Annotated in this window: 102 protein-coding genes, 3 tRNA genes, 1 pseudogene and 1 CRISPR repeat array (2 of these 107 cut by a window edge); of the genes and pseudogenes, 67 read left to right on the top strand and 39 right to left on the bottom strand. The window is 69.0% G+C overall.

The window, feature by feature from the left end:
* From QMO76_RS12190 to QMO76_RS12175, 4 genes are all read left to right on the top strand, one after another.
* Window positions 1–4,397 carry the 3' portion of an SDR family NAD(P)-dependent oxidoreductase gene (locus QMO76_RS12190; protein ID WP_306361344.1) on the top strand. It extends 4,051 nt beyond the left edge of the window, so only the last 4,397 of its 8,448 coding nucleotides appear in the window; the start codon falls outside the window, past its left edge; it ends in the stop codon at window positions 4,395–4,397.
* Window position 4,398: 1 nt separating this feature from the next.
* Entirely contained in the window at window positions 4,399–5,988 is a 1,590-nt protein-coding gene (locus QMO76_RS12185) for an NAD(P)/FAD-dependent oxidoreductase (RefSeq protein WP_306361343.1), read from the top strand.
* Between the two features lie 28 nt (window positions 5,989–6,016).
* On the top strand, window positions 6,017–6,934 hold the full coding sequence (locus QMO76_RS12180; RefSeq protein ID WP_306361342.1) for an SDR family oxidoreductase: 918 nt from the start codon (window positions 6,017–6,019) through the stop codon (window positions 6,932–6,934).
* A gap of 208 nt (window positions 6,935–7,142) precedes the next feature.
* Entirely contained in the window at window positions 7,143–7,619 is a 477-nt protein-coding gene (locus QMO76_RS12175) for a PaaI family thioesterase (RefSeq protein WP_306361341.1), read from the top strand.
* On the opposite strand, the gene panC is transcribed toward QMO76_RS12175, so the two are convergent.
* Genes panC through QMO76_RS12155 form a run of 4 tightly spaced genes read right to left on the bottom strand, consistent with a single transcriptional unit; the run spans window position 7,600 to window position 11,098 of the window.
* On the bottom strand, window positions 7,600–8,505 hold the full coding sequence (panC, locus tag QMO76_RS12170; protein ID WP_372341957.1) for a pantoate--beta-alanine ligase: 906 nt from the start codon (window positions 8,503–8,505) through the stop codon (window positions 7,600–7,602). The genes QMO76_RS12175 and panC overlap by 20 nt on opposite strands.
* Window positions 8,490–9,239 (bottom strand): thioesterase II family protein, encoded by a 750-nt coding sequence (locus tag QMO76_RS12165; protein WP_306361339.1) that lies wholly within the window; start codon window positions 9,237–9,239, stop codon window positions 8,490–8,492. Before QMO76_RS12165 ends, panC begins: the two co-directional genes overlap by 16 nt.
* Entirely contained in the window at window positions 9,236–10,129 is an 894-nt protein-coding gene (locus QMO76_RS12160) for a P1 family peptidase (RefSeq protein ID WP_306361338.1), read from the bottom strand. Before QMO76_RS12160 ends, QMO76_RS12165 begins: the two co-directional genes overlap by 4 nt.
* 12 nt (window positions 10,130–10,141) lie before the next feature.
* The gene (locus QMO76_RS12155) at window positions 10,142–11,098 is read right to left on the bottom strand and encodes a hypothetical protein (RefSeq protein WP_306361337.1); all 957 of its coding nucleotides are present in this window, start codon (window positions 11,096–11,098) and stop codon (window positions 10,142–10,144) included.
* Between the two features lie 154 nt (window positions 11,099–11,252).
* On the opposite strand from QMO76_RS12155, the gene QMO76_RS12150 reads away from it, so the two are divergent.
* The 5 genes from QMO76_RS12150 (at window position 11,253) to QMO76_RS12130 (ending at window position 17,027) form a co-directional block, all read left to right on the top strand.
* Complete coding sequence (locus tag QMO76_RS12150) at window positions 11,253–11,690, top strand: nuclear transport factor 2 family protein (RefSeq protein ID WP_306361336.1); 438 nt, start codon at window positions 11,253–11,255, stop codon at window positions 11,688–11,690.
* Complete coding sequence (locus tag QMO76_RS12145; protein ID WP_306361335.1) at window positions 11,687–13,303, top strand: NAD(P)/FAD-dependent oxidoreductase; 1,617 nt, start codon at window positions 11,687–11,689, stop codon at window positions 13,301–13,303. Before QMO76_RS12150 ends, QMO76_RS12145 begins: the two co-directional genes overlap by 4 nt.
* Window positions 13,303–14,574, top strand: coding sequence for a hypothetical protein (locus tag QMO76_RS12140; protein WP_306361334.1), 1,272 nt, complete (start codon window positions 13,303–13,305; stop codon window positions 14,572–14,574). The genes QMO76_RS12145 and QMO76_RS12140 overlap by 1 nt, the downstream gene beginning before the upstream one ends.
* Window positions 14,575–14,870: 296 nt before the next feature.
* The gene (locus tag QMO76_RS12135) at window positions 14,871–15,659 is read left to right on the top strand and encodes a response regulator transcription factor (RefSeq protein WP_306361333.1); all 789 of its coding nucleotides are present in this window, start codon (window positions 14,871–14,873) and stop codon (window positions 15,657–15,659) included.
* Between the two features lie 9 nt (window positions 15,660–15,668).
* Entirely contained in the window at window positions 15,669–17,027 is a 1,359-nt protein-coding gene (locus QMO76_RS12130) for a cation:proton antiporter (protein WP_306361332.1), read from the top strand.
* On the opposite strand, the gene QMO76_RS12125 is transcribed toward QMO76_RS12130, so the two are convergent.
* Entirely contained in the window at window positions 16,992–18,221 is a 1,230-nt protein-coding gene (locus QMO76_RS12125) for a M20 family metallopeptidase (RefSeq protein ID WP_306361331.1), read from the bottom strand. The genes QMO76_RS12130 and QMO76_RS12125 overlap by 36 nt on opposite strands.
* Before the next feature lie 509 nt (window positions 18,222–18,730).
* Between QMO76_RS12125 and QMO76_RS12120 the strand changes: the two genes are divergently transcribed.
* The 5 genes from QMO76_RS12120 (at window position 18,731) to QMO76_RS12100 (ending at window position 21,646) form a co-directional block, all read left to right on the top strand.
* Entirely contained in the window at window positions 18,731–19,666 is a 936-nt protein-coding gene (locus QMO76_RS12120) for a helix-turn-helix transcriptional regulator (RefSeq protein ID WP_306361330.1), read from the top strand.
* The gene (locus QMO76_RS12115; RefSeq protein ID WP_306361329.1) at window positions 19,656–19,868 is read left to right on the top strand and encodes a DUF397 domain-containing protein; all 213 of its coding nucleotides are present in this window, start codon (window positions 19,656–19,658) and stop codon (window positions 19,866–19,868) included. Before QMO76_RS12120 ends, QMO76_RS12115 begins: the two co-directional genes overlap by 11 nt.
* A gap of 134 nt (window positions 19,869–20,002) precedes the next feature.
* Window positions 20,003–20,530, top strand: a complete 528-nt coding sequence (locus QMO76_RS12110; protein ID WP_306361328.1) for a DUF6790 family protein — start codon at window positions 20,003–20,005, stop codon at window positions 20,528–20,530.
* Window positions 20,531–20,571: 41 nt separating this feature from the next.
* Window positions 20,572–20,994 (top strand): MarR family winged helix-turn-helix transcriptional regulator, encoded by a 423-nt coding sequence (locus QMO76_RS12105; RefSeq protein WP_306361327.1) that lies wholly within the window; start codon window positions 20,572–20,574, stop codon window positions 20,992–20,994.
* Between the two features lie 178 nt (window positions 20,995–21,172).
* The gene (locus tag QMO76_RS12100) at window positions 21,173–21,646 is read left to right on the top strand and encodes a hypothetical protein (protein WP_306361326.1); all 474 of its coding nucleotides are present in this window, start codon (window positions 21,173–21,175) and stop codon (window positions 21,644–21,646) included.
* Between the two features lie 41 nt (window positions 21,647–21,687).
* Here the strand turns inward: QMO76_RS12100 and QMO76_RS12095 are convergent, their stop codons facing one another.
* Window positions 21,688–22,938: a serine hydrolase gene (locus tag QMO76_RS12095; RefSeq protein WP_306361325.1), complete on the bottom strand. Its 1,251-nt coding sequence runs from the start codon at window positions 22,936–22,938 to the stop codon at window positions 21,688–21,690.
* 57 nt (window positions 22,939–22,995) lie between these two features.
* Between QMO76_RS12095 and QMO76_RS12090 the strand changes: the two genes are divergently transcribed.
* Complete coding sequence (locus tag QMO76_RS12090) at window positions 22,996–23,868, top strand: CPBP family intramembrane glutamic endopeptidase (RefSeq protein ID WP_306361324.1); 873 nt, start codon at window positions 22,996–22,998, stop codon at window positions 23,866–23,868.
* Window positions 23,869–24,230: 362 nt separating this feature from the next.
* Here the strand turns inward: QMO76_RS12090 and QMO76_RS12085 are convergent, their stop codons facing one another.
* The 3 genes from QMO76_RS12085 to QMO76_RS12075 all read right to left on the bottom strand — a co-directional run bounded on the left by QMO76_RS12085 (window position 24,231) and on the right by QMO76_RS12075 (window position 26,643).
* On the bottom strand, window positions 24,231–24,764 hold the full coding sequence (locus QMO76_RS12085) for an alpha/beta hydrolase (protein WP_306361323.1): 534 nt from the start codon (window positions 24,762–24,764) through the stop codon (window positions 24,231–24,233).
* Between the two features lie 8 nt (window positions 24,765–24,772).
* A complete protein-coding gene (locus tag QMO76_RS12080; RefSeq protein WP_306361322.1) occupies window positions 24,773–25,663 on the bottom strand; it encodes an alpha/beta fold hydrolase in 891 nt (296 codons plus the stop codon).
* Between the two features lie 611 nt (window positions 25,664–26,274).
* Complete coding sequence (locus QMO76_RS12075; RefSeq protein ID WP_306361321.1) at window positions 26,275–26,643, bottom strand: YbaB/EbfC family nucleoid-associated protein; 369 nt, start codon at window positions 26,641–26,643, stop codon at window positions 26,275–26,277.
* 253 nt (window positions 26,644–26,896) lie between these two features.
* Here QMO76_RS12075 and QMO76_RS12070 point away from each other — a divergent pair, with 253 nt between their 5' ends.
* The 14 genes and pseudogenes from QMO76_RS12070 to QMO76_RS35340 all read left to right on the top strand — a co-directional run.
* Complete coding sequence (locus QMO76_RS12070) at window positions 26,897–27,223, top strand: WXG100 family type VII secretion target (RefSeq protein ID WP_306361320.1); 327 nt, start codon at window positions 26,897–26,899, stop codon at window positions 27,221–27,223.
* A 54-nt stretch (window positions 27,224–27,277) separates the two neighbouring features.
* Window positions 27,278–27,586: a WXG100 family type VII secretion target gene (locus QMO76_RS12065; protein WP_306361319.1), complete on the top strand. Its 309-nt coding sequence runs from the start codon at window positions 27,278–27,280 to the stop codon at window positions 27,584–27,586.
* Window positions 27,587–27,594: 8 nt separating this feature from the next.
* Complete coding sequence (locus tag QMO76_RS12060; RefSeq protein ID WP_306361318.1) at window positions 27,595–28,863, top strand: hypothetical protein; 1,269 nt, start codon at window positions 27,595–27,597, stop codon at window positions 28,861–28,863.
* Between the two features lie 28 nt (window positions 28,864–28,891).
* Complete coding sequence (locus QMO76_RS12055) at window positions 28,892–29,260, top strand: hypothetical protein (RefSeq protein ID WP_306361317.1); 369 nt, start codon at window positions 28,892–28,894, stop codon at window positions 29,258–29,260.
* A gap of 94 nt (window positions 29,261–29,354) precedes the next feature.
* Complete coding sequence (locus QMO76_RS12050; protein WP_306361598.1) at window positions 29,355–29,531, top strand: DUF6188 family protein; 177 nt, start codon at window positions 29,355–29,357, stop codon at window positions 29,529–29,531.
* 397 nt (window positions 29,532–29,928) lie between these two features.
* Complete coding sequence (gene cas3 / locus QMO76_RS12045) at window positions 29,929–32,658, top strand: CRISPR-associated helicase Cas3' (RefSeq protein WP_306361316.1); 2,730 nt, start codon at window positions 29,929–29,931, stop codon at window positions 32,656–32,658.
* Between the two features lie 237 nt (window positions 32,659–32,895).
* Window positions 32,896–34,581: a type I-E CRISPR-associated protein Cse1/CasA gene (casA, locus tag QMO76_RS12040; RefSeq protein ID WP_306361315.1), complete on the top strand. Its 1,686-nt coding sequence runs from the start codon at window positions 32,896–32,898 to the stop codon at window positions 34,579–34,581.
* Window positions 34,578–35,246 (top strand): type I-E CRISPR-associated protein Cse2/CasB, encoded by a 669-nt coding sequence (gene casB, locus QMO76_RS12035; RefSeq protein WP_306361314.1) that lies wholly within the window; start codon window positions 34,578–34,580, stop codon window positions 35,244–35,246. Before casA ends, casB begins: the two co-directional genes overlap by 4 nt.
* Window positions 35,243–36,394, top strand: coding sequence for a type I-E CRISPR-associated protein Cas7/Cse4/CasC (gene cas7e, locus QMO76_RS12030; protein WP_306361313.1), 1,152 nt, complete (start codon window positions 35,243–35,245; stop codon window positions 36,392–36,394). Before casB ends, cas7e begins: the two co-directional genes overlap by 4 nt.
* The gene (cas5e, locus tag QMO76_RS12025; protein ID WP_306361312.1) at window positions 36,391–37,104 is read left to right on the top strand and encodes a type I-E CRISPR-associated protein Cas5/CasD; all 714 of its coding nucleotides are present in this window, start codon (window positions 36,391–36,393) and stop codon (window positions 37,102–37,104) included. The genes cas7e and cas5e overlap by 4 nt, the downstream gene beginning before the upstream one ends.
* Entirely contained in the window at window positions 37,104–37,787 is a 684-nt protein-coding gene (cas6e, locus tag QMO76_RS12020) for a type I-E CRISPR-associated protein Cas6/Cse3/CasE (RefSeq protein WP_306361311.1), read from the top strand. Before cas5e ends, cas6e begins: the two co-directional genes overlap by 1 nt.
* Window positions 37,784–38,734: a type I-E CRISPR-associated endonuclease Cas1e gene (gene cas1e / locus QMO76_RS12015; protein WP_306361310.1), complete on the top strand. Its 951-nt coding sequence runs from the start codon at window positions 37,784–37,786 to the stop codon at window positions 38,732–38,734. Before cas6e ends, cas1e begins: the two co-directional genes overlap by 4 nt.
* Window positions 38,728–39,105: a type I-E CRISPR-associated endoribonuclease Cas2e gene (gene cas2e / locus QMO76_RS12010; protein WP_306361309.1), complete on the top strand. Its 378-nt coding sequence runs from the start codon at window positions 38,728–38,730 to the stop codon at window positions 39,103–39,105. The genes cas1e and cas2e overlap by 7 nt, the downstream gene beginning before the upstream one ends.
* A gap of 40 nt (window positions 39,106–39,145) precedes the next feature.
* Window positions 39,146–39,601: a CRISPR direct-repeat array (repeat unit 29 nt; unit sequence GTGCTCCCCGCACGCGCGGGGATGAGCCC).
* 10 nt (window positions 39,602–39,611) lie between these two features.
* A pseudogene (locus QMO76_RS35340) lies at window positions 39,612–39,811 on the top strand (hypothetical protein); the annotation flags it as partial.
* Between the two features lie 43 nt (window positions 39,812–39,854).
* On the opposite strand, the gene QMO76_RS12005 reads toward QMO76_RS35340, so the two are convergent.
* Window positions 39,855–39,928, bottom strand: a tRNA-Arg gene (locus QMO76_RS12005).
* A gap of 204 nt (window positions 39,929–40,132) precedes the next feature.
* Between QMO76_RS12005 and QMO76_RS12000 the strand changes: the two genes are divergently transcribed.
* The 7 genes from QMO76_RS12000 to QMO76_RS11970 all read left to right on the top strand — a co-directional run bounded on the left by QMO76_RS12000 (window position 40,133) and on the right by QMO76_RS11970 (window position 51,892).
* Window positions 40,133–42,175, top strand: coding sequence for a cytochrome c oxidase assembly protein (locus QMO76_RS12000; protein WP_306361308.1), 2,043 nt, complete (start codon window positions 40,133–40,135; stop codon window positions 42,173–42,175).
* Window positions 42,176–42,183: 8 nt separating this feature from the next.
* A complete protein-coding gene (locus QMO76_RS11995) occupies window positions 42,184–43,149 on the top strand; it encodes a threonine/serine dehydratase (protein WP_372341962.1) in 966 nt (321 codons plus the stop codon).
* Window positions 43,150–43,266: 117 nt separating this feature from the next.
* Window positions 43,267–43,710, top strand: a complete 444-nt coding sequence (locus QMO76_RS11990) for a single-stranded DNA-binding protein (protein ID WP_306361306.1) — start codon at window positions 43,267–43,269, stop codon at window positions 43,708–43,710.
* 54 nt (window positions 43,711–43,764) lie between these two features.
* On the top strand, window positions 43,765–45,441 hold the full coding sequence (gene ettA / locus QMO76_RS11985; RefSeq protein WP_306361305.1) for an energy-dependent translational throttle protein EttA: 1,677 nt from the start codon (window positions 43,765–43,767) through the stop codon (window positions 45,439–45,441).
* A 381-nt stretch (window positions 45,442–45,822) separates the two neighbouring features.
* A complete protein-coding gene (locus QMO76_RS11980; RefSeq protein ID WP_306361304.1) occupies window positions 45,823–50,724 on the top strand; it encodes an NAD-glutamate dehydrogenase in 4,902 nt (1,633 codons plus the stop codon).
* Window positions 50,721–51,188: a thioesterase family protein gene (locus QMO76_RS11975; RefSeq protein ID WP_306361303.1), complete on the top strand. Its 468-nt coding sequence runs from the start codon at window positions 50,721–50,723 to the stop codon at window positions 51,186–51,188. Before QMO76_RS11980 ends, QMO76_RS11975 begins: the two co-directional genes overlap by 4 nt.
* A 29-nt stretch (window positions 51,189–51,217) precedes the next feature.
* The gene (locus tag QMO76_RS11970; RefSeq protein ID WP_306361302.1) at window positions 51,218–51,892 is read left to right on the top strand and encodes a hypothetical protein; all 675 of its coding nucleotides are present in this window, start codon (window positions 51,218–51,220) and stop codon (window positions 51,890–51,892) included.
* A gap of 302 nt (window positions 51,893–52,194) precedes the next feature.
* On the opposite strand, the gene QMO76_RS11965 is transcribed toward QMO76_RS11970, so the two are convergent.
* Together QMO76_RS11965 and QMO76_RS11960 are read right to left on the bottom strand one after the other, a co-directional pair.
* A complete protein-coding gene (locus QMO76_RS11965) occupies window positions 52,195–52,515 on the bottom strand; it encodes an AzlD domain-containing protein (RefSeq protein ID WP_306361301.1) in 321 nt (106 codons plus the stop codon).
* Window positions 52,512–53,222 carry an AzlC family ABC transporter permease gene (locus QMO76_RS11960; RefSeq protein WP_306361300.1) on the bottom strand — a complete coding sequence of 237 codons (711 nt, stop codon included), beginning with the start codon at window positions 53,220–53,222 and terminating at the stop codon, window positions 52,512–52,514. Before QMO76_RS11960 ends, QMO76_RS11965 begins: the two co-directional genes overlap by 4 nt.
* Before the next feature lie 76 nt (window positions 53,223–53,298).
* On the opposite strand from QMO76_RS11960, the gene QMO76_RS11955 reads away from it, so the two are divergent.
* Entirely contained in the window at window positions 53,299–53,871 is a 573-nt protein-coding gene (locus tag QMO76_RS11955) for a helix-turn-helix domain-containing protein (protein WP_282783167.1), read from the top strand.
* Window positions 53,872–53,889: 18 nt separating this feature from the next.
* On the opposite strand, the gene QMO76_RS11950 is transcribed toward QMO76_RS11955, so the two are convergent.
* A complete protein-coding gene (locus tag QMO76_RS11950) occupies window positions 53,890–54,585 on the bottom strand; it encodes an HNH endonuclease (RefSeq protein WP_306361299.1) in 696 nt (231 codons plus the stop codon).
* 186 nt (window positions 54,586–54,771) lie between these two features.
* Here QMO76_RS11950 and QMO76_RS11945 point away from each other — a divergent pair, with 186 nt between their 5' ends.
* From QMO76_RS11945 to QMO76_RS11925, 5 genes are all read left to right on the top strand, one after another.
* Window positions 54,772–55,185, top strand: a complete 414-nt coding sequence (locus QMO76_RS11945; RefSeq protein WP_029927020.1) for a globin — start codon at window positions 54,772–54,774, stop codon at window positions 55,183–55,185.
* 152 nt (window positions 55,186–55,337) lie between these two features.
* Window positions 55,338–56,921 carry an alpha-amylase family glycosyl hydrolase gene (locus QMO76_RS11940; protein ID WP_306361597.1) on the top strand — a complete coding sequence of 528 codons (1,584 nt, stop codon included), beginning with the start codon at window positions 55,338–55,340 and terminating at the stop codon, window positions 56,919–56,921.
* A 77-nt stretch (window positions 56,922–56,998) separates the two neighbouring features.
* Window positions 56,999–57,277 (top strand): hypothetical protein, encoded by a 279-nt coding sequence (locus QMO76_RS11935; protein WP_306361298.1) that lies wholly within the window; start codon window positions 56,999–57,001, stop codon window positions 57,275–57,277.
* Entirely contained in the window at window positions 57,264–57,731 is a 468-nt protein-coding gene (locus QMO76_RS11930) for a DUF5130 domain-containing protein (protein WP_306361297.1), read from the top strand. The genes QMO76_RS11935 and QMO76_RS11930 overlap by 14 nt, the downstream gene beginning before the upstream one ends.
* Before the next feature lie 200 nt (window positions 57,732–57,931).
* A complete protein-coding gene (locus QMO76_RS11925; RefSeq protein ID WP_372341954.1) occupies window positions 57,932–58,408 on the top strand; it encodes a helix-turn-helix domain-containing protein in 477 nt (158 codons plus the stop codon).
* A gap of 263 nt (window positions 58,409–58,671) precedes the next feature.
* On the opposite strand, the gene QMO76_RS11920 is transcribed toward QMO76_RS11925, so the two are convergent.
* Both QMO76_RS11920 and QMO76_RS11915 read right to left on the bottom strand, forming a co-directional pair.
* Window positions 58,672–59,259, bottom strand: a complete 588-nt coding sequence (locus QMO76_RS11920) for a ClpP family protease (protein WP_306361296.1) — start codon at window positions 59,257–59,259, stop codon at window positions 58,672–58,674.
* Entirely contained in the window at window positions 59,256–59,858 is a 603-nt protein-coding gene (locus QMO76_RS11915; RefSeq protein ID WP_306361295.1) for a ClpP family protease, read from the bottom strand. Before QMO76_RS11915 ends, QMO76_RS11920 begins: the two co-directional genes overlap by 4 nt.
* A gap of 228 nt (window positions 59,859–60,086) precedes the next feature.
* Between QMO76_RS11915 and QMO76_RS11910 the strand changes: the two genes are divergently transcribed.
* The gene (locus tag QMO76_RS11910; protein ID WP_306361294.1) at window positions 60,087–60,632 is read left to right on the top strand and encodes a carboxymuconolactone decarboxylase family protein; all 546 of its coding nucleotides are present in this window, start codon (window positions 60,087–60,089) and stop codon (window positions 60,630–60,632) included.
* Between the two features lie 80 nt (window positions 60,633–60,712).
* Window positions 60,713–61,330: a pyridoxamine 5'-phosphate oxidase family protein gene (locus QMO76_RS11905; RefSeq protein ID WP_306361293.1), complete on the top strand. Its 618-nt coding sequence runs from the start codon at window positions 60,713–60,715 to the stop codon at window positions 61,328–61,330.
* Between the two features lie 209 nt (window positions 61,331–61,539).
* Here the strand turns inward: QMO76_RS11905 and pepN are convergent, their stop codons facing one another.
* Window positions 61,540–64,128, bottom strand: coding sequence for an aminopeptidase N (pepN, locus tag QMO76_RS11900; protein WP_306361292.1), 2,589 nt, complete (start codon window positions 64,126–64,128; stop codon window positions 61,540–61,542).
* An 87-nt stretch (window positions 64,129–64,215) separates the two neighbouring features.
* On the opposite strand from pepN, the gene QMO76_RS11895 reads away from it, so the two are divergent.
* Window positions 64,216–65,082: a phosphoribosylaminoimidazolesuccinocarboxamide synthase gene (locus QMO76_RS11895; RefSeq protein ID WP_306361291.1), complete on the top strand. Its 867-nt coding sequence runs from the start codon at window positions 64,216–64,218 to the stop codon at window positions 65,080–65,082.
* 228 nt (window positions 65,083–65,310) lie between these two features.
* On the opposite strand, the gene QMO76_RS11890 is transcribed toward QMO76_RS11895, so the two are convergent.
* Window positions 65,311–65,994, bottom strand: coding sequence for an NAD(P)H oxidoreductase (locus QMO76_RS11890; protein ID WP_306361290.1), 684 nt, complete (start codon window positions 65,992–65,994; stop codon window positions 65,311–65,313).
* 119 nt (window positions 65,995–66,113) lie between these two features.
* On the opposite strand from QMO76_RS11890, the gene QMO76_RS11885 reads away from it, so the two are divergent.
* Window positions 66,114–67,043 carry an AraC family transcriptional regulator gene (locus QMO76_RS11885; protein WP_306361289.1) on the top strand — a complete coding sequence of 310 codons (930 nt, stop codon included), beginning with the start codon at window positions 66,114–66,116 and terminating at the stop codon, window positions 67,041–67,043.
* A gap of 10 nt (window positions 67,044–67,053) precedes the next feature.
* Here the strand turns inward: QMO76_RS11885 and QMO76_RS11880 are convergent, their stop codons facing one another.
* The 3 genes from QMO76_RS11880 to QMO76_RS11870 all read right to left on the bottom strand — a co-directional run bounded on the left by QMO76_RS11880 (window position 67,054) and on the right by QMO76_RS11870 (window position 70,184).
* Complete coding sequence (locus tag QMO76_RS11880) at window positions 67,054–68,430, bottom strand: RNA polymerase sigma factor (RefSeq protein WP_306361288.1); 1,377 nt, start codon at window positions 68,428–68,430, stop codon at window positions 67,054–67,056.
* A 24-nt stretch (window positions 68,431–68,454) separates the two neighbouring features.
* Entirely contained in the window at window positions 68,455–68,856 is a 402-nt protein-coding gene (locus tag QMO76_RS11875) for a YciI family protein (protein WP_306361287.1), read from the bottom strand.
* Between the two features lie 107 nt (window positions 68,857–68,963).
* The gene (locus QMO76_RS11870; protein ID WP_306361286.1) at window positions 68,964–70,184 is read right to left on the bottom strand and encodes an NAD(P)/FAD-dependent oxidoreductase; all 1,221 of its coding nucleotides are present in this window, start codon (window positions 70,182–70,184) and stop codon (window positions 68,964–68,966) included.
* Between the two features lie 156 nt (window positions 70,185–70,340).
* Between QMO76_RS11870 and QMO76_RS11865 the strand changes: the two genes are divergently transcribed.
* Complete coding sequence (locus tag QMO76_RS11865; RefSeq protein WP_306361285.1) at window positions 70,341–70,976, top strand: DsbA family protein; 636 nt, start codon at window positions 70,341–70,343, stop codon at window positions 70,974–70,976.
* 23 nt (window positions 70,977–70,999) lie between these two features.
* Here QMO76_RS11865 and QMO76_RS11860 read toward each other — a convergent pair whose 3' ends face one another.
* Window positions 71,000–71,941 (bottom strand): M48 family metallopeptidase, encoded by a 942-nt coding sequence (locus QMO76_RS11860; RefSeq protein WP_306361595.1) that lies wholly within the window; start codon window positions 71,939–71,941, stop codon window positions 71,000–71,002.
* Window positions 71,942–72,261: 320 nt separating this feature from the next.
* On the opposite strand from QMO76_RS11860, the gene QMO76_RS11855 reads away from it, so the two are divergent.
* The 3 genes from QMO76_RS11855 (at window position 72,262) to QMO76_RS11845 (ending at window position 73,989) form a co-directional block, all read left to right on the top strand.
* Window positions 72,262–72,735, top strand: a complete 474-nt coding sequence (locus QMO76_RS11855; protein ID WP_306361284.1) for a ribose-5-phosphate isomerase — start codon at window positions 72,262–72,264, stop codon at window positions 72,733–72,735.
* Between the two features lie 96 nt (window positions 72,736–72,831).
* Entirely contained in the window at window positions 72,832–73,644 is an 813-nt protein-coding gene (locus QMO76_RS11850) for an Fpg/Nei family DNA glycosylase (protein ID WP_306361283.1), read from the top strand.
* Window positions 73,645–73,758: 114 nt separating this feature from the next.
* Window positions 73,759–73,989 carry a hypothetical protein gene (locus QMO76_RS11845; protein ID WP_306361282.1) on the top strand — a complete coding sequence of 77 codons (231 nt, stop codon included), beginning with the start codon at window positions 73,759–73,761 and terminating at the stop codon, window positions 73,987–73,989.
* A 31-nt stretch (window positions 73,990–74,020) separates the two neighbouring features.
* On the opposite strand, the gene QMO76_RS11840 is transcribed toward QMO76_RS11845, so the two are convergent.
* A complete protein-coding gene (locus tag QMO76_RS11840; protein ID WP_306361281.1) occupies window positions 74,021–75,352 on the bottom strand; it encodes an amidohydrolase family protein in 1,332 nt (443 codons plus the stop codon).
* A 63-nt stretch (window positions 75,353–75,415) separates the two neighbouring features.
* Between QMO76_RS11840 and QMO76_RS11835 the strand changes: the two genes are divergently transcribed.
* On the top strand, window positions 75,416–76,021 hold the full coding sequence (locus QMO76_RS11835; RefSeq protein ID WP_306361280.1) for a TetR/AcrR family transcriptional regulator: 606 nt from the start codon (window positions 75,416–75,418) through the stop codon (window positions 76,019–76,021).
* A gap of 15 nt (window positions 76,022–76,036) precedes the next feature.
* On the opposite strand, the gene QMO76_RS11830 is transcribed toward QMO76_RS11835, so the two are convergent.
* On the bottom strand, window positions 76,037–76,858 hold the full coding sequence (locus QMO76_RS11830) for a DUF1542 domain-containing protein (RefSeq protein WP_306361279.1): 822 nt from the start codon (window positions 76,856–76,858) through the stop codon (window positions 76,037–76,039).
* Between the two features lie 60 nt (window positions 76,859–76,918).
* On the bottom strand, window positions 76,919–77,926 hold the full coding sequence (locus QMO76_RS11825; protein ID WP_306361278.1) for a GGDEF domain-containing protein: 1,008 nt from the start codon (window positions 77,924–77,926) through the stop codon (window positions 76,919–76,921).
* Window positions 77,927–78,436: 510 nt separating this feature from the next.
* Here QMO76_RS11825 and QMO76_RS11820 point away from each other — a divergent pair.
* Together QMO76_RS11820 and QMO76_RS11815 are read left to right on the top strand one after the other, a co-directional pair.
* Window positions 78,437–78,507: transfer RNA gene (locus QMO76_RS11820), tRNA-Gly, on the top strand.
* A 56-nt stretch (window positions 78,508–78,563) separates the two neighbouring features.
* Window positions 78,564–78,640: transfer RNA gene (locus tag QMO76_RS11815), tRNA-Pro, on the top strand.
* A gap of 50 nt (window positions 78,641–78,690) precedes the next feature.
* Here QMO76_RS11815 and QMO76_RS11810 read toward each other — a convergent pair.
* Window positions 78,691–79,257, bottom strand: coding sequence for a DUF1772 domain-containing protein (locus tag QMO76_RS11810; protein WP_306361277.1), 567 nt, complete (start codon window positions 79,255–79,257; stop codon window positions 78,691–78,693).
* 407 nt (window positions 79,258–79,664) lie between these two features.
* Complete coding sequence (locus QMO76_RS11805; RefSeq protein WP_306361276.1) at window positions 79,665–80,444, bottom strand: hypothetical protein; 780 nt, start codon at window positions 80,442–80,444, stop codon at window positions 79,665–79,667.
* Between the two features lie 154 nt (window positions 80,445–80,598).
* On the opposite strand from QMO76_RS11805, the gene QMO76_RS11800 reads away from it, so the two are divergent.
* On the top strand, window positions 80,599–81,072 hold the full coding sequence (locus tag QMO76_RS11800; protein WP_306361275.1) for an NUDIX domain-containing protein: 474 nt from the start codon (window positions 80,599–80,601) through the stop codon (window positions 81,070–81,072).
* On the opposite strand, the gene QMO76_RS11795 is transcribed toward QMO76_RS11800, so the two are convergent.
* Window positions 81,066–81,764: an NAD(P)-dependent oxidoreductase gene (locus QMO76_RS11795; protein ID WP_306361274.1), complete on the bottom strand. Its 699-nt coding sequence runs from the start codon at window positions 81,762–81,764 to the stop codon at window positions 81,066–81,068. The genes QMO76_RS11800 and QMO76_RS11795 overlap by 7 nt on opposite strands.
* Window positions 81,765–81,877: 113 nt before the next feature.
* Between QMO76_RS11795 and QMO76_RS11790 the strand changes: the two genes are divergently transcribed.
* Entirely contained in the window at window positions 81,878–82,585 is a 708-nt protein-coding gene (locus QMO76_RS11790; RefSeq protein WP_306361273.1) for a TetR/AcrR family transcriptional regulator, read from the top strand.
* A 15-nt stretch (window positions 82,586–82,600) separates the two neighbouring features.
* Here the strand turns inward: QMO76_RS11790 and QMO76_RS11785 are convergent, their stop codons facing one another.
* A complete protein-coding gene (locus tag QMO76_RS11785; RefSeq protein ID WP_306361272.1) occupies window positions 82,601–85,375 on the bottom strand; it encodes a polynucleotide kinase-phosphatase in 2,775 nt (924 codons plus the stop codon).
* Window positions 85,375–87,156 carry a 3' terminal RNA ribose 2'-O-methyltransferase Hen1 gene (locus QMO76_RS11780; RefSeq protein WP_306361271.1) on the bottom strand — a complete coding sequence of 594 codons (1,782 nt, stop codon included), beginning with the start codon at window positions 87,154–87,156 and terminating at the stop codon, window positions 85,375–85,377. Before QMO76_RS11780 ends, QMO76_RS11785 begins: the two co-directional genes overlap by 1 nt.
* A 377-nt stretch (window positions 87,157–87,533) precedes the next feature.
* Here QMO76_RS11780 and QMO76_RS11775 point away from each other — a divergent pair, with 377 nt between their 5' ends.
* From QMO76_RS11775 to clpX, 5 genes are all read left to right on the top strand, one after another.
* The gene (locus tag QMO76_RS11775; protein ID WP_306361270.1) at window positions 87,534–88,100 is read left to right on the top strand and encodes an FKBP-type peptidyl-prolyl cis-trans isomerase; all 567 of its coding nucleotides are present in this window, start codon (window positions 87,534–87,536) and stop codon (window positions 88,098–88,100) included.
* A gap of 165 nt (window positions 88,101–88,265) precedes the next feature.
* Complete coding sequence (tig, locus tag QMO76_RS11770) at window positions 88,266–89,660, top strand: trigger factor (protein ID WP_306361269.1); 1,395 nt, start codon at window positions 88,266–88,268, stop codon at window positions 89,658–89,660.
* Between the two features lie 189 nt (window positions 89,661–89,849).
* Window positions 89,850–90,431, top strand: coding sequence for an ATP-dependent Clp protease proteolytic subunit (locus QMO76_RS11765; protein ID WP_029927067.1), 582 nt, complete (start codon window positions 89,850–89,852; stop codon window positions 90,429–90,431).
* A gap of 37 nt (window positions 90,432–90,468) precedes the next feature.
* Window positions 90,469–91,146 (top strand): ATP-dependent Clp protease proteolytic subunit, encoded by a 678-nt coding sequence (locus QMO76_RS11760; protein WP_372341953.1) that lies wholly within the window; start codon window positions 90,469–90,471, stop codon window positions 91,144–91,146.
* A 285-nt stretch (window positions 91,147–91,431) separates the two neighbouring features.
* Window positions 91,432–92,715 (top strand): ATP-dependent Clp protease ATP-binding subunit ClpX, encoded by a 1,284-nt coding sequence (gene clpX, locus QMO76_RS11755; RefSeq protein WP_306358090.1) that lies wholly within the window; start codon window positions 91,432–91,434, stop codon window positions 92,713–92,715.
* Window positions 92,716–92,808: 93 nt separating this feature from the next.
* Here clpX and QMO76_RS11750 read toward each other — a convergent pair whose 3' ends face one another.
* The 5 genes from QMO76_RS11750 to QMO76_RS11730 form a co-directional block, all read right to left on the bottom strand.
* On the bottom strand, window positions 92,809–93,384 hold the full coding sequence (locus QMO76_RS11750) for a carboxymuconolactone decarboxylase family protein (RefSeq protein WP_306361268.1): 576 nt from the start codon (window positions 93,382–93,384) through the stop codon (window positions 92,809–92,811).
* Between the two features lie 328 nt (window positions 93,385–93,712).
* Window positions 93,713–94,282, bottom strand: a complete 570-nt coding sequence (locus QMO76_RS11745; RefSeq protein ID WP_306361267.1) for a hypothetical protein — start codon at window positions 94,280–94,282, stop codon at window positions 93,713–93,715.
* A 150-nt stretch (window positions 94,283–94,432) separates the two neighbouring features.
* Window positions 94,433–94,801 (bottom strand): nuclear transport factor 2 family protein, encoded by a 369-nt coding sequence (locus tag QMO76_RS11740; RefSeq protein WP_306361266.1) that lies wholly within the window; start codon window positions 94,799–94,801, stop codon window positions 94,433–94,435.
* A 74-nt stretch (window positions 94,802–94,875) separates the two neighbouring features.
* Window positions 94,876–95,712: a formate dehydrogenase accessory sulfurtransferase FdhD gene (gene fdhD, locus QMO76_RS11735; RefSeq protein ID WP_306361265.1), complete on the bottom strand. Its 837-nt coding sequence runs from the start codon at window positions 95,710–95,712 to the stop codon at window positions 94,876–94,878.
* A complete protein-coding gene (locus QMO76_RS11730) occupies window positions 95,705–98,029 on the bottom strand; it encodes an FdhF/YdeP family oxidoreductase (RefSeq protein WP_306361593.1) in 2,325 nt (774 codons plus the stop codon). Before QMO76_RS11730 ends, fdhD begins: the two co-directional genes overlap by 8 nt.
* Before the next feature lie 1,186 nt (window positions 98,030–99,215).
* Here QMO76_RS11730 and QMO76_RS11725 point away from each other — a divergent pair.
* The 3 genes from QMO76_RS11725 (at window position 99,216) to QMO76_RS11715 (ending at window position 103,560) form a co-directional block, all read left to right on the top strand.
* Entirely contained in the window at window positions 99,216–99,668 is a 453-nt protein-coding gene (locus QMO76_RS11725) for a hypothetical protein (RefSeq protein ID WP_306361264.1), read from the top strand.
* 530 nt (window positions 99,669–100,198) lie between these two features.
* A complete protein-coding gene (locus QMO76_RS11720) occupies window positions 100,199–101,626 on the top strand; it encodes a hypothetical protein (protein ID WP_306361263.1) in 1,428 nt (475 codons plus the stop codon).
* Window positions 101,623–103,560, top strand: a complete 1,938-nt coding sequence (locus tag QMO76_RS11715) for a serine/threonine-protein kinase (RefSeq protein WP_306361262.1) — start codon at window positions 101,623–101,625, stop codon at window positions 103,558–103,560. Before QMO76_RS11720 ends, QMO76_RS11715 begins: the two co-directional genes overlap by 4 nt.
* A gap of 325 nt (window positions 103,561–103,885) precedes the next feature.
* Here the strand turns inward: QMO76_RS11715 and QMO76_RS11710 are convergent, their stop codons facing one another.
* Window positions 103,886–106,576, bottom strand: a complete 2,691-nt coding sequence (locus QMO76_RS11710; protein WP_306361261.1) for an FHA domain-containing protein — start codon at window positions 106,574–106,576, stop codon at window positions 103,886–103,888.
* A gap of 242 nt (window positions 106,577–106,818) precedes the next feature.
* Here QMO76_RS11710 and QMO76_RS11705 point away from each other — a divergent pair, with 242 nt between their 5' ends.
* Together QMO76_RS11705 and QMO76_RS11700 are read left to right on the top strand one after the other, a co-directional pair.
* Window positions 106,819–107,235, top strand: coding sequence for a hypothetical protein (locus QMO76_RS11705; RefSeq protein ID WP_306361260.1), 417 nt, complete (start codon window positions 106,819–106,821; stop codon window positions 107,233–107,235).
* Window positions 107,236–107,448: 213 nt separating this feature from the next.
* On the top strand, window positions 107,449–108,285 hold the full coding sequence (locus QMO76_RS11700; protein ID WP_306361259.1) for a patatin-like phospholipase family protein: 837 nt from the start codon (window positions 107,449–107,451) through the stop codon (window positions 108,283–108,285).
* 147 nt (window positions 108,286–108,432) lie between these two features.
* Here QMO76_RS11700 and QMO76_RS11695 read toward each other — a convergent pair whose 3' ends face one another.
* A complete protein-coding gene (locus QMO76_RS11695) occupies window positions 108,433–109,971 on the bottom strand; it encodes a glycerol-3-phosphate dehydrogenase/oxidase (protein WP_306361258.1) in 1,539 nt (512 codons plus the stop codon).
* Between the two features lie 25 nt (window positions 109,972–109,996).
* A complete protein-coding gene (locus tag QMO76_RS11690) occupies window positions 109,997–110,581 on the bottom strand; it encodes a TetR/AcrR family transcriptional regulator (protein WP_306361257.1) in 585 nt (194 codons plus the stop codon).
* 118 nt (window positions 110,582–110,699) lie between these two features.
* Between QMO76_RS11690 and QMO76_RS11685 the strand changes: the two genes are divergently transcribed.
* The gene (locus QMO76_RS11685) at window positions 110,700–112,277 is read left to right on the top strand and encodes an FAD-binding oxidoreductase (protein ID WP_306361592.1); all 1,578 of its coding nucleotides are present in this window, start codon (window positions 110,700–110,702) and stop codon (window positions 112,275–112,277) included.
* Entirely contained in the window at window positions 112,274–113,209 is a 936-nt protein-coding gene (locus QMO76_RS11680; protein WP_306361256.1) for a YegS/Rv2252/BmrU family lipid kinase, read from the top strand. The genes QMO76_RS11685 and QMO76_RS11680 overlap by 4 nt, the downstream gene beginning before the upstream one ends.
* Window positions 113,210–113,421: 212 nt before the next feature.
* On the opposite strand, the gene QMO76_RS11675 is transcribed toward QMO76_RS11680, so the two are convergent.
* Together QMO76_RS11675 and QMO76_RS11670 are read right to left on the bottom strand one after the other, a co-directional pair.
* Window positions 113,422–114,243: a PaaX family transcriptional regulator C-terminal domain-containing protein gene (locus QMO76_RS11675; RefSeq protein ID WP_306361591.1), complete on the bottom strand. Its 822-nt coding sequence runs from the start codon at window positions 114,241–114,243 to the stop codon at window positions 113,422–113,424.
* 150 nt (window positions 114,244–114,393) lie between these two features.
* On the bottom strand, window positions 114,394–115,000 hold the 3' portion of the coding sequence (locus tag QMO76_RS11670) for a saccharopine dehydrogenase family protein (RefSeq protein ID WP_306361255.1). The gene runs 605 nt beyond the window's last position; 607 of the gene's 1,212 nt are visible here — the last part of the coding sequence; the start codon falls outside the window, past its right edge; its stop codon occupies window positions 114,394–114,396.

The following is a 115,000-nucleotide window of genomic DNA, read 5'->3' as shown; positions in this document are numbered from 1 at the left end:
AGTACCTGGTGCTGGAACGGTGTGGTCCGCGGCAGGCCGCCGTCCTGCGCGACGAGGTCAATCCGATCGAACTCATCTTCCCCGAGAGCGAGTTCCAATCGGTGGTCGATCTCTACGAGTCGTCGTTCTCCTTCGAGCGCTGCAACCGCACGGTCGCCGCACTCGTCGCGGAATGCGTGCGCGGGCTGCCCAGCGATCGGCCGGTGCGGGTGCTGGAGATCGGGGCGGGCACCGCGGGCACGACCGGGTGGATCCTGTCCGAACTGCCCGCCGACCGCGCGGAATACGTGTTCACCGACATCACCCAGCTGTTCCTGGGCAAGGCGCGGCAGCGTTTCGCCGACCACGACTTCGTGGACTACCGGATTCTCGACATCGAGACCGATATCGAGGAGCAGGGTTTCGATCCGCACTACTTCGACATCGTGGTGGCGGCGAATGTGCTGCACGCCACCGAGAAGCTGCGGACCACGCTGGACAATGTCACCCGGCTGCTCACCTCGCGCGGCCTGATGGTGATCGTCGAGGAGACGAATCCGCCGCACTGGGTCGACCTGACCTTCGGCATGACCGACGGGTGGTGGCGCTTCGCCGACCACGACCTGCGCCCGGACTACCCCCTGATGTCGGAGGCCACCTGGCGGGAGTTCCTGCCCACCGCGGGCTTCGAACACGTGCAGATCTTCTCCGATATGACCGATCCGGAGCAGACCGGCTGCTCGGTCATCGTGGCGCGGACACCCGAGGTGGCTCTCGAGCCGCATCAGCCGCGCGTCGAACCGGGGGCCTGGGTGGTGCTGGCGGACGCCGACGGCGTTGCCGAACAGTATCTCTCGCTGCTCGGGGCGGCCGCCGCGGACAGTGTCGTGGTCACCCGCGGCGACGCCTACGAACAGGTCGACACCCGCGCCTTCCGGGTCGATCCGACCAGCGGCGCGGATCTCGAGCGCGTACTCGGGCAGGTCCGCGACCGCGCCGGGACCGTGGCCGGGGTGCTGCACCTGTGGAATCTGGACTTCGCCGTGTCGGACCTCACCACCGAGCTGCTGGCACGGGTGGAGAGCCATGCCGCCTACAGCGTCATCGCACTGGCACAGGCCGTCGAGAAGCTGGAACAGCCGGTGGCGCCGCGCTTCTGGGTGGCCACCGCCGGTGGTCCGCTGGTGGAGCGGGGCGACAGCGTCGCGGTGTCGCAGCTGCCGAGCTGGGGCATCCTCCGGGTGCTGCTGAGCGAGCACAGCAGTCTGCGCGCGAAGATCATCGACTTCGATCCGGCCGCCGCCGCCGACCGGCGGGCCGCGCAACTCCTCGACGAACTCCTGCACGTGCGGACCGCGGAGGAGGAGGTCGCCTACCGCGGGGACATCCGCTACACCGACCGCTTCGAGCACCTCTCGCCCGCCGAATTCGAGGCATCGGTCGCGACACCCGCCCGGGTGTCCGACGACACCGCGTTCGCCCTGTCGGTTCCGGCCGAGCCCGGTATCGAGGAACTGCGCTACCAGCGGCAGGTGCGGCCCGAACTCGGTGCCACCGAGGTCGCCATCCGGCCGGAGGCGACCGGCCTGAACTTCCGCGACATCATGCTGACCCTCGGCGCGCTGTCGGAGGGAGCGACCTACGGCGGGTTCTACGAGAAGAACCTCGGCGTGGAGTGCGCGGGCATCGTCACGGCGGTCGGGTCCGAGGTCGCCGACATCGCGGTCGGTGATCGCGTGATCGCTTTCGCCCGAGGCTGTTTCGGGTCGTCGGTGGTCACCGACGCGTGCCGCGTCTATCCGTCGCCGGAGCACCTGTCGGCCGTCGACGCCGCCACCCTGCCGATGGCCTACCTGACCGCGTGGTACGCGCTGATGGAGGTGGGCCGGTTGCGGGCGGGGGAACGGGTGCTCGTGCACGCCGCCGCCGGTGGCGTCGGTCTGGCCGCCGTCCACATCGCCCACTCCGTCGGGGCGACCGTGCTCGCCACCGCGGGCAGCCCGGAGAAGCGGGACCATCTGCGCGGCCTGGGTGTCGCGGAGGTCTTCGACTCCCGATCCCTGGCCTTCGCCGACGAGATCCGGCAGCGCTGCGACGGCGTCGACCTGGTGCTGAATTCCCTGCAGGGCGAGACCATTCCGAAGAGTCTCGAACTGCTGCGGCCCCGGGGCCGGTTCATCGAGATCGGCAAGAAGGATATCTACGACAACTACCAGCTGGGCCTGCGGCCGTTCGGCAACAACCTCAGCTACTCGGCCGTCGATATCGACCGGATGCTGCTGGAGGACCCCGCGCTGTGCCGCGAGTCCATGACCAGGGTGCTCGACGGCGTGGCCGCGGGGACGCTGCCGGCACTGCCGCACACCGATTTCGGGGCGGCGGAGGTGGCGTCGGCGTTCCGCTACATGGCCACCGCCAAACAGATCGGCAAGGTCGTCGTCGAATACGAGCCCGACAGCGAGGTCCTGGTCTATCCGACCGCGACCGACGCCGTCACGGTAGACGCCGACGGCACGTACCTGATCACCGGCGGCTACACGGGTTTCGGCCTGCGCACCGCCCAGTGGCTGGTGGACAACGGCGCGCGCAGCGTGGTGCTGGTGGGCCGCCGGGCGCAGGTCGACGCGGAGAACGAACAGCCCATCGCGGCCATGCGGGCCGCGGGCGCCACGGTGGTGCTCGAACGCGCCGACGTCTCGGTGGAGGCGGAGGTCGAAGGGCTGCTGGAGCGGATCTCGTCGCTGCCGCCGCTGCGCGGTGTCTACCACGCCGCCATGGTCATCGCGGACGGGCCGCTGGCCACCATGACCGAGGCGGATTTCCTGCGCGCGGTGCGGCCCAAGGTCGACGGCGCCTGGCATCTGCACAACCACACCCGGTCGCTGGAGCTGGACGCCTTCGTCATGTTCTCCTCCATGAGCTGGAACGTGGGCACCCCGGGGCAGGCGAACTACGCCGCGGCCAACGGATTCCTGGAAGCGCTGGCGCTGCACCGTCGGGAACTCGGGCTGCCCGCCCTGACGGTCAACTGGGGCGCCATCGCGGAGGTCGGATTCGTCGCCCGCAACAAGCTCGACACGCTCTCCTGGCTGGGCTGGACCCCGATCCCACCCGACCACGCCCTGGACTTCATCGGCCGGTGCCAGGCGCACGGCGTCAGCCGCGCCAGCGTGTTCGGCGTGAACTGGGCGAAGATGAACCAGGTCATGCCGATCGTGCGCAGCTCGCCGCGACTGGCCCACCTCACCGCGCAGTCCAGCGCCGGCGCCGCGGCCGCGTTCGGCACCGAGGGGCTGCGAGCCGAACTGTTCGAGCTCCCGGAGCCCGAGCGCGCGCCACGGCTGGTCACGGCACTATCGCAACAGATCTCGCGGATCTTCGACATGCCGGTCGAGCGTCTCGCCCGGGATGTCGGGCTGACCGATCTCGGGATGGACTCGCTGATGGCGGGACAGATCCGCAATATGCTGGCCAAACATCTCGAGATCGACTTCCCGACCATGGGGCTGATGCGCGGTCCGAGCATCGTCGAGCTCGCGGACGAGGTGCTCGCCCAGCTGCTGGGCGAGACATCCGGGGTCGCGACGACTCCGGCCGTTCCGGCCACCGGTCCGGAGCGCTGGATCCGCACCGTGGTCGGCCGCTCCAACACCGCGTCGGTGCGGCTGTTCGCCCTGCCCTTCGTCGGCGGCGCGGCCTCGGTGTTCACCCCGTGGCCCAACCACCTGCCGGAGACGGTGGAGGTGGTGGGCATCCAGTTCCCGGGCCGGGAGGACCGGATCGAGGACGTGCCGATCGACGCCATGCCGGAATTCGTGGCGGAGCTGGCCGAGGCCATGCTGCCCTATCTGGACCGCACCTTCGTCGTCTACGGGCACAGCATGGGCGGACTGCTCGCCTACGAGCTCACCCGATACCTCGAACAGCAGTACAACGAGGTGCCGATGAAGCTCATCATCGGCGGCTGGCCCTCACCGGTCCTGGTCGAGGACTACGTGCGGAACCTGAACCACATTCGCGACGGCTTCGACCTGGCGGGCGAGTCCGACAGCCGGGTGCTGGCGGTGCTGCGGGACAACAAGCTGCTCGACATCCCGGTCGAGGAGGAGGCGGCGATCATGCACTGGCTGCCCGCCATCCGCGCGGACCTGAAGATGCTGGGCGACTACCGCTTCCACAACGGTTACACGCTGCGTGCCCCGATCTCCGTGCTGCGCGGCGCGGACGATCCGGTGTTCGAGGAGTCACAGCTGGAGGGCTGGGGCAAGTTGACCAGCGGCGGATTCTCGCTCACCACGGTGCCCGGCGGCCATCTGTTCATCCAGAACGCGGACCCGCGGGTCATGGCGACCATCGCCGCGGAGCTGTCCGCCGAGGACGCGTTCCCGAGTTTCACGAGCCTGGTGGAAGGGCGCTGACATGACGAATCACGCGACGACGAATCCGGCCGAACGGTACGACGTGGTGGTCTGCGGCGGCGGCCTGGCGGGGCTGACCCTGTCGAGACAGCTGAAGCGCGCCATGCCCGACCTGTCGGTGCTGGTGGTGGAGCGCACCGCGGGCGACGTCATCCCCGACGGCGCGTACAAGGTGGGGGAGGCCACCGTCGAGGGCGGTGCGCACTACTTCACCGAACAGCTCGGCCTCGCCGGGCATTTCAACACCCGGCACCTGCACAAGCTCGGGCTGCGCATGTTCTTCGGCGACGCGCACGGTCCGTTCGAGGCGCGGCCGGAGCTGGGCGCCCGGCGGTTCCCGCGGGTGCCGTCCTACCAGATCGACCGCGGCATCTTCGAACGTGAACTGCGGCGCGGGGTACGGGAACTCGGCGTCGATCTGATCGAGCAGGCGAAGGTGGCCGATGTCGACCTGGCGACCGGCGAGGACGACCATGTCGTGCACATCGAGATGCCCGGCGCGGGCGGGGATCGCGCGGTGCGGGCGCGGTTCGTCGCGGACGCGACCGGGCGGCGGCGGCTGTTGCAGCGCAAGCTGGAGTTGGGCGCCCCGAGCCCGCACAAGATCAACGCGGTGTGGTGGCGGTTCCGCGGCGAATACGACGTCGAGCGGATGACCGACACCACCAGCCTGACCTGGCGGCCGAAAACCCAGGAGCGCCGGTGGTTCTCGACCAACCACCTGATGGGTGCCGGGTACTGGGTGTGGATGATCCCGCTGTCATCGGGGAACACCAGCATCGGCATCGTGACCGACGAGCGCATCCACCCGTTCAGCAGCTATGCCACCGAAGCCAAAGCGCGGCAGTGGCTCGGCGAATACGAGCCGACACTGGCGAACTTCATCCGGGACGCCGAGCCCATCGACTTCCTGCGCATGCGCAACGCGAGTTACGGTTCACGGCAGATCTTCTCGCATCACCGCTGGGCCTGCCTCGGTGAGGCGGCGGTCTTCCTGGACGCCTTCTACAGTCCCGGATCGGATTTCATCGCCTACACCAACCACATCACCACGCGGCTCGTCGAACTCGACCGCGGCGGCCGACTCACCGCCGATGTCGCCGCGACCTACAACCGGCTCATGCTCGAGGATCTGTGGCCGAACTATCTGGCGATGTACCACGAGAACTATCCCGGTTTCGGCAGTGCGCCCGCCATGTTCACCAAGGTGATGTGGGATACCTCGTTCTACTGGGCGCTGCCGTCGTCGCTGCTGTTCCACGGACTGATCGCGAATGAGGACGCGGCGGCGGAATTCCATCCCATCGCGACGAGATTCCAGGGCATCCAGAACCGCATGCAGGCGAATCTGCGGGCATTCGCGGCGCAGGCCCCGCAGCCGGACAGGTACCTGTTCGTCGAGTACAGCAAGATACCCATCTGCGCTCAGCTGCATCTGGATCTGCTCACCGACAAGACCGCCACCCAGACATTCCGCGATATGCGCCGCAATGTCGACCGGCTGGAGGCGTGGGCGGAGTCGTTCGAGCAGGAAGTCGGCAAACAGTACGACCTCCCCCGGCGCGAGCCCGCGGTGGCGGTCGCCGAATGACAGTGATGACGAGCGAGAGGAGTGGAATATGACCCAGTTCCAGGATCGGGTGGCGATCATCACCGGCGGCAGCCGGGGTATCGGCAAAGCGCTGGCGCTGGCCCTGGCCGAGCGGGGCACCAATATCGTGATCGGCGCGAAGACGATGGAGGCCGGGGGACGGCTGCCGGGCACCGTGCCCGAGACGGTCCGCGAGGTCGAGCAGCGCGGTGCGCAGGCGCTGGGCGTGCGCTGCGACGTGCGCTCCGAGTCGGACCTGAAGAACCTCGTCGACCGGACCGTGGAGCGCTTCGGCCGGGTGGACATCCTGGTCAACAATGCCGGGGCGATGTGGTTGCAGACGGTCGAGGGCACGCCGCACAAACGCTACGACCTGGTGATGGCCATCAACTCCCGCGCGCCGTTCCTACTCGCGCACCACTGCATTCCGCATATGCGCGAGGGCGGCTGGGGCCACATCGTCAATCTGAGCCCGCCGCTGGATCCCGAAGGCATTGCGCACATGGGCGGCAAGGTGGCGTACATGTCGTCCAAGCTCAACGCCACCCTGCTCACACTGGGGTTGGGCAAGGAGGTCGCGGCGGACGGCATCGCCTGCAATACGATCTGGACGCGCACGCTGATCGGCACGCTGGCGACGCAGAATCTCGGCATCGGCAGCCCCGAGGACTGGCGGACCGAGGACATCGTGGTCGACGCCATACTGGCCGTGCTGGAACAGGATCCGGCGGCCTTCACCGGCAACTCGCTGCTCGACGATGAGATCCTGGCGCGGTTCAAGGGCATCGAGGACCTGTCGAGGTACCGGTTCGTGCCCGACAAGGAACCGACGCCGATGACCTGGGAGCGTTGGGATCTCGTCGCCGAGGTCGCGCGCCAGCTGTACTTCCAGGCCATGGTCTCGGCCGACAAGGCGAAAGCGGCGACGCTGTCGGAGGGCGCCTGAAGTCAGGTATGCTCCGCACTGAAAATCACAGCGACACTTAAGCTTTCGAAACTGTCGCGACAGCGCGAGGGCTTCGCCCCGCAGGCGGGGGAGCCGGTCTACGTGCGCGACGGAACCGACAGCGTGTACACGCACTCACGCCGGAACGTCACGCCGCCATCATTCGCGATCAACACCATGCGCGATCAACACCATGAAGGAGCCGTCCATGAGCGATGACACCACGATCACGGGCCACGACGAGATCATGAAGCACGCCCTCGCGCTGTTCGACCACCTTCCGGTCCCGCCGGGCGTCGAACTGAAGCTGCCGCCGCCGTCCACGACCACCCTGGAGATGCGCTTCGAGGAATTCGTTCCCGGCACGTCGCTGTCGGCCACGGTGACGGTGGCCGCGAAATACGGAAATGTCATGGGGCTGCTGCAAGGTGGTTTCCTCGCCGCCATGTTCGACGATCTCATGGCCCCGCTCGGCTACCTGACCGCGCGGAACCCGACGACGAGTATGGAGCTGACGACGCATTTCCTGCGCCCGGTATTCGTCGGCGAGCACCTGACGCTGACCGCTACGGTGCGCAAACGCGGCCAGTCGGTCATGTACATCGCCGCCGAGGCGGCCAACGCGAACGGCAAACTGGTGGCGACGGCCATGTCCGCGATTCAGGTCATGCCCCTGTCGAAGTAGACGACGGCGGAGCGGACGGCCGCGAACCAGACAACCGCACCGCCATATTGTCGATCAGCCGGGTCGCGCCCACGCGCGCCGCCACCAGCAGGCGCGCGTCACCGCGTGCGGGCGCGGGTCCCAGCTCGGGATCCCGCAGTTCCAGATACTCCACCGCCACCGCGGGATCGGCCGACAGCAGCGCGCCGGCGGCGGCGAGCACCGCGTCGCCGCCGCCGGCCCCGGCCCGCACACCGGCCGTGAGCGCGGCGGGCAGCACGACCGCCACCGCTCGCTCCCGTGCGCTCAGGTACCGGTTGCGCGACGACATCGCCAGGCCGTCGGCCTCCCGCACGGTCGGCACCCCGATGATCTCGATACCCATATCGAGGTCGGTGACCATTTCCCGGATGAGCACGAGTTGCTGGTAGTCCTTCTCGCCGAAGCAGGCGGCATCGGGCCGGGTGATCAATAGCAGTTTCGCCACCACGGTCAGCATTCCGCCGAACAGCTGCGGCCGCGTCGCACCACACAGCCGGCTCCCCGTCGGCCCGGGCCGCACCGTGGTGCGCCGACCGTTCGGGTACATATCGCCCGCGCTCGGCGCGAAGACGACGCGTGTTCCGGTGTCACGCAACAGATGCAGATCGACCGCGAGCGTCCGGGGGTAGCGGTCGAAATCCTCACTCGGACCGAACTGCAGCGGATTCACGAAAATGGAGACGACGACCTCGTATCCGCGCTCGGTCGCGGCCGCGACCAGGGCCAGATGGCCGTCGTGCAGCGCGCCCATGGTCGGCACCAGCGCCACGGGCCGACCCGCGGCCGACAGTTCCCGGCAGGCCGCCCTCATCTCCTCGGCACGGTGGATGACACGCACGGCTGCTCCCGTCACCTCGTCAGACATTCGCGGATATGCCCGAGCACGGTCTCGCGCCGGGACAGCACGAAGAAGTGGTCGCCCGGCACGACCCGGATATCGACCCCGGCCGTGCCGCAGTCGGTCCAGTGGTCGAGTTCGTCCACCGGGACCTGCGGATCGGCGCTGCCGCCCAGCACGGTGATCGGGATGGGCAGCGGCGGTCGCGGACGGTGCCGATAGGTCTCGTCCACGCCGAGATCGGCGCGCATCAGCCGGAACAGCGCCGGGCGCAGGCCCGGATCGTCGAGCACCGTCGGCGGCGTGCCACCGAGCCCGCGCAGGAACGCCAGCAGTTCGGCGTCGGAGGCGTCGTGCGCGAAGGGATCCCAGGCGGATCGGTGCGGCGCGCGCCGTCCCGACAGGATCAGGCGCTCCGGCCGGGGCCGGTCCGTCTCGATCAGCCGGTGCGCCAGTTCGAAGGCGACGAGCGCGCCCATGCTGTGGCCGAACAGGGCGAAGGGCGTCCGCCAGCGCTCGCCCACGGCGGTGAGCAGCTCGTCCACCAGCGGGTCGACATGGACGTGCGGGCGTTCGTGTGCCCGTGTCTCGCGGCCGGGCGGTTGCAGCGGAACCACCTCGAGGTCGGCGCGCAGCCGCTCCCGCCAGGGCAGGTAGGTCGAGGCTCCGGAACCGGCGTGCGGCAGGCAGTACAGCGTCATCGGCGCGTTGCCGACGGGCGGGTACGGCATCCAGCTGTCGGCGTCGAGGGCGATGGTCACAGGCTCCTCCGGGTGGTGGTGTGCCGGGTGTGCGGCGGCCCGGCCGAACGGATCGCCCGGGTGACGGCCGCCAGCGCCATGAGCCGGACGACATCGACATCCGCCCGCACCGAGCCCGTCGCGGCGGTGATGAACCCGTCGCCGTCGAAGCGTCCGTGCGGCGGCGTGAGAGCGCGAGACAGTCCGTCGTGGGCGCCCTGCGCGACCACCTGGCAGCCCAGCTTGTCCAGCCGGGCGTTGGTGACCACCACGCCGATGGTCGTGTGCATGCGCGCTCCCAGATCGATGTCGTGCAGCTGGGTGACCGCGTCCAGTTCGATGTCCGCGGAACCGTGGTCGATGTCGCCGTAGGCGTTGACCACGCACAGCGCGCCCACGACCAGGTCGTCCCACCGGCGCTCGGCATAGGTGAGGCCGCCGGGGCGGCGTCCGCCCGGACCGCGCCAGTGCGCGGTGTACGCGCCCGCGCCCGCCCCGACCCGGCCGGAGACGATCTGGATTCCGGTGGCGGCGCGCGCCGCCTCGTAACCGTTCGCCGCGGTGGGCCGAGCCGCCGGATTCCCCACGGCCAGATCGAACAGTGCCAGGGTCGGCACGATGGGGACCGGCCCACCGGGCGTGGGCACACCGCGCCCGGCTTCCTCGAGAAAGCGCATGACTCCGTCGGCGGCGGCCAGGCCGAAGGCGGAGCCGCCGGTCAGCACGGCGGCGTCCGCGCAGGGCACCATCTTGTCCGGTGCCAGCACATCCAATTCGCGGCTGGCGGGCGCGCCGCCGCGCACTTCGCACGACGCGGTCGTGCCCTCGGGAAACAGGACGACGCTGCATCCCGTCTCACCGGCCGGATCGGTCCAGTGTCCGACACGCACCTCGGGAATACCGATTGTCACAGTGGCCTCGCATCAGCGCTCGGCGCTTGCGAGGCAGACGAAGAAGTCGTCCGGCGTGGCCGGGAAACCCATTCGCGTCACCTCGGTCGGCACGGGTTGGTCGGGGAACAGCTGGCGTTCGTTGTAGGCGAAGAGTTCCACGCCGTCGGGTCCGGCGGCGTACAGGGACACGCTGGCGGTCCAGGCCACGTGATCCGGGCTCGGCGGTGCGAAAATCGATGCGTTCCTGTGCACTTGGTCGCCCGTGGTGACGAACGGCGGCTGTACGGCGGAATACGAGTACGCGGCCCAAGCCGGGCTGCCGTAGCCGGGGCCGGCCTCGTCCGCGGCGGTGTAGGCCGAAAGCCAGGCACTCCAGGAGTCGAGCTTCCCGGTGGGGGCGGGCAGTCGCGTGAGGCGGTCGACGAGCCGCTTGCCCAGCGCGTTCCCATCCGTCGGGTCGGCGGTGGTCAGCAGGTGCGGAACCCCGGGGGCGAGGGCCGTCGTCGTCACCTCGGCGGGGCCGTCGACGGCGATCACCGCGGCGTCGTGGCCATCGGCGATCAGCAGCCGGTACGTGAGCGCGTCGGTGTCGACGGACGGTAGTTCCTCGACGAGACGTACGGCGTGCCCGGCGGATTCGGCGGTGGCGCACAGGATCGGCAGGGTCGTGACGGCCGCGGCGGTAGCGGTGGTGAGCAGTCGGCAGTAGACCCCGCTGCGGCGATTGAACGCGAGCCAGGTGCCGCCCTCGGCGTCGATACCGCCGACCACGTCGGACAGGGCGTCGGGGTCCGGAATCCGGCTCGCCGGGAATCGCCGGCGGAGTTCGGGATTGTTGTGCCAGTGCGGACCGTACGAATAACGCACGCGCAGGCCGAGTTGTCGGGCCGCTTCGAAACCGTGTGGCCGATAAACGGATTGGTCATGCGACTCGATGGCGAGGAAACGCGCGGCCTTGTCGTCGAGAAGAAATACGCAGGTACACATCGGCCATCCACCTCGTCATGCGGTCCGCCCGCCCCCGTCGGATGCGAGGGTACCCGATCGCGGGCCCGTCCGATTCCCCCATTCAGGGGGATGTTCTTGTGCCACAAGGAAATTAGAATTTCGCGCATCGACTGCGGAACAGAAGTGGATGCGCATGATGACCAAAGCGGTGGAAGCCCACGGCGGATCGGTCGCGGGGGAGCCGGACGATCCGAGTCCGACCGAGATCGAGCTCCTGCAATGGCGCGCATTGAGTTCCGACGCGGGCGCCGAATTCTATGCGCGGGTCACGGCCGAAGACGCGGTATTCGCGGTGCCATCACCACATGCCACGTTGACGCGGCGCGGCGTTCTCGACGCGGTGGCCGTGGCTCCGCGGATCGAGACGTACCAGATTCTCGAATTCCATGAACGCGCGCTGGGACCCGACGCGTTTCTGGTGTTCTACGAGATGTATCAGAAGCGGGTCGGGCTGGACGGAATCTACGCGGCGATATCGACCGTGTACGTGCGGCGGGGCGGGCGCTGGCTGATGCAGTACCACCAGCAGACGCCGCTCCAGCGGAGCTCCACCGGGAGCGTGCGGCGATGAACGGCGAATTCGACGTCCTCATCCTGGGTTCCGGGCTGTCCGGCAGTACGCTCGCGCTGTGCCTGCAAGCGGCCGGGCTGCGCACCTGCATGGTCGACGCCAAGACGCACCCCCGATTCGCGATCGGTGAATCCACCATCCCGAACACCTCCAAGCTCTACACCTTGATGAGCGTCAAATACGGTGTGCCGGAACTGGCGGCGCTGTCGTCGTTCGACGAGCTGATCGAACGCGTCGGCACCTGCGGTATGAAGGACAATTTCGGGTTCGTCTACCACGACGAGCGCGCCGATCCCGCCGCAGTGCACCAGTTCCCGCTGTCGGAGATCGTGTCGACCGAATCCCACCTGTACCGCGCGGATGTCGACCACTGGCTGGCCTGCCGCGCCCGGGACCGCGGCGCGGCCCTGCTGGAGGGTGTCGCGACGCGCACCATCGAAGTGACCGAGCGCGGCGTCCACTTCGAAGGTGTCGACGGGACGCGGATCTCGGCCGACTACGTGGTCGATGCCACCGGGCGGGGTTCGTACCTGGCCGACGCTTTCGGCCTGCGCACCACCGAGGGGCTGCGCACCAAGTCGAAATCCGTCTTCACGCACATGACCGGCGTCGTCCCCTTCGACGAGGTGACGACCATCCGCGCCCCGCGGCGATGGCACACGGGAACGCTGCACCATGTCTTCGACGGCGGCTGGATGTGGGTCATCCCCTTCGACAACAGCGATCGGTCCGCGAATCCGCGGTGCAGCGTGGGCATCTGCTGGCGGATCGACAACGGCGACGAATCCCCGATCCCGGACCCGGAGCGGGCCTTCGCCACCTTCCTCGCCGACCATCCCGATATCGCGCGCCAGTTCGAACACGCACGCGCCGAACGGCCGTGGACGAGCACCGGCAGGCTCCAGTACACGGCGACCCGGACGGTCGGCGAACGCTGGTGCCTGACCTCCAATGCCGCGGGCTTCATCGATCCGCTGTTCTCGCGCGGCATGCAGAACACCGCCGTGGTCGTCGACCGGTTGGCGGAACGGCTGATCAACCGCTTCGCGGCGGGCTTCAAGCCGGAGGTCTTCGCCGACATCGACGCGTTGCAGGCCAGCCTGATCGAGGAGAACGACTTCCTGGTGTCGGGCGCGTTCCGCTCGTTCGCCGCCTTCGACCTCTGGAATGCCTGGTTCCGGGTGTGGCAGGTCAACCAGGTGACCGGGACCATGCGCACCGAACAGCAGCTGCGCGCGGTATCCCGGCTCGTCGCGGCGAACGGGACCGGATCGTCGGTACCGATACCGGGTTCCGCCCCGGCTTCTCGGGTCGACGGCTTCATCGATGCCTTCTACAGTCGAGCTGACCGGATCATCGAGTCGTATTGGAACTGGGAGATCAGTATGGAGACCGCCGCGCGCGAATTCCGCACACTGTTCGCCGACGTCGACTTCGTTCCACCGTCTTTCGGACTGACCGATATGTCGCAGCCCTTCTTCGACATCGACGCCGACAAGGTGGCCCAGGCCGTGTCCTGGGCACGTGGTGCCCGCCCGGGCATCCGGGAGCTGTATCTCGGCGGGCTACCGGCCGAGGCCGATACGGAACGTTCGGGTGCGGTCGCGCCCTGATGTCCGGAGACGGGCCGACGCCCGGCAATGGCGCGTCGGGGGTCGTATCGGGGTTCGTCAACGGGCTCTTGCGGTTCGACCGATCCATGGTGTGGTCACTGGACGAGCTGGACGGCGACGTCGCGGGTGCGCCGGTGGTCGTGGTACTGCGCGCCTACCAGTATCTGCTGGGCGGTGTGCGCCCGCCGGACGATGTCCGCGCGGCCCTCGACCGGATCGATCCCGCCGCCGTCCGCCCGTGGGAGGCGGCGCATCTCGAGGTCACGCGGCTGTTGATGAACCGCGCCTACCGGGCGGCCAGCGACCGGCTACTCGCCATATCGGCCGAGTTCCCGTCCGACGAACTGGCGCTCGCGGCCGGGCACCAGGTCGACTTCCTGTCCGGGTCGACGCGAATCATGCTGTCCCGCTTGATATCCAGTCCTCTGCTGGTCGAGGGTGCGAGCGCGTCGTACCCCTATCTGCTGGCCATGCTCGCCTTCGCCTACGGCGAGAACGACGCCTTCGCCGACGCGGCCGCCGCCGGGGAGCGCGCGCTGGAACTGGCCCCGCACGACAACCCCTGGGCCGTACACGCCTGCGCGCACACCTATTTCGAGCGCCGCGACTACGGTGCGGTCGAGGAGCTGCTCGGCGCGACGACCGGTCGCTGGAGCGCGCATCGGTGCCTGTTGCGAACCCATCTGACCTGGCATCGCGCCCTCGCCTCGATGGTGGCCGCCGACCGTGACGGGCTGACCGCACTGGTGGCCGAGATCCTCGGCACGGTCGCCGGTCCGTCCTCGGCGATGCAGTTCTGCGATGCGGTATCCCTGCTGTGGCGACTGCGATTGGCGGGCATTGCCGGACCGGACGATTTCGACGCCCTCGCGCGGCGGGCGGTGGAGATGCGGGCCGGCTCCAATTCCGCGTTCGTCGATCTGCACGCCCTGCTCGCCATCGTCGGGGCCGACCGCCACGAGCTGGCCCGCCGGATCGCCGCGGAGATGGGGGAGGAGCGCGCCGGCAACACGGACGACATGGTGCGCCCGCGACGTACGGCGATACGGGTGGCGGAGAGTTTCGTGGAGTACTGCGGCGCGAACCCGGAATCGGCTGTGCGGGGCTTGATATCGGTGCTCCCGGAGGTTGTCGCACTGGGCGGCAGTATGATTCAGCGCGACTTGGTGTTGGAGCTGCTGGTCAACTGCGATCACGGCAGCGCCGACCTGCTGATACCGTCCGGGGCCCGGATCGCGACGCGCCCGCTGGTCACCCGTCGCGTCGCCTGAGTTCGTCCGGCTTCCACCCCCCTGTTCGGGGGTATGTGACTCTATGGTGGGTCGCTTAGACTTCCTCGGTAGCAGGTCGTGATCTTCGATCAGAACAATTCCGACCGCCTGTTGAACGCATCTCCGCGGATAGAGATTCAACAGAAGTTTGTGCCATGACGACGCTGTCGAGGCTTATCCGATCACGCTCGGGGGGGCTCGAAACGAGGGCGTACGCACATGGGAGGACACAGTTTTGGAGCATTCGACGCCGATCGTCCCGGCACATTTCATCCGCACCGACCTCGGAGCCTGATATGCAGCGTACTCGTGGATCGGGGCTGGAAACCCGGATATGCCCCAATATCAGCGTGGTCACCGGAATGCGGTGGTCGTCGCAGGCCCGGCGCACCCTGGTCATCGCCTCCGAATTCCCCTTCGTACACGACGATTTCGAGCGAGCCGCCGCCTCGGTCGGCAATCCGGCGCTCGCCGGGCGGTCGAGCTGCCGGGACGTCGTGGAGCAGGCGCTGCATTCGCGCGCCGACATCGTCCTGCTGGACGCGTCGGTCGAGGTGCCGCCCGGCCTGCCCGCCCTCGTCCGCCGACTGCGCGCGCTGGACGATCCGCCGCTGATCGCGCTGCTGGTGGCGCGCGGCGTCCCCCGCTCCGCGACCGAGCATCCGGATGTCCTGTTGGCGGCCGACTTCGGCCCACCCGCGGTCCTGCACGCGCTGAAGCTGGTGGCCTCCGGCGTCATGGTCGCCGCGGCCCCGCCGCACCGCACGCCGCTCACCCCCGCCATCGTCGATCCCGACGCGCGCCGACGCCTGTCGACCCTGACCGAACGCGAGCGTGAGATTCTCCTGCTGATCGTCGACGGACTGTCCAACCGCGAGGTCGGCGCTCGCCTGTTCATCAGCCCGGACACGGTGAAGGACCACGTCAGCCGCATCCTCACCAAACTCGGGGTGACCAGCCGAATCGAGGCGGCGGTGGTGGCCGTCCGCGCGAATCTGTGCCGCACGACCGGCCTGGAGGCCACCGGGACACGCGGCCGTGTCCGCGGCGTTCGGCCGGTGCGCCCCATGCCGAGCCGAACGTGAGGAACGGTCGTGCCCAGCCTGCTACAGATCGCCACCCACTTCTTCCTGCAGGTGGCCGTGATCCTGGTGACCTGCCGCCTGCTCTGGCACGTGTTCCGGCGGCTCGGACAGGTGCAGGTGGTCGCCATCATGGTCGCCGGATTCGCGCTCGGACCGTCCGTGCTCGGCTGGATCTGGCCATCGGCGCAGCAGTGGCTGTTTCCGACCACCCTGGACGGCACCACGGTCACCCATCCGAATCTGGTCGCCATCTACGTGGTCGGCCAGCTCGGGCTGGTGCTCTACATGTTCCTGGTGGGAGCGTCGTTCAAGCTCGACATCCTCGGCGCGCATCTGCGTCAGGCCGGGGCGACGTCGGCGGCGGGCGTGGCGCTGCCGCTGCTGCTGGGTGGGCTGGTCGGCTGGTGGCTCGTCGGGCAGGGCGGCTACTTCACCGAGCGGGCCGCCGGGTGGCAGGGTGCGCTGTTCGTGGCCTCCGCCGTCGCGATCACGGCGTTTCCCATGCTGGCGTGGATCGTGCACGACTCCGGACTGCTGCACACCCGGCTCGGCACCATGTCGCTGTCGTGCGCGGCCGTCGACGACGCGTGCGCGTGGGTGCTGCTGGCGACGGTGGTCGCCACCGCCGAGGACGATATGAGCGGCGCGCTGATCACCGGGATCGGGGCGCTGGGCTATCTGCTGTTCATGGTGTACGTGGCGCGGCGCTGGCTGGCGAGACTGGGTACCTGGACCCCGCGTGACAGCGCCCCGCAGGTGGGCGGCCTGCCGATCGCGCAGCTGTCGGTCATCCTGATCGTGGTGCTGCTCGCGGCCTGGTTCACCGACTGGATCGGTATCTACTCGGTGTTCGGCGCTTTCGTCGCCGGTGCCGTGATGCCGCGCGGCGAACTGCTGGACCGGGTGCGGGAGCGGCTCGAACCGCTGGTGTCGTACCTGCTGCTGCCCGGATTCTTCATCTACTCCGGGCTGAACACCGAACTCGGCCTGATCTTCGCCCCCGAGATCCTGGTGATGGCCGCCCTGGTCCTGGTGGTGTCCTTCGCCGGGAAGTTCGGGGCGGTCGGACTGGCCGCGCGCTGGCAGGGCATGGGGTGGCGCGAAGCGGCGGCCATGGGCGCGCTGGCCAACGCGCGCGGGCTGATGGAACTGATTCTGCTCAATATCGGTCTGAGCGCGGGTCTCATCACCGGCGAGCTGTACACGATCCTCGCCCTGATGGCCATTGTCACGACGTTCCTGTCCACCCCGGTCCTGCGCCTGATCGAACGCAATATCCGCAGGGAGGGAAGAACTTTCGGCCCCCACGGCGAGGAGCCGCTGCCTCCGGCGCTACCCGACGGCCGTTCCGCCGTCGCCCCCACCTGATCCGCCGGCCAGGAACAGCCGGGCCGCGACCGCGTAGGTGAGCGCGTACCGCTTCAGGTCGCGCACGGCCACCCACTCGTCGGCCGTATGCGCGATCCACTTGCCCCCCGGTCCGTACACCACACTCGGAATCCCGCCGTGTGCGGTGAGAATGGTGCCGTCGGTGGTGCCGGGCACCCCGCCGAGGCGGGGACGGACGCCGTTGACGATCTCGTGCCCGGCGATGAGCGCGGCGACCAGCGGATTGTCCGGATCGGTTGCGACCCAGGGCCGATCGTCGAGCACGGTGACGGCCGAGCCGATCCCGCACCCCCGCGCCGCGGCGTCGACGCACCGGTCGACGCGTTTCAACAGCACCTCGTGGTCCACGCCGGGCACCGTGCGGATATCGAGGAACAGCGAACTGGTGCCCGCAATGGTGTTCATCTGGTCCGCGGTCCCCGCTCGCGCCACCGTGGGCGTGATCGACGGAGCGCCCAGGGGCGGCCGACTGCCCACCTCCCGCACCAGGCGGCACTCGAGATCCTGGAGGCCGAGCACCGCACGGGCCAGCGCGGGCAGGGTGTTGCGCCCCCGCCACGGCATCGCGCCGTGGCTCATCACACCGGTGAAGTCCACCCGGAGCCGCATCGCGCCCTTCGACACCGGGCACACCTCGTCGCCCTCGGGCTCACCGCAGACCACCCCGTCGACTTCGCGGACGAAACCCTGCGCCACAGCGGCTTTCGCACCCGTCATCATCCCCTCCTCGTCGGCGAGCAGCAGCAGGCGCACCCGGCCGGGGAAGGGCCCGGACAGTTGCAGCGCCCGCACCGCGTACAGCATGGCCGCGACCCCGGATTTCATATCGGCGGCACCACGCCCGTACAGCCGCCCGTCCCGGATCTCCCCGCCGAACGGATCGACGGTCCACTGCCGGGGATCTCCCTCCGCCACCACATCCATATGCCCCTCGAACGCGAGCATCGGCCCCGGCCCACCGCCCCCGACCACCGTCGCCACGATATTCGGACGGCCCTCCGCCTCGAAAAGTGCGGCACTCCAACCCCATTCCCGCATGGTGGTGAGCAGCAGATCCGCCACCGCGCGTTCTCCCCGGCCTTCCACTCGCGGCGTGTGCGTCCGCACCAGTCGCCGGGTGAACTCGACGAGTTCCCGCTCGTCGATCGCGGCTGCCAGAGCATCGATGTCCACGACTACCCCCTCGCAGGGTCGGCGTCCGTTCGCGCCGGACGGTCCGGGCGGTCCTTGCTGCGGCCGTACGAAACCGTGGCGCAGGGCTTCTAGGCATCCTCGCGGACGCCGCGAGGTATCCGGCATCCCCCGATCGGGTGGCGCATGCCGGTGACCAACCACGCGTGGGGCCGGGCGCGATGTCGACCACCAGGGCGGCCGCCCGCCACGGGAACGGTGACATGGCCGCCACCGGTGAGGGGGAGCCGGAACGAGTCCGGCCGCCCCGGATGACTGTCGCGGTAGAAGCCCCAGCACGACCAGACGATAACGCCGCCACACAGCACCAGAATCGCCAGCAGAGCCCATGCGTCCCACGGCATTACAGCCTCCGTTCGGATGTTTGCTGTCGTATGTGGGAACCCAGCGTTGTCCCGCGTGCTTGCTGAGTCGTCGAAGTCGCGGATGCTCGGTGAAGTGCGGCGAAACCGCTCCGCCCGGCCTGGGACGGTCCTACGCTGTTTCCCAGGATGGGAACGGGGCTGGGCCGGAACGGACCAAGGGGGCCGGACGTGTCTGAAGACCATGGCGTTGGATCGACGCTCCCGCGCCGTCAGCTCGGGCGGGCATTGCGGGAGGCCCGCGAGGGCATGGGGCTGACTCTCGAGCAAGCCGCGAAACTCATGGAGTGGGGCAAATCCACACTGGGGCGGCTGGAGAAAGGACAGGCCGAGCGAGTGCGGGTCCGAGAGATCGAGGACCTCTGCCAGATCTATGGGCTGCCGGACGAGCAGACCGGCGTGTTGAAGACTCTTGCCACCCAGGCCAGTACGCGATCATGGTGGTACTCGTTCACCGACCTGATCGCGGCGGGATTCAACACCTACCTCGGTTTGGAAGCAGGGGCCGCGCAACTGTCCTTCTATCAGCCGCTGGTAGTGCCCGGGTTGTTGCAGACAGCCGAATACGCTCGCGCCATGGACCGGGTGTACTTCCCCGACGACAACGACGCCGAGAGCGACCGCCGAATCGAACTGCGCATCCGTCGCCAGGCCATTCTCGGGCGCAAGCGGAGTCCCGCCGTCGCCGACGTCATTCTGCACGAGAATGTGCTTCGCACTGTCGTCGGCTCGCCGAAGGTCATGGCCGCCCAACTGCGTCGGCTAGCGGACATCGGGGCGACAGACAACGTCTGCGTGCGGGTGTTGCCGTTCCACGCCGGGCTCCCGCTGGGTGTCGGTATGTCACCGTTCGTGATCCTCGAGTTTGCCCCCACCGCGCGCGGCGATACCGAACCCACCGTGGTATTCGCTGAAAACTATACGGGCGGCATGTACTTCGAAGAGGTAGCCGATATCGGCCGATATCGCACAGCCCATCGAACCCTCGGCGCGGCCGCACTGCCGGTGCAGCCCAGCCGTTCCCTATTACGCGAGACCGCAAGGAGATTCGACAGTGAATATTGACCTATCCGCCGCGAGTTGGTTCAAGTCGACCTACTCCGGAGGCGGTCAGGAATGCGTGGAGGTCGCGTTCATCGGTGCGGTTGCCGAACGTGTCGGGGTCCGAGACTCGAAGGCCCCGACCGGCCCGGCGCTCGTCTTCGATTCCGTCGGCTGGGATGCCTTCGTGGGCGCGCTGCGATCCGGGCGGTTCGATCACGCCTGAGCCCGAACCTCGCGGTTCGTGTGCGCCATCCGGGGTCGGTCGGTGACCTGCGGTGTCATCTCGAATCGTGGATGTGTCTGCTTCTCTCGAACTCAGTCTTGCATGGTTAATATTAACCATGCAAGACTCGAGTCGTGAACACATCCTCCTACCTCGCGCAGTCCGCCTTCCCGCTGATCTGGCCGCTCGCAGCGGTCGTCGGAGCATTCATCCGGACCCGGCGCAGCCCCTCCCGTCGAGCCGCACTGGACACCTGGCAGCGCTGGTGGGCGGTCACCGCCCTCGGCTTCGGCAGCCTGTGGATGACAGTCATGTTCCTCGCGGCCCCCGACATGATGGCCACCGCGATCGGCTTCGCCCGGACCCCCTTCGAGTTCGAAATCGCCTGTGCCAACCTGGGTCTCGCGGTCATGGCCTTCCGGGCCGCCGCGCCCTCGGCCACCGACCGTGAACGCGTCACCATCGGCCTCGGCGCGGGCATGTTCCTATGGGGCGCACTGATCGGCCACCTCTACCAGTGGTTCGCCAACGGTGACCACGCCCCCGGCAACACCGGCGGAGTCCTGGTCTGCGACCTGCTCTTCCCCGCGGTCATGATCGCCCTCGCCAGCTACTCGCAACGGCTGTCCGCCTCGGAGCGCGCCGCCGCCCGCGTGGGCTGATGGTCAATCTTAACCGGGCAAGACTCCGCTATGCTCGACATGTGGACGATGGACTCGCGGACCTACTGCACCGAGTGGTGTTCCTGCTCGGCGAAGCGACCCGGCGGCGCGCCGACAACTCCGACGGCCTGACCTACAGCCAAATGCGCCTCCTCGGCACCCTGGAAGAAATCCAGCCCGTCACCCAACACCAACTCGCACAAGCACTCTCGGTCTCCGACCCCGCGATCAGCCGAGCCCTGCGCCCCCTCGAGGACGCCGGCCTCGTCCGAATCACCCCCGACCCCGACCACGCCCGCCGCCGCCTGGTCACCACCACCGAAGCCGGCCGCACCGCCTTCCACGCCACCGGCAAACCCCTCTACGACGAACTACGCAAGGCACTCCTGGCCGCCGACTTCCCCTACGACCGCTACCTCCGCGACACCGCCCGCCTCGCCGAACTCCTCGAGTCACCCCGATAGTCCGTACTCGCTCCCGGTTCGGTGCGCCTCGAAACGGAGTCGTTCCGTCGGTTGGCCGGTGACCCTGCTGAGCCACCGCCGGAGCAACTCGACAATGGTCACATCACAAACCTCCTCTAGGCTGACAGTGAATGGAACCCGTCAACCGGACCCAGGCGGTGAATCCCTGTTGAACGAGGTGACCGTTCTCGTGAACCTGCTGCGCTCCCTGGCCGGGCGATTCCCGGACGACGACCTGGCCATCCTGCGCTCCCTGCTGGCCGCCCGCGAGCTGGACGACCTGGAGCGCACGCTGGAAGCCAATCTCCACTACCGCGGCATCGACCTGAGCACCGAGCCGAACAGTAGCGAACTGCGGTTCGTCCCGGCCGACCCAGATGGCTCGCAGGTCGAGCACGACCTGTTCGCGCGCGCGACGCGCCACCCCGCTCTGCGCCGGATTGTGAAGGCGCGCAGGCTCCAGCCACCCGAAGCGGTGGTGTACGTCGTCGAGTACGCCGCGGGTGCGGATGTGTCCAGGCTTCAGAACGCCTTGGAGCTGGACACGGCACTGGTCGAGGTGGTCGCCGAGGACGAGGAGTTACCGCCGTACCAGGCCGCCGCCCTCGCCGCCGGCCGCCGAATCTGGCCGACTGGGAGACCGGATGAGTAGCACGACCGGTGTGGGTGGCGGAGTCGCCGGTTGCCGCTGCGCTATTTCGCGGCCTGCTCACTGCAGAACACCACATCGAGGAGCCGTTCCAGTATCTTCGGGTACTCCACGGCCGGATTGATCGCGGCGTCACCGGTGGTGATCGAGGCAGTCAGCGTCTTGCTGCCGTCGGGCGTGCTGTACATCAGCGCGCCGTAGCCGCCCGGAGGGCTGCCGTTGTGCCGCAGCACGGTGCCTCCGCAGTTCGGGCCCAAGTCCTCCACGAAAACCCCGAGCCCGTAGCCGAGCTGCCCGTGTGGTGTGCGCATCTCGGACAGCAGCGACGCCGGCAGGAGTTCGCCGCTGTTCAGCGCTGAGAAGAACGTATGCAGATCCTGGGTGGTGGAGATGATGTCACCGGCGGCGGGCAGCAGGGAAAGGTTCTGGCGGGCGACGTCGGTCACCTTCCACTCTCCACCGTCCTGGTAGCGGTAGTAGCCGTGCGCGTGCGGGCCCGGGAGTTCGTCGTTCTCCGGGCTCGGGATCACGGTGCCCCGCAGGTCGAGCGGCCCGAGAATTCGCCGCTGCATTTCCTCGGCATACGGCCGGGCGGTGACCTTCTCGATCAGCAGCCCTGCCAGCGTGTAGTTGGTGTTGGAGTAGCTCTGGTCCGTACCCGGCGTGAACCGCAGCGGCTTCGACAACGCCAGTCGCACCAGTTCCTCTGGCTGGTAGGAGTGGAATCGGTTGTCGACCCATTCCTTGTCCTTGGCGGGAATCCCCGGCACGAACGACCCGTCGGCGAAGTATTCGCCGGTGTAGTTGAAGATTCCGCTGGTGTGTTGCAGCAGCATTCGTACCGTGATCCGAGGATCAACGCCGAGTTCTGGCAGAAAACCGGCCACCGGGTCGTCCAGCCCCACCCTGCCTTCTGCAACCAGCTGCAGCACCAGGGTGGCGGTGAACGTCTTGGCGTTGCTGCCTGCCCAGAACCGCCCGTCCGTCGGCGGCTTCGCGGACTCGCCCAGCTTGCTGACCCCGGCGCTACCGACCCACTCGCCCCGCTGATCGTGCACGCGCATCTGCACCCCGGCGTAGCCGGCATCGACGACGGCCTGAATTGCCTTCTGCAACTCCGGGCGATCCGGCTCGGCGGCGGCTTCCGGGCCGTTCGCGCAGCCTGCCGTCCCTGCGAGCAGCACGGCCGCCAGCACTGTCGCGCTGGCACGCCACCGGGCCCCCGTCGTCCAGGATTTGTTGTTGGTACCCATATTTTTTCGCGGTGGTGAGACCGCGGTCGATGAACTGGTCATGACCGGAACACTCGCCTGTCGCCCTGACATCAGCCTGATACCGAACCCCTCTCGACGGTGAACCCGTATCAGCGCCACATCAGGTCCGTGTCCGCAGGCCGGACGAACCTCCCCGGCATGGAAAACACACAGCGACCCGCTGCTGCCACCGAACGCATGAAATCGAACCGCTGGGTGAATCGGCTCTTAGCCGACCAGCACCCCCTGCCACTGTCTGTCGCGCTGCACCTGGTCCCCGGAGTCCTGATCGTCGCCACCTACTTGCTCTGCACCGCACCGTTGGTCGAATCCATCGACGGCCCGCCTTTCCTGGGCTGGATGCTGGCCATGTGCCTGGCGCTCGCGCCCGTCGAGCTCGGCCTGCTGTTGTGGCTGGGGCGTCGGCGCAATGGCCGGTACTCGCTGGACGGTGTGGTGGGCTACCTGGGAAAACCCCTTCCGCGTATGCGGCTCACCCTCATCGTCGCCGCGCTGATCACATGGTTTGTCGTGCTGGGATTCGCACTCATGCCCGTGAGCGACTTTTTCCAGGAATGGTTGTTCCGGTGGGTTCCGTTCGAGAGCGCGGGCGGCGGCGTCACCAAACTGCTCGACGGCTACCCGGACACCGTCGTCCTCATCACCCTGGCGTCGAGCATTCCGTTGACCGGACTGTCCTTCCCGATTATCGAGGAGCTGTACTTCCGAGGTTTCCTACTCCCTCGGATCTCCCGTATGGGCCGGTGGGCGCCGCTGGTCAACACGACCCTGTTCTCGCTGTATCACTTCTGGTCGCCCTGGGCACTGCTGACCAGAGTGGTATTCATCCTTCCGGGAGTGTGGCTCGTGTGGCGAAAGCACGATCTGCGCCTGTCGATCGGAATGCACGCCGGCACTACGCTATTGGTCGCGACGTTCGCCACCCTGGCGATGCTGCTGAACTTCGGCTGAAGCTCAGGGCTGGCTCGAACCGGAACGGCTGCTAGTCCGTCGACTCAATCCGAATCCGGGACTTTGCGGCTCCACCGCGATCGTGGTGGGCGTCCGTAGTACACGAACAGAGAACTGAGCTGTCATCGTCGGCGTTCCGACCCTTTCGCCGGACCGGTCCGGCGGATGCGGTTGATGGTCGAATCAATCATCGAGTGCGCCGCCGGAGCTTCCGCATACTGCGGGACCGAAAGGCCCCGTCATCCCGGCGCGCTTTTGGCCGGGATCCACATGGCGGTCGAGCCGATCGCGGTGGATTCCGGCCGAAAACATGCCGGAATGACGGGGGACGCCTACCTGTCGAACCTCGATGAAGCGCGGCGTCAGGCGGCGGGGCAGTTGGTGGTCGTCGGCAGTTCGAGGTCGAGGAGATATCGGTCGGCTGCGTTGGTCGTGCACGGGGTGCGGTCGTAGACGCCGTGGCCCCAACCGTCGTAGGTGAGCAGCGTGGTGCGCGGGGTTTGGGCGGCGACCTGGACTGCCCACTCGTGCGGGGTGGACGGGTCGTGGCGGGAGTTGAGGATCAACAGCCGCGGGCCATCGGTGATCTGCGGGTGGTGCGGCGGGTTCGGGGGTGGGGTCGGCCAGCCGGAACACATACTCGCTGCGCCCCATGCGAAATGCAGGCCCAGGGTAGGAGCATTGGTGCGCTGCTGTCGCCAGAGGCGTTGCCAGGTTGTCTGGTCCGGGATATCGAAGCGCCAGTCGGAGCAGAAGATGAGCTGTGGTGCGGGGGTGGGCGTTCCGGTCGACTGCGGACGAATGGGGAGCTGCGGATCGACGGGTGGACGGGCCGCGAGGGTGTGCAGGTCCTTCGCGAGGGCAGGCCACTCGGGGCGGTAGAGGCGCTGGGTCACTTGGGCACTCAGATCCAACGGGTCAGCCGCCGGTCCGGAGTATTGGGGTTGGGCAGCTGTCCGCGCGCGGCGACGGTGTAGAGATCGCCGTATAGCGCGTGCACATCGGTGCCGTGCAGAGCGCACTCCGTTGCCCGCGCACACCAGTCCGCGAACTCCGCGAAGGCGTCCTGACCCGCCCTGGCTTCGGTGGCGAGGAATCCGGTCCCGTCCAGGCTGTGGTCATCCACGCTGTCCATGAGCGAGGCGCGCAGGCGCTGTGGGAACAGTTCCGCGTACGCCTGGGCGGGCATCGTGCCGTAGGAACGGCTGTACAGGTTGATCCGGTTCTCGCCGAGGGCGATTCGCAGCGCCTCCACATCGCGGGCGACGCTCACCGCATCGACATGGTCGATCAGCGGCCCGGTGTGCGCCCGGCAACTGTCCGCGAGTTCCTTCGTGTAAGAGTGCACTTCGTCGATCCGCCCGCCATTGTCCGGGTCCAGATTCGGCCGTCCGGCGACGAGTCCGGCATCGCACCGCACCTGGTGGCTGCGGCTCACCCCGCGCGGATCCAGGCTGACGATATCGAAGCGAGCGCGCAGCTCCTCGGAAAAGCCTGCCCCGCGAAGGATTTGATCGACACCCGAGGTACCGGGCCCGCCCGGCAGCGACACCAGCGTGCCGACCTTGCGCTCGGCGTCGTCGGCCCGATCACGGATCAGAGCGATATCGATGGTGTCGCCCCCTGGCTCCGACCAGTCGATCGGCACCGCCAGCGAAGCACAGTCATACCCGGGATTCTCCACACAGGGCTGCCAGTCCAACGAAGGGTCCGGTACCGCGGTCGTGGTGGCGGCACACCCACCGACCCCCACCGCCGCGGCCACCAGCACGAGAGCAATCCGAGTTGCGAACATGCCCACGATCATCGAGCCGCCCTCCCACACCGCACATCCCACCGGAGAGCCAGCACGGGTAACCCTCCGGTACTGCACCACACCGTCACCGCGCACCCGTCCGACACAGCCGCCGCTCCACGCGGTTCGGACGTGGTTGATGGTCGGATCACGATCCTCGGCTAGGCTGACGGGCGGCTGAAAGTGAATGAAAAGTCGTCTACCTGGCTGAGAACATGCTGGTCAGGAAGTGTGCTCCCCGCACGCGCGGGGATGAGCCTCATGGGAGCCGAAGCCCAGCAGCAGATTCGGGGTGCTCCCGCACGCGCGGGGATGAGCCCACCGATCTGGGTCCGCCTCGCCGACGGCACTGTGCGTGCTCCCCGCACGCGCGGGGATGAGCCCTCGGCATAGAACCCGATGCGGCCGTGAACGCTGTGCTCCCCGCGCGCGGGGATGAGCCCCCGTCACGGTGCCGTAGCTGGTGCCGATGTTGGTGCTCCCCGCACGCGCGGGGATGAGCCCGAGGATGTGACCAAACAGCCGCGGCGCATCGGGTGCTCCCCGCACGCGCGGGGACGAGCTTGATTCCCGCCTAATGAGTTGACCAACTGCTCCTAGTAGGCGGGGTCTCACACCGAGTGTGTGATGCGGAGTGGGGTCGGTTCTTCCCATCCTGGTGAGTCGAGGGTGTCGCGGGGGTCGGGTGCGGGTTGTCGTAGTGCTGTTTCGGGTGCGTCCAGGAGTTCGGTGTACAGCCGGACGCCTTCGTCTTGGGCTCGTTGCCGGGCGGTCTCATGACACTGTGCGATGGCTTTTGCCAGCCGGTCGGGCTCGGCGGACATGGCGGCGGGAGAGATCCGGAGTTCGGTGATGGTGCCGTTCACGTCGGCCTCGACGGTCACTGTTCCGGCTGCTGACTGAGCGCGACCTCGGACCTGCGCGATCGCCTGTAGCCTGCGCGCGTTGCGTTCGGCCTTCTGCTGCGCGTCATCACTCATCCGGCGGCCCCCTCGTTGCGTCACGCGGTGTAGAGCCCGCGATTGTGAGCGTCGAACCGAACGGTAGCGACTCCGGGAGGAGCGCGGCAACCGGTGATCTCGGCTAACGCGCACGACATCGTATGCAGGGGCAGGACATGTCACGACGGCCGTGTGTGGCAGCGGCTGGCCTGTGTGCTCTGGCACATTGCCCGGGATTGCTGAGAACGGCTAGTTTGATCACGGTCTCGTCGTGGCGACGATAGGGGGATTCATGGCGTGTGAGACGGGTGTGCCCGGCGGTGAATTCCAGGTCGTGCCCGCCGAGGTGACCGACGCGGGCCGCTATGTGCAGTTGACCGCCGAGGAGTTGATCAACGGGGTCCGGTCGCTCGATACCGATGTGGCCGACTTGTTGACGCGGTGGAAGGGCAGTTCGGCTGATCACTATCACCAAGGCTGGGAGGAAGCCCGCGCGGGCGCGATCCAAGTACTGGAAGCCCTGCAGACGATGGCCGAACTCCTGGGGGTCGCCGGCACCGACTACGCGAAGATGGACGCGGGCAACGCCGACGATTTCTGTTCGCTGAATCTGCCGTGAATCAGCCACATGGTGAGGGTGGCAACAGAGATGGTTTGTGTCGAAGGTTGAGGGGTGGTCGTGGACGATTCACAAGCGTTTCAGGTCAAGCTGTCGGAGTTGGAGAGTATCGCCGACCGGATGTCCGCGTTCGTGACCTTCCTCGCCGACAGTTTGGCGGGTTTGGAGCAGCGGATCGGCACGGTGCAGCAAAGCTGGACCGGTGAGGCAGCCGACGCGCAGGCCGCGGCGTTCCAGAAATGGCTGACCGGCGCGGGTGAAGTCTCCGAAGGAATCAAGGATATGAAACAGGCTGCCGCCGAAGCGCATTCACGGTACAGCAGCGCCGCGGCGGCGAATATCGCCATGCTCGGCCGAGGATAGATCCCACCGTGTCCGATTTCAACGTCGATCCGGGCGTCTACTCCACCGCCGCAACCAATCTCAACCAGTACGGAACCGACTTCCACGCCATCTTTCAGACGCAGATGTCCGCGCTGTCGGAGACCAAGGACATGGGTGGCACCGTCGGTGACTGTGGCCTGTGGGCGGCCTCGTACGACACGACCACTTCCGAGGCGTACGGCCTGGCGAGCTCGCTCGTCCAAGCGATGGACAACTACGCCGGGATTCTGCAGCAGGCCGGATACAACTACGCCGTCGCCGACTACCGGCCGGGCACCGGCCGCCCGGAACCGACAGCTCCGACCCAATTACCGATGGCGTGGAGTACCTGCCCGATCCCGCCTGCGTCCGCGGGAGGGCCTGGAAACGGTCTGATCGACGACGGGTTCGAACTCGCGGCCCAAGCCGGAGTACCCGTTCCTGATGGCGATCCCGACAAACTCTTGAAGGCCGCCGACCTGTGGGACGCGTTGGCCAAACACGAAAGCGTGGCAGGACTGCCCGCCAAACTCGAAGCGATCGCCAAGAACTTCGAGGCGGTGACCGCGCCGGAAGCATCGTTCATCGATGAAGACCTCCGTGAGATGAAGACCGCGGCCGAGGACATCTGCACCACCTTCGCCGACATCGCGCAATCGTGCCGCGACCAGAAGACAGCGATCGACGATCTACGGTCCAAGCTCAAGACCCTGCTCCAAGACCTCGCCGAAGACATCGCCCAAGAAGTCGCCGTCACGCTGGTCGTCTCTGCGGTAGCCGGAGTGCTGTCGGCCGGATTCGGTGCCGCGGCGGTCGCCGCCTACCGCGTGGGCAAGATCGCGATCAAGGTAAAGTCCTACGCAAGCAAGATCAAGAATATCGTCGACAACGCCAAGTTGTTGAGCAAGGTAACCAAGAAGGCGGATACGGCTGCCACCCAACAAAAGCTGCAGCGAATCGCCAATCTCATGGCGCAGCGCGTTGATGACCTCACCAGGGTCGCGCGCGAGAGGCTGACGAAGTCGCTGGATTACGCCCTCGGTAAAGGGCCGATGGAGCACGTATTCGTGCCCAAACACAAACTGGATGGGCTGGTGAATTCTCTGGGTGGTGAGGAAGCAACGATGAGAAGGCTCATTGAGAGCGTTCAAGGAGCACCGGATGGGGTGTACAACGGGTCGAATCCTCTGGTCCGCACGATCAACGGCTACACCGTCGAGATCCGCGGCGCCATGATCGATGGCGTCTTCAAGATCGGTACCGCGTACATTCCGTGACCAATCGCAAGAACTTTCTGGAGAACCGATGAGTGTTACACCGATTCAGCCTCGGGCTCTTACCGACCTCGAGTCTGGCGTAATCACCAAACTACTGGCCACCAGTAGGGCTGGCGCGCACGATTATCTACGTCAAATTCCGTATGCGCAGGTTGTCGCTACCTGGGGTATCGGTTCGCCCAGCGTTGATTTGGCGGTACCGGCCGAAGTGGTGGCCGCATCGGATTCGACGGATGGGATCTTCGCCAGCGCGGCTGTCACCGATCGTGGAGGGGCACCGATCGGTGAGGTCATTCTGTGGGTCGAGCACGGCAGACTCAGCGGAATTGAGTACGCCTGGTACACCGATGAGCGTCCGCAGGCGCTGCCCGAGCCTTCGCAGATCGAGGTTTTGTAGGGCGACACCTTCTGCGACGCGCCTTGCACATATGAAGAACAAGGATGGTGGATTTCGGCCGTAGAGGTCGGAAGAGTCCCGTAGTGAAGCTGGAATTTATTGGGCTGAGGCCGATGAAATCAGCGGTTTGACCCTCGAATTCGACTCCGGTGCAATGTTCCATGTTCCGGTCGACCAGCGCTACGAAGCCTGGGGGGTTGTAGGACCGGGCGGCTATCGAGTCATCTGTATGCCGGGTGGCGGGTTCGCCATCTGGTCCGCACGCAAATAGGTCGCCCCAAGGCCGGTTCAATGATGGCGTCGGTACCCCAGCCACCTCAGCTACGCTGACGGGCGGCGGAAAGTGAATGAAAAACCGCTCACCTGATCGAGAACGTGCTGGTCAGGAAGTGTGCTCCCCGCACGCGCGGGGATGAGCCCTACTCATGGGCGAAATCACGAAAGCTGTTGAAGTGCTCCCCGCACGCGCGGGGATGAGCCCATGGTCGCGATGGCGGAATGGATTTCCGAGAAGTGCTCCCCGCACACGCGGGGATGAGCCTATCGCTCAGCATGTGGCCGAGCGGCACGCGCCGTGCCCCTCACACGTGCCGGGATAAGCCGACAGCTGTCGGCAGGACCCGGTATGTTGCCATCGACTGCAGTCCGTGGCGACGCATGGAGGGGGAATGCTTTCTTCCGCAACGCGATCCGCATGGGCGAAGAGCAACCGTGATGGCGGAAAACTCTCGTTGGACTGCCACCTCGCCGATTCCGCAGCCGTCGCGGGACAGGTGTGGGATCGATGGTTGCCGCTGCGGACCAAACAGCGGATTTCGGAGGTGTTGCCCGCAGGGGTCGACGATGGGCGGATCCTGCTGCGATGGCTTGCGGGTGTGCACGATATCGGGAAGCTCTCACCGGCGTTCGCGTGCCAGGTTCCAGAGCTCGCCGATGTGATGGATCGTCACGGGTTGCGGATGCGCAGCGCCCTGTCCAATCGGAGTGCGCTGCCCCATGGGCTGGCGGGTCAGGTTGCGCTGGAACAGTTTTTGGCCGGGTACGGGTGGTGTGCTCCGGTGGCACGCACGTACTCGATCGTCGTCGGAAGTCACCATGGGCGGCCGCCTACTCTCCGGGACTCACGTACGGCCGGGGCCCAGACCACGCTGCTGGGTGACGGTCTGTGGGAGGAGTCGCGCCACGAGCTGCTCGCTCACATGACGGAGACGGTGGGTGCGACTGGCCGGCTGCGTGATTGGGCTGAGGTTCCGCTGCCGGTGCCCGTGCAGGTGCTCGTGACCGCCGCGGTGATCGTGTGCGACTGGATCGCGAGCAATCAAGATCTGTTTCCACTCGACGAGTCCCGTTCGTCGGCGGCAGCGGCTGCGCAGGCGTGGGCTGTGCTCAACCTGCCCGATCCGTGGGTGCCGTCGGTGGAGGTCGCGGGAGTCGATCTGTTCCGACGGCGGTTCGCCCTCCCCGCCGAGGCGTCTATCTGTCCGCTGCAGGCCGAATGTCTGCGCCTGGCAGAGGAACTGACCGAGCCCGGTCTCATGATCGTCGAAGCCCCGATGGGTGAGGGAAAGACGGAGGCGGCTCTTCTCGCGGCGGAGGTGTTGGCTCGCAGGTTCGGTCTGGGAGGCGTGTTCGTCGCGTTGCCGACGATGGCGACGTCGAACGCGATGTTCGATCGTGTGCACGAGTGGGTGAACCGGCTGGCCGGGACCCCGGGCAGCATGTTTCTCGCCCACGGCAAAGCGGCGCTGAATCCCGCCTTCGCCGAGTTGCGACGGCGAGGGTTCGCATCCATCGGTGTCGACTGCGGTGACGATGGCGTGGTCGCGCATGCCTGGTATGTGGGAAAGAAGGGACCGCTGGCCAATTTCGTGGTCGGCACCATCGATCAGGTGCTCCGCGCGGCACTCAAATCCCGGCACGTGATGTTGCGGCACCTCGGCCTGGCCAACAAGGTCGTCGTCATCGACGAGGTGCATGCCGCCGACAACTACATGGCGACCTACCTGTGCCGGTGTCTGGAATGGCTCGGCGCCTACCGAGTACCCGTCGTGCTGATGTCGGCCACCTTGCCGCCAGCGCAACGGCAATCGCTCCTCGACGCCTATCAGCGTGGCGCCCACGGAGGTGAGGCGGTCGATGACGTGCGAGCCCCGAGCAGCTACCCGAGTGTCACGGTGTGGCCGGCGAACACCACCGGTGCCGAGATCCCGGCGTCGGGACGAACGACCGACGTACGGATCGAGCGACTCGACGACGACCTCGCCGTGGTCGTATCGCGGGTGCGGGAACTGGTGGGGGACCAGGGGATAGCCGGGATCGTGTGCAACACCGTTGCCCGTGCCCAGCAGATGTTCGCCGCCCTCCGTGAGGAGGGAGTGTTCGGTGAGGACGAGCTGCTGCTGGTGCACTCCCGGTTCGTGTCCTCCCATCGCGCCGTGCTCGAGGACCGGCTGCGGTCGCTGCTGGGGCCGCCGGACAAAGCTGACCGACCGAACAGGTTCGTTCTGATCGGGACTCAGGTGATCGAACAGTCACTCGACATCGACCTCGATGTACTGATCACCGATCTCGCTCCGATCGACCTGCTCCTCCAACGCATCGGCCGACTGCACCGGCACCACCGACCCCGACGCCCTGCTGGACTGGACGTCGCACGATGCCTGATTCGCGGCGTCGACTGGCACGGCACCGTTCCTGCACCGGAAAAGGGCACGACGACGATCTACCGCACGGCACGCCTGTTGCGCGCGGCCGCTGTCCTCGATCGACAACCCGACGCACTGATCCGAATACCGCACGACGTTCCCGCCCTCGTCCGCGACGCCTACGCCGACACCGTCGCCGTGCCCACCACGTGGAGCACCGCGGTCGCCGACGCCGACGCCGACTGGCGAGCATTCACTGCCAAGCAGGAATCACGCGCCCGGGACTTCCTGCTCGGGCGGCCCTTCGGCGAGAACGCGGACCTACGCGGCTGGCTGACCGCAGCGGTCCCCGACAGTGTCGACGGAGCCCGGGGCCAAGCCCAGGTCCGCGACGCGGAGGACACGATCGAAGCCATCGTCGTGCGCCGCCGTGGCGACAACGTGTACACCCTGCCTGACCTCCCCGGCTTCGGCGACAGGCTGATCCCCACGGAAGGACCACCCTCGACCCCCTTCGCGAAGGCGTTGTCGGCGTGCACCATCCGGCTGCCCGCCGCACTGACCAACTACGGCCAGATGGACGCGGTCATCATCGCACTGGAGCGCAACCACTACCCGGGCTGGCAGCAATCGCCCTGGCTGGCCGGCGAACTTGTGCTCGAACTCGACGAAACCAGTTCCGCGATCGTCAACGACTGCCGACTCACCTACGACTACACCCTCGGCCTGTCGATCGAGAGGCCAGAACGCTGAGAGCCGGACCCGGCTTCGCGACACACCAGACGTAATGCTGAACATGCCACCGCGGATGCCGGGCTGTCACCTCGACAAGTGGCTGGCCGAAGGTCGATCCTGCCGATTTGCGACTTGATTCGACCGACTTTGTCGGTCGCTGTCGCTATGCTGCCGAAGCAACGGGCCATCGAAAGTAAACGGTCCTGATCTTGAATTGGTTGTGCAGCAACAAAATTCGGACACGGGGGACACCCAGTGGGGACATCGGGTACAGAGGGCGACCATCGACTCGTCCTGGGGGAGACGCAGACAGCCAACGCGACGCCGCGGTTCGATCTGCTCGAACAGCCCTGGATCATGGCACTCGACGAGACCGGCCGACTGCGTACCGAATCGCTGCGCAGCGTGTTTCACCATGCGGGTGCACTGTCGACGCTGACCGGAGAAGTCCCCACTCAAGCATTCGCGGTGTTTCGGCTGCTGCTGGCGGTGCTGCGGCGCAGTGTCGGGCACCGAACGGGTCGCTCCGTCGAGATCTGGCGTGGCCTGTGGTCGACCTCGGGATGGCCGAGCGCCGAGCTCGATGCCTACCTGACGGCCCACGCGGAGCGGTTCGATCTACTCGACGCGGCCCAGCCGTTCATGCAGGTCGCCGATCTCCAGGCGGTCTCCGGCGACGTCAGCTCGCTCGATCGACTCATCGCCGACGTCCCCAATGGGGAGAAGTACTTCACGACCCGCGCCGGCTGCGAGATCGACGCCATCGGATTCGCTGAGGCGGCACGCTGGCTCGTGCACGCCCACGCGTTCGACCCCTCGGGCATCAAGACCGGCGCTGTGGGCGATCCTCGCGTCAAGAACGGCAAGGGGTATCCGATCGGCGTCGCCTGGACCGGGAACCTCGGAGGAGTGCTCCTCGAAGGCCGAAACCTGCGCGAGACCCTGCTGCTCAACCTCGTGCTCGTCGACATCGACGGCGAGCGATTCGACCCGGACGACCGGCCGGCCTGGGAACGGGAGCCTTGCCGACCGCACGTCGAGGGGCACCGGGTACCGTCGGGACCGGCGGACCTGTGCACCTGGCAGAGCAGGCGAATCCGACTGGTACACAGTGACACTCACGTTACCGGCGTCATCCTGTGCAACGGTGACCCGCTGGAGCCGCGCAACCGCTACCGGATCGAGCCGATGTGCGGATGGCGGTTCAGTCCCAACCAGTCCAAGAAAGCCGGCGGTAAGGCCCAATTTCTGCCACGGACCCATGATCCGCAGCGGGCGCTGTGGCGGGGGATGAGCGCGCTGCTCGGCGAGATCGGTACGCGCCCTGGCGACTCCGAGACGATCGCGCCCGGGGTATTGGAGTGGATGTACCGACTCCTCGACGCCGATGCCCTCGACCCGGCGCATCAGGTGCGCTTGCACGCGATCGGCATGGAGTACATCAACAACCAGTCCGTCGTCGGTGACATCTACGACGACGCGATCGGTTTCCGGATCGCGCTGCTGTCGTCGAATCCAGCCCTTCGCCAGACCGCGCTCAACGCCGTACAGACCGCCGACGACCTCGTCGCGGCGGTCGCGATATTGGCCGGCAACCTCGCGATCGCCGCGGGCGGCGACGCGGACGGCGCTCGCGCCCGGGCACGCGGCCGCGGATACTTCGCCCTCGACGCTCCCTACCGACGGTGGCTCGGCGACTTGTCGCCCGGCTGCGACACGGCAGCGGCCACCGAACAGTGGGAACACACCACGCGGCAGATCATCGAATCACTCGGCCGCGACCTCATCGACGCCGCAGGGACACCGGCGTGGATCGGCCGCGTAGTGGGCGACCACTACATCGACGCCAGCGTGGCGGCCATCTGGTTCCGGGCACGGCTGCGGAAACTGCTGCCCGCCGCCTATCCCACCCACCTCGACCACGGAGACACCGCCGCGTGAACGACACCACCGCCACGGCTCCCACCTACGCCGACCGGGACCAGGCCCTGAAAGAGTTCGTGACCGCCCAGGTCTCGGCAGTACAGAACCGATACCTGCGCGATAGCCCGGACGCCGTCGCGGCCCTGGCGCGGCTACGGCGCGGTGTCGGCCACCCGGCGGGCAGCCAACCCGACCTGTACGCGCTCACGCTCGACAATCTGCCCGAAATCCTCACCGACCCCGCCTATTTCACCGGTCGGGAACGAGCCGGACTGCCGACCCCTTGGGAGCAGGCCGCGCACGACGCGATCACCCTGCACGCCTGGCATCAGCAGTCCAAGGCGCAACGCATGCACCGACCGGGTATCGGCTTCGGTGCCGCGATGCGGCAACTCGGCGAGCACACCAACCCCGAAGGGGTCCGTCGACGCTTCCACGCCCTGGGGACCGCCGCTCACCACCACGGCCGACTGATCATGCTGCGGAGCCTGGTCGGACAGCTGCGCGCCGAGACGATCCCACTCGACTACGGCCGCCTCGCCAGCGATCTGCGGCGGCTCCACCGCGCCGACAGCGCCCGTCGGGTGCTCTTGCAATGGGGTCGCGACTACCACCGCACACCGACCACCACTTCCGGTTCCGGCCAGGACGGAACCTCCCCAGCGGAAGGCGATATCAAGTGACCCGACTGTTCGTCGACGTGCACATCCTGCAAACCGTGCCGCCGAGCAATATCAACCGCGACGACACCGGCAGCCCCAAAACCGCCGTCTACGGCGGCGTGACGCGGGCACGGGTGTCGAGCCAGGCATGGAAACGCGCGGCCCGATTGATGTTCCGCGAGCAACTCGACCCCGCAACCCTCGGCGTGCGCACCAAACGCGTCGTCGAACTCGTCGCCCACCATATCCGCGCCATGGAGAAGTCCGTCTCCGATCCCGGCACCGCCGCCAAGGACGTCCTCGCCGCCGCGGGCATCAAGCTGGAAAAGCCCCAGCGTCGCAAGAAGAGCGACCAGGCCGACGACTCCGGCACCGCGGGGAACGACGAGCTCGAACAATCGAAGTACCTGCTGTTCCTCAGCGCCTCCCAGAGTCAGCGACTCGCGGAGCTGGCGATCACCGCCCGCACCACCGGCCAGCCGATCGACAAGGCCGCCGCGCGCGCCGCCGCCCAAGGCGACAACAGCATCGACGTCGCCCTGTTCGGGCGCATGGTCGCCGACTCCGCCGACCTCAATATCGACGCCGCGGCCCAAGTCGCCCACGCGATCAGCGTTCATGCCGTGGACAACGAGTTCGACTATTTCACCGCCGTCGACGACCGCGCCCCCGACGACAACGCCGGCGCCGGAATGCTCGGCTACGTGGAATTCAACTCCTCCACCCTCTACCGCTATGCCACCGTCAACGTCGCGATGTTGCGGGAGAACCTCGGCGACGACACCGCCACCGAGGCGGCGATCCGCACATTCCTCAATGCGTTCGTCCGGGCCATGCCCACGGGCAAACAGAACACCTTCGCCAACCGCACGTTGCCCGAAGCCGTCGTCATCAGTGTGCGCACCGATCAACCCGTCAACCTCGTCGGCGCGTTCGAAGAACCCGTCAACGCCGCGGGCACCGCGCGCGCGAGCGCCGCCGCCAAAGCCCTCGTCACCCGGCTGGACGCTGTCGAGCACAGCTACGGCGACGGCACGACCCGCACCTACGTGGTCGCCGCCGGCGACAGCGCGGGCGAGCTCGCGTCGCTCGGAGATCCGATGCCGCTCACGGCCGCGATCGACGAGGTCGCCGCGGCAGTCCGCGCCGCCGTGGGTGCCCCCGCGTGACCGTCCTGCTGCTGAAACTGGCCGCACCGCTGCAATCGTGGGGCGTGGCCAGCCGATTCGCCCGCCGCGACACCCAACCCCACCCCTCCAAGAGCGGAATCCTCGGGTTGATCGCCGCCGCCCGCGGCCGCCGCCGCACCGACCCCATCGAGGATGAGCTGGTCGGACTCGCATTCGGAGTACGGGTCGACCAGCCGGGCACCCTGGCGCGTGACTTCCAAGTCGCGGTCAGCCTCGACGAACGCACCAAATATCCGCTATCCCAACGCTTCTACCTGTCCGACGCCAAGTTCGTCGCGGCCATCGAAGGGGAACGAGAACTGCTGGAAGGCATCCGCGACGTCCTGTCCCGCCCGGCGTTCCCGCTTTACCTCGGCCGCCGCTCCTGCCCGGCCACCGAACCTCTCGTGCTGGGCGAGCTTCGCGACGACAGCATGCCCGCGGCACTGAAAGACCCCAGCACCTGGCAGGCCGCGCGCTGGCACCGGCGCAAACAACCCCGCGTCGTGCACCTGCCGATATTCCGCGACCGCGTCGACACCGACCCGATCGACCCGCACACCGACCAGATCCGCGACGTGCCGATCAGCTTCGATCCCCGCCGCCGCGAATACGGTTGGCGCACAGTCATCACCGACTACACCCGCGTCGACAACCCGGACGGCCACCACGCCCACCACGACCCACTGTCAGCCCTCGGGGGAAGCTGATGTACCTGTCCCGCATCCCACTCAACCCCGCCCGCCGCGGCACCCGACACTTCCTCACCTCACCCCAGATCACCCACGCCGCGGTGATGTCCTCGTTCCCGCCCGGCACACTCGACCGCACACCCGGTACAGGACGGGTGCTGTGGCGAATCGACCAGCACGGCAACGACATCCATCTCTACGTTGTCAGCCCGGCCGAACCCGACTTCACCCACATCGTCGAACAAGCCGGCTGGCCGACCACCAGCGCTTGGGCCACCCGCAAATACGCCCAACTGCTCGACACCCTCACCGTCGGACAGCGCTGGCACTTCCGGCTCACCGCCAACCCGGTCCGGAGCGCACCCACCAGCACCACACCCACAGCGGACCGGCAGCGCGGACACATCGCGGGACTCAACCGCCGTCAGCAACAAGAATGGTTGCGCCGCAAAGCAGTCGACGCCGGATTCCGGCTTGCCCCCTGCGGACCACCCGAGCAGCAAGAGGACGACGTCCAAGTCCTCGCCCGCGACAGCATCACCTTCCGCCGCGGATCGAGCCGAGTGAACCTCTCGATCGTGACCTTCGAAGGCACACTGATCGTCTCCGACGCCGACAAACTCACCACCGCCCTGACTCAGGGGATCGGTCGAGCCAAGGGCTACGGCTGCGGGCTGATGACACTGGCCCCACCACGATGAGCGACATACCAGGAATCCGACCCGTCCGCATCGGCGAGCTCGTGCGCGCCCAGGACCGGCTCACATTCATCTACCTCGAACGCGCCGTGATCCACCGAGACGCCAACGCCATCACCGCCACCGACGAACGCGGCGTCGTCCACATTCCCGCCGCCACACTCGGCGCGCTGCTACTCGGCCCCGGCACCAGAATCACCCATCAGGCGATGATGCTGCTCGCCGAAAGCGGCTCCACCGCAGTCTGGGTCGGCGAACGCGGCGTCCGCTACTACGCCCACGGCCGCTCCCTCGCCCGCAGTTCCCGACTGCTCGAAGCTCAAGCACTCGCGGTATCCAACCAGACCTCCCGGCTACGAGTGGCCCGGGCGATGTACGCGATGCGTTTCCCCGGCGACAACGTCGACGCACTCACAATGCAGCAGCTACGCGGCCGCGAAGGCGCACGCGTCCGCCGCATCTACCGAGAACATGCCCATCGAACCGGCATCGAATGGAACCGCCGCGACTACACCCCCGACGACTTCACCGCCGGCGACCCCGTCAACCAGGCACTATCAGCCGCCACCACCTGCCTCTACGGCATCACCCACGCTGTCGTCGTCGCCCTGGGCTGCTCCCCAGGACTCGGATTCGTCCACACCGGCCACGAACGCTCATTCGTCTTCGACCTCGCCGACCTCTACAAAGCCGAATACGCCATCCCCATCGCCTTCGACATCGCAGCCGAAGCACCCGACGACATCGGCGCCGCCACCCGCCGAGCCGTCCGCGACGCCGTCCACGCCGGCGGACTGCTCACCCGCTGCTGCCGCGACATCCACACCCTGCTGCTCCCGGACGAACCCGACGCAGGCGACAGCTGGGACGCCGACGTCGTCGAGCTGTGGGACCGCGCCGGCAACCTCGCGGCCGGAACCTCCTACGACGACGAGGAAGTCCCGTGGTAGTGCTGGTGCTCTCAGCCTGCCCCGCCGGCCTGCGCGGCCACCTCACCCGCTGGCTGCTCGAAATCAGCCCCGGAGTCTTCGTCGGCATCCTGACCACACGTGTCCGCGACCTTGCCTGGCAACGCGTCGTGGAACTGTCCAAAGACGGCCGCGCCATCATGATCTACTCCACCCGATCCGAACAACACCTCGCCTTCAAAGTCCACCGACACGAATGGGAACCGGTCGACATCGACGGCATCCACCTCATGCGCCGCCCACCGCCAGGCGGGTCGATAGCCACGGGGCCGCGCCCGGGATGGAGTAAAGCGAGCAGGTACCGAAAGGCCGCACGGCGCAACCGCGGACAGGGAGAGGAGAAAAGTGAATGAAAACGGCACACCTTGCCTGCGAACATGCTGGTCAGGAAGTGTGCTCCCCGCACGCGCGGGGATGAGCCCAGATGCATCTCGCCGCGCTGGCGGCGTGCCCGGTGCTCCCCGCACGCGCGGGGATGAGCCCGGGACCACGTGCACGACGTCGCCGTTACCGATGTGCTCCCCGCACGCGCGGGGATGAGCCCGGCGCTACCGGGACGCCGGGCGGGCCGGGATCGTGCTCCCCGCACGCGCGGGGATGAGCCCCACCACATGATGTTTGCCGCCGTCGTGCCCGGGTGCTCCCCGCACGCGCGGGGATGAGCCCCGTTCCAGATCAGCAACGAGAACGGGCCGACCGTGCTCCCCGCACGCGCGGGGATGAGCCCATGCACGACGTATCTAAGCGAATCGTGGCCGAGTGCTCCCCGCACGCGCGGGGATGAGCCCTCTTCCGGCTTCATCGAGTACAACAACTCGGCGTGCTCCCCGCACGCGCGGGGATGAGCCCATCATGTCGTGATCGCATGGGTCTGGCTCGAGTGACCGCCGATGTCCTCGGTCACGCGGACCCGTCGATGACCCAGCGCGGCCATATGGCCCGCGGGCGTGTGTGCATCCGGCAGCTGCCGCCGCTTGCAACAAGCGGTCAGTGCCGAGTGAGTATGTTGGGACTCTGTTGGGGTCCAGTGAGGGTTTGAGCCCTCTTCCGCACGGGTAAAGGTGTGTACGACCCCGTTGTGGCTGGTCGGTCGGTTGATGAGTGCCCCCGGCAGGAATCGAACCTGCGACCTAGGGATTAGAAGGCCCTTGCTCTATCCAACTGAGCTACGGAGGCAGTCGGGTGGTGCACGGCTGTGTGCCACCAAACACCTTGACCGATATCGATCGTGGTGTCCAGCGGGTTAAGTATAGCGACCGTCCAGATGGGGGACGGTGGGCGTAGGGCTACCGTGGGGCGCGTCGGGGCGGGGTGGTACGGACCGGAGGACGGGAAACCCCGTGAGAGTCCGGATGGCTGCTTCGAACTACCCTGAGTCGTATGTCGACTCCGCAGGACCCGCCCGCAGTCGCCGACGTCCAGGCCAATCGGTCGGGGTCGGGGGCGAGGTTTGGTGTGCTCGCGGCTATGGCGGGGGCGTTCGCGGCCATGGTGGCGGCGCTGGTGGTGGGGCTGTCGGCGGCGGAGGCGCTGACGTTGCTCGGGATTCCTGATCCCGGGCCGCTCACGACGTATGGGTTGCCCGCGGTGCGGGCGGTTGCGGATCTGTCGGCGGCGTTGACTGTCGGGTCGTTGTTGTTCGCCGCGTTCCTGGTGCCGCCGCAGAAGGACGGGCTGCTCGATGTCGGCGGGTATCGGGCGTTGCGGCGGGCCGCGAATTCGGCGCTGGTGTGGGCGGGGGCGTCGGCGTTGCTGGTGCCGCTCACCCTGTCGGACACCACCGGGCAGCCCCTCGCCGACTCGCTGCGGCCGGAGGAGGTGTGGCGGGCGGCCGATACGGTCGATGTCGCGAGTTCGTGGCGGCTCACCGTGTTCTTCGTGCTGGTGCTCGCGGTCGGCTGCCGGGTCGTCCTGCGCTGGGGGTGGACGCCGGTGCTGCTGTGGCTGTCGGTGCTGTCGCTGCTGCCGGTCGCGCTGACGGGGCATTCGTCGTCGGGTGGGTCGCACGATGTGGCGACCAACAGTCTCATTCTGCATCTGCTCGCCACCGGGTTCTGGGTGGGCGGACTGTTCGCGGTGCTGGCCTACGCGTTGCGCGGGGGCAAGTGGACCGCGCTCGCCACCCGACGGTTCTCCACGGTCGCGACGGTGTCGTTCATCGTGATCGCGGCCAGCGGGGTGCTCAATGCCTGGGTGCGGTTGCAGGAGCCGTCGGATCTGGTGGACACCACCTACGGGCGGCTGGTGCTGGCCAAGACGGCGGCGCTCATCGTGCTCGGCGTCATCGGGTATATGCAGCGCCGCGCCGCGCTCCCCGATCTGGAGGCCGATCCGAGCGATCGCCGGGCACTCATCCGGTTCGCGGGTGTCGAGGCGCTGATCTTCGCGGCCACCGTCGGGCTGGCGGTCGGGCTCGGGCGCACCCCGCCGCCGGATCTGAAGCAGATCCCGACTCCGGCCGAGGTCGAACTCGGCTACAACCTGGCCGGGCCGCCGACCGCCGGGCGGCTGCTGTTCGACTGGCGGTTCGACCTGATCTACGGCACCCTCGCGATCGTGCTCGCCGTCCTCTATATCCGCGGTGTGGTGCGGCTGCGGGCGCGCGGCGACGCGTGGCCGGTCGGGCGCACCATCGCCTGGCTGTCGGGCTGCGCGGTCCTGCTCATCGCGACCAGCTCCGGCATCGGCCGCTACGCGCCCGCGATGTTCAGCGTGCACATGGGTCAGCACATGCTGTTGTCCATGCTCGCGCCGATTCTGTTCGCGCTGGGCGGGCCGGTGCTGCTGGCGCTGCGGGCCCTGCCGCCCGCGGGGCGCGACGCCCCGCCGGGACCGCGCGAATGGATTCTGGCGGCCGTGCACAATCCGGTGTCGCGCTTCATGACCCAGCCCGTGGTGGCGTCGGTGTTCTTCGTGGTCGGGTTCTACGGCCTGTACATGGGCGGCCTGTTCGACCAGTTCGTGGACTCGCACGGCGCGCACCTGCTGATGAACCTGCACTTCCTGGTGAGCGGCTACCTCTTCTATTGGGTGGTCATCGGGATCGACCCCAAGCCGCGTCAGGTGGAGCCGCTCACCAAGGTGGGCATGGTGTTCGGCTCACTGCCCTTCCACGCCTTCTTCGGCGTGGCGCTGATGAGCATGAACAGCGTTATGGGCGGTTGGTTCTACCGCAGCCTCGGCCTGGGCTGGAACGACAACCTGCTCGAGGACCAGCGCAATGGCGGCAGCCTGGCCTGGGCCAGCGGTGAGATTCCGCTGGTATTGGTGATGCTGGCACTGCTCATCCAATGGTCGCGCAGCGATCAGCGGCTGGCCAACCGCATCGACCGCGCCGCCGACCGGGACGACGACGCCGAACTGGCCGCGCACAACGCCATGTTCGCCGAACTGGCGAGACGGGATCGAGAGGTACGCAAGTGACTGACCGGATCGTCGCGCCGACCGGGGAGGACCCGGCGCGAAAGGTCAAAAGGCTCTACCGATCCGATGTGCGGCGGGCCAGACGGCTGCTGCGCGGGCAGTTTCGGGTCACACCGGTGTTCCATACCGAGGTCCAGGGGCCGCACGGGCCGGTGCCGGTCACGCTGAAGTTGGAATACCTGCAGCACGGTGGCACGTTCAAGGTGCGCGGGAGTCTGAACGCGCTGCTGGGCGCGCGGGCAGGGGTGGACAGCGTGGTGCTGGCCTCCGGCGGCAATGCCGGTATCGCCGCCGCCCTGGCCAGTGCCGTGCGCGGCTTGAGCTGCACGGTGGTGGTGCCGGAATCCGCACCGCACACCAAGGTCGCGGCCATGTGGTCGCACGGGGCCGAAGTGCTGTGGCACGGAACCACATACGCCGAGGCGTACCGCTTCGCCACCGAACTGGCGGTGGAGCGCGGCGCGCTGCAACTGCACGCCTACGACCAGCCCGCCATCGTGGCCGGGGCCGGGGTGGTCGGGCTGGAGATCGAGGATCAGGTGCGCGCGCGTCCGCCGGTGCTGGTGGCCGTCGGCGGCGGGGGACTGGTGGCCGGGATCGCGGTGGCGCTGGGACCGCGCGGCCGGGTGATCGGCGTGGAACCGCAGGGCGCGCCGACGCTGCACGCGGCACTGGCGGCCGGGCGGCCGGTCGAGGTGAATGTGTCCAGCGTGGCCTCGGATTCGTTGGGGGCCAGCCGGATCGGTTCCATCGCCATGGAGGTCGCGCAGCGCTACGGCGTGGAATCGCTGCTGGTCAGCGATGACGCCATCGTAATGGCGCGGGAGTACCTGTGGCGCGAGTTCCGGATCGTGGTGGAGCCCGCCGGTGCGACCGCGCTGGCCGCCATCCAGAGCGGCGTGTACGTGCCCAAGCCGCACGAGCGGCCGGTCATCGTGCTGTGCGGGGCGAACACGGATCTGGCAACCTTGTAGTTCACAAGCATCGGAGTTATCCCCACTCGCCGAAGACGGGCTGTCGCGCCGGTCGCACGCGAGTCAGGCTGGAGAGGTCTTCCGGATACGGAAACCAGTCGGCAAGGGGGAGCAGCGATGTACGAAATCAATACGTCCATAGTGGGTACGGTGGTCACGCATCCGGTGCGACGGGAACTGCCCAGCGGTGAGCAGATGATCAGCTTTCGGCTGGCCAGCAATCCGAGGCGCTTCGACACCAATCGCGGCGAATGGGTCGACGGTGACACCACCTATCTCACGGTGCGCTGTTGGCGTCGACTGGTCGCGGGGGTGGAAGCCTCGTTGCACCGCGGCGATCCGGTCATCGCCTACGGGCAGCTCAGTTCGCACGAATACCGCACGCGGGAGGGAGTGACGCGCAGTGATCTCGAGCTGCGGGCCTTCGCTCTCGGTCCGGATCTCGGCCGCTGCACGGCCCTCGTGCAGCGCAAGCGTTTCGAACGCGTGGACACCGACCACACCACACCACCCGGTGATACCGAACACAGGGAAGCCGAAGTGGCGACCGCATCGGACTAGCACCACCACCGCCCTCGACGGCGGCGCTCAGCGCCGCAGCATAGGATTTTCCATATGGCTGAGTTCATCTACCAAATGCGAGGGGTTCGCAAAGCGCACGGCGACAAGGTCGTGCTCGACAATGTGACCCTGAACTTCCTCCCCGGCGCCAAAATCGGTGTCGTGGGGCCGAACGGCGCTGGTAAGTCGAGCGTGCTGAAGATCATGGCGGGACTGGACCAGCCGAACAACGGTGATGCCTGGCTGGCGCCCGGCGCCACGGTCGGCATCCTGCAGCAGGAGCCGCCGCTGAACGAGGAGAAGACCGTTCGCGGCAATGTCGAGGAGGGCCTCGGCGAGATCAAGGTCAAGCTGGACCGGTTCAACGAGATCGCCGAACTCATGGCCACCGACTACTCCGACGCGCTCATGGAGGAAATGGGCAAGCTGCAGGAGGAGCTCGACCACGCCGACGCCTGGGATCTCGACTCCCAGCTCGAGCAGGCCATGGACGCGCTGCGCTGCCCGCCGCCCGAGGAGCCGGTCACCACCCTCTCCGGTGGTGAGCGTCGCCGTGTCGCGCTGTGCAAGCTGCTGCTGAGCAAGCCCGACCTGCTGCTGCTCGACGAGCCCACCAACCATCTCGACGCCGAATCGGTGCTGTGGCTGGAGCAGTTCCTCGCCCAGTACCCGGGCGCGGTGCTGGCCGTCACCCACGACCGTTACTTCCTCGACAATGTCGCGGGCTGGATTCTCGAGCTCGACCGCGGCCGCACCTACCCGTACGAGGGCAACTACTCCACCTACCTGGAGAAGAAGGCCGAGCGGCTCGAGGTCCAGGGCAAGAAGGACCAGAAGCTGCAGAAGCGCCTCAAGGACGAGCTCGCGTGGGTGCGCTCGGGCGCGAAGGCCCGGCAGGCCAAGAACAAGGCCCGCCTGCAGCGCTACGAGGAGATGGCGACCGAGGCCGAGAAGATGCGGAAGTTGGATTTCGAGGAGATCCAGATTCCGGCCGGTCCGCGCCTGGGCAATGTGGTGGTCGAGGTCGATCACCTGGACAAGGGCTTCGGCGACCGCCAGCTGATCAAGGACCTGTCGTTCTCGCTGCCGCGCAATGGCATCGTCGGCGTCATCGGCCCCAACGGTGTCGGCAAGTCGACGCTGTTCAAGACCATCGTCGGCATGGAGGATCCGGACAGCGGCACCGTGCGCGTCGGCGACACCGTCAAGCTGAGCTACGTCGACCAGAACCGCGCGGGCATCGACCCCGACAAGACGGTGTGGCAGGTGGTGTCCGACGGGCTGGACCACATCCAGGTCGGCAACCAGGAAATGCCTTCGCGTGCCTACGTTTCGGCCTTCGGCTTCAAGGGGCCGGACCAGCAGAAGCCCGCGGGCGTGCTCTCCGGTGGTGAGCGCAACCGCCTGAATCTGGCGCTCACCCTCAAGCAGGGCGGCAACCTGATCCTGCTCGACGAGCCGACCAACGACCTCGACGTCGAAACCCTCGGCTCGCTGGAGAACGCCCTGGAGAACTTCCCGGGCTGCGCCGTGGTCATCTCCCACGACCGCTGGTTCCTGGACCGCACCTGCACGCACATCCTGGCGTGGGAGGGCAATGACGACAATCCGGCGGCCTGGTTCTGGTTCGAGGGCAACTTCGAGGCGTACGAGGCCAACAAGATCGAGCGCCTCGGCCCGGAAGCGGCCCGTCCGCACCGCGTCACCCACCGCAAGCTGACCCGCGGATAGAGCGACGACCTCCGACTCGCGTGCCCGCCGCCCCCGTGCGGCGGGCACGGCGACACCTGCGGTGTGAACGCACCGAGGTTGCTGGCGTCCCGGCGGTCGCCGGGGCAGGTGAGGCGCTCAGCCATGCCCGCTGGCAACCTGAGAGCGAACTCAGTGCGAAGCGCAAACGCACTAGTGCGCCAAAGCCGTTCAGATGCAAGCTTTGTCGTACGCCACCTGGCGATTCGGCAGCATCGCGGTGAACACCGCGCTGCCTTGTTTGTCGGGTCCGTACGACGCGGCGCGGCATTGAGAGGAATTGAGCCCGGCGCATCCCGCGCCCAGCTACTCTCGGGACCGGCGTCACTTTGTTACGGAACCGAATCCGAGGAGCTGGCGAAAATGACCGTCTCGTCCGAATTGTCCAGCGCGGCATGGGCTGCGAGTTTGCCCGCATCGCTGCGCGGCAACTTGGTGTCGCTGGAGGAGGCGTACTTCCGACACGTCGACGCCGGGGACGCGGACTGCGCGATCCCGGCGACGTCGACGCAGATCTTCCGCAGCCATGTGGAACTGGCCATCCAGCGCAGTCGCGGCACGGCCAATGTGAAGGTCCACCACCCGGAGGACGAGTCCTGTCTGGGGGCCGCCCTGCAACTGGTCACCGACGATATGCCGCTGCTGGTCGAGTCGGTCACCTCGTCGCTGAACCGCATGGGCATCAGCGTCAGCGAGGTCGTGCACCCGATCTTCGAGGTCACCCGCGACGCCGACGGCACCCTGGAGACCGCCGTCCCGCACGAGGTGGACGGCAATGGCGCCACCGGACTGCGCGAGTCCTGGATGCACATCCAGTTGCACCCCTCCACCAGCAAGGAGCAGCTGGAGCGCATCGAATCAGCCATCCCGGATGTGCTCACCGACGTGCGCGATGTCATCGGCGACACCGAGGCCATGCGCGAGGCACAGGAACGCGTGGCCGACGAGCTCGATGCCGCCGCCGCGGCGGGCGCGTCCCCGTTCTCCGCCACCGATCTGACCGACTGCGCGAATCTGCTGCGCTGGTTGGCCGACGGGCACTTCACCGTGCTCGGCTACGCCCGCTACGAGCGCACCACCGTGGACGGCACCACCAAGTCGGTGGCGCGCCCCGACACCAGCCTCGGCGTGCTGCGCCCCAATGTGGGCACCGACTTCCGCGTCCCCGACAACAGCGGTGACCAGCCGCTGCTCATGCTGACCCAGGGCCTGGTCCCGGCCACCGTGCACCGTGCCGTCTACCCCTACTTCGTGGGCGTCGCCGAATTCGACGAGTCGGGCGTCGTCACCGGTGAGCACCTGTTCATCGGTGTCTTCACCGTCACCGCCATGCACGAGAACGTGCTCGACATCCCGGTCATCGAGCGCCGGGTGCGCCGGGTCATCGAGGCGAGCGGTTTCGACCTGGACTCCTTCTCCGGCCAGGAGATGCTCGAGGTCATCCAGTCCTTCCCGCGTACCGAGCTGTTCTCCTCCGACGCCGAGACCCTGCGCCGTACCGCCAGCACCGTGCTGAATGTCGGTATGCGCCGTCAGGTTCGGCTGTTCCTGCGTCTGGACGGCTACGGCCGGTTCGTCGCCTGCATGGTGTACCTGCCGCGCGACCGCTACACCACCGCCGTACGCCTGGAGATGCAGGACATCCTGGTGCGTGAACTCGGCGGCGCGTCCATCGACTACTCGGCGCGGGTCTCCGAAAGCGAGCTCGCCAGCGTGTACTTCACGGTGCGCCTGCCCGACCAGGGCGGCGTCGCCGACACCTCCGAACCCAACCGGCTGCGCATTCAGCACCTGCTCGCCGAGGCCAGCCGCACCTGGGAGGACCACCTCAACGACGAGGTCGCCACGTCCGCCGTGCTCGATCCGGCGGTGGTGGCGACCTACGCCGAAGCCTTCCCGGAGAGCTACAAGGAGGATTTCGGCGCGGGTCGGGCGCTGGCGGATATCGTTCGCCTGCAACGGCTCCAGGACGACGGGATCGACCAGCACCTGTATCGGCGCTCCGATTCCGAACCGGGTCGCTGGCGCTTCAGCCTCTACATCGGCGGTGCGAGCATCTCGCTGAGCCAGGTGCTGCCGGTGCTGCAGAGCCTCGGGGTGGAGGTCGTCGACGAGCGGCCGTACCAGATCGAGCTCGATCACGGTCCGGAGCGCTGGATCTACGATTTCGGCCTGCTGGCCCGGCCCGAGCTGCTGCGCAGCGCACTGGACCGGGATATGGACGCCGAGCTGGTGGAGTCGGCCGACCGCATCCACCTGCTCGACGCGCGGGTCCGCGGTATGCGCGAACGGTTCATCGAAGCCTTCGAGGCGCTGTGGTACGGGCGGGCGGAGGCCGACGGCCTCAATGAACTCGTGCTGCGCGCCGCGCTGCCGTGGCGCTCGGTCTCCATCCTGCGCGCGTACGCGAAGTACCTGCAGCAGGCCGGTTTTCCCTACAGCCAGGCCAACATCACCCGCGTGCTGCTGGCCTACCCGGACGTCGCGCAGCTGTTCGTGAACCTCTTCGCGGCCATCTTCGATCCGGATACCGCCGATGCGGAGCAGGCCCGCGAACTCGAGAGCGCGGTGCGCCGCCGCATCGACGACGTGGTGAGCCTGGACGCCGACCGCATTCTGCGCGCCATCCTGGGGCTGATGCGGGCCACGCTGCGCACCAACTACTACATGACCGATGACGAGGGGCGTCCGCGCGACTACCTGTCGTTCAAGGTGGAGCCGCAGGAGATCGCCGAACTGCCCAGGCCCCGACCGCAATTCGAGATCTTCGTGTACTCGCCGCGGGTGGAGGGCGTGCACCTGCGCTTCGGACCGGTGGCGCGCGGCGGCCTGCGCTGGTCGGATCGGCTGGAGGACTTCCGCACCGAGATCCTGGGCCTGGTGAAGGCACAGGCGGTGAAGAACGCGGTGATCGTGCCGGTCGGCGCCAAGGGCGGCTTCGTGGTGAAGCAGCCCCCGGCCGCCACCACCGACCCGGTGGTCGACCGGCAGGCGCTGCAGGCCGAGGGCGTGGCCTGCTACCGCACCTTCATCTCCGGCCTGCTCGATGTCACCGACAATGTGGACCGCGCCAGCGGCGAGGTGATCCCGCCCGCGCGGGTGGTGCGCCGCGACGGCGACGACACCTATCTGGTGGTGGCCGCCGACAAGGGCACGGCGACCTTCTCCGATATCGCCAATGACGTTGCCCGGCAGTACGGTTTCTGGCTCGGCGACGCCTTCGCCTCCGGCGGCAGCGCGGGCTACGACCACAAGGCCATGGGCATCACCGCCAAGGGTGCGTGGGAGAGCGTCAAACGGCATTTCGCCGAGATGGATATCGATACCCAGACCCAGGACTTCACCGTGGTCGGCATCGGCGATATGAGCGGTGACGTGTTCGGCAACGGCATGCTGCTGTCCGAGCACATCCGGCTGGTCGCCGCCTTCGACCACCGGCACATCTTCCTGGACCCCGACCCCGACGCGGCGACCTCCTACGCGGAGCGTCAGCGCATGTTCGCGCTGCCGCGCTCGTCCTGGGCGGATTACGACCGCTCCCTCATCAGCGAGGGCGGCGGGGTGTGGGATCGCACCGTCAAATCGGTGCCGATCAGTGAGCAGGCCCGCCAGGCGTTGGGCCTGGACGAGGGCGTGACGGCGCTGTCGCCGCCGGAACTCATGCGCGCCATCCTGAAGGCACCGGTGCAACTGCTGTGGAACGGCGGCATCGGCACCTACATCAAGGCCAGCACCGAATCCAATGCCGAGGTGGGCGACAAGTCCAATGACGCGGTGCGGGTGAACGGCAACGAGCTGCGGGTGCGGGTGATCGGCGAGGGCGGCAACCTCGGCGTGACCGCGCACGGGCGCATCGAGTTCTGCCGTAGCGGCGGCAAGATGAACACCGACGCGCTCGACAATTCCGCGGGCGTGGACTGCTCCGACCACGAGGTCAATATCAAGGTCCTGCTCGACGGCGTGGTGAGCAGCGGTGAACTCGCCGAATCCGAGCGCAATCCGCTGCTGGCCTCGATGACCGACGAGGTCGCGGCACTGGTACTGCGCGACAACGTCTCCCAGAACTACTTGATGGGCATGTCGCGGGCGGAAGCGGCGCGCATGCTGAACGTGCAGGTGCGCGTCATTCAGGATCTGGAGGACCGGCGCGGACTCGACCGCGATCTGGAGGCGCTCCCGTCGGATGTCGAGATCAAGCGGCGGCTGGAGGAGGGGACCGGGCTCACCTCGCCGGAGTTGTCGAATCTCATGGCGCACGTGAAGCTTTCGCTCAAGACCGACCTGCTCGCCAGCGATCTGCCCGATACCGCCTATTTCGCCGCACGGCTGCCCAACTACTTTCCGACACCGCTGCGGGATCGCTTCGGCACGGCCATCAAGCGGCATCGGCTGCGCCGGGAGATCACCACCACCATGTTGGTGAACGAGGTGGTCGATCTGGGCGGCATCACCTACGCGTTCCGCTTGAACGAGGAGATCGGGGCGACGGCCTCGGACGCGGTGCGGGCCTTCACCGCCGCCACCCAGATCTTCGATCTGCACGCGGTCTGGGAGCGCATCCGGGCGGCGAGCGTTGCGACCTCGGTGAAGGACGCGCTGGAGCTGGAGACCAAGCGCACCCTCGACCGCGCCTCCCGGTGGCTGCTCAACAACCGGCCGCAGCCGATCGCCGTGGGCGCGGAGATCCACCGCTACGCCGCATCGGTGCGGTCGCTGTCGCCGAAGGTGCCCGGCTGGCTGCGCGGCCATCACATCGACTCGCTCGCGGCGCAGTCGCAGGTGCTCATCGGGCGCGGCGCTCCGGCCGAGCTGGCCAGCGAGGTGCTGGGGCTGCTCAACCTGTTCCCGCTGCTGGATGTGATCGATATCGCCGACATCACCGACCGCGGCGGTGACGAGGTGGGCGCGCTGTACTACGCGCTCAATGACCACCTCAAGATCGACTGGCTGTTGCAGGCGGTCAGCCACCTGGAACGCGGCGATCGCTGGCACGCGCTGGCCCGATTGGCGCTGCGCGACGATATGTACGGATCACTGCGGTCGCTCACCCTGGATGTGCTCTCCGCCGGAGACCCCGAGGAGACGGCCGAGGAGAAGATTGCATACTGGGAGTCGAAAAACCAGTCTCGGCTGGGTCGCGCGCGTGCGGCCCTGTCGGAGCTGTTCGAGTCCGGAACCCACGACCTCGCCACGCTGTCGGTCGCGGCGCGGCAGGTGCGCAGCATGGTGAGCGGGGTGGGAGCGCAATCGGAGGTACCGCGTTGACGAGTGTCGGTTCGCTGAACGGAGCGGGGAGGGTGGCGCTCGCGCCGCCGCCCCGCTTCCACACCAAGGTCGAGGTCCGCTGGTCCGATATGGATGCGTTCCAGCACATCAACCATGCCCGCATGGTGACGCTGCTGGAGGAGGCGCGGATCCCCTGGCTGTTCACCGACGACCGGCCGACCGCTCGCCTGGGGCGCGGCTGCGTACTCGCCGATCTCCGGGTGCAGTACAAAGGCCAACTGCGGCACGAGGATTCGCCGCTGGACGTCTCCATGTGGGTGTCGCAGCTGCGCGCGGTGGACTTCACCGTCGCCTACGAGGTGCGCGCGGCCGGGGTCGCCCCGGACGCGCGTCCGGCGGTGGTCGCGTCCACGCAGCTCGCGGCCTTCGACATCGACACCCAGCGACTACGCCGTCTCACCGACGCCGAACGCGACTACCTGGCACAGTGGCTGGCGGAGTGATCGCGGACCGAGTGATTCCGAGCTGAACCGTGGCAGGTCAAGCGACACTTCATATTCCGGATCCGGCCGAGCGGGAGAACCTGGCCACCTTCACCACCCGCGCGGTCCGGTTGGACCCGGCGGTGGTGGTCCGGCTGCGCCGCCGTGGCGTGAACTACGTATCCGCCTGGGCCGCCACGGGTTTCGAAACCCTGGCGGTACGGACGGTGGTCGGGTCGCTGAGCGTCGAGGACGTCACCGTGGGGGGTGACACGGTGCTGTCGGGTCTGCACGGGCCCGACTCCGGTCGGCCCATCGACCTCGGCTACTCCATGGACTCCGCGTGGCGTTCGGCGCTGCCGCCCGCCGCCGGCTTCGTCCACGTGGACGATGTGCCCGCGCGCATGCTGGTCGAGTTGGCCGAGCGCGGTGCCGAGGTGGCCCAAGAGCACGGCAGCGCGCACGGCCCGCCCGCCTCCCTGCTGGACCAGACCGTGCTCACCGTCTCCGGCGGCGGGGAGGAGGTGGAGGTCCCCATGCGGGTGGTCTTCGCCCTCACCGCCATGGACTTCATTCCACACGGCGGTGAGAAGGCCGACTCCCGTCGCATCTCCGTGGACGAGATCGTCCGGGTCCGCGCCGCCCGCACCTGGCTGCGCCTCGACGCCCGCTACGGTTCCGTCGCCCGCCGTCGTGGGCCCGCCATGCCGCTGCTTCCGCAGTAGGCGGCGGTCGCACAACAGGCGGGGTCGCGGTGCCGTTCCGCCGGAGCCGCTGTGCTGACTGTCGTGCGGGTCGAGGTGAGTCGGCTCCGGCAGCGGGCCCATCTCGGTGCGGCCTTGCGTCGCGGCGAGCGGTTCGGCAGCGGACGGTCTCCTCGAGGGCGGGGGCGGGCCTTCGGCATGTCGGCTCTGCGGTGCACGCCAGCGTTGCGGTGCCGGATAGGCGCTCTCGACTGGAGCCTTCGGCGCGCGCCACCGGCCGGTGGCGCGCGCACCGGCGGTATCCGCGATCGGCCGGGGGCCGATCAGGAGACGCCGAGCAGGCGCAACAATGCCGTGGTGGCGGCCGCGGACAGGATGACGACCAGCAGGGGCGCGCGTCGCCAGGCCAGCACGATGGCGACGAGAACGCCCGCGGGCAGGGCGATTCCGGCGTGCCCGCTGCTGCCCGAGGGGATGAGCGTGGTGACGGCCAGGGCGGTGAGCAGGACGACCGAGGCGATCTCCAGCAGGCGGATCACCCGCGGGGAGACATTGATCCGGCGGCGCAGCACCGGGCCCGCGAAGCGGAAGGCATAGGTGCCCAGGGCCAGCGCCAGGGTGCCGATCAGGAGCGCCTTGGTCATGACGGCGCGCCCTCGGCACCGGTCTCCGGTGACGGTTCGTCACCCGCGCGGCGGGCCACCAGCACGACGGCCAGCAGTGCCAGCAGAATGGGCAGGCCCGCGCCCAGGAACGGCGTGGTCACCGCGGCCACACCCGCGCCGATCAGGGCGGCGGTGCGGGTGAGCGTATCGTCGAACGCGGGCAGCACCAGCGAGATCAGGACGGCGGGGAAGACCGCGTCCAGGCCGAAGGCATTGGGGTCGGGCACCACCGATCCGAGCACCGCGCCGACCGCCGCCCCGAGCGGCCACGCGGTCAGCACGCCCAGCCCGCACAGCCAGTAGGCGGCGCGGCGGCGGTCGCGATCGGGCTGGGCCAGCGCCAGCGCCACCGACTCGTCGTTCATGACGTGGGTGCCGACCAGGCGACGCCAGCCCGACCCCACCACGTCGGGGACGGACAGGCCGTAGGGGAGGTGGCGTGCGTTGACGAGCAGCCCCGCGAGCACGGCGGCGACGAGGCTGCCGCCCGCGGTGATGATGCCGATGAAGACGAATTCGGCACCGCCCGCCACGACCGCGATGCTGAGCAGCATCGGCAGCCAGGCGGGCAGTCCGGAGGTGACGGCGGTCGCCCCGTAGGACACGCCGATCATGGCGATTGCCAGGCAGATCGCCGCGATACCGGTGAGCGCACCCCGATCCAGTGTTCGCCATATCGAACGCATGTTGTCTATAGTGAACGCATCCGGTCGATTCGTCAAAGCGATGGACGAACATCACCCGGTACGCTGTGAACCCGATATGAGCCAGCACGACAGCCCCACTCCCGCCTCACCGCAGGAGGCGATAGCCGCCGCCCTGCGCCGCGAGCGCACCCGTGCCGGGTTGTCGCTCAGCGAGGTCGCCAAGCGCGCGGGCATTGCCAAATCCACACTGTCGCAACTGGAGTCGGGCTCCGGCAATCCGAGTATCGAAACCCTGTGGGCATTGTGCGTCGCCCTCGACGTGCCATTCTCCCAGCTGCTCGATCCGCCGCGCCCGCAGGTCCAGGTGATTCGCGCGGGTGAGGGGCAGGCGCTGGCCTCGGCGCAGGCCGACTACCGCATCGCCCTGCTGTCGGCCGCCCCGCCCAATGCCCGCCGGGACATCTACCGTCTCACCGTGGAGCCGGGGCACCCGCGGGAATCCGATCCGCACACCCGCGGGGTCGTCGAGCATGTGGTGCTGTGCGCGGGCCGCGCCAAGGTCGGGCACGTCGACGCGCCCGTGGAACTGCATCCCGGCGACTACATCTGCTACCCCGGCGACCTGCCGCACATCTTCGAGGCCCTCGAATCCGGGACCTGGGGTCTGCTCATCAGCGAATTCAGCTGAGCACGGCGGCGGAAGCGGCTAGGCCACGTCCTCGCCGAGATACTGCAACCACACCGGATCCAGCTCCGAGGAGGCCGACAGCAGCCGCCAGTGCGGGCCCTTGGGCGCGACCATCGGGTGACGCAGCGTCCAGCCCAGCTCGCTGAGCAGCTTGTCGGCCTTGCGGTGGTTGCAGGGGGCGCAGGAGGCGACGCAGTTCTCCCAGGAATGCGCGCCGCCGCGGCTGCGCGGGATCACATGGTCGATGGTCTCGGCCTTGCCGCCGCAGTACGCGCAGCGATAGCGGTCGCGGTGCATGAGCGCCGCCCGGGTCATCGGCACCCGGGCGCGATAGGGGACTCGCACATAGTTGCGTAGTCGGATGACGGAGGGGAGCGCGACCGCGGCGCCCGCGGAGTGCACGACCGGACCTTCGGGATCGTCGTGGACCGCATCGGCCTTGTCGCAGATCAGCAGCACGATGGCGCGGCGCGCGGAGAGGGCGGTGAGCGGCTCGTAGGTCGCGTTCAGCAGCAGGACGCGGCGCTTGGCCCAGCTCGGCACCTGCGGCGGGGAGTCGGCGGAGCGATGCGCGTGGTCGTGACGCGCACCCGGATACGAATGATCGGACAGAACATGCAGCGAGGGAGCCCCCGACCCACGATTGTGGACGTCGGCGGGCTGGAGTTGTCGGTGTGTGCGCGCCTGGTGCCGCGCGCCGTGCCGCTGCTTCATGTGTGCAACCCCGAATTCGTATTCGCTGGAGTATGTGGTAACTCGGCAGACTGCCCCCAAGTTGACCATGCGCGGACCGGGAATGCACGGTGATTTCGCACATTGTCGGGCACAGTCAGGTGAACAGACCGTGATAATCCGGTTCCCCACCTCCCCGGAATCCCCGGCGCGCGCTCGACAGGCAGAATGGACGGCGTGAGTTCGGGAGAGCAGACTGCGACGTCCTTCTACCAGGCGGTCGGTGGGGCCGAGACGTTCCATCGGCTCGTCGCCGCGTTCTACCGGGAGGTGGCCGCGGACGAGGTGCTGCGTCCGCTGTATCCGGAGGAGGACCTCGGCCCGGCGGAGCGGCGGCTGCGCATGTTCCTCGAGCAGTACTGGGGCGGGCCGCGCACCTACTCCGACGAGCGTGGGCATCCCCGCCTGCGCATGCGGCACATGCCGTTCAAGGTGGGCCCGCTGGAGCGGGACGCCTGGCTGCGGGCCATGCGGATCGCGGTGGCCGAGATCGAGCCGGAGGTGCTCGACGATCAACACCGTAAACAGCTGCTCGACTACTTCGAGATGGCCGCGAATTCGCTCATGAACTCGCCTTTCTGAATTCCTCGGGTGTTAAGCCGTTGGAGCGCTGAGCCTTTCCGGCGGGTTGTGCTGTCAACTGATCATTTGCTGAATCTCGTCAAGTGTGGGCGACACGCCAGCGCGAGTCGGTCCGCTTTGGCACACTACGGGCTGTGACAGACATTTCGGCGATGTCCGGTCCCACCGAGACCGCGGTCGACCCATGGTGGCGATCGGCCGTGTTCTACCAGGTGTATCCGCGTTCCTTCGCGGATTCCAACGGTGACGGCGTGGGCGACCTGGGCGGATTGCGGGAGAAGCTCGGCTATGTGGAGCTGCTCGGCGTGGACGCGCTGTGGATCTGCCCGGTCATGCGCTCGCCCATGGCCGACGGGGGTTACGACGTCTCCGATCCGCGCGATATCGACCCACTCTTCGGCGGACTGGACGCCCTGGACGCCGTGATCGACGAGGCGCACCTCCGGCAGATCCGCGTCACCATGGACCTGGTGCCCAATCACACCAGCGACCGGCATCCGTGGTTCCGGTCCGCGCTGGCGGCGGGGCCGGGCAGTCCCGAGCGCGACCGCTACATCTTCCGCGACGGCCGCGGCCCGGACGGCGCTGTGCCGCCGAACAACTGGCCGAGCGTCTTCGGCGGTCCGGCCTGGACGCGGATCACCGAACCCGATGGTCGGCCGGGGCAGTGGTACCTGCACATCTTCGCTCCCGAACAGCCGGATCTGAACTGGGAGAACGAGGAGGTGGCCGCCGATTTCGAGCGGACCATGCGATTCTGGCTGGACCGCGGCGTCGACGGGTTCCGCATCGACGTCGCGCACGGCATGGCCAAACCGGATGGCTTGCCCGATATGGCACAGGTCGACACCCGCATGCTGGTGCACGACGACAGCGATCCGCGCTTCAACAACCCGGGCGTGCACGAGATCCACCGTCGCCTGCGCAAGGTGATGGACGAATACCCGGACGCGGTCGCCATCGGCGAGGTATGGGTGGACGACAACACGCGTTTCGGGGAGTACGTGCGGCCCGACGAGCTACATCTGGCCTTCAACTTCCGATTGGCCGAGACCCCCTTCGACATGGCGAAGATCCGTGCGGCCGTGGACAATTCGCTGGCCGCCGTGGCGGCGGTCGGGGCGACGCCCACCTGGACGCTGTCCAATCACGATATCGAGCGCGAGGTGACCCGCTACGGCGGCGGCGCGCTCGGTCAGGCGCGGGCGCGGGCCATGATGATGCTCGAACTGGCGCTGCCGGGGTCGGTGTTCGTCTACAACGGATCCGAGCTGGGACTGCCGAATGTGGACGATCTGCCCGATGCGGCCCTGCAGGACCCGGCGTGGGAGCGGTCGGGGCACACCGTGCGGGGGCGCGACGGCTGCCGGGTGCCGCTGCCCTGGGAGGGCGCGCCGCCGCACTTCGGCTTCAGCACCGGACAGCCCTGGCTGCCCATGCCCGCGAGCTGGGCGGGCCTGACGGTGGAGAACCAATTGGAACGGCTCGACTCCATGCTGTCGCTGTACCGGATGGCCATCGAATTGCGGGCCGGTCGACCGGAATTCGCCGGTGCGGGAATCGAGTGGTACGGCGCGCCGCCGGGATGCCTGGCCTTCCGGCGCGACGGTGGGCTGGTGTGCGTGCTCAACGGCACGGACGCCCCGATCACGCTGCCCGCCGGCGAGGTGCTGTTGGCGAGTGCACCGATTTCCGCCGGAAGACTTCCAGCGAATTCGACGGCGTGGCTGGTGTGAGCCGTTCTACGACGACACGTAGGTGAACACGCTCACCGCTCGTCGGCAGCGTCGGAAGCATCGTCTACCGTTGAGCCGTGAGCATTCTCCAGACAGTGCTGATCTTTGTCGGCATCCCGTTGGCGATCTATCTGGTGATCGCTGGTTTGTCGTATCTCGGCAAGCCGCTCCCCGGTAAGAAGCCGGAGCATTTCGAGCTCGGTGACACCTGGACCCAGGGCCCGGTGCTGTGGAGCGCGACCGACGAGGTGACCGGAGCGAGTCATCACGATACTGCGGAGTCGCATGGCAATCATGCGGCAATCGAATCCGCCGAGGCGGACCTGATCGGAGGCCGGGCAAGTGGCAAGTTCTAAATGGCCCGCGGTGAACGAGGCCGATCTCCCGCACGGCTACGCCATCACCAGCAGCGGACGGGTGTCCGGCGTGCACGAGGCCGGTGACGTCTTCAACGAGGTGCCGTTCAGCGACCACGAGCGGCTGCTCATGGACAATGCCCTCACCGACGCCACCCGCGCCACCAAGGTGCGGTTCAACGTCTACATCGGTGATCTCGGCCCGGATGCCGCCGCCGGCGTGGACGCGCTGTTCCCGACCACCCCGGAAGCCGCGCGTTCGGTGCTCATCGCCGTCGACCCCAACACCAAGTCCGTCGAGGTGCGGTCCGGCCGCGACGTGGCGGAGCGGGCCAATGACCGCGTCTGCCAGCTCGGCGCCACCGCCGCGCTGAGCTCCTGCCGTCAGGGTGACCTCATCGACGGTCTGGTGTCGGCCATCCGGGTGATGGCCGCCGCCATCGGCCGCGTCTAGTTTCCGCCCGCGCCGCGCTGCGCGGCGCTGGGAACACCGCGCCCCTTCCGCGTCCGCACACCCCTCATGGTGCGGAGACGGAAGGGGCGCGAGCTGTGCGGGTCACTCGCGCCGCGGTGTGTTCGCCGTCAGACGCGGTGTGTTCGCCCTCAGCAGAGAGGCGGGGCGCGGTGCGGGTGGTCGGTCGTAGGCTGCCAGGTATGACCGAGCAGCCGAGCACCGAGTTCCCGCGGGCCGAACTTCCGCGCCTGCACGTCGTTCCGGGTGGGCGGGACGATCGGCCGCGCCGCGCGCCCAGCGAGGGCGCCGGGCCGGTGCCGGAACCGCGTGCGATGCGGGAGCCGCTGTGGCGCGAGGTGCTCGGGCGTCGGCTGCGGGCGCTGCGGCAGGAGCAGGGCACGACGCTGGCCGAGACGGCCGGACGGGCCGGAGTGTCGCCGCAGTACCTCTCCGAGGTGGAGCGCGGCCGCAAGGAGCCGTCGAGCGAGATGATCGCCGCCATGGCGGGTGCGCTCGGCACCTCGCTGGCCGGACTCATCGAACAGGTCGCCGACGACCTGCAGCGCCTGCGTCGCGCGGTGGCGGTGCGCCCGGCTATCCGAGTCCGCCCCGCCGACTACTCCCGTCCCGCGACCCCGCACGCCAGCGGCCCGAACCTGGTCCTGCTCGCCGCCTGATCCGACCGGAGCCGCTGGCCGGACTCGGGGTCCGGCCCACCTCCGGCTGCCGTTTCGAGCTCACCCGCGATGCGGCCACCGTGTCGGCACCGGCACCCATTCAGCCGCCGCGTAGGCACCCCATCCAGCCGTCGCGTGGACACCCATCCGGCCGCCGCACAGGCACCGGCCGCGGTCCGGTCGTCGGGTCGGGACCCGCCCGCGGTGCGCCCGCCTGGTCGGGACCGGCCGCGGGGCCGGTGCCGAGCGGCGGCGCGCTGGCACTACTCGCCGCTGAGCACCTTGTCGACCAGGCCATAGTCCACCGCCGCCGCGGCGGTGAAGACGCGGTCGCGGTCGGTGTCGTGGCGGAGGGTCTCGGGGGAGCGGCCGGTGTGCTTGGACAGGACGGATTCGACCTCGGCTCGCATGCGCACCAGTTCGTCGGCCTGGATGATGAGGTCGGGGATGGTGCCCCGGCCCTGGGCGGCGGGCTGGTGCAGCACCACGCGGGCGTGCGGGAGGATGGAGCGGCGGCCGGGTGCGCCGCTGGCGAGCAGTACCGCGCCGACCGCGATGGCCTGGCCGACACAGGTGGTCACCACCGGTGAGCTGATGTGCTGGATGGTGTCGTAGATGGCGAGCATGGCGGTGAGATCGCCGCCCTCGCAATTGATGTAGAGGTTGATGTCCTGTCCGGGGCTCTCGGCCTCCAGATGCAGCAACTGCGCGATGAGCGCGTTGGCGACGCCGGAGTCGATGGGCGTGCCCAGGTAGACGATCCGCTCGGTGAGCAGATGCGAGTACACGTCCATGATCCGCTCACCGCGCGGATGCTGGGCGATGACATTCGGAATCGTGTAGGAGCTCACGAGATCCCCACCTTCTGTCGCTGTGGAAGCACCTGGCCGAACGATTCGACGATGCCGTCGATGAAGCCGTAGTCGCGGGCCTGTGCCGCGGTGAACCATCGGTCGTGCAGCGAATCCTCGTAGATCTGGTCATAGGACTGTCCGGTGTCCTCGGCGATGAGTCCGAGCACCGTCTGCACGGTGTGGCGCAGATCGTCGGCCTGCACCTCCACCTCCACCGCGCTGCCGCCGATACCGGCGGAGCCCTGGTGCATGAGGATGCGGGCGTGCGGCAGTGCGAAACGCCGCCCCCGGGTGCCGGAGGAGAGCAGGAATTGCCCCGCGCTGCACGCCAATCCGAGTGCCAGCGTGGACACCTCGCACGGCACCAGTCGCATTACGTCGCGGATGGCGAGCATGGACGGAACCGAGCCGCCCGGCGAGTGGATCCACAGCGCGATCCCGGTGTCGGGGTCCTCGGTGGCCAATTGCAGCATCTGCGTCATCAGCAGCGTGCCGTTGTCGTCGTCGAGGGCTCCGTCGAGCACCAGGATGCGCTTGGCGAAGAGCCGTTCCCTGGTGTGCCAGTTGAATATCGGTGTCTGGTCGTCGTGTGCCATGGCTCCACCGTGCCCCGGGCGCACCGTCCGTGTCCCGCCGTGCTGCCCTGAGCGGATCTGCTCACAGCAGCGAGCCTGCGACCTGCGCGGAAAGAAATCTCGAGAATTTTTCGCGAAGCGGGAATGATCGCGACGGCTCTAACCTTCTATATGGCAATGGCCGGTTAGGAAGCCGGTCAGGCACCAAGCGAACAGCGCGGAAAGCGCACTACACGAAGAGGTTTCGTCATGTCCCGTCTGCCCCTGATCCAGCCCGAGTCCGCCACCGGCAAGGCCGCCGACCTGCTCGCGGGCGTACAGCAGGCCCTGGGCGTCACCCCGAACATGACCAAGGCCATGGTCAACAGCCCCGCCGTGCTGGAGGCGTACCTCGGCTTCTCCGGTGCGCTGGGCGGCGGCGCGCTGCCCGCCCCGACCCGGGAGCGCATCGCGCTGCTGGTCGCCGAGGAGAACGGTTGCGACTACTGCCTTTCCGCGCACTCCTACATCGGCGCGAATATCGCCAAGCTGCCGACCGAGGAGATCGAGGCCAGCCGTCACGGCCGCTCCTCCGACGCCAAAGCCGAAGCGGTGCTGACCTTCGCGGCCGCGGTGGTGCGCTCGCGCGGCGGGGTGGAGGAAGCCGAGGTGAAGGCCGCCCGTGCCGCCGGGCTCACCGACGGTGAGATCGTCGAGACCATCGCGAACGTCGCGCTCAATGTGTTCACCAACTACCTGAACAAGGCCGTCGAGACCGAGATCGACTGGCCGGTGGTCCGCCACCACCAGCACTGAGGCCATCGACCGGCCCGGACCCGCGCGGGGGTCCGGGCCGGTCGGCGTAGCACCCACCCTCGAATACGAAAGTCAGTGAGATGACCGGGCATTACGGCCAGATAGCGTTCACCGAGCGCGTGCGCGAGCAGCAGCGCAAACACGGCAGCCTGCGCGGTTACCAGCGCATGGCCGCGGTGCCGCCGGTACCCGACGCCATCGGGCCCGACGAAGCCTGGTTCATCGGCGAGCGCAGCAGCTTCTACCTGGCGACGGTGAGCGAGACCGGCTGGCCGTACATCCAACATCGCGGCGGCCCACCGGGTTTCCTGAAGGTGGTCGACGCGCACACCCTCGGCTTCGCCGACTTCCGCGGCAACAAGCAGTACATCAGCCGCGGCAATCTCGACCACGACGACCGGGTCTCGCTCTTCCTCATGGACTACGGGGCACAGACCCGCCTGAAGATCTTCGGCCGTGCGGATGTGGTGGAGGCGGAGGACGATCCGCAACTCATCGCCTCGCTCACCGCGGACGGCTACCCGGCACGCGTGGAACGAGCCGTGCTCGTCGAGGTCGAAGCCTTCGACTGGAACTGCCGCCAGCACATCCCCCAGCTGTACCCGCGCGACGCCGTCGCGGCGGCGCTGGGGGAGCTGCGCAGCCGGATCGACGAGCTGGAACGGGAGAACGAGCGGCTGCGGCAGGGCGGGAGTTGATCCGGCCGCCCGCCGCTCTCGAGGATTGTGCGGGTGCGGGTGCGAACGCCGCCGGTGCGCCGCGAGGCGGGGTGGGCAACGCTGGGCGGGGGCGAATTGCGCTCCCGCCCAGCGGCCACGGCGCGACTGGCGTCCCGCTGACCGGTGTCGTACGGCCCGATGCCGGTCGGGCTGCACGACCGCCCGGCGGAACCGCGGGAAGGCTCCGCTCAGTCGGCGTCGAAAGCCCGTGCGCGCAGCGAACGTTCGATACCGGCCTTGCCCTCCAGCACCAGGCGGCGCAGGGCGGGCGGGTGGTCACCGGCGAGGAACTTGTCCGCGATGGCGACCGCCTCGTCGGTGATGGCCCAGTGCGGGTACAGGCCGACGACCACGGTCTGCGCCACCTCGCTGGAGCGGCGCTCCCACACCGAGGCGACCTCGGCGAAGTAGCGTTCCACATACGGGGCGAGCAGCTGCGACTGGCCGACGGGGGAGAAGCCGCCGACGATGGCGCGGGCGGTGATGTTCGGGACGGTGTCATCGCCCATCACGGTCTCCCAGGCCGACGCCTTGACCGCGGCCTGCGGGCGGGCGGTGGCCGCGGCGGCGGCCTGGCGGCGGCCCGCGGCGGTGGGGTCGCGCTCCAATTCCGCGTCGATGACCGGTGATTCGGGGCTGTCGGCGTCGATCTCACCGGCCGCCGCCAGCGCCTGCACCAGTCGCCAGCGCAGATCGGCGTCCACCGTCAGACCGGGCAGGCCGACGGTGGCCGGATCGCCGTCGAGCAGTTCACGCAGCACCTCGGTGTGGTGCGCCGACAGCAGCGCCCCGGTGAGCGCGTTGACGAAGGCCAGCTGGTGATCCGAACCCGGCTGCGCCTCGCGCGCCAGCTCCAGCAGCCGGTCGGCGAACAGCTGCCAGCCCTGCGCCTCGGCCCACGCGGGATCGGCGTAGCTGCCCAGTGCGGTGTGCGCCTGCATGAGCAGCCGCTGCACCACCCCGATCTCCGATTCCGCGCCGATGCCCCGCTGTACCAGCGCCACGAAGTCGCGAGCCTTCAGCTCCGCCTGCCGGGTCATCTCCCAGGCCGCCGACCAGCACAGCGTGCGCGGCAGCGGCTCGGCGATATCCGCGATTCGATCCACCACGGTGGCCAGGGATTCCGGATCCAGCCGCAGCGAGCAGTAGGTGAGGTCGTCATCGTTGACCAGCACCAGCCGACCGCGCTCCACGCCGACCAGCTCCGGCACCTCGGTGCGCGCCGCCGGATCGATGTCGAGCTCGACGCGCTCGGTGCGCACCAGCTTTCCGTCCCGGTCGTCGTAGACGCCGATGGCGATGCGGTGCACGCGCCGCTCACCCGCTCCCGGCTCCGCGCCCTCCTGCACCACCGTGAAGGAGGTGAACTTGCCGTCCTGCACCTGGAATTCGGGTCGCAGGATGTTCAGGCCGGTGGTCTTGAGCCACTGTGCGCCCCAGCCGGACAGATCGCGTCCGGACGACTTCTCCAGCGCGCCCACCAGGTCGTCGAAAGTGGCGTTGCCGTAAGCGTGTTCGGCGAAGTAGTCGCGCAGGCCCGCCAGGAACGGTTCCCGTCCGACATAGGCCACCAGCTGCTTGAGCACCGACGCGCCCTTGGCGTAGGTGATGCCGTCGAAGTTCACCTCCACCGCCGCCAGGTCCGGGATATCGGCCGCGATCGGGTGCGTGGAGGGCAGCTGGTCCTGCCGGTACGCCCAGGACTTCTCCACATTCGCGAAGGTGGTCCAGGCATTGGTGTACTCGGTGGCGTCGGACTGGCACAGCACCGAGGCGAAGGTGGCGAAGGACTCGTTGAGCCACAGGTCGTCCCACCACTTCATGGTGACCAGATCCCCGAACCACATGTGCGCCATCTCGTGCAGCACGGTCTCGCAGCGCCGCTCGTACGAGGCCCGGGTCACCTTGGAGCGGAACACGTAATCCTCGAGGAAGGTGACCGCGCCCGCGTTCTCCATGGCGCCGGCGTTGAACTCCGGCACGAACAGCTGGTCGTACTTGCCGAAGGCGTAGGGAACTCCGAAGTTGGCGTGGTAGAAGCCGAAACCCTGCTTGGTCTCGGTGAAAAGCCGTTCGGCGTCCATGAATTCGGCCAGCGAGGCACGGCAGTAGATGCCCAGCGGGATGGCGCCGTGCGCGTCGGTGTAGGTGTCGGTCCACTTGGCGTACGGCCCGGCGATGAGCGCGACCAGGTAGGTGCTCATACGCGGCGTCGTCGCGAAGGTGTGCCGCAGCACCGTGCCGGTGCGCTGGGTGTCCACCGCCGCGCCGTTGGAGATGACCTCCCAGTCCTGCGGTGCGGTGACGGTGATGTCGTAGGTGGCCTTGAGATCGGGCTGATCGAAGCACGCGAACATGCGCTTGGCGTCGGCGGTCTCGAACTGCGAGTACAGGTACACCTTGTCGTCGGTGGGGTCGACGAAGCGGTGCAGGCCCTCGCCGGTGTGCGAGTACACGCAGTCGGCCTCCACCACCAGTTCGTTGTGCTCGGCGAGGTCGGGCAGGGTGATGCCCCGCTCCTCGTCGTAGTCGCTCACATCCAGCGGCGTGCCGTTGAGCACGGCGGAGCGGACCCCGGCGGCCACGATGTCGATGAAGGTCCGCGCGCCCGGGGTGGCGGTGAACGTCACCGTCGACCGGGAGCCGAAGGTCTCCCCGACGGCGGCGTCGGTGCTCGTCGGCTGCCCGGTCAGGTCGAGTTCGACGCGGTAGTTCTCCACCCGGATGGTCGCGGCGCGTTCGATCGCCTGTTCCCGGGTGAGATTCGGTGCGGACAAGGGGACTCCTTCGTCGTTCGCCAGGACTGTGCCGATGCCCAGAATGCCATCTCGGTAGGGTGTCGGTCGGCCCACGTGGACATTCGGATGTCCCGGCGACCCCAGTACGAGGAGGAGTCAGTGAAGCACATCCACGCCGGTAAGGTGCGCGACCTGTACGAGGACGGCGACGAGCTGATCCTGGTCGCCTCCGACCGGGTGTCGGTGTACGACGTGGTGCTGCCCACTCCGATTCCGGAGAAGGGCGCGCTGCTGACCCAGCTGTCGAACTGGTGGTTCCGGTTCTTCGCCGATGTGCCCAACCACCTGATCTCCACCACCGAGGTGCCCGCCGAATTCGCGGGCCGCGCGGTGCGGGCCAAGAAGCTGAGCATGGTGAAGGTGGAGTGCATTGCCCGGGGGTATCTGACCGGCTCCGGACTGGCCGAATACCGGCGCACCGGTTCGGTGTCCGGGGTGGCGCTGCCGCCCGGTCTGGTGGAGGGCGACAGACTGCCCGAGCCCATCTTCACGCCGACCACCAAGGCGGATGAGGGGCACGACGAGTTCATCACCTTCGACGATGTGGTGAACCAGGAGGGCAGGCAGGTCGCGGAGCGGCTGCGCGACCTCACCCTCGCCGTGTACACCCGCGGCGCCGAGCACGCGGCCACGCGGGGCGTGATCATTGCCGACACCAAGCTCGAATGGGGTTGGGACGGTGAGGTACTCACCCTCGCCGACGAGGTTCTGACCTCCGACTCGTCGCGCTTCTGGCCCGCCGACGAGTACGCCCCCGGTCGCCCCCAGCCCTCGTTCGACAAGCAGTTCGTCCGTGACTGGTCGACCTCCACCGGCTGGAACAAGGAATACCCGGGTCCGAAGATCCCCGCCGATATCGTCGCGGCCACCCGCGACAAGTACCGGCAGGCGTACGAGCTCATCACCGGCGAGGCCTGGACGGGCGTCGGCTGATCGTCCACCCGCCGGATCCGCGACATCAGGGCGGCCGGTTTCCGGTCCGGCGCGCAGGCGAACGGACCGGAAGCGGAGATGTCGCGGATGCCGGCTGGCCTCGCGGCGTGCGCCAGATCCTCGGGAACCCACGGGCGGACGGTTAGTCCGTTGGTCGCCCGTGGGCTCTCGACCGCGGCGATCGCCGGAACCGTTCCCGGCCGGACGGCGAGGAGCCATGGTGCGTGTTCAGGCGGGCACGCGGTCGGCGGCGAGGAGTTCCTCCACGTAGTTCGCCGCGCGACGCTCCAGGGCGTCGTACTGGGCGCGGCGAGCCTCGCCCACCGCGACATCGCTGACGATCAAGTTGCCCTCGGCGTCCAGGGTCTGGCGGCGTTCCTCGGCGTCGGGGAGCAGGCCGACCTTGGACCAGGAGAATCCGCAGTAGTAGGCGATACCCGCGCTGAGCTGGGTGTCGAGACCGGCTTCCATATCCGCCACCATGGGGTCCGCGGCATCGAGGCCACCGAGTCCCAGCCACAGGATGCGCTTGCCCGCCAGCCGGGGCTTGCTGCGGCCGTAGGCGAAGCCGTAGTTCCAGACGCGGTCGATCCAACCCTTGAGGATGGCGGGCACGCTCTGCCAGTACACCGGGAACACCGCGACCACGATGTCGGCGTCCAGCATCCGCTGCATATGCCGCTGCGCCTCGGCCGAGTACGGCTTCTCGCGATTGCCCCAGTCGGGCTGGTCCTCGGTGTTCATGCGCGGGTCGAAGCCCTCGGCGTGCAGATCGAGCAGATCGACGCGGTAGCCGTCGGCCTCCAACTGTGTGGTGGTGCGGCGGGCGATATGCGCGGTGAGCGAATCGGACCGGTGGTGCGCGATGACGACCAGGGCGGTGCGAGCGGTGTCACTACCGTTGTGCTGCACGGGATTTCTCCTGACTGATGGCGGAATCTCTCTTGCGGTACCACCAGTCAACCGGTGATCGGATGGACGATCCATGGGAGAAGCGCTCCGAAGGATAGGAGTTCGTCTACTCTGGTGGTATGGATCCGGTGAGTTCACTCCTGAATGGCATCCGCGCGGAGGGATCGGTGGTCAGCCACGCGGTGCTGGAAGCGCCGTGGACCATCCGCTTCGCCGACCGCGCCCCGCTCACCATGGTCACCGTGCTGCGCGGGGGCGGCACGCTGGTGCTCGCCGATGGCGGCCGGACGCGAGTGAGCAAGGGCGACACCGTCATCGTGCGCGGTCCCGAGGTATTCCACCTCGTCGACGACGTCGCCTCGCTGCGGACGCCGCACGTGGAGTACGAGATCGCTTGCTTCGCCGCGGAAGCAGAGTGCGCTGCCGAGGACCTGAGCGGAATCCACTGGGGCGCCGAATCGCCCGAGGCGACCGCCCTCATCGTCGGCGCCTACCGGGCGCCCGGCCGCCGCCACGACCGCTTGCTCCAGGCGCTGCCCCCGGTCCTCGTGGTGCGCGAGGACGCCGAGACCTGCGACTGGATGGAATCGACCGTCAAGGAGTGCGCCGCCCGCCCGGCCGGTTCGCGCGCGATCATGGACCGGCTGCTCGACTGGGCGCTGGTCTGCACCCTGTGCACCTGGTTCGACCGTGCGGGATCGCACGCGCCCACCCTCTATCGCGGCCTCGCCGATCCGGTGATCGCCCCCGCGCTGCATGCCATCCACGGCAGCCCGGCCACGCCGTGGACGGTCGCCTCGCTCGCCGCCCGCGCCGGAGTCTCCCGTGCCCTGTTCGCCAAACGCTTCAGCGAAATCATGGGTCGCCCACCGCTGGGCTACCTCACCGAATACCGCATGGACGAGGCCGAGGAACTCCTCACCGGCACCGACTTCACCATCGCCCAGGTCGCCAAGGCCGTCGGCTACGCCGACCCCTTCGGCTTCAGCGCCGCCTTCAAGCGCTACCGGGGCATGAGCCCCACCGCCTTCCGCTCCGCCGCCGCCTGAGACCGCCCGGTCAGGGGGAACCGGTGGCGGCATCGTGTGAGAGGCCCCCGCCACCGGTTCCCCCTGACCGGCTGTCCATCTCTCGGCGGAGGCGGGCGGCGCGCAGCGTGAGATAGTCGCGCTCGGGCAGGCTGGTGGTGCGGCGGACCGCGGTGGCGTAGCAGGCGATGGCGGCGGCGGGGTCGCCCGCCATCTCGTGGAAATGGCCGCGGACGGCGGCGAGACGGTGGGTGTCGGTGAGGGCGTCGTCGAGGACGGCGACCACGGCGAGCCCGGCCGCCGGACCGTGCACCATGGCGGTGGCGACGGCGCGGTTGAGCGTCACCATCGGATTGGGGGCGACGGACTCGAGCATGGTGTACAGCAGCAGGATTCGGTCCCAGTCGGTGTCCTCGGCGCGGCGGGCTTGGGCGTGCAGTGCGGCGATGGCGGCCTGGATCTGGTAGGGGCGACGCAGGCCGCCGCCGACCGCCCGCGTCGCCAGCCGCATACCCTCGGTGATCATGTCGCGGTCCCAGCGGGTGCGGTCCTGCTCGGCGAGCGGGATCAGCTCCCCACTCGGGCCGGAGCGGGCGGCCCGGCGGGCATCGGTGAGCAGCATGAGCGCCAGCAGGCCGGTGACCTCGTGGTCGCCGGGCAGCTGCCGGTGCACGGCGCGGGTCAGCCGGATGGCCTCCGTCGCCAGATCGCCGCGCCGCAACTGCGGCCCGGCCGTCGTGGTGTGGCCCTCGGTGAACATGAGGTAGAGCACTCGCAGGACGGCTCCGAGCCGGTCCCGCCACTCGGCCGCGGTTGGTGCGGAGCCGTCCTCGGCAGGCATGGCGAAGGGCCGGTCGACGCCGCCGAGTTTCTTCTTGGCGCGGGAGATGCGTTGCGCCATGGTGGCTTCCGGGACCAGGAAGGCGTGCGCTATCTCGGCGGTGGTGAGCCCGCCGACCGCGCGCAGCGTGAGAGCGATGGAACCGGCCGGGGGCAGCGTCGGGTGACAGCACAGGAAGAACAGGGTGAGACTGTCGTCCTCGGCTGCCGTTCCGGGGCCGTCGTCCTCGATCGTTGTGGGCGCTTCCCGCAAGGCCGTCGCGCTCTCGCGCTGTCGTCGCGCTACTTCGGCGCGCACGGCGTCCACCAGCCGCCGCTGGGCCACCTGGACGAGCCAGGCGCGCGGATTCTCCGGCACGCCCTCGTCGGGCCATTGCAGGGCGGCGGCGAGCAGCGCCTCCTGCACGGCGTCCTCGGCGGAGTCGAAATCCCGGTAGCGCCGCACCAGGATGCCGAGGACCTGCGGTGCGAACTCACGCAGCAGGTCCTCGACCTCCAGGTCGGAGTATCCCGAAACTTGTTGGCCCGAGCGGGGATTCACGCGGCTCTCGGGTGTCTTCGGAGTCATGGCGAAGCCAGCGAGCCGGTGCGGTCAGGCGTCGGTGGTCGGTGCGCTCATGACCGCCCGCACCTCGATGTACTCGCCGAGCGGCTTCCCGCCCGGTCCGGGGGAGGCGGACGCCTTGGCGGCGATCTCGATGGCGCGCTCCGGGCTGTCCACATCCACAAGCCAGTACCCGGCCAGGAACTCCTTGGACTCCGGGAACGGGCCGTCGGTCACGACCGGAGCCGAGCGCCCGTCGGAGCTGACGATCCGTGCCTCGTCCGGACCCGCCAGCCCCTGGGCGTCGACCAGTTCGCCGGATTTGGACAGTTCCTCGCCGAGCGCCTGCTGGAAAGCGATATTCGCCGCGATCTCCTCCGGCGTCCACTCGGACATGGCGGTGTCGCAGTAGGCCGCGGCGGTGTGGGTCTTGATCAGCATGTACTTCATGGTTCGGCTCCCTGTGTCGGTGCGCCCCCGGCGGGCGCGCTCGGGGGTGGGTCGGAGCCGCACCCCGCTGTCTCGACAGACTTCGCCGCGATGCTATGTGATTGTGGTCACAATGGTGCTTCCGGGTCGGCGAGGCGGTCCGGATCGACCGGTTCGCCGCTCAGTATCAGTTCCTTGATGCGATCCGTCACGTCCCAGACGTTCACGTTCATACCGGCCAGCACGCGATCGGCGCTGTCGAGCCAGAAGGCGATGAACTCGCGCTCGCCCACATCGCCACGCACCACCACCCTGGCTTCCTGCCGTGGGGACACATAGCCGGTGTATTCCATGCCGAGGTCGTACTGATCGGTGAAGAAGTAGGGCAGCCGGTCGTAGACGGCCGATTTGCCGATCATGGTCTTGGCCGCGACCTCGGGCTGGTTGAGGGCGTTCGCCCAGTGTTCCACCCGGACCCGCCGCCCGAGCACCGGATGCTGCTGATCGGCGATATCGCCGACGGCCACGATATCCGGGTCGCTGGTGGCCAGGCTCTCGTCCACCAGCACCCCGCCCTCGACGCCGAGTCCGGCGTCGGCGGCGAGTTCGATATTCGGGCGCGCGCCCACCGCGACGAGAACGGCGTCGGCGTCGATACGGGTGTCGTCGGCCAGCCGCACCCCGGTGGCCTTGCCGTCGACGGTGAGGATCTCCGCGACCCGCACCTCGGTGCGCAGGTCGACGCCGTGGGCGCGATGCAGGTCGGCGAAGACCTCGCCCATCTCGGGGCCGAGCACCCCCTTCAGCGTGGTCGACTCCGCTTCCAGCAGGGTGACCTCGACCCGGGCATTGCGGGCGGCAGCGGTGACCTCGAGGCCGATCCAGCCGCCGCCGATCACGGCGAGCCTGCCCGCCGAGCCGAACAGCGACAGCAGCGTGTCGGAATCCTCGATGAAACGCAGCGTGTGCACGCCCTCGGCGTCCGCGCCCGGGACCGGGAGTTTGCGCGGGCGCGAGCCGGTCGCCAGCGCCAGCTTGTCGTAGGGCAGCGTCGTACCGTCCGGCAGCGCAACGGTTTTGGTGGTGCGGTCGATGGCGGTGACGGTGGTGCCGAGCATGACCTCGATGTGGTGGTCGCGGTACCACGGCGCCGGGTCCACGGTGAACTCGGTGAGCGACTTCTTGCCCAGCAGATGTTCCTTGGACAGCGGCGGCCGCTCGTAGGGCAGATGCTCCTCGGCGCTGATGAGGGTCACCGTGCCGTCGAAATCATTGGCGCGCAGGGCTTCCGCGAGCTTGGCCGCCGCCAGCCCCCCGCCTGCGATGACGAATCTGGATGCTGTGGTCAATGCCGACACCTCCCTGCGACGCGACTGCTGCGGGCGTTTACGACCGGACTCCTCCCGACCCTAACGCGCGGCGGAGTGTGCCCGGAGGAAATATCGGCACAATCGCGAATTGTTGTCTCCGGAGTATGGCCCCGCCCGCCCTCGAAAGGACTTGCCGTGAGCAATAAGGACACCGTCGACTTCTGGTTCGACCCGCTGTGCCCGTGGTGCTGGATCACTTCCCGCTGGATCCTGGAGGTCGAGCAGGTCCGCGATATCGAGGCGCGCTTCCACGTCATGAGCCTGGCGGTGCTCAACGAGGGCGACGAGGACCTGCCGGAGCAGTACCGCGAACTCATGGCCAGCGCGTGGGGGCCGGTCCGGGTCGCCATCGCCGCCGCCCAGGACCACGGCGACAAGATCCTCGCCCCGCTCTACACCGCCATGGGCACCCGCATCCACGACCGGCGCGCCGAATACGAGCGGGAATCCACGCTGGAAACCTTCGATGCCGTGATCGCCGACGCGCTCGCCGAGGTGGGGCTGCCCGCCGAACTGGCCGCCGCCGCCACCTCCACCGACTACGACGAGGCACTGCGCACCAGCCACCACGCGGGCATGGACAAGGTCGGCAAGGATGTCGGCACCCCGACGATCCACGTCAACGATGTCGCCTTCTTCGGGCCGGTGCTGTCCCGCGTCCCGCGCGGCGAGGAGGCGGGCAAAATCTGGGACGGCGTCGTCGCCCTCGCCTCCTACCCGCACTTCTTCGAACTGAAGCGCACCCGCACCGAGGACCCGGTCTTCGACTGATCACGGGCTGCCGGCCCGGCGGACTAGCCGCCCGCCGTCGGTGGGAGGGGATGACCACCGCCGGTAGGCGGCTGGGGATAGCCGCCGGTCATCGGCGACGACGCGTAGCCGCCGGTCGGATGTGCGCCGAACGGATGCGCCGGAAGGCCGCCGCCCGGCCCGGCCGTCGGATGGTGCGGGGTCGGTGGGGTGGGGCGGAGGAAGAGCCTGCCGTGGCGGCTGCGGTCGCGCAGCGCCCACATGCGCCAGGTCAGCACCGGGTGGCTGGACATGGCGTTGACGATCCACACCATGAAGCCCTTCTCCTGGGCGGCGCGGTCGGCCATTTCGTCGAAGCCGACCAGCGCGTTGAGGTATTTGCCCGCGGCGAGCGTCCGCATGGCGCCCGGCGCGCCGGTGTGCCGATTGCAGTAGCCGTGATTGTCGGCGGTGTACTCCTGCGACCGGATGAGCGAGTTGCCGAGGATCGGCAGGAACGGCACCAGGAACATGCCGAGCTGCCGCCAGTAGGAGACATGCCCCGCGGCGATATGCCCCACCTCGTGGCCGATGATGAAGGCCAGCCCCTCGGGATCGCGAGCCTTGCCGCCGATCTCGAACAGGTCGCTGTAGACCACGACGAACCGCCGGAATCCGTGCCCGGAGGCGAAGGCGTTGATCGCGCCGTTGCCGAGCAGCACGTAGGCGTCCGGCACCTGGGTCATCCCGAACCGCGCGGCCGCCTCCTGGACCATGCGGTAGCCCTCGGGGAATTGGGTGGGCGACATCTTCACGGCGTTGATCCGCATGGTGGCGTAGTTCATGCCGCGGCCGAGCCACAGCAGCACCGGCGCGGTCAGCAGAATCAGCACGTACTCGTTGATCGCCCCGATCAGCAGCAGCAGAATCGAGAACAGGTACGCGAAGCTGGTGAGCACCACCACGATCACCAGCAGCGGTATCTCCCAGCTGTGCCGGGCGGGCATGCCGAACGGCGACAGGCCGCGCGTCCCGTCGTGGTGGCGGACCGGCGGCGGCGTGTACCCGGTCTGCGGCGCCCACCCGGGCGGCCCGATCCGGGGATCCCACCCGGCCATCCCGGTCACCGGATTCCACGCGGCCGGGTTCGGGCTGGTCGGGGGCTGTGGTGCGGCGCCGCCGGATTCCGGCTGCGCTGGCGTCGACTGCGGTCGATCATCGGACGTCATGGGCTGAACTCTAGGCAGTCGTGCGGTCACCCGGCCGGTTCCGGCGGCGGGTCATCCCCGGGCGCGTCGGCTCCGGACGGCCTGACACAATCGCAGCCATGCGCGTATACCTGGGTGCCGACCATGCCGGCTTCGAACTCAAGAACCACGTCAAGGAACACCTGCGGGCGGCCGGTCACGACGTCGTCGACTGCGGTGCGCTCGAGTACGACGCTCTCGACGACTACCCGGCCTTCTGCATCGAGGCCGCCCGCCGCACGGTCGCGGATCCGGGCAGCCTGGGCCTGGTGTTCGGCGGCAGCGGCAATGGCGAGCAGATCGCCGCCAACAAGGTGCCGGGCGCCCGCTGCGCCCTGGCCTGGAGCGTGGAGACCGCGCAGCTGGCCCGTCAGCACAACAATGCGCAGCTGATCGGCATCGGCGGCCGCATGCACAGCACCGAAGAGGCGCTCGCCATCGTGGACGCCTTCCTCGCCACCCCGTGGTCGGAGGAGGAGCGCCACCAGCGCCGCATCGACATCCTGGCGGAGTACGAGAAGACCGGCGTCGCGCCCGAGGTGCCCGCGTACTGAGCCGTCGACCGCGCGCCCCCGATCGGAGGGGCGCGCGTAATCGGCTGCCCGGCAACGACTCCGCGCTCCGGCGTCGGATACCCAGGAGAATCACCCGTGCCTGAGGGGCATACGCTGCATCGGTTGGCGAAATCGCACCACAAGCGTTTCGCCGGGGGAGTGGTACGCGTGTCGAGTCCGCAGGGCCGGTTCGCCGAGGGCGCGGCGCTGGTGGACGGCCAGGTGCTGACCAAGGCCGACGCCTGGGGCAAACACCTGCTGCACCACTACGATTCGGGCCTGGTCGTGCACGTGCACCTGGGCCTCTACGGCAAATTCACCGAATCCCCACTGCCCCTGGGTGACCCGGTGGGTGAGGTCCGCATGCGCCTGGTCGGCGCGGGCCGCGCCGACGAACCCTACGGCACCGATCTGCGCGGCCCGGCCGCCTGCGAGGTCCTCCTCGAGCCCGAGGTCGACGCGCTCACCGCCCGGCTCGGCCCCGATCCGCTGCGCCGCGACGCCGATCCCGACCGGGCCTGGCACCGCATCCACCGTTCCCAGCGCCCGATCGGCGCACTGCTCATGGACCAGAAGGTGCTCGCCGGGGTCGGGAATGTCTACCGCGCGGAAGTCCTGTTCCGCCACGGCATCTCGCCGTACCGTCCGGGCAAGCAGCTGAGCCGCGACGAGTGGCAGGCCGTCTGGGGCGATCTGGTCGAACTCATGAAGGTCGGTGTCCGGCGCGGCGTCATGGTCGTGGTGCGACCCGAACACGACCACGGTGCGCCCTCCTATGCGGCCGACCGCCCCCGCACCTACGTCTACCGCCGCCAGGGCGAACCGTGCCGCCTGTGCGGAACGACCGTCCTGCATGCGGTCATGGAGGGCCGGAACCTTTTCTGGTGCCCGGGGTGCCAGCCCGGCTGAAGCACCCTGGCGAACCTGCCCAAAGGTTCATGATCAACGGAAATAGTGGCGTTTCAAGTTGGTGGCTCGTTGCTACCTCCGGTCGGTCACGACCCGACTTCGAAAGGTGGCACGGTGTTCCGTTCGGCATCCACAATGATTGTGGCGGCAGGCATTACATTCGGGCTGGGCTTCGCCCCGGCAGCGGCGTCCGCAGCGCCCGCGCCGGTCGAATCCGTCGCGATCCCGCAGGCTTCCACCGGTTCCGCCGGGGTTGACCTCGCGCAGATCATGCTGAGGTGCCTGATGACCGGTTCCTCGGTCGCCCCCGGCGATCCGATGGGTTTCCCGGGGCTCTGCGTGTAGGAAGCCGCTGATCGGCGGCGGCCCGGTGACGCTAGTCGTTCTCGACCACCGATCGGCCGTCGCGCAGAACCGCGTCGACGGCACGCAGTGCGCCGATATCGGCGGTCGGGTCACCCCGCACGATGAGCAGGTCGGCGGCGCGGCCCGGTTCGAGCACGCCGATGGTGTCGGCGCGCAGGGCCGCCGCCGGGGTGACGGTGGCCGCGATGATGGCCTCGCGCGGGGTGAAGCCCGCGGCCACCAGGAGTTCGACCTCGCGGACGAGGCCGTCTCCGGCATGGACGCCCGGCATTCCCGCGTCGCTGCCCGCGATGACGCGCCCGCCCGCATCGTGGAATTCGCGCAGGCGCTCGTAGATGATCTTCTTCGTTTCCTCGTCGAAGGCCAGATCGGTGACCGCGAGGGTCGGCGCGAGTGTGATGCCGCGCTGGACGAGGAGTTCGGGGAGGCCCTCCGGCCAGCCGTCGCGGACGCCGCGCGGTTCCAGGTGGTCGAGTCCGTCGATGCCCGCGGCCATCAGATCGGCGAGGTCTTCGCGGGTTCCCCAGTGCGCGAAGACCTTCGTGTCGTGCCGGTGCGCCTCGTCGATGATGGCGGCCAGGATGTCGGGTCGGATCGGTTCCAGGACTTTGCGTTCCGGATTGCCGCGCTCCTGGATCACCTTGATCAGGTCGACTGGATCGTCCCCGGTGACCAGTGCGCGCACCATCTCGCGCGCCTCCTCGGGGCTGGCGGGCACCCGGACCGCGTCCGAATCGCGCTCCAGGCCGAAGGTCGCGACGGGATGGCCGCCCGGCGTGGTGAACATCGGCCCCGCGATGAGTAGCCGCGGTCCCTCCAGTTCGCCTTCGGCGATCTCGCGTCGGAAGTCGTGTACCCAGGTGTTCTCGTCGCCCATGCTGCGCACGGTGGTGACCCCGTGGCTCAGGAAGTCCCTGCGCTTGCCCGGGTAGTAGCGGACCCAGTCGGCGACGACACCCGGCATATCCCAGAAACCGATCTCCTCCCCGCGCTCGCGCTGGGGTGAGCTCAGATGTACGTGGGAGTCGATCAACCCGGGTAGCACGGTGCGGCCGGAGACGTCCCGGCGCTCGGTGTCGGACGGTATCTCCACATCCGGTCCGGCCGCGACGATGACACCGTTCTCGATGAGGACCGTCGCATTCGCCACCGGGGTCAGGTCGGGGCCCAGCAGCACCGTGCCGCCGGTCAACGCGAGCCGACCGCTCTGCGGCGGTCCGGCCTTGTACAGCGTGAGCCGGTAGAACGCGTACCCCGCCACCACCGCCGCCAGGAGCGTGACGACCAGGAAGATCAGCGGATAGAGCACCCAGCGTCGAAGTCCGCGTCGCACTGCCACCATGGCACCCCAGCCTCCTCGGCGATATCTTTAACTGCTTGGTTAGTTAATGATAGGTTGCCTGATGTGGCCCGAACTGTCGACCCGAATCGCGTAGCCGAACGGCGGGCGCGCATCACCCAGGCCGCGGCGGAACTCTTCGCGGCGCAGGGATACGAGCGCACCACCGCCGCGCAGATCGCCCGCGCGGCCGGGCTCACCTCGGGGTCCGTCTTCTACTACTTCCGGGACAAGGCGGCGGTCTTCCGGTCGATCTTCGAACAGTCGCTGCCCGAGCACGCCGAGCTGTACGGCAGGCATCTCGACCGCGCCGACTGCTTCGCGGCGATCCTCGATGTGGTCGACGGTCTGGCGGCGGAGGCGCTGGATCCGGTGGCGCCCGGGCTGATGGTGGAGCTGCTGCGCCGGTTGGATCAGGACGAGGAGCTCGCCGGGGTGGTCGCCGAGGACACCCGGCGCAGTGCCGCGGTGCTGACCACGCTGCTGGAGCGGGGGCTGCGCGACGGACAGCTCGATCCGGGCTTCGATGCGGCCGCTACGGCTCGCTGGATACTGTCGGTCGTCGACGCGGCCTTCCTCAATATCGATCCGGAGCATCCGGAGGATCCGCGGCCGTTCGTCCGTGCCACCATCGCCCGGCTGCTGCGGCCGAGCGGATCGGCGGACCGCTAGCGGCGGGCAGGCCGCTCAGAAGCCGCCGGAATCGAATCCGCCATCGAAACCGCCGGAATCGAAACCGCCATCGTAGCCACCGGAGTCGTAGCCGCCGTCGTAACCACCGGAGTCATAGCCACCGTCGTAACCACCCGGTTCGTCGTAATACCCTGCGCCGCCCTGATCTCCGGCGTCCAGACCCGCTTGGAAACCGTCGTCGTAGCCGTGCTCGAAGGCGCTCGCGTCGTAGCCCACCCCGGACATGCCGCTGAAGAGCGCATCGAACAGCAGCACCGAGCCGATACCCCACGCACCCGCGACAAGCGCTGTCTTCCACCAGGGTTCGGAGTACCAGCCCGCGGGAACGGGCCGCCCCGCGACGCGTCCGCCGGGAAAGTAGTTCGGTGTGCGCTGCGACGGCGTCGGGGACGCCTCGATGCGGCGGCCGTCGACATCGACCGCGCGATACTCGCTGACCTTGCCCGCCGTGCGCTGTCCGTCCAGCTCCGGTATCGCCGGTCCCGGATCGAGTCCCATGGCGGTGCGGGCGGCGCGCACGTAGTACAGCCCCTCCAACGCGGTCTCCTTGGCGAGCCGCGCCTGGGCCGGCGTCTGCGCCTGCTCGATCTGCGCGCCCGCCGCGTTGAAGCGCTCCCCGGCATCGGCCATGGCTTGCTTGGAGGCCGCGTCGGTGCCGGTGAGGTTGTAGACCTGCCCGCCGAGGCGTTCGATGAGGCGGCGGGCGTCGGCCTTCGCATCGGCCAGCAGGGTGGCCGTCCGGGACCGTTGCGCGACGACCATCACCACACCCACGACGACGACCATCGCGATCAGCAGAATCAGTACCGTAGCCACGTCTTCCAGCGTACGCGGCGGGAGTTGCCTGCTATTTGCTGTTCGCCTGCGGAGGCTCGCTCACCCGGCCACGGCGGCGTAGCCCGCGCGGTTTCCCCCCGGCTCGGGCTCCTCGGCGTCCAACTCCGATACCGCGAACTGCCGCTTGCCCGCCGTCTTGGCCGAGTACATGGCGCGGTCGGCGCTGCGTAGCAGATCGGAGAAGTCGCAGTCGCGATCCGGCGGGCAGAACGCGGTGCCCACGCTCGCCGAGACCGGCACCGATCCGGCGATCGAGGCCACCGGTTCGCACAGCGCGGCCAGCACCCGCATGGCCAGTTCGCCGAGCGTATTGCGCCGCGACGGCACGGCCAGCACGAACTCGTCGCCGCCGTACCGGCAGATCACCGCCTCCGGCGGACAGGTCGCGCGCAGCCGCTCGGCGATGGCCACCAGCACCTCGTCGCCCACCGCGTGGCCGTAGTTGTCGTTGATCTGCTTGAAGTCGTCCAGGTCGATGAGCAGCAGCCCCACCCCTCGTGCCGGGTCCGCCGCCATCAACCGCACCCGCTCCTGCAACAGTGACCGGTTCGCCAGATCGGTCAAGGCATCGTGGGTGGCCTCGTGCCGCAATCGGTGCTGGAGCGCGGCGATCTCCTGGACCCGCACCGACACCGCCTCGGTGAGGTTGCGTTCCTGCTGGGCGAGGGCGCGCTGTTGCAGTTCCTCGGCGTAGCTGTCGATGGCCTGGCTGGCGACGAACATCCAGCGGGTGGCGAGCAGCGATCCGGATTCGCCGGGCGCGAGCCCGAGCAGCGCGCGGCTGGCGGGCGCGAGCATGCGCGTGCTCTCCAGCGGCGGCGCGGCCAGGCGGCGGCCGATGGTGCGTGCGGCGAGTACCGGAAACGGCTCGGACGCGGCCAGTTCCATGAGGTCGTCGATGACGTCGGCGAAGACGGCCTCCAACTCCTCCGGCGGCATGGCCGGAACAGCACCGGTTCCATTGCCCCCCGCGTATACCGTCCGTACCCATTCCCTGGTGGTCGCCGCGATCATCGTGGCGGTCCGTGCGTCGAGTCGGATGGGCATGCGCTCACTCCGCGCTGACGCGGTCGGGATCCAGACCGAGGCTGTCGCTCCCGGCCCTCCGGCCGGTCACACCCTTCGGCTCGTGCTCGCTCGGTTCGTGCTCACTGCTTCGCGGTCGGTCACACCACACTCGGCGCATGCTCACCGCCCCCTTTCCAGATACCCCCGTCCGGACAAAAAGGATCCTAGCAAGCCACTCGGCATCGAAAACCCAAGTTCTGGAACGGGTTCGCGATACCTCGCGAATGGCGAACGGTTGGGTGATCGGTGAACGACACCGCCGTGTTACATCCGATTTTCGCGTGTCGGCCGCGACGCGCCGAGGGATGACGCGGACTCTCCGGAGAGCTCACAACGAATCCCGCATCCGCTTGGTGCCGATCACGACCCCCTCCCCGCCACGCCCACCGGACAGGGCGATGACGAGGCTGATTGGCGTTTCCGGAGTGAGGTTCGGTACAGTCTCTTCCGCACACGACAAACGGTGTCTGCACCGAGTCGTCGCGCCGTGCGGGTGTAGTTCAATGGTAGAACCTCAGCCTTCCAAGCTGATGGTGCGGGTTCGATTCCCGTCACCCGCTCTGACCGGGATTTCTCCCGTTCGGTGGGGTAGGCCCGGCGGATCCGCCGGGCATGACGGGGTGTAGCGCAGCTTGGTAGCGCATCCGCTTTGGGAGCGGAGGGTCGCAGGTTCAAATCCTGTCACCCCGACCACACATCACATCCGAACCCCGCTTCCCATGGGTGGGGACAGCTCGTGTATGTCATCGTGTCGATCCCCGCGTCCGCAGCGCGATCAGGAAGCCCGCGGCCGCCGCGATCGAGGTCAGAGTCCGCGCGTGATTCCACCGGATCCACTCCGTGAAAAGCTCGTCCCACCGCGCCGCCGTGTCCGCTCCCGTCGGGTCGAGCGCATCCACCGCCGCACTGATGGGGACGTTGGCCGCGCCGGTGATGACCACCGCGGCGAGGAGGAAGGCGCTCGCCGCGGCGAGGATCCACGGTGAGGTCGAACGGTTCCAGCTCATGAGCGCTCGCACCGCGAGGACGGCGCACAGCACAGCGGTCGCGTACATCAGCAGCATCAGCGGCGGCTGGACCGCGGTGCGGTCGAAGGCCTGCATGGCTTCGATCCCCTGTGCGGCAGGCAGTTCCCGCACGCCGGGCATGACGACGAAGGAGAAATCGAAGAACACTCCGCCGGTGACCGCCGTGCCGACCGCCGCCGCGGCGAGCAGCCAGTGGTCCACGCCGCGCGGCCGATCGGCCCGCCGGGTCGGCGGCGAACCCCGCCCGTTCACGATGGCCGCATTCCGGTCTGGGCTGCCCATTCCGGGAGGCCTGTTGTATTCGTCATAGGACAAGCACATCAGTCGAGGGTGGAATGTTCCATCGCTCAGGCGCGCGCGGACATACGGCATCGTCTCGGTGCGAAGGCTCGGGGCGGGTGGCGGCCCCCTCATGCGCCGCCACCCGCGGTCCCCGTATGACTCTCGCATCGAGAAACCGCTCCGCCCAGTGATTCAATGCATCGTTCATCAGGAATTCGCCACGCGGTTGCTCAGCGGCGTCGAATGTTGGGGTGCAACGGAGTTCGAAGGGCGGGGGCAGGAGAAAGCGAAGCCCACCCGCATCCGGGTGCGGGTGGGCTCGGTGGATCACCGTCGCGAATAGTGTTCGGCGACAGGGGGAACGGGATCGGTAGCCGGTGGTCTACCTCGGCTCGGTCGCCTGCGGGCTACTTCGCCGGTTCGGCCGGTGCCGGGGCGGCGGGTTGGGCCTTGGGCTTGTCCGCCCACTTGGTGGTGCCGTCGGGAGCCTGCACGGTGGTGAGGTATTCGATGCCGGTGGCGATGAGCGCGGGGCCGCCCGCGACGATGGTGCCGACGATGCCGCCCACGCTCGCACCGGTCGCGAGCCCGCCGATGCAGCCCGCGACCAGGGTCGCCACGCAGCCGATGGTCGCGCCGATGGCGGTGCCGATGAAGCCGCCGACGGCGGTCGCCAGGCCGAAGTGGGTGGACAGATTGTTGAGGGCGCGTTGGTTTTCGGCCTCGGAGGCGATGGGCTTGACGGCCAAGGGTTGCGAGATGTCAAGTCCGGCGGGCTTTTCCGGGGTGAGCCGCAGTACCGCGTCGTCCTCGTCCAGGTCGGGTCGCACCGGGACGGAGACCCCGCCGAAGCGGAAATCGAGTGGCAGCGTGACCGCCACGGCGCCGGTGGCGTCCTTGACGTCAACAATGTCGACCGTGTGTGCGGGGTCGGCGGCGGAGCCGTCGGTGCGGACCAACGCGCCGTCCCGCTCCGTCAGGCGTTCCACACCGCCGTCTTCGAGCCGGGTTCCCTTGGACAGTTCGAAGGTCCCACCCCGGAGAATGGTGACGACCGTCTTGTCGACCAGCTTGGTCGAATACGCGAGGTTCGGCGTCTCGGATTGCTGGGCGTGTGCCGGCGCCGCTCCGAGGGTGAGTGCGCCGATCACCAGGGTGGCTGCCGCGGTGGCGCAGCGGAATTCCATGCGGTATTCCAATCATCAGGTGTCTGCGAGCGATCGCATGGCAGCCTAGTGGAACCTGTCGCAGGTCAGGTTGTTTCATACCGACCCGCCCAATTTGTCGCGAACCTCCTGTCCCATCCTTTGGGATGTCCCCGGGCCCTGGCACACTGCCCGCATGACCAGGTACAGCGCAGGCGTCCTGTTGTTCCGCCGCACCCCCGACCTGGAGGTGTTCATCGCCCATATGGGCGGCCCCTTCTGGTCCCGCAAGGACGCCGCCGCCTGGTCCATCCCCAAGGGTGAATACGACCCGGAGACCGAGGACGCCGCCGCTGCCGCCCGCCGCGAATTCACCGAGGAACTCGGGCTACCCGTGCCCGACGGCGACTGGATCGCCCTCGGCGAGGTGGCCTACGGCAGTGGCGGCGGGCGTAAGCGGGTGAGCGCCTGGGCGATCGAAGCCGATCTCGACCCCGACTCGATCACCCCGGGCACCTTCGAGGTGGAGTGGCCGCCCCGCTCCGGCCGCCTCGCCTCCTTCCCGGAAGTGGACCGCGCCGCCTGGTTCCCGCCCGAGGCGGCCCGCGACCGGCTGGTCGCCGCCCAGCGCACCTTCCTCGACCGGCTCACCGAACTGGCGGTTCAATAGCCGACGGTGAAGCGGCGCTGCACGAACCGCGGGAGTTCGATCTCGTCCAGCAGCGCCACCGCAGCGTCCTCCATGGAGATGCGACTGGTGCCGTCGGCGGCGACCACGGGTTGATCGGTGCCGATCCGGAAGCGGCCGGTGCGTTGTCCGGGTTCGATCAGATCGGCGGGACTGAAGTAGGTCCAGCGGCGATTCGAGGTGCGTAACACGTCGAGGGCGTCGCGGTGGCCACGCACCGCCTCGGCGTAGGCGGCGGGCAGGCCGAGGTCGGTGAGCAGTTCGCCCAGCCGTTCGTCGTCGGCGGCCACCCGGCCCGGCGCGGTCTCCAGGCTGCCCGCGCCACCGACCGTCAGGAGCCGGGTGCGGGGATGGGTGTCCAGTGCGCGCAGCAGCGAGCGCGCGACGGTCGCGTACACCGTGGGGTCGGCGATCGAGCGCGCCACCGTGTCGTCGAAATCCCGTGCGGCATTGCCGGGTTGGTAGCAGCTGACGAGGATATCGAGGCCGGGGAGCCGGGCCGCGACCGCATCGCTGTCGAAGACGTCGAGGCTGGCCCAGGTGAGGTTGGGGTGGGTGGATCGCCGGTGCGAGGCGTCGCGGGAGAACGCTTGGACGTGGTGTCCGCGCATGAGCGCCTCGCTGACGACGCGTTGGCCGATATTGCCGGTCGCGCCGATGACTCCGATGAACATGGTCTCCTCCTGGAGCTGGGGGATCGGGGCATTCCAGCGCCCTGTGAGAAAACTATACGGCGTGAGTTTTTTGTGCAACGTGTAGTTTTCTCACACGTCTGTAGAGTGGCGACGTGATATCGACCAGGCGGGAACGGCGACGTGCCGAGACGACGGCGGAGATCAAGGAGGTCGCGCTGCGGCTGATGGCCGCGGGTGGACCCGGCGCGATCACGCTGCGTGCCATCGCCCGCGACATGGGGATGACCGCCAATGCCGTGTACAGCTATTTCACCACCCGCGACGAGCTGGTCACGGCGCTCATTCGGGATGTGTACGGTCAACTGGCCGATGCGGTCATCGCGGCGCGCGACGCGCGGCCGGGCGATGACGTGGCCGGGCGGATCATGGCGTGGGCGTGTGCCTTCCGGGACTGGTCGGTAGCCAATCCCGAGGGATTCCGGCTCGTCTACGGCGACCCGGTACCGGGTTACCAGCCGCCGGAGGGCGGGGCCGCGCCCGAGGCCGAGTATCGGGTCTGTGCCGGACTGACCGAACTGGCGGCGGGCGCGTGGCCGACCGCCGCACCGCTGTACGCCGACTACCGGTTCGAATGGTCGGATTTCGATCCGACGCTGGCCGAGGAGACCCGGGCCGAGTTCCCGGATCTCCCACCGGCCGTCATCGCGGTGGCGCTGCGGATCTGGGGACACCTGCACGGGCTGGTGTCGCTCGAGATTCGAGGGAATCTGGGCGCACAGACCACCAACCCCGAAAAGCTGTACCGCAATGAGGTATTCGCATTGCTTCGGTCTTTCGGGCTGACGCCGCCGGGCGACTGAGCGCCCGGCGGTCGGTCACAGCCGGGGGTCGATCGGCTCGGTCTCCAGGGCCAGGACCGCGAAGACCGCCTCGTGGACGCGCCACAGGGGTTCCCCGGCGACGAAGCGGTCCAGGGATTCCAGGCCGAGGGCGTACTCGCGCAGGGCCAGGGAGCGTTTGCCGCCGAGGGAGCGCTGGCGCAGGCGCTTCAGGTTCTCCGGGCGGAGGTATTCCGGGCCGTAGATGATGCGGAGGTACTCCGGGCCGCGGCATTTCACGCCGGGCTGCACCGGGCGGTTGCTGCGGGTGCCGGTGCCGGTCACGAAGGAGCCCAGCGGCTTGACCACCATGCCCTCGCCGCCCGCGGCGGTGAGCTCGGTCCACCACGCGGTCGCAGCCGCCTCGCTGCCGTCCGGGACCGCCACGACGGAGCCGGTGCCCGCCGTCGCCGGACCGGTGGCTGTGGTCGTGGCTGTGGCTGTGGTGGCTGGACCGGTGGCTGTGGCCTTGTCGGTGCCCGCCGTGGCCGGATCGGTGGCCGCCGTGGTCGTGTCCGTCGTCGCCGTCGCCGTCGCCGTCGCCGTCGCCGTCGCCGTCGCCGTCGCCGTGGCCGTGGCGGTGAGGTGCACGATCATGCGGCGGGTGGGCGTGAACAGCTCCGGGTCGGCCGTGATGAGGCGGTCGATGCGTTCCAGGTGCCAGTCGTGGTCGCGGAGGGCGTGATTCGCGCCCTCGGCGGCCAGCAGTTGGAACGGGGCCAGGCGGACGCCGGCCAGGCCGTCGGTAGCCCAGCAGTAGCGGCCGTAGGCGGTGGTGAACGCCTCCGCGTCGGTGCGCCGGTCGACGGTGCGGGCGGCCAAGTCGCCTATTTCGAGACCGCGAGCCACCGCCGCGGCGAGCACGGATTCGGCGGCCCCCAGCGAGGCCCGCGCCGCCGCGCCCACCGCCGCGTACTGGGAGCGCAGCAGGCCCAGCGCCTTGGCCGACCAGGGCAGCAGTTCGGTGTCGAACAGCAGCCAGTCGGAGGCCAATTCCTCGAACAGACCGGACTTCTCGGCCGCCGCGCGGACGCGGGCCAGCAGCGCCTCGGTGTCCTCTACCGCGTCGAAGAACGGACGGCCGGTGCGGGTGTACACCGCGCCGGTGCTGCCGTCGTCGATGCCGAAGCGGTCGCGGGCGACATCGGCCGAGCGCGCCACCACGAGCACGGCGCGCGAACCCATGTGCTTCTCCTCGCACACCACGGTGGCGACGCCCTCGGAGCGGTAGTAGTCGAACGCCTCCGCCGGGTGCTCGAGATAGCCGTCGGCGGCCGAGGTGGCGCACGGGGACATGGTCGGCGGCAGGTAGACCAGCCAGCGCGGATCGATGGCGAAGCGGCTCATCACCTCCAGGGCCGCGGCGGCGGCATCCGCCTGCACGCCGACGCGGTCCAGGTAGCGCGTCTGCACCACCCGGCGGCCGAGCACATCGTCGAGATCCAGGACACCCGGATCGCGGCGCACCGCCTCGGATGCCCCGTCCGGATCCTGGAGCGGGCGGGTCGGCTCGAACCACACCTGTTCGGAGGCAACCGAAACCGTCTCCTTCTCCGGGTAGCGCAGGGCGCTGAGCTTGCCGCCGAACACCGCGCCGGTATCCAGGCACAGCGTGTTGTTCACCCACTGCAAACGGGTGACGGGGGTGTGCCCGTACAGCACCATGGCCCGGCCGCGATAGTCGTCGGCCCACGGATAGCGCACCGGGAGGCCGTATTCGTCGGTCTCGCCGGTGGTTTCGCCGTACATGGCGAACGAGCGCACCCGGCCCGAGGCGCGGCCCTGGTACTCCTCCTTCAGCCCCGCGTGGGCGACGACGAGCTTGCCGCCGTCGAGGACGTAGTGGCTGACCAGGCCGCGGCACCACTCGTGCGCGGCCTTGCGGAAGGCATCGTCCTCGGCCGCCAGCTGCTCCAGGGATTCGGCCAGGCCGTGCGCGACCTTGACCTTGCGGCCGTCCAGGGCGCGCACCAGCTTGAATTCGTGGTTTCCGGTGACGCACAGCGCGTTTCCGGCGGCCACCATGCCCATGACCAGGCGCAGCACGCCCGGGGTGTCCGGGCCGCGGTCCACCAGATCGCCGACGAACACCGCGGTGCGGCCGTCGGGGTGGTGGGCGTCCACCGGGCGGCCGCGCTCGTCGCGAGACAGCCGGTAGCCGAGCGTGTCCAGCAGCGTTTCCAGTTCGGAGCGGCAGCCGTGCACATCGCCGATCACGTCGAACGGGCCGGTGAGGTCGCGCCGGTCGTTCCACAGGCGCTCGTCCACGATGGTGGCGGCGTCGATCTCGGCGACGCCGCGCAGCACGTGCACCTTGCGGAAGCCCTCGCGCTCCAGGTGGCGCAGGCTGCGGCGCAGATCGCGCTGCTGGCGCACCACCACGTGCCTGCCCAGGTGGGCGCGGTCGGGGCGCCGGGTATTGCGTTCCAGGCACACCGCGTCCGGGACGTCGAGCACGATGGCCACGGGCAGCACGTCGTGGGCGCGGGCCAGTTCGATCAGTTCCTTGCGGGCCTGCGGCTGCACATTGGTCGCGTCCACCACGGTGCGCAGGCCGCGGCGCAGCCGCACCCCGGCGATGTGGTGCAGCAGGGCGAAGGCATCGGGCGTCGCGGACTGATCGTTCTCGTCATCACTGACGATGCCGCGGCAGGCGTCCGAGGACACGATCGCCGTGGCGCGGAAGTGCTTGAGCGCGAAGGTGGATTTACCGGAGCCGGTACTGCCGATGAGGACGACGAGCGCGAGTTCCGGGATGGACAGCTCGGTCATTACGCGGCTCCTTTCGCATCGTTGTCGGTGGGCTTGCTGAACACCGCCATCTGGGTGGGCGGTCCGAGGGTGGCGTCCTCGGGGCCGATGGGCACGAAACGCACCGCGTAGCCGTAGGTGTCGGCGACTCCGTGCGCCCAGGCGGCGAATTCGCCGCGGCTCCACTCGAACCGGTGGTCGGCGTGGCGGAACGTGCCCGCGGGCAAACCCTCGTACAGCGAGTTGTACTCGCCGTTGGGGGTGGTGACGAGTACCGATCCCGGTGCGGCGGAACCGAACACGGCGTGCTCGAGCGCACGCAGCCGGGAGGCGTCGACATGCTCGATCACCTCCATGAGCACCGCCGCGTCATAGCCGCGCAGCGAGGCGTCGGTGTAGGTCAGCGCGCCCTGCCGCAGACTCACCCGCCGCGCCTGCCACTCCGGCAGCCGCGCCATCCGGCGCTTGGCGATGTGCAGCGACCGCATGGCCACGTCCACGCCCACGATCTCGGTGAACGCCCGATCCGCCACGAGTTCCCGCAGCAGCGCGCCCTCACCGCAGCCGAGATCGAGCACCCGCTGCGCCCCGACCTCGCGCAGCGCGCGGAGGACGGCGGCGCGCCGAGCGACCGCCAGCGACGGCGGCCGCGGCTCCGCAGCGGACGCACCGGCTCCGGCGACCGGAACCGCCTCCGCCGACGCTCCGTGCCGTAGGACGGCGGCCGGTGCGTTTTCCGGTGCGGCGGATGCGGTTTCAGACGCGTCATCAGCCTCGGCCGCGAGCTCCGGGTGTACCGCCGGGGCCGTGCCGGTCGTCGCAGTACGGTGTGGTGTAGGCCAAGGGGTGGCCGGTGCCGACGCGTTGCCGACGGGCCGGACGCACTCCACCGCGGCATTCCCGCCGCTGGCATGCTCGGCGTCCGTGTTGTGTCCGGCGTCTTTGTTTCCGGCGTCGTCTCCGGTCACGCGTGCCTCGGCGGCGACGTCCTCGGATTCGGTTGCGCCGTCGACGTTCTCCTCGATCGCCCCGAGCTCCTCCGGCTCCAGGTCGTCCACTTCGGCCAGCCGCGCCAGGGCGGCGCGGACCAGGGTGTGCCGACGGGAGAGGTAGCGGCGGGTGATCCATCCGCGCTCCGGGTGGTCGGCGAGCCAGCCTTCGCCGAAACGCAGCAACTTGTCGATCTCGGAGGTGTCGAGCCAGTAATGCTTGCTGCCGTCCAGGACGGGCAGCAGGACGTAGAGGTGGGCCAGCGCGTCGGCCAGGCGGAGGGTTCCGGTGAGTTCCAGCCGCAGGTAATGGGATTCGCCCCACTCCGGGAAGGCCGGGTCCAGGGGCAGCGGTGTGGCGGCCACGGTCCAGCCCAGGGGCGCGAACACGCGTTCGGCCGCCTCCGGGCCGCCCTTGCAGGGGACCGCGGGCAGGTCGATGCGCAGCGGCAGGGCGAGTTCCGGCAGTTCGGGGCGCTGCGCGCAGCGCCCGTGCAGGGCCGAGCCGAATACCTTGGCGATCGCCACCGACAGCAGTGAGGACGCCGCGTACGGCCGGTCGTTCACGTACTGACCGAGACTGAATTCCGGTGTGCCGCGCTGCTTTCCACGCACCAGTCGGACCGGATCCACCTCCAGCAGCAGCGCCGCGGTGCAGCGCCGTTCGGTGGCCTCGGGGTACAGCACATGCGCCATTCCGTACGACTGCTCGAACGCCTGCACCTTGGCGGGGTTCTTGTGCAGCAGATAGCCCAGATCGTCCGCCGTCCAGGCGGCGCCTTCCGGTCGCGTACAGGTAATGGTCAACAGCATCCGGCGATCGTCTCCCACCCGCGGAGCACCCGCAATCGAATTCACCCGCGCGCCGCCGCACGGTCGGCAACAGACCCAAATGGACCCGATTCCGTGGTCGACCGCGCCGATCCGGCCTGAGCGCGCCCTCCGGTGAATCGACGTGTCGCGAGGCGCACCCGGGTCTGATCCACAGGCTTCCGATCGACCCGTGACTCGTGCTGAGGAATGGACCGCGCCCGCTGCGTAGCCCGGGAATTGCCGACACCTGCCGCTCCCGCACCGGCGTGGGAGCGGAGGCGGCACGGTGAGTTGGGAACCCGCTCGGCTGGTTCGTGTAGTTTCGGCGCGGACATCGCCGCCCGCCGGGTGGCCGGACATGCAGCGAGGAGATGCGGATGCGCGTGGTGGGCAGGATCGGGTCGATCGGCGTGGCGGCCTGCGCCGTGCTGGCGTTGGCGGGCTGTGGCGAGGACACGAGCGAGTCCGCCGACCCGAAGACCACCGAGTCCACGAGCGTCGCGGCGGCGCCGCAGACCACCGAGTCCAAGGGCCGCGAGTGCACCGCCGAGGACATCGGCGTGGCCGGCGGGTTCGGGGAGGCACCGGAGATCACCATTCCGGACGACTGCGATCCGCCGACCCAGCTCGTCGTGAAGGACCTGGTGGTCGGCGACGGCCCGGCCGCGCAGGCGGGCGATCAGCTGACCATGAACTACACGCTCGTCACCTGGTCGGACAGGAAGAAGCTGGACAGCTCCTTCGACCGCGGTGAGACCTTCCCGCTGACCCTGGGCGCGGGCATGGTCATCGAAGGGTGGGACACCGGCCTGGAGGGCGTCACCGAGGGCAGCCGCCGCCTGCTCATCGTCCCGCCGGACCTGGGCTACGGCTCCAGCAGCCGCGGGGGGATGAAGCCGAACGAGACCCTGGTCTTCGTGACCGACGCGGTGCAGGTGGGCTAGCGCCCCGCCCGAATTCACCCGCGCTCGCGGGGCCGCGTGGACGTCGCGGCCCCTACGCAGCCGATTGCATCGCCGGAACCACCGTCGACTACCCTGGTCGGGATGCCTACGGGGGGACCGAGCCGTCAACACGAACGAACGAACCAACGAACAAGGAGCATGTCCGTGAAGAGCACCGTCGAGCAGCTGAGCCCGACCCGGGTCCGGATCAATGTCGAGGTGCCCTTCGAGGAGCTGAAGCCGGACTTCGACAAGGCGTACAAGGCGCTGGCGTCGCAGGTCCGCATTCCCGGATTCCGTCCGGGCAAGGCCCCGGCCAAGCTCCTCGAGGCCCGTCTCGGTCGCGGCGCGGTGCTGGAGCAGGTCGTCAACGACGTGCTGCCCAAGCGCTACAGCGAAGCCGTCATGACCTCCGAGGTGAAGGTCATCGGCCAGCCCGAGATCGAGATCACCAAGATCGAGGACGGCCAGGAGCTGGCGTTCACCGCCGAGGTCGACGTGCGCCCCGAGATCACCCTGCCCGACTTCTCCACCCTGTCGGTCACCGTGGACCCGATCGAGGTCGCCGATGAGGACGTGGAGAAGCAGCTGGATTCGCTGCGCCAGCGCTTCGGCACCCTGACCTCGGTCGAGCGCGCCATCGAGAACGGCGACTTCGTGTCCATCGACCTGTCCGCCACCGTGGACGGCGAGCCGGTCGAGGAGGCCTCGACCACCGGCCTGTCGCACGAGGTCGGCTCCGGCCAGCTCATCGAGGGCCTGGACGAGGCCCTCATCGGCCTGAAGGCGGAGGAGTCCACGGACTTCACCTCCAAGCTGGTCGCCGGTGAGCACGCGGGCTCCGACGCCGTCATCACGGTCAAGGTGAACTCGGTCAAGGAGCGCGAGCTGCCCGAGGCCGATGACGAATTCGCGCAGATGGCAAGCGAATTCGACACCATCGACGAGCTGAAGGCCGATCTGGTCAAGCGCGTCGAGCAGTCCAAGAAGGTGCAGCAGGCGGGCGAGATCCGCGACAAGGTGCTGGAGGCCCTGCTGGCGGCCACCGAGGTGCCGCTGCCGGAGAAGGTCGTCCAGGCCGAGATCGACGCCGTGCTGCACGACGCCGTGCACGGCTTCGACCACGACGAGGCCAAGCTGGCCGAGGCGCTGGAGGCGCAGGGCTCCTCCCGCGAGGAGTTCGACGCCGACACCAAGGAGGCGGCCGAGAAGTCGGTCAAGACCCAGTTGGTGCTCGACGTCGTCGCCGAGCAGGAGAACACCCAGGTCGGCCAGGACGAGCTGACCGAGCGGATCATCTTCCAGGCGCAGCGCTACGGCATGTCGCCCGATCAGTTCATCCAGCAGGTGCAGCAGGCGGGTCAGCTCGGTGCGATCTTCGCCGACGTGCGCCGCGGCAAGGCCCTCGCAGGTGTGGTCACCGCCGCCACCGTCACCGACACCGCGGGCAACACCGTGGACACCGCCGAGATGTTCGGCGCTCCGGCCGAGGAGGCCGAGGAAGTCTCCGCCCAGGAACTCGCCGAGGTGGCCGACGCCGCCGAGGCCGAGGCCAAGTAGACGAGGCCGAATAAGAACGGCACTGCGGCGCGTGTAGGTTTTGCGCTGTGAGCGAAGCAGGGCGGTACCGGGAGTTCGGTGCCGCCCTGCTTCGTTAGGGTTTGTGTCAGCGAATCAGGTAGGGCTTGGTGGGACCAGGCCGGTGAGAGAGGGCAGGTATCCGTGACAATCAATCAGGCAGGGGTGCAGATGACGTCGCCGACTGCGGGACTCAACCTCAGTGATTCGGTGTACGAGCGGTTGCTGCGCGAGCGCATCATCTTCTTGGGCAGCCAGGTCGACGACGACATCGCCAACAAGCTCTGCGCCCAGATCCTCCTGCTGTCGGCGGAAGACCCGACCCGGGACATCTCGCTGTACATCAACTCGCCGGGTGGCTCGGTGACCGCGGGTATGGCGATCTACGACACCATGCAGTTCGCGGAGTGCGACATCCGCACCGTCGCCATGGGCCTGGCCGCCTCCATGGGCCAGTTCCTGCTGGCCGCGGGCACCAAGGGCAAGCGCTACGCGCTGCCGCACTCGCGGATCATGATGCACCAGCCGTCGGCGGGCATCGGCGGCTCCGCGGCCGACATCGCCATCCAGGCCGAGCAGTTCGCCTACACCAAGCGCGAATTGAACGAGTTGCAGGCGCAGCACACCGGCAAGTCGGTGGAGCAGGTCACCGCCGACGCCGACCGCGACCGCTGGTTCACGCCCAACGAGGCGCTCGACTACGGCTTCATCGACCACGTGATCACCCACTCACGTCAGGCGAACGGCAACTAGTCCGCAGCCCACCCACTCAGACCTCTTGGAGACATCTATGTCGTACATGATCGATCCGCGGGCCGCGGGCATCACTTTCGCCGCCGCGGGCTCCAGCCTGCCGCAGTCCCGCTACATCCTGCCCTCCTACACCGAGCAGACCAGCTTCGGCGTCAAGGAGACCAACCCGTACACCAAGTTGTTCGAGGAGCGCATCATCTTCCTCGGCGCGCCCATCGACGACACCTCGGCCAACGACATCATGGCGCAGCTGCTGGTGCTGGAATCGCTGGATCCCGACCGCGACATCACCATGTACATCAACTCGCCCGGCGGCTCCCCGGTCTCGCTGATGGCCATCTACGACACCATGCAGTACGTGCGCGCCGACGTGGCCACCGTGTGCCTGGGCCAGGCGGCCTCGGCGGCGGCGGTGCTGCTGGCCGCGGGCGCGCCCGGCAAGCGCGCCGCGCTGCCCAACGCGCGCGTCCTCATCCACCAGCCCTACACCCAGGGCGCGTTCCAGGGTCAGGTCTCCGACCTGGAGATCCAGGCCGCGGAGATCGAGCGCACGCGCTCGCTGCTCGACACCATCCTCGCCCGCCACACGGGCAAGGAGGCCGAGATCATCCGCCGCGACACCGACCGCGACAAGATCCTCACCGCCGACGAGGCGAAGGATTACGGAATCGTCGACACGGTGTTCGAATACCGCAAGCTCAGCGCGCAGCGTTAGGCGGTGTTCCGGTGGCGGGGCGGGTGCGGCTCCGCCACCCGGCAGGGGTGAGTCCACGCACATGTCCGGCGAGAAACGTGCTCAAGTTATCGACCTCGGTCGCGAATAGCGGGTACGGTCACTCTAGGGACCTTTGCTCGTGGTTGTCGGCTCTGCCGAACCGCTCACATCTGAAGGCGGTAAGCGAATTGCCGCTCCGGGGTGAGGGCATACGCTGGATAGGTGGCAGGCTCCGGCAGCCGAGACAGACGGTTGCACGCGGACAAGGAAGTAGGGACCCAGGAGATGGCGCGCATCGGTGATGGCGGCGATCTGCTCAAGTGCTCGTTCTGTGGGAAGAGCCAGAAGCAGGTCAAGAAGCTCATTGCGGGACCGGGGGTGTACATCTGCGACGAGTGCATCGATCTGTGCAATGAGATCATCGAGGAGGAACTCGCTGAATCGAGCGAGGTCAAACTCGACGAGCTCCCGAAGCCCACGGAGATCCGGGACTTCCTCGAGCAGTACGTGATCGGGCAGGATTCCGCCAAGCGCAATCTCGCCGTGGCCGTGTACAACCACTACAAGCGGATTCAGGCGGGCGACAAGGGCCGCGATCCCCGTGGTGAAGCGGTCGAATTGGCCAAGTCGAACATCCTCATGCTGGGCCCGACCGGCTGCGGCAAGACCTATCTGGCGCAGACGCTGGCCAAGATGCTGAACGTGCCGTTCGCCATCGCCGACGCCACCGCCCTGACCGAGGCCGGTTATGTCGGCGAGGATGTCGAGAACATCCTGCTGAAACTCATCCAGGCCGCCGACTACGACGTGAAGCGCGCCGAGACGGGCATCATCTACATCGACGAGGTCGACAAGATCGCCCGCAAGTCGGAGAACCCGTCCATCACCCGCGATGTGTCGGGCGAGGGCGTGCAGCAGGCGCTGCTGAAGATTCTCGAGGGCACGCAGGCGTCGGTGCCGCCGCAGGGCGGGCGCAAGCATCCGCATCAGGAATTCATCCAGATCGACACCACCAATGTGCTGTTCATCGTGGCGGGTGCGTTCGCGGGGCTGGAGAAGATCGTCCAGGATCGAATCGGCAAGCGCGGTATCGGTTTCGGTGCCGAGGTGCGCTCCAAGGCCGAGGTCGACACCACCGATCACTTCGCCGAGGTGATGCCGGAGGATCTGATCAAGTTCGGTCTCATCCCCGAATTCATCGGCCGACTGCCCGTGGTCGCGTCGGTCACCAACCTGGACAAGGAATCGCTGGTCCGGATTCTGGCCGAACCGAAGAACGCGCTCGTCAAGCAGTACGTGCGGCTGTTCGAAATGGACGGCGTGGACCTGGAATTCACGCAGGACGCACTGGAAGCCGTTGCCGATCAGGCGATTCTGCGCGGCACCGGCGCGCGTGGCCTGCGCGCCATCATGGAGGAGGTCCTCCTGCCGACCATGTACGACATTCCCAGCCGCGATGACGTGGCCAAGGTCGTCGTCACCGCCGACACCGTCAACGACAATGTGCTCCCGACCATCGTGCCGCGCAAGCGCCAGCAGGGTCCGGAGCGCCGCGAGAAGTCGGCGTAGGACGCCCCCGGGTTCGTACCCGATCCCGAAACCACCGGTGGCCCCGCGATTGTCGCGGGGCCACCGTGCTGTGTGCGGGTCTGCGGGCGGAGGTCAGTCCCGGGCCCAGGGGACGCGGCAGGCGTCCCGGCTGAAGCCCTGGTCGGTGATGCCCAGCGCGTGATAGGTGCGCGAGCGCGAGTTCTCCAGCGCGATCTGGTAGGTCAACTCCATCACACCCGCTGTCCCGAAACGCCGCTTCAGGTCGGTGACCTGCTCGTCGGTGACGGTGGGCGGGGTCGCGGTCATGGCGTCGGCGTAGGCGATGGCGGCGCGCTCGTCCGCGCTGTAGTGCGGGGAGGTCGCGAACTCGTCGATGTGCCGGAGCTTGTCGACATCCAGATCGGAATGCTTCATGAGCATGGTGCCGAAATCCACGCACCAGGAGCAGCCGACGGTCGACGCCACCCGGAAGACCGCGATCTCGCGGACGGCGGCGGGCAGTTCCGTGGACGCCTTCTCCACCATCGTCTCGTGCACGCCCGCGGCCCGCATCAGCTTCGGATGGTTGGCCAGCACCGCGAACGGTTCCGGCACCTCGCCGAAGCGGCGCTTGCTGTACCGGTAGGCGATCCGCGTGAGCAGACCGGCCTGTTGCGGCGCGACGGTGGGAATTCGGGTGCTACCCATGACGGTCTCCTTCGATCCGTGGGATGGTGTTGTCCCTTGGACGAGGCGGGCCCACCGAACGTGACGGGTAGCCGGGGGTGACTCGGCTCACGGTGTCACGAAGCTGGTAGCAGAAGCTCCATGGGATCTCCTGTTTGTCGGAATCGGTGACGATCGGGGGAGCCGATCGCGCCCGGGGCGAGAATCGCCGTTGACTCTCCTGGTTCGCCTTTGAACCTTCATTCCTGCTTCGGAAATCGGCGCTTGCGCTACACCTGTTACGACGGTGCGGCGAGCGAGAATTCATCGCACCCGGTGCGAGTCTCCGACACCGATGCTCCGGGCCGGGTCAGCGGGGCGGGCGGGTGCCCTGGCCGCGGGTGTGCCGGCCGGTGCGACGCTGCGGAAAACGCAGGGTGAAGGGTGCGGGCTCGGGCACCGGATGGCGTTCGCGCGGGGCAACGAAGACGCAGGCCACGCCGAGCGCGGGGATCAGGACCAGGGAGACGGCGCTGAGCACCGCGCTGACGCCGGACAGCTCGTCGGGCCAGTGCGTCACGTGGTACAGCAGATGCGGCAGACCGAATACCGCCCAGGCCACCCCCGCGACCCGCGCGACCATGCTGTCCATCAGATACAGCGCGGCCAGCGCCACCACGGCCAGCGCGAGGAAGAACGCGCCCACATCGGCGGCCAGATGGTGGTTGTACGGCCCGTCCACGCTCACCCAGCGCATTCCGAAACCGGGGAAGCTGTCGTACCAGGAGCGTGGGGCCAGCACCGCCCACAGGCCGGTCAGCAGGCCGATGAAGGCCAGGATGCCCAGCATGATGCGCAGGGCCAGCCACCGTCGGCGGTTCACATCCAGGCGCATGCGCACCCGGAGTCCGTCCGCGGTGCCGCGCAACGAGATTCGCATCGTGCCCTCCCGCCCCAGGCCGAATCGGTAGCGATGCTGATCACGGTAATTCGGCGGGCGGGAGGGGGCAAGGGATGCCAGGTCTCAGATCGGTTCCATGACCGTTCGTGCCAGGACCGTTCGTGCGGTGACCGTCCGTGCCATGACGGTCTACGCCATGACCATGTCGTCGGGTCCCCAGTAGGCGCGCATGGCGACGATCTTGCCCGCGTCGTCGAATTCCATGGTGTCGATGGCCGACAGCGTCATCCGCTTGTCGCCGTAGACGGCGGTCAGGGTGAAGGAGACCGCGGCGGAGTTACCGGCGACCCGGACGGCATGCATCTCGGTATCGCGCTGGTCGGCGCTTTCGAGTGCGGCGTAGAGCTCGCGGATGGCGTCGTGGCCCACCCGGGTCGGGGTGCCGATCGGGTCCTCGACGGTGGCCTCGGGCGCGTACAGGGCGATGATGTCGTCGGTGGGTCCGGTGGCGACCAGTTTCAGATACTGCTCGACCACGTCGCGGGGCTGCGATGCCATGAAAACTCCCAGGAAAGTGAAACGTGTTCTAGGTTCTTGTCCTGGGTCGCAGCGTAGCAGTGCGGCGGCGGTGATCACACCGTCCGGCTCGACGAGTGGACATCGGCGATGCGGTGGATTCCGGTGTAGACGTTCATGGAGTCGCCGCGCAGGAATCCGACCAGGGTCAGGCCCGCGTCCTCGGCCATGTCCACCGCCAGCGAACTGGGAGCCGAGACCGCGCCGAGCAGCGGGATGCCAGCCATGGCGGCCTTCTGCACCAGTTCGAAGGAGGCGCGCCCGCTCACCATGAGCACCAGATCGTGTGCGGGCAGCCGGTGCTCGCGCAGCGCCCAGCCGATCACCTTGTCCACGGCATTGTGGCGGCCCACATCCTCGCGCACGGCCAGCGCGGTGCCGTCGGCGGTGAACAGGCCCGCCGCGTGCAGGCCGCCGGTGGCGTCGAAAACCGTCTGCCGGGAACGCAGTTCGCCGGGCAGGGTGGCGAGGACCGTCGTCTTCACGGTGAGGCCCGCGGGGGCGATCGGGAAGGGCAGCCGGGTGCGCACCTCGTCGAGCGCGGTCTTGCCGCACAGCCCGCACGAGCTGTTGGTGAGGAAGTTGCGCGGTCGCGCCGGAACCGGGTGGCGCAGGCGGATATCCAGCACGTTGTAGGTATTGCGGCCGTTCTCGTCGGTGCCCGCGCAGTAGCGGGCGGTGACGATGTCCGCGGCGGCGGTGAGCAGGCCCTCACCGAACAGGAACCCGTGCACCAGATCGATATCCGCGCCCGGGGTGCGCATGGTGACGGTGAGCGATTCGCCGTCGACCCGGATCTCCAGCGGTTCCTCCACGACAACGGTGTCGGGACGCCGCACCACGCCGGTGGGGGAGATGCGCACGGTCTTGCGGCGGGCGGTGACTCTACTCATGAGTGTGCTGATGGCGTTCGAGCCGAATCGTGATCGCCTTGGAGGCCGGGGTGTTGGACCGCCGGGCGACGTGGTCGAGCGGGACGAGCGGATTGGTTTCGGGATAGTAGGCCGCCGCGTTGCCGCGCGGGGTGGAGTAGGCGACCAGGCGGAAACCGGAGACGCGACGTTCCTGCGGCGCGGCATCGGGCGTCGCGGGGTCGGTCCACTCGGAGACGAGATCCACGAGTTCATCCTCGACGAAACCGAGGGCGGCGATGTCCTCGGCATTGAGCAGGACGACCTTGCGGCCGTTGTGGATTCCACGATAGCGGTCGTCGAGGCCGTAGATGGTGGTGTTGTACTGGTCGTGGCTGCGCAGCGTCTGCAGGATGAGACGGCCCTCGGGGACGGGCAGCCAGTGCAGCTCGTTGGTCGCGAAATTGGCCTTGCCCGTCGCGGTCCGGAACTCGCGGGCGTCCCGAGGCGGATGCGGGAGCTGGAAGCCATTGCGGCCCCGCACCTTCCGGTTGTAATCGGCGCAACCGGGCACCACCTGCGCGATGGCGTCGCGAATGCGGTCGTAGTCGCGCCGGAATTCCGCCCACGGCACCGGGTGCCCGGGGCCGAACAGTTCCTGCGCGAGCTCGCACACGATGGCGACCTCGCTGCGCAGCTGGTCGCTCACCGGTTTCAGGCGGCCGGTGGACAGGTGCACCATGGACATCGAGTCCTCCACCGAAACCTGCTGGCGTTTACCGTCTTGCAGGTCGTCGTCGGTACGGCCCAGGGTGGGCAGGATCAGCGCCGTCCGCCCGTGCACCACATGGCTGCGGTTGAGTTTGGTCGAAACGTGCACGGTGAGTTCGCAATTGCGCAGCGCCGCCTCGGTGACCTCGGTATCGGGGGTGGCGGAGGCGAAATTGCCGCCCATGCCGACGAAGACCTTCGCCTTGCCGTCGCGCATGGCGCGAATGGCCGCCACCGTGTCCCAGCCGTGCCGACGCGGGCTGGTGATGCCGAATTCGGCGTCCAGCGCCGCCAGGAAGGTCTCCGGCATCTGCTCCCAGATGCCCATGGTGCGATCGCCCTGCACATTGGAGTGCCCGCGCACCGGGCAGACGCCCGCGCCGGGCTTGCCGATCATGCCGCGCAACAGCAGCAGGTTGGTGGCCTCCTCGATGGTGGCGACACCGTGCACCTGCTGGGTGAGGCCCATGGCCCAGCACAGGATGGTGGCCTTCGACTCGGCCAGCAGGCCGGCGGTGCGCTCCAGTTGTTCGCGGGTGAGACCGGTGGCCTGCTCCACCACGCCCAGATCGACGGCGCGCATATGCTTCTCGTATTCGGCGAAGCCCGCCGTACGGTCCGCCACGAAGGCGCGATCGACGACGGTGCCCGGCGCGCGGTCCTCGGCCTCGAAGAGCAGTTTGCCCAAGCCCTGGAACAGCGCCATATCGCCGCCGAGCCGGATCTGCAGGAAGTCGTCGGCGATCTCGACGCCGGTGGTGAAGCCCTTGACCGTCTGCGGATCGCGGAAACCCATGAGTCCGGTCTCCGGCAGCGGATTCACCGCGATGATCCGCGCGCCGTTGGCCTTCGCCTCGGCGAGCGAGGACAGCATGCGCGGATGGTTGGTGCCCGGGTTCTGCCCGGCGATCAGGATCAGGTCGGCGTGGGCGAAATCGTCGATGGTGACCGAACCCTTGCCGATGCCGATGGACGAGGTGAGCGCCGCGCCCGAGGACTCGTGGCACATATTCGAGCAGTCCGGCAGGTTGTTGGTGCCGAGGCTGCGCGCCAGCAGCTGATACAGGAAGGCCGTCTCGTTGGAGGTGCGGCCGGAGGTGTAGAAGACCGCCTCGTCCGGGGTGGACAGCCCGCGCAGGGTGTCGGCGATGAGCCGGTAGGCGTCGTCCCAGGCGATGGGGGAGTAGTGGTCGTCGCCGGGGCGCAGCACCATGGGCTCGGTGATGCGGCCCTGCTGGCCCAGCCAATAACCGGACTTCTCGGCGAGATCCCGCAGGGAGTGCTCGGCGAAGAACTCCGGGGTGACGGTGCGCAGCGTCGCCTCCTCGGCCACCGCCTTCGCGCCGTTCTCGCAGAACTCGGCCACCCGGCGCGTACCCGTGGGATCCGGCCACGCACAGCTCGGGCAGTCGAAACCGTGGCGCTGATTCAGGCGGGACAGGGTGCGGGCCGTGCGGACCACACCCATCTCCTCGACCGCGCGCTCCAAAGCCACAGCCACCGCCCGTACGCCCGCCGCCTGCGTCTTCGGCGGGCCGACGGTCAGTTCGGCCTCATCGATGTCCTGTTTCGGCGCGGCACGATGCATGGGGCCATTGTCCTCCTCCACGCGGGGGCCGCTCGTATCGGGGGCGTCGGCGTGCCGAGCACGCATGAACACTCGGGTGTCGCGGCGCGATATACGAGCGAGTGAGGTAGTCGGCTACCCGTGCTCGGACGTCGGTTTCTTCCTAGCGTCATTGCCAGTGCGTAACGCCTGGGTGAGACCGTTCCGCGCGCGTCGGCCGGGCCTTACCATCGAACGAGCGAGGTCACGTCCGATGAAGACATTTGCAGCTGTCGGATCGCGTGCCGACGTCGGGCGTCGGCCGGTGAGATGTATAGGTGGAGGGGGATTTCGGCGCTCCCTCGCGCTCCTCGCCGCCTGGTTCACGGTAGCCGCCGTCGGGGCGCTACCGCTGCACGCGAGCGCGGAACCCGGGGCGACGCCAACGATTTCGCCTGCGCCACAACAGATCATCACCAGCAGCCGGCAACCTCCGGTTCCGGACGGCGGTGGAACCCGTGACGGGGTGCCGCAGAACCCGCAACCGGAGCCACAGCCACAGCCGCAGCAGCCGCAACCCGAGCCCCAGCAACCGGAGCCGCAGCGACCGGAGCCGCAGCGACCGGAGCCGCAGCAACCTGAGCCCCAGCAACCTGAGCCGCAGCAACCGGGCTGCTCGCCCGGGAGTTCGACTCCGAATTGTCCTGGCTCCGAGCCGGAATGTGAGCCGGGCTCGGCGGCCTGCGGAACCGAGCCTCCGGGCACGACCGACCCCGCCTGCGAACCGGGTGCGCCGGGATGCGGGACGAATCCGGACGACACCGCCGATCCCGGGTGTCCGCGAGAGGAGCCGAAATGCGGGACCGATCCGGGTGGTTCGACGGATCCCGGGTGTGAGTCGGGTGGGGCTGGGTGTGGGACTGATCCGGGTGGTTCGACGGACCCTGGGTGTGAGTCGGGGACGACCGGATGCGGGACGGACCCCGGTGGTACGCCAGGCTCGGGAGGGACCACCGATCCGGGTACGACGGATCCCGGTACGACCGACCCCGGCGACCCCGAGCCGGGGACCGATCCGGGGACCGATCCGGGTGGGACCGACGCCGGTGGAACGAATCCCGGCGGAATCAATCCCGGGGGAACCAATCCCGGTGGCGGCATCCCCGGAGGAACCAGTCCCGGTGGTGGCAATCCCGGTGTGACGCCCGACCGGCGACCGAATCCGCAAGTGCCGGAACCGCAACCGGACGATCCGGTGCCCGGGGGCGGGACAGCGCCGCCCGAGGAGCCGGACGCGGACCCCGGGACGCCCGCCGCTGCGGGTCTCGCGGTCGACCCACCGGCGGTAGCGCCGGGCGGTGAGGTGACGGTGACCGGGCACGGCTGTGATCCCGGTGCACCGGTGTGGCTTTCGATCGGTGGCGGGCCGGTCGGTGACACCACGGCCGGAGCGGACGGCGGATTCGATGTGCGGCTGTCGACCGGCGACACCGATGTCGGCCATCACCGGGTGACCGCGGACTGCGGGCGTACCCTCGCCGGGCCGTTGGACGTCGTGCTGGTCAGCCGGGTAGGCGGAGCCACCTCCACCGCCACCGTCCTGCTGTTCTTCCTGCTCATCGGCGGCTGGTACTACGGCCACCGCCTGGTATCCCATCTGCCCGCCCGGAGGCCGCGATGAGTGCCCACCACACCGAACCGACGCCCCCGCCCCGCCCCGTGCCGCGCAACCCGAGCGGCCCCCTGCCGCCCGGTCACGCCCGAGGCGAGCCACGCGGTCCAGCCCGGCTTGCGTCGCGAAGTTCGGCCGCGCGTGCCTCGCGTCGTTCGGTCGGACGCGCGTTGCCCGGACCGGTGGCACACGATCCGCGTCGGTCGGTCGGACTCGAGCCACCCGGCCCTGTCCGGCTCGAATCGCGAGGTTCGGGCAGACGCGACCCGCGTGATGCAGCCGGATTCGACCAGCATGGCTCCGCCGGGTTCGAAACGCATGGTTCGGGCGAACTCGAGCCGCCTGGCCACGCCGGGCTCGAGCCGCGCGGTTCGGTCGGGCTCGAACCGAACGATCGCATTCGATGTGGGGTGCGTGGTTCTGCTCGGTACGAGCGGGAAAGGTGTGCGGGGGATGGGGCGCGGGACCGCGCCCGTCGTCACGGGTGGAAATCTGGTCGGGGCAGGGCCGTGGTGCGGGTTGCCGCGTTGGTCACGGTGGTGCTGCTTCTCGTTCTGGGCGGGGGTGGGCTCGCGTCGGCGGCGGATGGGGTCACCGCCACCGCCACGTTGGACGGGCGGGCGCTGGACGGGGCGAATGCGAGCGATCCGGTGCGGTTCGATCCGAGCCGACCGGCGCGGATTGTCGTCGAATTGACCAATGGCACCGGCGAACCCGTGACCGTGCGCAGGGTGGACCTCGCCGGACACGTGCTCGGGCTCAACTTCTTCTCCTACTCGACCACGGTCGAGATGACCGTCGCCGCGGGTGCGACCGAGACGCTGACCTATCGGCTCGACCCCGCCGGACTGGACGGGCAGGCGACCGGGCTGATCGGCACGACCCTCACCGTCATCGGTGGCGACGGCGAACCCGTCGCCACCGTGGGCACGGTCGTCGACGTCCGCGGGTCCCTGCTCTCGGTCTACGGGCTGTTCGGGATCATCCTGGCGGTTCTCACCGTCCTCGCCATCGCCGACGCCGCGCTGACCGTCGCCCGCCACCGTCTCTCGGCCAACCGCTGGCAGCGCGGCCTGCGGCTGCTCGCCCCCGGCGTCGGCATCGGCCTGATGATCGGCTTCACCGCCTCGGTGGCGCGCTGGTGGGTGCCCGCCACCCCGCTCTGGCTGGCGTTGGGCGGGGTCACCGCCACGGTGTTCTTCCTGACCGGCTACTTCTCGCCGACTCCCGAACAACCCGACGACCTGGATCTCGACCCGGCCGATCTCGCCGCCGCACGCGAACTCGACGCCTACGGATACGGGACACCGGAGCCGATCGGCGGCGCGCGGGCATCGGCCGATCGCATACCGGCACTCATCGGCTGGGGTGGGCCGGGAGCCGGTCGCGGCGCGCCCGGCCGTCCTCGCCCCGGCGATCGGATATCGGATCCGACAGCGCGTCCCGGAGATCGGGTGCCGGGCTCGGTCGGCCACGTGCACCCCTTCGGCCCGGCGGTGTCCGGTGACTCCGCTGTCGGCGGCGCCGACCTTCGCCGAGGCACCGGACCCCAGCCCACCTGGCGCGACCCGTCCGAAGAACCGACCGTCAGCGTGCGCTCACCCCGGGGTCGAAGCCCGGGTGGGACGCTGCAAGATCTCGGGGGAACTATCGGGGGAACACTGCCGGACCTACCCGAGCCGGACCGCACGGAAACGGTCGTACCGCCTGCCGAGTCGGCGGTCAGCCGTCCGTGGGAGCCGGGCGGCGAGGTGTCCGAGACCGGCGGCGGCCGAGTCTTCGGTGCGGGTGTCGGAGCGCAGGTCGGTGGCGCACCCGAGGTGGCGGGAGCCGAACACGTTCCGGGTGCGGACCGCCGCGACGAATCGAGCGCGATGACCGAGACGGAATCGGCCACGACCGTCCATCGGGAATCCGAGCCATCGGGTGACGCGCCGGGCTGCTCCGGGCAGGGAGACGGGCGATGAGCGTTCGGGATCTGACCGGAGACGACACCGATCGGGTGCGGGCGGCGCTGCCCGGGTACGTGATCGACGGGCAGGTCGGGCGCGGTGGGTGCGGGGTGGTGCTGGCCGGGACGCATCGCGGCTTGGGGCGGCGGGTCGCGATCAAGCAGATTCCGCCGCAGTTCGCACACGATGCGCAGGTGCGGCGGCGATTCGTGGGCGAGGCGCGGCTCATGGCGGCCATCGACCATCCGCATGTGGTGCCGGTGTACGACTTCATCGAACGCGAGGACCTGTGCCTGCTCGTCATGGAGTATCTGTCCGGCGGCACGGTCGAGAGCCGGTTCGCCACCGAGGGTTTCGACGCCGCGGCGGCGGTCGCGGTGGCGCTGTCGTGTGCGGCGGGACTGGAGGCTGCGCATCGGCACGGCATCCTGCACCGCGATGTGAAGCCCTCGAATCTCATGTTCTCCCGGCGCGGCACGCTCAAGCTCACCGATTTCGGCATCGCCAAGATCGTCGGCGGTGACGAGACATTGGTGACCCGCGCCGGGGAGATCATCGGCACGCCGTCCTATATCGCGCCGGAACAGGTGCGCGGCCAGCAACTTTCGCCCGCGACCGATGTGTACGCCCTGTCCACCATGCTCTATCAGCTGCTGTCGGGGGTGCTGCCGTTCCCGCCCGGCAGCGACCAATTGGCCATGCTCTTCGCGCACGCCTACGGCGAACCCGCACCACTGCTCGACGTGGCCCCCGGCGTCCCGGAACCGATTGCCGACGTGGTCATGCGCGGCCTCACCCCCGACCCCGACCACCGTTTCGCCACCGCCGAATCCTTCGGCATCGCGCTCGCCGCCCCGGCGGCGCTCTGCTGGGGCGTGAACTGGCTGTCCCCCGTGGGCATCCCGGTGATCGGCGCGGACACCATTGTCGCGGCGGCCACCGGCGGCCGCTCGGCCGCCGCGCGCTATCCGGGCCGGCAGGCTGAGCCGCCCCCGAGCCGCGTTCCGCCCGGCCGGACAGCCGAACCGCCGCCCGAACCGGCGGGTCCGCGCACCCCACCCGGATCGAAGGACCCGAGGCGGGGTCGCCGCACCGCGCCGACCGTGCGGACGGTGCCGCGCGAACCCGCGGCTCGATCGGGTGCTCGCCTGGTCGATGTCGACCGTGCCGAACTGGTACCCGTACAGCGGGTCGTACACCTGCCGTCTCCGCGGGTGCCGCTGCTCGCGGCCGGTGTGCTGGCCATGGTAACGCTGGCCGCGGCGGTACTCGGTCTCGGACCGGGGCCGAGCCGGGACCTCCCGGCGTTCGACACCGTTCGAGTCGGCGGCGTGGATGTGGCCGTCGGTGAGCCGATCGAGATCGACCTGTCGCGGCCGGTTCCGGTCGGCGTCACGGGTGTCGACGCCGATGCCGCGAAACTGTCCGTCGCCGTGCTCGGCACACCCGTCGGCGGTACCGCCACGCCGCTGCTGCCGGGGCCGACCGGGGCGACCGCCGAGGTGCCCGCGCCGGTGAACCGATACGTCCTCGCCGGTGAACTCACCGCGCGGCTGACCCTCTCCCGCGCCGGAACAGACACGGCCACATACGATTTCGGCGTCCGCGCCACTCGATCGCCGTACCCCACCGCGACCGCCGTCGGCATCCTGCTGCTCGCGCTCTTCGCCGGCGCGTACGCGGAGTCCAATGCCCGTGCGCTGCGCACGGGCGGTGCGCGGTTCGCGGCCGCCATCGGTCTCACCATCTCCACCGCACTGCTGGCGGCGGCGGCCGTCGGCGCGGTCTGGGTGCTGCTCGGATCGGAGCCGACGCGGACCACCGCGATCGGCTGCGCCGTCCTCGGCGCCGCCACCGGAATCGCCGCGGCCGTGGCGTGCCGCCGACTCGGCCGCCGCCGCCGCTATCTGCGGATCACCCGCCTGCGGGACCTGTTGCGGGAACCCTGATCCGGAAGAGGTGGGCGGAAGGCGGGCCAGCCGCTGATCGGGATTCGGGGGTGGGGAAGCGCCGCCAGGCGTCGGGTGCTCGACGGCCCACCGCCCATCGGACGCGACGGAACCGCTCTCGCCCGCCGCGCTGGCCGCCGCTTGTGCTGGGTGGTGGGGCCGTGCTTGTGCTGGGTGGTGGGGCCGTGCTTGTGCTGGGTGGTGGGGCCGTGCTTGTGCCGGGTGGTGGGGCCGTGCTCGTGCTGGGTGGTCAGGCTGCGCTCGTGCTGGTGGTCGGGCCCCGCTTACGCCGATGACCGGGCCGCTCGCACGCGGCTGCACCGCGTCAGTGTCGTTGCGGGCGAGCGGGTTCGGTGCTGTAGGTGAGTACGCGGTCGGCGATGCGCAGGCTCCAGCCCGGTTTCAGTTCCATCGGCTGCGCACCCAGCCGAATCCAGTCCTCCGCGCGCGGAGCCGCGATGTAGGTGCCGCCCGGGGTGGCGGCGTCCTGCACGAAAACCGCTGTGCCCTCGATGAATACCCGCGCATGCACCCGCGAGATGTGCCGGTCGCCGGTGAGGGCGATGGGGGAGGCCGCCGCCCGGCGCACCGCCGCATCGGCCATGGGGTCGCGGCCGAGCACGTACGGGCGATCCAGGGGGTAGGCCGCGCCGCCCGACATGGTGAGCGCGCCGAGCGGTGCGGGCGCCGCGGTGGTCTCCGGTGCGGGCTGTCGCGGCGGGTCGACCGCCTCGACGGACCACGCCTTCGGCACGACCCAGGGTTTCGCCGCCGACGGCGTCGGGGGCGCGGGCTCGGAACGCCCCGGTGCCGAATGCGCCTGCCGTTGCGCGGCTTCGGCTGGTTCGGGTTCGGGGTGTGAGCTCTGCCGCGTGGCTTCGGGTGAACTGGGTTCGGGGTGTGAGCTCTGCCGCGTGGCTTCGGGTGGACCGGGTTCGGGGTGTGAGCTCTGCCGCGTGGCCTTGGGCGGGCCGGGCTTGGGATGCGAGCTCTGCCGCGTGGCTTCGGGTGGACCGGGTTCGGGGTGCGAGCTCTGCCGCGTGGCTTCGGGTGGACTGGGTTCGGGGTGCGAGCTCTGCCGCGTGGCCTTGGACGGTTCGGGTACGGTCTGCGCGCCGGGTGGTGCGGCTTCGGGTGGGCCGGGTGCCGGTTGCGCCTGCTGCCGTGCGGCTTTCGCCCGGCCCGGTGCGGACCGCGCCTGTTGGCTGGAACCGGCCGCCGGAGCCGGGGCGTCCGGGCCGTCGGCATCCTCCATGGCGGCCGCTCGGGCGTCGAATGGTGCGGTACGCGGAGGTTCGGCGGCGACTTCCTTCCCGCGCTTCGGTCGGTCGGATGCGGAGCGCCCCGCACGCGCCGCATTCGACGCGCGCTCGGACTCGGTGCGCGCGTCCCCGACCTGCGGGGTCGTGGATTTCGCGGCGGCCGGTCGCTTGCCCAGCATGACTGTGGGCGGCGGGTTCTCGGCGGGCGGACGGGACGGATCGGGCAGGTCACCGGAGAGACGGGTGACCGCCTGCGCCGTGGGGGGCACGTCTCCGCCCGGTCGGACCTGCGGCCCGGGAGACCGTGCGGAATCCGCCCGGGACACCGGCGACGACGGTGTGGGGGAAGCGGTGGCGAGCGGGATGGTGGCGGCCGGATTGGGGATCGTGCGCTCGGGATAGCCGGTGCGCGACGCCCCTCGCCCGGGCGGCCGGTGCACCGATGGACCCATCGACGGGGCTGCTACGGCACCGCTGTCGTGCGCACCCGCCGCCGACGATCGCCGCGTCGGCTCCGGCGGATCGTCCGTCGCCGGCCAGAACTCCGTGTTCGCCGGTTCCGGCGGGCCGACGTCATCCGGCGCGGCTCCCGATCCAGCGGCTCCCGATCCAGCGGCTCCCGATCCCGCCCCCGCCCCCGCCCGCGGCTCGCGGTCCGCTGCCAGGTCGCGGCGGTCACCGGTCGGCGGTGCCGCGTCGGCCACCGGTGCGGACGCGGGTGCGCCCGCACGATCCTCGATATCGCCCCCGGGCACGGGCGTTCGACTGGGCGAGCGGTCCCGGGCGCTTCCGGTGGTTGCGGGGGCGCGGGTGCCCGCAGCGTCTTGGGCGCTTCCGGTGGGTGTGGGGGTTCGGGTCGGCGAGCGGTCCCGGGCGCTTCCGGTGGGCGCGGGCGTTCGACTGGGCGAGCGGTCCCGGGTATTTCCGGTGGTTGCGGGGGTGCGGGTGCCCGGAGTGTCTTGGGGGCTTCCGGTGGGTGTGGGGGTTCGGGTGGGCGAGCGGTCTGGGGTTTTTCCGGTGGTTGCGGGGGTGCGGGTGCCCGGAGCGTCTTGGGCGCTTCCGGTGGGTGTGGGGGTTTGGGTGGGCGGACCGTCCTCGGTGCCTCCGGAGGATGTGGGGCCGGGGGCGTCGGAGGGATCTCGGGTCTTCGCCTTCGGTGTGGAGAATGGCGATCCCGCGGCGGTGCCCGCACGGGAGAAGCGCGTGTGCGAGGGGGTGGGCAGCGGGGTGCGTGCGGTGGCCTCGCTGGGCTGCGCGGTCGGTGTGGCGGCGGTCGCGCGGCGGCGGGCGGGTGCGTGCAGAACGAAGCCGCCGCCGGGGGCGATGCCGGAGCGCAGGTCGGTGTGCGGGATCTCGGTGGCGGCGCCGTCGGCGCTCACCGTGATGCGGCGGACGGGGTCACGGATGATCTCGTCGGTCCAGGTCATGGCGCGGTCGCCGGAGAGTTCGCGGGCGCCCTCCGGGCCGTCCACCACCGCCCGGACCGGGCCGCGCAGCAGGATCAGCAGTCCGTCGGCGGTCGGCGCGACCACCCCGAACGACGGCGACTGCGCCGATCCGCCCGCGAAGATCGCCGCGGCCAGACGCTGCGCGATGGCGACGCCCGGATCTGCGGCCCCGGCCGCCGCCTCGGCCGCCCCGAGAATCCGCTCGGTGGACGGTGTCTCACCGGTCAGGAACAGCACCACGCTCCCGAATCGCGCGATCAGCCCGTCTCCGCGCGACAGCGCCACCGTGGACGGAATGCGACCCATTGCGCGCCTCCTCTCCCCTGGCGCATCGGATACCGCTGCCCAGAATAGGACGTTCACCCGGTCGAGGGGATGCCTCGATCCCGCCCCATTGACGCCGTCCATCCGCCGCAGCGAACTCCGAGTGGCCTTTCCGGACGAATTGTGCGTGTTTCGATGCGCCGTGCCGTGGCACACGCGACGATCGACGCAGATCGTCGGCGCACCCGGCGTCGACTCGGTACGACGAGGACTGCTCTATGCGCATGACCACGGAAAACCGAGAATCCGCCCGCGCGCTGATCGCCGTGGGCGCGGGCTGTGCGGCCCTGGCCGCCACCCTGTTCACCGCGCCCGGCGCGGCCGCCACCGCCACCCGCATCGGCGTAGAACCGAGTATCAGCTTCGGCTCGGCGACCAACTACGGTGCCGGATGCACCTATCCGGTGAACGTGTACGTGGACGATCCGGTGACGCCGGTCGTGATCTACGACAACGGGGTGGCGTTCGCCGTGGTCCGGCCGAACGGCGCGATCGCCACCGGGCACTGGACCCCGGCCGCCCCGGGGGAACACCGGTTGCGGGCCATCCAACCCAACGCCGGGGGCGATGTGGTGCCCTACATCGACCTCACGGTGGGCGTCGGACTCAACTCCGGATCCGGCTGCATCGTCACGCACTGACCGGCGGCGGCTCGCTGCCCACCTCCGCGGCGGCGGCTCCCCGGAACGGGATCGCTGCACCAACCAGCGAGAATCGTGCCCGACCGACGCGAACCGGACGCCGGGCGGAGCCGCATCCGCCGCCGGACGGCCGGTGCGGGCGGTCACCGGAAAGGAATACGCTCCTGACATCGATAGCCGCGCGTGGGCGTGCGGTGGGCGAGAGGAGTCCGGATGTCAGGCGATCGCGCAGTGGTGCTCGGGGGCGGCGGTGTCGCCGGAATCGCATGGCAGAACGGTGTGCTCGTCGGACTCGCCGATGCGGGGGTGGACGTGACCGACGCCGATCTCATGGTCGGAACGTCGGCGGGGGCCAATGTGGCGGCGCAGTTCACCAGCGGGCTGTCGCCAGAAGAGCTGTACCGCAGGCAGATCGACGCGCGAGTGCAGAGCCGGGAGGTGCTGCCGCCCGGGAATCCGCTCACCGAACTGACGGCGGAGCGCGCCGCCATCGCGGCCGAAGACGACGATCCGGGGGAAATACGCAGGAGGGTGGGGGCTTTCGCACGGGCCGCGCGCACCGTACCGGCGGAAGTGCGGCGGTCCGTCGTGGCGAGCCGTCTGCCCGTGCACGAATGGCCGCAGCGGCTGCTGCTGGTGGTCGCGGTGGATGCCGTGAGCGGGGAGCCACGGGTGTTCGATCGGAATTCCGGGGTGCCACTGGTCGATGCGGTGACGGCCAGTTCGGCGGTGCCGGGGGTGTGGCCGGTGGTGGAGATCGACGGTGCGCTGTACACCGATGGCGGCGTGCGCAGCACCACCAATGCCGATTACGCGCGGGAATGCGCGCGCGTGCTGATACTCGCACCGCTACCGGTCTGGCCGCTGGACGAGGAGGTGGCGGCATTGGTCGCCGCTGGCGCGCGGGTGGAGGTCATCGCGCCGGACGACGCCTCGGTGGTGGCCTTCGGGGACAACCCGTTGGATCCGGACTGCCGGGTTGCGGCCGCGAAAGCCGGTCGGGCGCAGGGGGAAGTGGAGGCCGAGCGGATCGCTCGATTGTGGAAGTGAGGGTCTAGGCGACAACCGGTCCCACGCCCGCCGATGCGGGCGGCGGAGGGGCGAACTCGACGGCTCGGCGGGTGACAGAGCGGAGGTCGAGCGTGGCGCTCCGGTGGTCGGCCGAGCACAGGTGCCCGAGCGGGGTCTCCGTTCCGGTCAGGCGAAGGCGGATTTCGCGGCGGTCTCGGCGGCGATGCGGGCCTCGGGGATGAGGCCGATGCGGGTGCGTCGGTCGAGGAGGTCGTCGGAGGTGAGGGCTGCCTCGTGGGTGGTGGCGAAGGCGAATTCGGCGGCGGTGACATCCGAGCCGGGGGCTACGGGGGTGGCCAGGTCCGGATCGTCCCGGATCAGATCGAGGATGGATGCGGCCTCGGAGCCGTAGCGTTCGATGAGATGGGTGGGCGCGGGGATGCGGTCGCGGGCCGCGCCGGAGACCGCTCCGACCAGGGCGAGGCGGCGGGTGCGGCAGGGGCGGGCGGTGAGGCCGCGGCGGGCGAGGACGGCGTCCACGGTGTCCTCGGCCATCTTGCGGTAGGTGGTCAGCTTGCCGCCGACGACGGTGATGACGCCGGTGGGGGAGGGCAGCACCGCGTGTTCGCGGGAGATGTCGGCGGTAGCGTCGGCGGCGGTGCGCAGCAGCGGGCGCAGGCCCGCGAAGGTGCCACGAATATCGCTGCGGGTCAATGGTTCCCGGAGCACCGTATTGACCGTGCCGAGCAGGAAGTCGATTTCGCCGTCGGTGGCGTGCGGCACGTCGGGGACCGGGCCGGGCGCTTCCTCGTCGGTGAGGCCCAGATAGACCCGGCCGTGGGCCGCCGGGAAGGCGAACACGAAACGGCTGATGCTGCCCGGAATCGGGATGGTGAGCGAGGCGGCGAGCCCGCCGAACGCCGCCGCGTCGAAGACCAGATGCGTACCGCGAGAAGGCCGTAGCTCGATACTGGTATCGACCTGATCGGCCCACACGCCGGTGGCGTTGACCACCGCCCGCGCCCGCACGGACAGCGTTTCGCCGGTGAGCCGGTCGTGCAGCGTCGCCGCGTCACCGGTGACCCGGGTCGCCTCCACCCGGGTGAGCACCGACGCGCCGTGCAGCGCCGCCGTGCGCGCGATAGCCACCACCAGGCGGGCGTCGTCCATCAGCTGTCCGTCCCAGGCCAGCAGCCCGCCGCGCAGCCCGTCCCGGCGCACCGTCGGAGCCAGGCGCAGCGCCTCCGCCGCCGCCACCCGGCGCGAGCGCGGCAGCACGGCCGCCGACGTTCCGGCGGTGCGGCGCAACACGTCTCCGGCCAGGAATCCGGCCCGGATCAGACCCTGTTGCGCCGCACCGATTTCCGGAAGCAGCGGCACCACCTGCGGCAGTGCCCGGGTCAGATGCGGAGCGGTGCGGGTGAGCAGGATATGGCGCTCCACCGCGCTCTCGTGCGCGATGCCGACCCCGCCCCCGGCCAGATACCGCAACCCGCCGTGCACCAGTTTCGAGCTCCACCGGCTGGTGCCGAAGGCGAGGTCGTGCTTCTCCACCAGGACGGTGCGCAGCCCGCGCGCGGCGGCGTCCAGGGCGACGCCCGCGCCGGTGATGCCGCCGCCGATCACCAGCACGTCGATCTCGCCGCCGTCGCCCAGCGCGCGTAGCTCACGCTCGCGCCGCCCGGCATTGAGCGCGGAGCTTGCCTGTGCCGAATTCCCGGTCATGACTTGGCCTTTCGAAGAGGGAGTGCTAGGGCCGCGGGGGCGGAGTCAGATAGCTGTCGATGGCGTAGGCGAGTTCGGCGTCGAGGTGGTCGGCGTCGAGGAACTGGGCGACCGTGCCCGCCGACTGCACCGCCGACTGGCTCATCAGCAGCAGCATGGTGGCCATCCGCTCCGGATCGCCGTCGCGGATGGAACCGTCGGCCTGCCCGTCCAGGATGCTGTCGGCGAACATCTCGATGAGCCGCCGCTGATTTCGGCCCAGCCGCTCGAACACGTAGGTGAGCATCACATCGGCGTCGGCGCGAAAGATCTTGCTGAACAACGGGTTCTCCCGCACCGCCGCACCGCCGCCGACGATGGCCGTGCACAGGCGCTCCCGCGAGTTGCCCTCGTCGGGGACGGCGCGGGCGACGATCTCCCGCAGTTCGCGCACCAGCAGGTCGGCCACCAGCGATCCGGTGTCGGGCCAGCGGCGGTAGACGGTCGGGCGGCTCACGCCCGCCCGCCGTGCCACCTCGGTGAGGGTGGTGCGGCGCACTCCGAATTCGGCTACGCAGGCCCGCGCCGCGTCGAGGATCGCCCGATCGACGGCGGAGGACGGTTCGGTCATCGTGTCATCCCAGGTTCGTTACTGCTTGACAATCTATGTCAGACTGTAACGCATGGCCGACATGAAAGCGCCCGCCGCATCCACCGAAAACCCGGGCGAGCCGGACGCTCGTCCGAGTATGGTGTGGGACGCCTGGGGCGCCCCGTCCGGACAGCAACCACTGCCGGAACAGATCCGGGGACTGCTGGCTCAGGTGTTCGGGGTGTCGGGTGAGCCGGTGGCCCGTCGCGATGAGGGCGACGTGCCGCTGCGCGCCTCGGCGATCACGCCGGACCAGCGAGCCGGGCTGGTCGCGGTGGTCGGCGCGGACCACGTGTCGGACGGCCACCGCGACCGACTCCGCCACGCGGGCGGCAAGAGCACCCCCGATCTGCTGCGCCGGCGTGCCGAGGGGCCGCAGGACGCGCCCGACGCCGTCGTCTTCCCGGGGGGCCACGACGAAGTGCTCGCCGTGCTGGCCTACTGCGCCGACAGCGGCATCGCCGTCGTGCCCTTCGGTGGCGGCACCAGCGTTGTCGGCGGCCTGGACCCGGTGCGCGGACGTTTCCCGGTGGTGATCGCGCTCGATCTGCTTCGCCTCGACACCCTCACCGAGGTGGACCCGGTCAGCGGCACCGCCACCCTGGGCGCCGGACTCACCGGCCCGCGTGCCGAGGAACTGCTTGCCGCACAAGGACTCTCGCTGGGGCACTTCCCGCAGAGCTTCGAATTCGCCAGTATCGGCGGATTCGCCGCCACCCGCTCCTCCGGACAGGCGTCGGCGGGCTACGGCCGCTTCGACGACATGATCCAGCGGCTGCGCGTCGCCACCCCCGGTGGCAGCCTCGAACTGGGCCGCGCCCCCGCCTCGGCGGCCGGGCCCGATCTGCGCGAACTCTTCGCGGGCTCGGAAGGCACGCTGGGCATCATCACGGCGGTCACCGTGCGGGTGCATCCGGTACCGGAGACCACCGCCCACCAAGCCTGGTCGTTCCCGGACTTCGGCACCGGTGCGGACGCGCTGCGCAGCGTGATCCAGACCGGCGCGGCCCCGACGGTGCTGCGCCTGTCCGACGAGGCGGAGACCGGGCTCAACCTCGCCCGCGCCGGAGATATCGGCGGCGCGGCCGTGGGCGGCTGCCTGGCTATCACCACCTTCGAGGGCAGCGCCGCCCACGTGGCCGCCCGGCGGGGCGAGGCAGAGGCGCTGTTCACCGCGGCCGGGGGCACCGCGCTCGGCGAGCGGCCCGCCGCCGAATGGGAGCACGGCCGCTTCTCGGCCCCCTACCTGCGCGACGCCCTGCTCGATGTCGGCATCCTCTGCGAGACCCTGGAAACCGCCACCAGCTGGTCCAATCTCGCCGAACTCAAGGCGAAGGTCACCGCCGCGCTGACCGACTCGCTCACCGCGCAGGGCACCCCGGCGCTGGTCATGTGCCATATCTCGCACACCTACCCGACCGGGGCGTCGCTGTACTTCACCGTCATCGCCAAACAGGCCGAGGATCCGCTCGCCCAGTGGGCGGCGGCCAAACGGGCCGCCGGAGACGCCATCGTGGCCGCCGCGGGCACCATCACCCACCATCACGCCGTGGGCGCGGACCACCGCCCCTGGATGACCGACGAGATCGGCGAGCTCGGCGTGCGGGTGCTGCGCGCGGTGAAACAGGCCGTTGACCCGTCCGGAATCCTCAACCCTGGGAAGCTGATTCCGTGAAAGAGATCCACTCGGTCGCCGTGGTGACCAATCCGATGTCCGGGCACGGTCGCGGCCTGGAGGTCGGGGCCGCCGCCGTCGCCCGCTTCACCACCCACGGGGTGCGGGTCCGGGAAATGTGCGGTGATTCCGCCGCCGACACCACCCGCCTGGTTCGGGCGGCCCTCACCGACCCCGGACACCGCCCCGACGCGGTGGTGAGCGCGGGCGGCGACGGCCTCACCTGCGTCGTGCTGCAAGCGCTCGCGGGTACCGGGATACCGCTGGGTCTGGTGCCCGGCGGCACCGGCAACGACCTCGCCCGGCAACTCGACATCCCCGACGACACCGATGCCGCCGTGGACGTGGTGCTGGCCGGAAAGACCCGCGACGTCGATCTCGGCACCGTCGAAACCGCCACCGCGGGCGATTCCGGACCGTTCTGGTTCGCCACGGTCACCGGCACCGGACTGGACGCCCGGGTCACCCTGCGCGCCAATGGGCTGCGCTGGCCCAACGGACCGGCCCGCTACACGGTGGCCGCGCTGATCGAGTTGTGCAACGGACTCGCGGTGCCATACCGCATCGAGTTGAGCGGCTCCCCGGATCACCCGGACGGGACCGCGGTCATCGACACCGACGCCATCATGGTCGCGGTCGGCAATACCAAGACCTACGGCGGCGGCATGCTGATCTGCCCCGACGCCGTGCTCGACGACGGTCTGCTCGATCTCACCGTGGTGGGGGCCATGTCGCGGCTCCAGATGCTGCGGATGCTCCCGGCGCTGTCCTCGGGCAAGCGCATCGACCATCCGGCGGTCAGCCAGTATCGCGCGGCCGGCATCACCCTGACCGCTCCGGGCGCACCCGCCACGGCCGATGGCGAACCGGCGGGCATGCTTCCGGCCACCTTCCGTGCCCGCCCCGGCGCACAGGCGATCCTGGTTCCGTAGCCGTAGCCGTAGCCGTAGCCGTAGCCGTAGCCGTAGCCGTAGCCGTAGCCGTAGCCGTAGCCGTAGCCGTAGCCGTAGCCGGAGCCGGAGCCGGAGACCGAGCAGAAGCCGGAGCAGTAGCCGTAGCGGGAGACCGAGCCGCAGCAGCAGCCGGAGACCGAGCGGCAGCGCTGACGCCGCGGTGGCGGCGGTGCGGTGGCGGCTCCGCGCCGTCAGCGCCGCGGAGCTGTCGCGGCGACCTCGCCGACCACCTCCGAGTACCAGCGGAACAGGCGAATCTCCTGCGCTGGTTCGGCTTTCAGCAGCTCCGCCCAGCAGGCGGCGGTGCTGGCGCGGGCGGCCGTGCCGATCCACGGCTGCGGCAGCAGCTGCGGGGGCAGCAGCGGGTCGGGTTCCACCGCGCGGGTGAACTCCGCGGCCAGGCACACGGCGATGGTCAGCCGCCGGGTGTGCGCGGCGGTGCGCAGCTCGGCCAGGAAGCCCTCGGCGGTGGCGAGCAGGCTGCGGTGGCCGTCGGCGATACGGTCCAGCGGCCACAGCCGGGCGGCGAGTTCACGCGGTTCGTGAATGCCGCCGACCCGCAGGTCCGTGCTGGTCGCGGTCGTGATGTTGGCGGTGACCCCGAGGTCGTCCGCGGCGGCGTGCAGGCGGTCCTCCCACGGATTGGCCGAGACGTACAGGCCGCCCTGGATCGGCGCGCCACCCAAACCCACGATGGTGTCCCGCATGGCGTCGCGGGCGTGGCGGGCCGACTCCGGAACGGCGAACGCGGCCAGATGCCAGACTCCGTCCCAGGACGCCTGCCCGCGGTCCTGCGCGTACATGAAGCGGATGAACTCCAGATCGGGTTCGATGGCGGCCCGGGTGGTCGCGGTGGCACGCAGCACCGCCTTGCGCCCGCGCCCCTCCTGGACGAATCTCCCGTCGGCGGCCAGCCGTTTGATACAGAGCCGGACCTGCTGGTCGGTCATGCCCAGGGCATTGGCGACGTCGTACAGTTCCCCGGCGTCGATGGTCGCGTCCGCGCGGATCATGCTCTCGACGAGCGTGCGCGTGGAGACCTCCGGTTCGTGCGGAGCGGCCACGGGGTCACCTCCTGATCGGTGCGGCGATGCGCACGGCCGTCCTGGCGATGCGCACGGTCATCCTACGGTCGACGCAGTTCCGATAGTCGGTGCGGTGTACTACCCGGCCGCGCGTTCGACCCCGTACAGCGGTGCGTCCGAGTCGCGTCCCAGCACCCGGTCCAGGTCGGCGAAGAATCGCACCGGGTCGATGACGGTCTCCGGCGGATGCACGCCGGGGCGCAGCGCCGAACCATCGATGAGCTGGGACATGCCCAGCGCCAGGGGGATTCCGGTGGCGCGCGCCATATCGCCGAGCAGCCCGTGTGCCGGATCCGTCGCGGGCACTGACATGTTCAGATAGGCCAGCACCGACCGCTCGCGTCCGTGCGCGCACCCGGTGACGGCGGCGAAGAACGACGGCAGGGTGCCGGGGCCTCCGGTGCGCAGGGCGATCGGCACCGATCGCAGTAGCTGGGACAGCGTGGGCTCGGCCAGGGCGCGCGCGGCGGTGTCGTTGGTGAGCCTGCCGCCGTCGATATCGCGGCGCAGCACCTCGAGATAGGCGAGCGTCCACGGCGTGACGACCATGAGCGTGGCCGCGTCGCCACTTGCTTTCAGGCTGTGCCGCAGGGTGATGGGCTCGGGATGGCCGACGGTGTACGCGGTGCCGCGCCGCCCGCCGGGCAGCCGCAAGGCGGTGGGCGCCAGCGGCCGCCGATCGGTG

Origin of the sequence: Nocardia sp. CC227C (assembly GCF_030767025.1) — a bacterium.
GTDB lineage: Bacteria > Actinomycetota > Actinomycetes > Mycobacteriales > Mycobacteriaceae > Nocardia.
The sequence above is the reverse complement of the archived record's forward strand: the minus strand, read 5'-3'. Positions and strand labels throughout refer to the sequence as shown.

What these genes read in the sequence shown, in the direction of transcription:
- QMO76_RS12185 (WP_306361343.1), top strand. Translation starts at nt 4,399, where the DNA reads ATGACGAATCACGCGACGACGAATCCGGCCGAACGGTACGACGTGGTG.
- QMO76_RS12180 (WP_306361342.1), top strand. Translation starts at nt 6,017, where the DNA reads ATGACCCAGTTCCAGGATCGGGTGGCGATCATCACCGGCGGCAGCCGG.
- QMO76_RS12175 (WP_306361341.1), top strand. Translation starts at nt 7,143, where the DNA reads ATGAGCGATGACACCACGATCACGGGCCACGACGAGATCATGAAGCAC.
- panC (WP_372341957.1), bottom strand. Translation starts at nt 8,505, where the DNA reads ATGTCTGACGAGGTGACGGGAGCAGCCGTGCGTGTCATCCACCGTGCC.
- QMO76_RS12155 (WP_306361337.1), bottom strand. Translation starts at nt 11,098, where the DNA reads ATGTGTACCTGCGTATTTCTTCTCGACGACAAGGCCGCGCGTTTCCTC.
- QMO76_RS12150 (WP_306361336.1), top strand. Translation starts at nt 11,253, where the DNA reads ATGATGACCAAAGCGGTGGAAGCCCACGGCGGATCGGTCGCGGGGGAG.
- QMO76_RS12145 (WP_306361335.1), top strand. Translation starts at nt 11,687, where the DNA reads ATGAACGGCGAATTCGACGTCCTCATCCTGGGTTCCGGGCTGTCCGGC.
- QMO76_RS12140 (WP_306361334.1), top strand. Translation starts at nt 13,303, where the DNA reads ATGTCCGGAGACGGGCCGACGCCCGGCAATGGCGCGTCGGGGGTCGTA.
- QMO76_RS12135 (WP_306361333.1), top strand. Translation starts at nt 14,871, where the DNA reads ATGCAGCGTACTCGTGGATCGGGGCTGGAAACCCGGATATGCCCCAAT.
- QMO76_RS12120 (WP_306361330.1), top strand. Translation starts at nt 18,731, where the DNA reads ATGGGAACGGGGCTGGGCCGGAACGGACCAAGGGGGCCGGACGTGTCT.
- QMO76_RS12095 (WP_306361325.1), bottom strand. Translation starts at nt 22,938, where the DNA reads ATGACCAGTTCATCGACCGCGGTCTCACCACCGCGAAAAAATATGGGT.
- QMO76_RS12080 (WP_306361322.1), bottom strand. Translation starts at nt 25,663, where the DNA reads ATGTTCGCAACTCGGATTGCTCTCGTGCTGGTGGCCGCGGCGGTGGGG.
- QMO76_RS12075 (WP_306361321.1), bottom strand. Translation starts at nt 26,643, where the DNA reads ATGAGTGATGACGCGCAGCAGAAGGCCGAACGCAACGCGCGCAGGCTA.
- QMO76_RS12070 (WP_306361320.1), top strand. Translation starts at nt 26,897, where the DNA reads ATGGCGTGTGAGACGGGTGTGCCCGGCGGTGAATTCCAGGTCGTGCCC.
- QMO76_RS12055 (WP_306361317.1), top strand. Translation starts at nt 28,892, where the DNA reads ATGAGTGTTACACCGATTCAGCCTCGGGCTCTTACCGACCTCGAGTCT.
- cas3 (WP_306361316.1), top strand. Translation starts at nt 29,929, where the DNA reads ATGCTTTCTTCCGCAACGCGATCCGCATGGGCGAAGAGCAACCGTGAT.
- cas6e (WP_306361311.1), top strand. Translation starts at nt 37,104, where the DNA reads ATGTACCTGTCCCGCATCCCACTCAACCCCGCCCGCCGCGGCACCCGA.
- cas1e (WP_306361310.1), top strand. Translation starts at nt 37,784, where the DNA reads ATGAGCGACATACCAGGAATCCGACCCGTCCGCATCGGCGAGCTCGTG.
- QMO76_RS12000 (WP_306361308.1), top strand. Translation starts at nt 40,133, where the DNA reads ATGTCGACTCCGCAGGACCCGCCCGCAGTCGCCGACGTCCAGGCCAAT.
- QMO76_RS11990 (WP_306361306.1), top strand. Translation starts at nt 43,267, where the DNA reads ATGTACGAAATCAATACGTCCATAGTGGGTACGGTGGTCACGCATCCG.
- ettA (WP_306361305.1), top strand. Translation starts at nt 43,765, where the DNA reads ATGGCTGAGTTCATCTACCAAATGCGAGGGGTTCGCAAAGCGCACGGC.
- QMO76_RS11980 (WP_306361304.1), top strand. Translation starts at nt 45,823, where the DNA reads ATGACCGTCTCGTCCGAATTGTCCAGCGCGGCATGGGCTGCGAGTTTG.
- QMO76_RS11965 (WP_306361301.1), bottom strand. Translation starts at nt 52,515, where the DNA reads ATGACCAAGGCGCTCCTGATCGGCACCCTGGCGCTGGCCCTGGGCACC.
- QMO76_RS11960 (WP_306361300.1), bottom strand. Translation starts at nt 53,222, where the DNA reads ATGCGTTCGATATGGCGAACACTGGATCGGGGTGCGCTCACCGGTATC.
- QMO76_RS11955 (WP_282783167.1), top strand. Translation starts at nt 53,299, where the DNA reads ATGAGCCAGCACGACAGCCCCACTCCCGCCTCACCGCAGGAGGCGATA.
- QMO76_RS11950 (WP_306361299.1), bottom strand. Translation starts at nt 54,585, where the DNA reads ATGAAGCAGCGGCACGGCGCGCGGCACCAGGCGCGCACACACCGACAA.
- QMO76_RS11945 (WP_029927020.1), top strand. Translation starts at nt 54,772, where the DNA reads ATGGACGGCGTGAGTTCGGGAGAGCAGACTGCGACGTCCTTCTACCAG.
- QMO76_RS11940 (WP_306361597.1), top strand. Translation starts at nt 55,338, where the DNA reads ATGTCCGGTCCCACCGAGACCGCGGTCGACCCATGGTGGCGATCGGCC.
- QMO76_RS11925 (WP_372341954.1), top strand. Translation starts at nt 57,932, where the DNA reads ATGACCGAGCAGCCGAGCACCGAGTTCCCGCGGGCCGAACTTCCGCGC.
- QMO76_RS11915 (WP_306361295.1), bottom strand. Translation starts at nt 59,858, where the DNA reads ATGGCACACGACGACCAGACACCGATATTCAACTGGCACACCAGGGAA.
- QMO76_RS11910 (WP_306361294.1), top strand. Translation starts at nt 60,087, where the DNA reads ATGTCCCGTCTGCCCCTGATCCAGCCCGAGTCCGCCACCGGCAAGGCC.
- QMO76_RS11905 (WP_306361293.1), top strand. Translation starts at nt 60,713, where the DNA reads ATGACCGGGCATTACGGCCAGATAGCGTTCACCGAGCGCGTGCGCGAG.
- QMO76_RS11895 (WP_306361291.1), top strand. Translation starts at nt 64,216, where the DNA reads ATGTCCCGGCGACCCCAGTACGAGGAGGAGTCAGTGAAGCACATCCAC.
- QMO76_RS11885 (WP_306361289.1), top strand. Translation starts at nt 66,114, where the DNA reads ATGGATCCGGTGAGTTCACTCCTGAATGGCATCCGCGCGGAGGGATCG.
- QMO76_RS11880 (WP_306361288.1), bottom strand. Translation starts at nt 68,430, where the DNA reads ATGACTCCGAAGACACCCGAGAGCCGCGTGAATCCCCGCTCGGGCCAA.
- QMO76_RS11875 (WP_306361287.1), bottom strand. Translation starts at nt 68,856, where the DNA reads ATGAAGTACATGCTGATCAAGACCCACACCGCCGCGGCCTACTGCGAC.
- QMO76_RS11860 (WP_306361595.1), bottom strand. Translation starts at nt 71,941, where the DNA reads ATGCCCGCCCGGCACAGCTGGGAGATACCGCTGCTGGTGATCGTGGTG.
- QMO76_RS11855 (WP_306361284.1), top strand. Translation starts at nt 72,262, where the DNA reads ATGCGCGTATACCTGGGTGCCGACCATGCCGGCTTCGAACTCAAGAAC.
- QMO76_RS11840 (WP_306361281.1), bottom strand. Translation starts at nt 75,352, where the DNA reads ATGGTGGCAGTGCGACGCGGACTTCGACGCTGGGTGCTCTATCCGCTG.
- QMO76_RS11825 (WP_306361278.1), bottom strand. Translation starts at nt 77,926, where the DNA reads ATGCCCATCCGACTCGACGCACGGACCGCCACGATGATCGCGGCGACC.
- QMO76_RS11810 (WP_306361277.1), bottom strand. Translation starts at nt 79,257, where the DNA reads ATGGGCAGCCCAGACCGGAATGCGGCCATCGTGAACGGGCGGGGTTCG.
- QMO76_RS11805 (WP_306361276.1), bottom strand. Translation starts at nt 80,444, where the DNA reads ATGGAATTCCGCTGCGCCACCGCGGCAGCCACCCTGGTGATCGGCGCA.
- QMO76_RS11800 (WP_306361275.1), top strand. Translation starts at nt 80,599, where the DNA reads ATGACCAGGTACAGCGCAGGCGTCCTGTTGTTCCGCCGCACCCCCGAC.
- QMO76_RS11795 (WP_306361274.1), bottom strand. Translation starts at nt 81,764, where the DNA reads ATGTTCATCGGAGTCATCGGCGCGACCGGCAATATCGGCCAACGCGTC.
- QMO76_RS11785 (WP_306361272.1), bottom strand. Translation starts at nt 85,375, where the DNA reads ATGACCGAGCTGTCCATCCCGGAACTCGCGCTCGTCGTCCTCATCGGC.
- QMO76_RS11780 (WP_306361271.1), bottom strand. Translation starts at nt 87,156, where the DNA reads ATGCTGTTGACCATTACCTGTACGCGACCGGAAGGCGCCGCCTGGACG.
- QMO76_RS11775 (WP_306361270.1), top strand. Translation starts at nt 87,534, where the DNA reads ATGCGCGTGGTGGGCAGGATCGGGTCGATCGGCGTGGCGGCCTGCGCC.
- QMO76_RS11765 (WP_029927067.1), top strand. Translation starts at nt 89,850, where the DNA reads ATGACGTCGCCGACTGCGGGACTCAACCTCAGTGATTCGGTGTACGAG.
- QMO76_RS11760 (WP_372341953.1), top strand. Translation starts at nt 90,469, where the DNA reads ATGTCGTACATGATCGATCCGCGGGCCGCGGGCATCACTTTCGCCGCC.
- clpX (WP_306358090.1), top strand. Translation starts at nt 91,432, where the DNA reads ATGGCGCGCATCGGTGATGGCGGCGATCTGCTCAAGTGCTCGTTCTGT.
- QMO76_RS11750 (WP_306361268.1), bottom strand. Translation starts at nt 93,384, where the DNA reads ATGGGTAGCACCCGAATTCCCACCGTCGCGCCGCAACAGGCCGGTCTG.
- QMO76_RS11745 (WP_306361267.1), bottom strand. Translation starts at nt 94,282, where the DNA reads ATGCGAATCTCGTTGCGCGGCACCGCGGACGGACTCCGGGTGCGCATG.
- QMO76_RS11740 (WP_306361266.1), bottom strand. Translation starts at nt 94,801, where the DNA reads ATGGCATCGCAGCCCCGCGACGTGGTCGAGCAGTATCTGAAACTGGTC.
- fdhD (WP_306361265.1), bottom strand. Translation starts at nt 95,712, where the DNA reads ATGAGTAGAGTCACCGCCCGCCGCAAGACCGTGCGCATCTCCCCCACC.
- QMO76_RS11730 (WP_306361593.1), bottom strand. Translation starts at nt 98,029, where the DNA reads ATGCATCGTGCCGCGCCGAAACAGGACATCGATGAGGCCGAACTGACC.
- QMO76_RS11715 (WP_306361262.1), top strand. Translation starts at nt 101,623, where the DNA reads ATGAGCGTTCGGGATCTGACCGGAGACGACACCGATCGGGTGCGGGCG.
- QMO76_RS11710 (WP_306361261.1), bottom strand. Translation starts at nt 106,576, where the DNA reads ATGGGTCGCATTCCGTCCACGGTGGCGCTGTCGCGCGGAGACGGGCTG.
- QMO76_RS11705 (WP_306361260.1), top strand. Translation starts at nt 106,819, where the DNA reads ATGACCACGGAAAACCGAGAATCCGCCCGCGCGCTGATCGCCGTGGGC.
- QMO76_RS11700 (WP_306361259.1), top strand. Translation starts at nt 107,449, where the DNA reads ATGTCAGGCGATCGCGCAGTGGTGCTCGGGGGCGGCGGTGTCGCCGGA.
- QMO76_RS11695 (WP_306361258.1), bottom strand. Translation starts at nt 109,971, where the DNA reads ATGACCGGGAATTCGGCACAGGCAAGCTCCGCGCTCAATGCCGGGCGG.
- QMO76_RS11690 (WP_306361257.1), bottom strand. Translation starts at nt 110,581, where the DNA reads ATGACCGAACCGTCCTCCGCCGTCGATCGGGCGATCCTCGACGCGGCG.
- QMO76_RS11685 (WP_306361592.1), top strand. Translation starts at nt 110,700, where the DNA reads ATGGTGTGGGACGCCTGGGGCGCCCCGTCCGGACAGCAACCACTGCCG.
- QMO76_RS11675 (WP_306361591.1), bottom strand. Translation starts at nt 114,243, where the DNA reads ATGATCCGCGCGGACGCGACCATCGACGCCGGGGAACTGTACGACGTC.